Here is a 111,287-nt window from a genome sequence, read left to right as displayed (position 1 = left end):
CGGGCAGAGCGTCACCAACGCCTGGAACGCCACGGTGAGCCAGAGCGGGTCCGCGGTGACGGCCCGGAACGTGAGCCACAACGGGTCCATCGCACCCGGGGGCACTGCCAGCTTCGGCTACCAGGGGACGTTGAACGGGTCGTACTCGTCGCCGAGCAGCTTCTCGCTCAACGGGGCGACCTGCTCCCGCAACTGACCTGTCGGTGGGGGCGTGACGATCCGGTCGCGCCCCCACCGCAAAACGGAAGCGGTGCACCGGGAGGAGTCAGGGCGTGCGCGCAGGCTTGACCTTTTCGAGGTCGCTGGCGTCCAGTACGCCTTCGGCGCATGCCTCGTCGGTGCCCAGAGCTCAGCTCCCACCCTGCGGAGATCCACTCGGCTTCCGTGAAGTCGGGGCATCCTCGCACGTGGGATGCCCCGACTTCTGAAAGACGAGTGGATCAAGCCCGGCGGGGCCGCGTCGGAGGTCAGACGCGGGTGAGGCGTACGGCGTCGGCGATGACCAGGCCGCTGGAGCTGCTCCACCGGCTCACACCGACCCGGTTGGCGTCGCCCGCCGGCAGGGCGAACGTGCCGAGGACGCGCCACTGCCCGCCGGTGGCCCGTTGGTCGACCCGGACGGTCTGGTTGCCGCTGCTGGTGGCGACGATGTACGGGGCGGCGCTGTTGTAGCCCGAGTTCGCCGGCCACCAGGCCTCGATCCGGTAGTTGGCGGCCGCCGGGACGTTGAACCGGTACCAGGCGACATCGCTGGCGGCGACCGGTTCGGCGTAGCGGTAGTCGGCCCCGTAGCGCTGACTGGAGTACGACGACACGCCCCAGTTGGCACTGGCGGTGAACCGACCGCTGGTGGTGTTGTCCACCGTGGAGGACCACGCGGCGCCGCCGGCCATCTTCGCCGCCACGTCGGCGCGCATGACGTTCAGGTCGATGAAGGACGGGTCGATCTTGCCGGTGGTGCTGGTCTCCCGGTGGCCCCGGGCGTAGCTACTGTCCCGGCCGAGGCGGGTGAGCACGGCGGCGGTGGCGGCGACCGACGCGTTGTACTGCGCGGCCGTCATCTCCTGGTTGACGCCGTTGTAGTCGATCTCCCACCCGATCATCAGGGTGTTGCCGTCCCCGGACGGGATCGGTCCGCTGCCGCCGCTGACCCCGGCGTGGTTGCAGCGGCCGGCGGAGATGACGTGGAAGACGCCGTTGTAGTCGACGAGCGCCTGGCACAGCGGCCCCGGCAGGTCGGACCGGCCGTTGATGCAGATGCCGAGGGCCGGGTGCGGGTTGCTGGCGCTCGAGGTCGAGGCGGTGTGGTGCCAGAGCACCCCGATCGGGTCGAAGGAGCCGGGGCGCATCCGGTTGAGCCAGTCACCCTCGACGACGACCTGGACCCCGGCGCCGCGCAGCACGTCCACCAGCCAGGGGATCGTCGCCATCAGGCGTCCGCGAGCAGGTCGGCGAGGCACTCGGCCTTCGGCGCGGCGCTGGCCGGGGCGGGCCGGGCGACGACGGTCAGCGCGGCGACCAGCAGGGCGGGGATGCCCAGCACCCCACGGCGGCGCAGACGGACGGATGGTGATCGGGTCATGGCGATCCTCCAGCGACGGCGGGCACGAACGGATCGACGATCGTGATGACGGGCACGCTATACCGTCATGTACGTCGATGTCGATACCCTTCATCGGCGGGTCATCCGCTGAAGGAATCCGCCGATCAGGCCTCGCCGAGCGCGTCGATGTCGCGCATCTCCTCCGCCGTCAGCGAGAAGTGGAAGACGTCGAAGTTGGCGGTGATCCGCTCCGGGGTCACCGACTTCGGAATCGCCACGATCTCGTGGTCGATGTGCCACCGCAGCACCACCTGCGCGGGCGAGACGCCGTGCGCGGCGGCGATCCTGACCAGCACCGGGTCACTGAGGTCACTGGTTTTGAACGGGCTGTACCCCTCCAGCACCACACCCCGGTCCCGGTGCTCGGCGTGCCGCTGCCGGTCGTACAGCGCGGGGCTCCACTCGATCTGGTTGACCGCCGGGTTCTCCTCGGTGGACTGGATCAGCTCGTCGATCTGCGCGGTGCTGTAGTTGCTGACGCCGATGGCCCGGGTGAGATTCTCGTCCCGGGCGGCGATCAGCTCCCGCCAGAGCGGGATGCTGTCGGCCGGCGACCTCGGCGGCCAGTGGATCAGCCAGAGGTCCAGGTGGTCGACGCCGAGCGCCTCCAGGCTGGCCTCCAGCGTCTGCCGCTCCCGGCCCACCTGGTTGGGCGGCAGCTTGGTGGTGATGAAGACGTCCTCCCGGCGCAGCCCGCTCTCGCGCACCGCACGGCCGACCTCCCGCTCGTTGCCGTAGACGGTGGCGGTGTCGAGGTGCCGGTAGCCGGTGTCGAGCGCCGCCAGCACGGCGTCGTACCCGGCCTGGCCGGTGGCCTGCCAGGTGCCGAAGCCGAGCAGGGGCATCCGCACGTCACCGGGGAGCAGGGCGGTGGGCTGGTCGGTGAGGTCCATGAGGTCCGTTCTACCCCGCCGCGCCCCCGACCGCCGAGTGAACCGGACACTGGGGCGTCCAGCGCACCGGTCGGTTTTGTCGGAGAATGCGGGTGTGACCGACCGGCTGCGGGAGTACCGGCGACGGCGGGACGCGGCCCGCACACCCGAGCCGGTGCCGCCGGGCCCGCCGTCGGCCGGCCCCGACGCCGCCCGCTTCGTCATCCAGCAGCACCACGCCCGCAGCCTGCACTGGGACCTGCGCCTGGAGCACGAAGGGGTGCTCGCGTCCTGGGCGGTGCCCCGCGGGCTGCCGCGCGATCCGGGTCGCAACCACCTCGCCGTACACACCGAGGACCACCCGATGGAGTACCTCGACTTCGCCGGCGAGATTCCCGCCGGTGAGTACGGCGGGGGCCGGATGTTGATCCACGACCGGGGCACCTACCACTGCGAGAAGTGGCGCGACGACGAGGTGATCGTGACCCTCGCCGGTGACCGGACCGCCGGGCGCTACGTGCTGTTCGCCACCGGCGGGCGGGACTGGATGGTCCGTCGCACCGACCCCGCGCCACCGGGCTGGACGGCGATGCCGGACCTGGTCCGGCCGATGCACGCCACGCCCGCCGCCGGGCTCCCCCGCGACAGCGCCGCCTGGGGGTACGAGCTGCGCTGGGACGGCGTCCGGGCGATGGCGTACGTCTCCGGCGGCCGGCTGCGGCTGCTCTCCGAGACCGACGAGGACATCACCGGCGGATATCCGTGGTTGCGCGCGATGGCCGAGGCGCTCGCCCCCACCGAGGCGGTGCTCGACGGTGTGCTGGTGCGCATCGACGGTGCCGGCCGGGTGCGTCCGATCCGCCCGAGCACCGGCGGCCGGGTGCCCGCCGACGCCCAGTACCTGCTCGTCGACCTGCTCTGGCTGGAGGGCGTGAGCAGCGTCGACGTGCCGTACGCGCAACGCCGGGAGCTGCTCGATGGGCTGGCCTTGGCCGGTGCGCACTGGCAGACTCCGCCGTGGTTCCCGGGCGCGGGCGACGAGGCCCTGCGCGCCGGGCAGGAACAGGGCCTGCCGGGCGTGGTCGCCAAACGGCTGGACTCGGTCTACGAGCCGGGGCGGCGCAGCCGACGCTGGCTGGGCATCGACACGGTCTGACGCGAGGAGCGACGTGTACCTGACCCACCTGGACTGCCCGCGGTGCGGCAAGGAGCACGCCGCCGACCGGCTACAGAACCTCTGCGACTGCGGATCGCCGCTGCTCGCCCGCTACGACCTGCCGGCCGTGGCGAAGGCGGTCACCCCGGAACGCTTTCCGCTGCGCCCGGCCGATCTGTGGCGCTACCGGGAGCTGCTGCCGGTCGCCGACCCCCGGCACGTCACCACGCTGGGCGAGGGCTGGACGCCCCTGCTGCGCACCCCGGCGTACGGCACCGAGATCGGCATCGCGGACCTGATGGTCAAGGACGAAGGGCTGATCCCGACCGGCTCGTTCAAGGCCCGGGGCGCCGCGGTCGGCGTGAGCCGGGCCCGTGAGCTGGGCGTCGAGCGGGTCGCGATGCCCACCAACGGCAACGCCGGGTCGGCCTGGGCCACCTACGCCGCGCGGGCCGGGATGGGCGCGACGATCGTCATGCCGTTGAGCGCGCCGAGCATCTGCCGGCGCGAGTGCGTCGCCGCCGGGGCCGACCTGCGCCTGATCGACGGGCTGATCGGCGACGCCGGCAGGCGGGTGGCCGAGCTGATCGCGGAGTCGAACGGGGCGATCTTCGACGCCGGCACGCTGCGCGAGCCCTACCGGCTGGAGGGCAAGAAGACGATGGGGTACGAGATCGTCGAGCAGCTCGGCTGGCAGGTGCCGGACGTGATCATCTATCCGACGGGTGGGGGTGTCGGCCTGATCGGCATCCACAAGGCGCTGCACGAGCTGCGCGAGCTGGGCTGGATCGGTGACAAGCTGCCCCGGCTGGTGGCCGTGCAGTCCGCCGGCTGCGCGCCGATCGTGCGGGCGTTCGCGGCTGGCGAGGATCGGGCGCAGCCGTGGGCGGACGCGCACACCGTGGCGTTCGGCATCACGGTGCCGGCCCCGCTGGGCGACGAGCTGATCCTGGCGGCGCTGCGGGAGTCGTCCGGCACTGCCGTCGCCGTCGACGACGCGGACATCCTGGCCGACCTGCGGGAGTTCGCCGGTCGGGAGGGGCTGCTGCTCTGCCCGGAGGGTGCGGCCTGCCTGACGGCGGCGCGGCAGCTGCGCGCCGGCGGGTGGATCCGGGCCGGCGAACGGGTGGTGGTGCTCAACACCGGCGCCGGGCTGAAGTATCCGGACACCGTCGACGTGTCCGGCGTACCCGTGCTGGCCTGAGAGCCGGCACCCCGCGGACCGCGGGGTGCCGACGCACGGTGCCTACTGGTAGGTGATGTCCGATGGTGAGTAGAGGCAGTTGACCCCGTCAGCGCCCTCGCCGATCTCGGTCGGCTCGCTGCCCTTCGGCACGCCCTTGTACTTCACGCAGATCGAGGTTTCCCGGTCCGGGTCACCGACGATGGTGATCCGGGTGAACCGGGCGGTGTCGCCCCAGTTGGTGTTGATGCCGGCGATCGCGTCGGTGTTCCGGACGATCACGTTGTCGATCACCACGTGCCGCTGGTACGACGTGGAGCAGTTGCCGCAGGCCCGGTAGAGCTTCCCGGCGTTCTCCACCCGGAAGTTCTTGATGTAGACGGTGCCCGACCCGTTGTGCTGGAAGACCTTGTCGCTGGCGGAGCGGGCCCCACCGCCGTCGACGGTGTACGTGGTGCCGCCGCGGAAGGTCGCCGCGTCCTCGCCGACGTCCTCCCACCAGACGTTGATCAGGGTGCAGTTGCCCTCGCAGTGCACACCGTCACCGGCCGGCGCGCCGATGATCACGTTGCGCAGGGTGGCCCCGGCGGCCAACTCGAACATCGGGTCCTGGCTCTCGCTCTGCCCGCCGTCACCGATGCCGTAGTAACGCTTGAGGCCGCCGTCGAAGGTGCCGGACACCGGGATGGTCGCGTCCACCTTCTGGCTGGCGGTGGGCGTCGGCCAGCCAGCCGGCGGCGGGGTGGTGGGGGGCGGGGTGGTGGTCGGCGGTGGCGTGGTCGGGGTGCCACCGCCGGACGAGTCGACCAGCACGTCGTCGAAGCCACCGCTGGCGTACGCGGTGACCAGGCCGATCCGGCCCGCGCCGACCAGGCTGTTGCTGCCGGAGGCGATCTGGGTGCCGTTGACGAAGCCGCGGATGGTGCTGCCGCTGGTCTCGATGCGCAGGGTGTACCAGGTGCCGGTGCCGACGCCGAGCGAGGCGGAGCCGATCGCCGTGACGGAGCTGCCGTTGACCGCCTGGAGTTCGGCGCGGCCGGAGCCGAGCAGGGCCAGCCGGTACATCTTGGTGCTGCTGGAGGAGCGGGCGGCGAGCCCGACCAGGGCGCTGGACGAGCCGAAGCTCGTCGGCCTGACCCGGGCCTGCACGGAGTAGTTGGTCCAGCTGGTCTGGCCGGCGAACTGGCGCGCCAGCTCGCTGCCGGCGTTGGACTGGTTGAGCACCCCCGAGCCGTCCACCGTCCAGGTGCCACCGGACTTGGACCAGCCGGAGGTGTCGCCGTCGGTGAAGTCGTCGCTGAAGATGGTGGCGGCGAAGGCCGAGGTCATGCCGGCGGCGAGGGCCGCCACGGTCACCCCGGCACCCACCGCCAGCAGTAGTGGTCGGCGGCCGGAGAGTCGTCTTTGCTGCACAGGTGTCCTCCTTGACGCATGTGGTGGTGATCCCTGTGCTCCCGCCGCGCCCGAGACGCGTCGGCGCGGCGTGCGGCACTGAACGGGATCGGTGTGGCCCCGTCGGACGCCCGGATCCGAAGCGGGGTGAAGCGGGATCAAAGCCGTGGGAAAGGGCTTTCCCGCACCTTCGAGGCTAGGACTGTCCAACCATCAGCGTCAATGCCTGGCGCTTGCAGGTCTGTTGCAGGATTCGACGGATCAGTAGCTCTCCGGCTGGGTGATCCGCCAGGCCGCGTTGATCAGCCCGATGTGCGAGAGCGCCTGCGGCATGTTGCCCAGCTGCATCCCGGTGGCCAGGTCGATCTGCTCGCTGAACAGCCCCACGTCGTTGGCGTACCCGCAGACCCGCTCGAAGAGCGCCTCGGCGCGCTGCTGCTCACCCGTCATCACCAGGCACTCCACCAGCCAGAACGAACACAGCAGGAAGCCGGCCGGGTCGGCCGTCCAGCGTCGCAGCAGACCGTCCTCGGTGCCCAGCTCGCGCTCGACCATCGCGATCGTCGAGCGCATCCGGGGGTCGGTGGCCGGCAGGAAGTGCGTGACCGGCAGGGCGAGCACCGAGGCGTCCAGCTCCGCCGACCCGAACGCGCCGGTGAACGCCCCGATCCGGTCGTTCCACCCCTCGCGCAGCACGGTCTCGCGGATCTCGTCACGCACCGTGGCCCAGCGACGGGGGTCGGCCTGATCACCAAGCCGGTCGGCGAGCCCCACCGCCCGGTCCATGGTCAGCCAGCAGGACACCTTGGACGAGAGGTAGTGGCGCTCGTCGTCGCGGGTCTCCCAGATGCCCCGGTCCGGCAGCTGCCACGTCGCGGCCACCTGCTCGGTCAACCCGAGCACCATCTCCCGCAACTCGACCTCGAAGTTCGCACCGAGATAGTCGCGCAGCCGCCACACCGCCGACATCACCTCACCCGGCACGTCGAGCTGGCGCTGCCGCCAGGCGTCGTTGCCGATCCGCACCGGCCGGCTTCCCCGGTAACCGCGCAGGTGGTCGCAGTGGTGCTCGGAAAGGTCCCGCTCGCCCTCCAGCCCGAAGAGCACCGGCACGGGCTCATCGCCGAACCGGCCGATCGAGCGGGTCGCCCAGGCGAACAGCCGGGACGTCTCCTCGGGGCAGGCCGCCACCCAGAGCGCCCGCATCGTCAACGAGAAGTCCCGCAACCACGAGTAGCGGTAGTCGTAGTTCCGATCGCCACCGATCTGCTCCGGCAGCGAGGAGGTCAGCGCGGCGGCGACCGCGCCACTGCGGGCGTACGTGAGGCCGGTCAGCACCGTCGCGCTGTGTTTGACGAGTTCGGGGTAGCGGCCGGAGTACCCGTGCGTCTCCCGGAACGCCTGCCACGCCTGCGTCGTCTCCGCGAGGGCGGCCAGCGGGTCCAGTCGGGCCGGCGGTTCGCCGTACGCCTCACCGAACGCGAGGTCCATCCCGATCACCTGACCGGCGGAGACCTCGAACTCGTGGGTCACCCGGTCGGTGCCCGCCCGCAGGTGCAGACCCTCGGCGCGCAACACCAGCACCACCGGGCCGGCGCTGGCCAGCACGCCGCCGTCCGGCTGGTCGTGCAGGTACGGCGTGAGCAGGCCGTTCTCCGGGCGGGGTGCGAAGTCGAGCCCCATCCGCACCCGCCCGGACAGCCCCTTGACGACCCGGATCAACACGGCTGGTGAGTTCTTGCCCAACTCGTGGGCGCGGGCGCCCATGTCGGCGGCGAGGGCGTCGACGACCGCCACGCTGCCGTGCGGCGTGTGGTGCACCGTCCGCAGCACCAGCGAGTCCGGCAGGTACGCGCGCTCCACCCGGTGGCCCGGTCCGCCGACGCCTACCGGCGCCAGCCGGAAGTGGCCGGCGTCCGGGTCGAGCAGCCGCGCGAACACGGCCGACCCGTCGAACCGGTGCGGGCACCACCAGTCGATCGAGCCGTCCTTGCCGACCAGGGCACCCGAACGGGAGTCCGAGAGGAACCCGTAGTCGGAGATCGGCGGCTGCTGCTCCACCCGCCGGGGGTACCCGCATCAGGCCGGATCAGACCGGGCGCCTCACTCGGTCGGCGGCTCGTCCTTGCCCGCCGCCTCGGCCGCGTCGGCCTCCTCCTTGGTCTTGTGCACCGCCTGGTCGGCGTGCTCCGGCGGCCCGTAGACCGTGTACAGCACCAGCGGGTTGGGGCCGGTGTTGACGAAGTTGTGCTTGGTGCCCGCCGGAACCACGACCAGGTCACCCGCGGCGACCTTCCGCTTCGCCCCGGCGACCCGGGCCTCGCCGACGCCGCTGACGAAGGTCAGGATCTGGTCGATGCCCTCGTGCACCTCCTCGCCGATCTCCCCGTCCGGCGGAATGGTCATGATGACCAGCTGGGTGTGCTCACCGGTCCACAGCACCCGCCGGAAATCCGGGCTCTTCTCGGCGACGGTCGCGATAGTGAAATGCTCCATGCCCACGCCCATACCCCGTCCGGCGGCCCGCCACGCCGGGAGTCGCAGATGGTGGAATTCCCCACGGTCAGAGGGTTTGGATGCGCGCGGACCGGGGATCGACAGCGCGGACCGGCACGAAGGGCCGGTCGAGCCAGGTCCCCGCCGGCGTACCGCCGAACGGCTGCGGTGGTGGGAGACGGCCAGAGCGCGGCGACGTTCCGACCACGGTCGAGCGGCGCCGTGCGCTCTTTCGCGCACCGGTGCGCTCAGACGACTCAGCGGTGCAGCCAGGTGAGCAGATCGGGCGGGGCCAGCGCGGCGACCCGTTGCTGATAGCGGGATCGCGCGGGCTCGTCCAGCAGGTCGCGTCCCTGACCGGAGCCTCCTCGGCGAAAGAAAGCCAGGCGGTCGCGCAGCACGCCGAGGGTGTCCGGTGCCAGTTGGTCGGCGCGCTCGCGCATGCGACCGAAGGTGGCCGCCTCGATGAGCGCGGGCCAGCGCGCGTCGGGGACCGTGATGCCCCACCGGTCGGCGAGCCGGCGCATCTCACCGCCCAGGTCGGCCAGCAGGTCGTCGTAGTGCACCAATTCGATGTTCGGCTCGTGCCGGCGGGACCACCCGTCAGTCAGGTGCATCAGCACCCCGGGGAGCGAATCCAGCTCGGAGTGGGGTTCCACCTCCCGGTCGACCCAGCTCGTCAACCACTCCCGCACCGGGGGCCGCTCACCCGGTGGCCCGGCCGGGGCGGGTTGGCCGGTCAGCTCGGCCAGCCGCGCCCGGTCCAGGTTGGCGGCCTGGTGATAGAGGGAGACCGCCATGTCCAGTGGGTGCCGGGCCACCACCACGTAGTGCACCCGGGGGTCGAGCGGCACCCCGTCCAGCGGGGTGTGCGTCTTGATGAACCGCCGGTGCTGCTGGGCGGCCAGCCGGTCGTACACCGTGGCGCGCGGCTCGCCCAACCAGTCCAGCCACGGCGACAACTCGGGCAGCGGCGCCGGCAGATCCGGGGTGCCCAGCACCAGGAGCGCACAGATCATCTGCATCCAGGTGGTGCCGCTCTTGGACCGGGTGCTGATCACGATGTCGCCGTCGCGGAACGGGAAACCGGTCCACCGCGCGCTGTCCTCGTCGTCGGATCGGTACCGGTGAATTGGCGTGAGCACCGGTGGATGGTAGTCGCCGAACCGACAGTCGAGCAGCCGAATTCCGACTTACACCCCTGTGAGACATGCGCATGCCTGGCTAAATTGAAGTATGGTGCCCGCCCACGGGGGCCGGGCGGAGGCAACGCTCTACCGCCCCATCCTCGCCAACCGACGAGGCGAGCTTGAGGCCCTGAGCCACCTCGATCCCGCGTACGCCGAGCTGGTCGCCCCGGTCCTGGAGATCGGCACGATCGACAGGTCCACGATGGACACCATGCGCCGACTGCCGTCCGGGCTGCTGCCCGCCATCGACGTCAGCGCGCTGCCCGACATTCCCGAGGCGGAGCTGACCCGCTGGGGCGTACCGATGGTGCCGGTCATCGGGCTCTCCGAGAGCGACCACCGGCTGGTCGCGCACGGCGCGGCGGCGCGGGCGTACGGCCGCCGGGCGCTCATCCGGCTGCGGGCCGGCCAGGACCGGGCCGGGCCGGACGCGAGCACCACCGCTGTGGAACGGATCTGGCGGTTCACCGACCTCGCCCCGGAGGAGTGCGACCTGCTGGTGGACGCGGGGGACGTGTGCTGCCCGGCGGACGTGCGGGCCGCCGAGCCCCGGATCCGCCGCCTGCTGGACTGGGCGCGCCGACACGCCTGGCGGTCGGTGACGGTGGCGGCGGGCGGCATGCCGCCGACGCTGTCCCGCCTGCCCACCGACGAACCGGTCCAGCTGGACCGTTGGGACTGGCAGCTGTGGCGACGTCTGGCCGACGCCGGGGTCGACTACGGCGACTACGGCGTCCACCCGGCGGTGCCGGGCACCGGTGATCCCGGCGACCGGTTGCCGACGGTGCGGTACACCGACGACGGCAGTTGGTGGATCTACCGCTGGGCGCGACGCGGCGGCCGGGGCGACGACCGGTTCGCCGACCTGTGTCGCACGCTGGTGTCGGCGCCACACTGGCCGATCACCGGGGCGGCCTTCTCCTGGGGTGACCATGAGCTGTTGCGCCGCGCCCGCAGGGGCGCCGGCGCCGGCTCGACCGCCAACTGGGCGGCGTGGAGCACCTCGCACCACCTGGCCCACGTGCTGAACACGCTGTTGCACCCGGCCGGCGACGGTGCGCCGAGATGGCACCCCGGGCAGGGTCCACCGCAGCGGGGACGCCCGTTGCGGTGAGCTTCTGGTGCTACTGCCTCTCGGTGAAGCCGAACTGGATGACGCCCTCGTCGTCGACGGTGGCGTCCACCGACGCGTCACCGAGCAGCTCGGCGGCGTCCTCGTCCAGGAAGATCCGAGCGCCCTGGTTGTCGACCACCCGATCGCCCTGCACCGGCTCGGGCACCAGCTCGACGGTGAGCGAGCCGGCCTCGGCGTCGGCGGCGATTCGCACCCCACCGTCCTGGGCGACGTCCTGCTGATTGGCGAGGTCACGAATGACGAGCACGGCGTTATCGGTCATGGTGAGCATGAGTGGAACTCCTCGTGGATTCTCGGCTCGCGGTCGGATACGGCACGGACCGGACAGTCGGGCCCGCGTACGAGCACGCGTGGGAGGCGACAGAGGGGCGAACGGTCATCGCCGTCGCATCAGATCGGGGCAGCTGACGGCCCCGTCACTCCCACCGTGCCCGCTGGCGGACCATCCGTCAAATAGAGCCGGATCAGTGGAGAGCGGCGGCCGGGGCCAGCCACGCGCGAATCTCGTTGACCGCCGCGCGGCCGGCCCGGTTGGCGCCGATCGTGCTGGCCGAGGGGCCGTAACCGACCAGGTGAACCCGCGGGTCGGCGACGACCCGGGTGCCGTCCATCGTGATACCGCCGCCCGGCGCGCGTAGGCCCAGCGGGGCGAGATGGTCGATGGCCGCGCGGAAGCCGGTGCACCAGAGGATCACGTCCGCCGACACGTTCCGCCCGTCCGCCCAGGCCACCCCGTCGGGTGTGATCCGGTCGAACACGGGTAGCCGGTCGAGGACACCGCGCTCGCGCAGTCGGCGTACCTCGGGGGTGACCGGCAGCCCGGTCACGCCCACCACGCTTCCCGGTGGGCGGCCTTCCCGTACCGCCTCGTCCACCCGGGCCACCGCGGCGCGGCCCAACTCCGGGCCGAACTCCTCGTCGCGGAACTCCGGCGGTCGACGGGTCACCCAGGTGGTGGCCGCCGCGACGGTGGAGACCTCACCGAGCAGTTGCACGGCCGAGGTGCCGCCGCCGACGACCACCACGCGAAGGCCGGTGAACTCGGCCGGCCCCCGATAGTCGGCGGTGTGCAGCTGCCGTCCCCGGAACGTCGACCGGCCCGGGTAGTGCGGCCAGAACGGCCGCGTCCAGGTGCCGGTGGCGTTGATGAGAGCCCGAGCGATCCACCGGTCCTGGTCGGTGTGCACGTCCAGCCGCCCGTCCGGGCGGGAACGCACCGCCCGGACCCGCACCGGCCGCCGCACCGGCAGGTCGAAGGCCCTCTCGTACGCGGCGAAGTAGGCGCTGACCTGCTCAGCTGCCGGGCGGTGCGGATCGGCGGGCGGGAGCGGCAGGCCGGGCAGGTCGTGGAAGCCGTGCACCCTGTCGAAGACCAGCGTCGGCCAGCGGTGCTGCCACGCGCCGCCGGGCCCGTTGTCGGCGTCGAGGATGACGAAGCCACTGCCGGGGGCGAAACCGGTCCGGTGCAGGTGGTAGCCGGCACTCAGGCCGGCCTGACCGGCGCCGATCACCACGACGTCCGCTGAGTGGGTGTCCACCTGGTGTGCAACACCGTGGTCGGCGCCGGTGTGCCCGCGTTCGGCCGTCGCGCCGATCACAGACTTTCGGCAATGACCGCCTGACCTGCACCTACGCTGAGTGAATGAGCGACTTCCGTCGGTACGCGGCCGAACTCCTCGGCACACTGTTGCTGGTGTTCTTCGGCGTGGGCAGTGCGGTCGCCGCCCGGGTCCAGGGCGGCGTGGTGGTGGTGGCGCTGGCCTTCGGGTTCGTGATGGTGGCCCTGGTCTACACGATCGGCCCACTCTCCGGCAGCCACGTCAACCCGGCGGTGACGCTCGGTGTGCTGCTCTCCGGAAAGATCTCGTTACTCGGGGCGGTGGCGTACTGGATCGCGCAGTTCGTCGGCGCGACCATCGCGGCCTTCGTGTTGTGGGCGCTCACCCGATGGGGTGACGTCGCGGACCAGACCGGGGCCCTGGGCGCGAACGGCTACGGCGCGCACATCAACCGGGGCGGCGCTGCCGTGCTGGAGGTCGTCCTGACCTTCCTCTTCGTGCTGGTCGTGCTGGTGGTGACGAGTCGGAGCGAGAATCCGGGCACCGCCGGACTGGCCATCGGGTTGGCGCTGGCCACCACCCAACTGGTGGGCGTGACGCTCACCGGTGCGGCGGTCAACCCGGCCCGCGCGTTCGGCCCGGCGGTCTTCGAGGGCGGCGTGGCGCTGCGGCAGCTCTGGGTGTTCATCGTCTTCCCGCTGCTCGGCGGGGCGCTCGCCGCGTTGGTCGCACCACTGCTGATGGGGGCGCAGCGGCACTACTGGGGTGGTCACGAGAAATCGGTCGGCGGGCCGAAATAGTCAGCTACGGCAATATCTTTCGCCCGGGGATCTTTTCCGGCGAATATCTCCGTGGCAGCATCAGCACATGCATCGTCGTCACTTTCCCCGGGCCCTCGCGCTGCTGGCGCTGGTCGCCATCGCGGCCACCGCCGCCGCGCCCGGCGCCACGGCCGAGTCGCCCACCCCGGCGACGACCCAGCTGCGCGCCACCATCGACACGATCCTCGCCGACAGCCGGCTGAGCGGCGCGCAGGCCTCGGTGGTCGTGGTCGACACCGGCACGGGGCAGACGCTCTACGACCGCAACGGCGACCGCCGGCTGATCCCGGCGTCCAACACCAAGCTGCTGACCTCGACCGCGGCCCTTGAGCTGCTCGGTCCCGGTCACCGCTTCACCACCGACGTCCGCGCCAGCGGCAAGCGTCGCGCGGGCCTGCTCTCCGGCAACCTCTACCTGCACGGCGGAGGCGACCCGACAATGCTCGCCGCCGACTACGACGCGCTCGCCGCGCAGGTCGCCGCCGACGGCGTACGGGTGGTCACCGGCAACCTGGTCGCCGACGACACCCGCTACGACCGCACCCGGCTCGGCCCCGACTGGACCTGGGACGACGAGCCCTACTACTACGCCGCCCCGGTCTCCGCGCTGACCGTCGCCCCGGACACCGACTACGACGCGGGCACGGTGATCGTGCACGCCGCGCCGGCCGACCGGGCCGGCGCCCCGCCGGTGGTGACCACCACCCCCGCCACCGGATACGTCCGGATCGACAACCGCGCCGAGACGGTCAGCAGCGGCGAGACCTCCATCTCGATCGAGCGCGAACACGGCGGCAACACCGTCGTGGTGACCGGTCAGATCGCCGTCGGCGACGAGCCGGCCAGCGACTGGGTCACCGTCTGGGAACCCACCGGCTACGCGGCCGACGTGTTCCGGGCGGCGCTGCACCGACACGGCGTCCGGGTGCTCGGCCGGACCGTGCTCGGCCAGCCCACCCCGGAGGCGGCCGATCAGGTGGCGCGACACGACTCGATGAGCCTGGGCGAGCTGATGACACCGTTCCTCAAGCTCTCCAACAACGGGCACGCCGAGGTGTTGACCAAGGAGATCGGTCGGGTGCTCTCCGGGTCGGGAACGTGGACGGCCGGCCTCACCGCGATCAGCGAGTACGTGGCCGACACCGGGATGGACACCGGGAAGCTGCGCCAGCGGGACGGCTCGGGGTTGTCCCGGCGCAACCTCGTCCCGGCGACGGAGTTCGTCGACCTACTCAGCGCCGTCCGCGCCGAACCATGGTTCGCCACCTGGTACGCGGCGCTGCCGATCGCCGGCCAGCCCGAGCGGTTCGTCGGCGGCACCCTGCGCAGCCGGATGGCCGGCACCCCGGCGGCGGGCAACGTGCACGCCAAGACCGGCAGCCTCACCGGTGTCTCCGGGCTCTCCGGGTACGTCACCAGCGCCGACGGTCGGCTGCTGGCGTTCTCCATCCTGCTGAACAACTACCTGACGGCGTCGGTGAAGTCGCTGGAGGACCAGATCGCCGTGACGCTGGCCGGTTTCCGCGAGGGACAGACGTCGGCGGCCCGGGTGGCAGCGCCGGCGGTGCCGGAGACGCCGCGCACCCCGGAGGGCGTCGAGTGTGCCTGGGTGAAGCCGATCACCTGCTGAGCGACGGCCGGGAGGCGCGTCCGCGCCTCCCGGCCCGGCGAGCGCTCAGGCCGGACGGTCCGGTGGGGGGACCACCGCCGTCGGGTCGCCCCGCTCGATGAGCGCGGCGATCTCAGCGGCCCGCAGCCCGCGCAGCGCCAGCACCCGGGTGCCCCAGCGGTGCAGGCGGCACGGGTGCGGGCTGGCATCGTTGCGGCAGACCACACCCCCGGACCACCGCCGGGGGGCGTGCACCACCACCGCCCGCACGGCGAACTGGGTGTCCTCGCCCGTCACGTACGGCGGCAGGGGAATGTCGCGAAGAACCTCCCCGGACGCTTCACCGGTGCCGGACGAAGCGACACGACGGACGCGGTGGGCGGTGCTGCTGCTCATTTCCGCTGCCTCCACACTGGATGGTCGGATGGGGACAGCAGAAAGTTACGTCGCATTCGACGGTCCGCGACGGACAAACTGTCCCGCCGCCGCCCGCGCGACGATGGATCGGTCAGTCAGCGCACCGCCACGGCCTGCAGGCCGACGTTTCCGCAGTGCTGCGTGAAGACCTTCTCTACGGTCCACTTCAGCAACAGGCGAGCACCCTTCGGCAGCGTGAAGCGGATGGTGAACTGGGCGCTCTGACTGGTGTAGGGATCTTCCAGTCGCGCGGTGCTGGCGGGCCCGCCGGTGGACAGCCGCGCTTCCAGCCGCCCGCGTGCCATCCAGATGCCGCCGTAGAGATGGACCGTGCGCGGCCCGCCGCTGCCGGCGACGGCGAGACTGAACCCGTTGCCGGCACCGCAGGTGTAGACACCGTTGGAGGTGCCGTTCGTCGACCGGTTCGGTGTGCCGTCGGACCAGCGCACGTACTCCTGGTTGCCGTCCCAGCCGACCCGCCTGCCGGCGCCTCCCCCGTCGACGATCTCGCCGGAGCCGGAGCGCTTGCGGATCGTCGACCCGCCGCCGTCCTCCCCCCAGTGCACCCAGTCCCGGGCGCCCACGGCGGTGAGGTCGACGGAGGCGGGCATCTCCTCCCGGCTCACCGACAGCGCCGGCGCACCGGGCTTGGCCGGTGGCGGCGGCGGGGCGGGCGGGCTGGTCGACGGTGTCGGGTCCGGTGAGGGCGGGCGCTGGCGCGGGCGCAGACCGGGGGTGGCCGGCCCCGCCTCACCGGTGCGCCCGTCCGCGGCCGGGAGAACGGGGGAACGGCCGGTCCCGGCGGAGCCGCCGCCCGGACCCACCTGGTCGTCCGGCTCGGGCCCGGACCAGAAGCTGAGGTACGAGATCAGCAGCACCAGGCCGACGAGTACGGCGGTTCCCTCCACCACCCAGCGCCGCCGCTGCCGGGCGCGGCGCAGCACGCTGCGGGTGAATCCGGCGGTCGTGGCACGCGGACGGTGCCTCGGCGGCGCGTCGCCAGCCCTCGAACCAGCCCGCGTGCGGTCTTCGTCCGCCACCGACCCCTCCAACTCCACCGCCCGGCCGTCCTGGACCGCGGCGGACCACACCGTCCACTGTGGGCCGATTCACGTTTACACGGGCGTGGACGACACGCTAGATCCGGACGGCCGGACGTGTCCAGCCCACAACGGGACGCTGTCGGACAACATGGCCCGCCCGGACTGACACTTCGGCAGCCCACGACCGCCTTACGCGTCAGCCGATCCGGAAACCGAGCAGCTGCGCGATGGTCACGGCCTGCTCGACGTCGATGACGGCACCGGCCCGCTCGACGACCGTCGGGTCGAGCGCGGTGAGATCGCTGCCCCGCAGGTCGGCGCCGCCGAGCCGGACGTTGGTCAGCTGGGCGCCGGAGAGATCGACACCAGTGACGGTGGCACCGGTCAGATTGGCCCTGGTGAGGTCCACCTCGCGCATGCGCACCCCGGTCAGCCGAACGCCGCGCAGGTCGGCGCCGGGCAGCGCGGCGAAGGACCAGTCGCCGCCGTCCACCGTCAACGGACGCAGATCACACTCGCTGAAGGTGCTGCCGACCAGCTTGCAGCCGGTGAACTCGGCCTCGAAGAAGTTGCACCGCCGAAAGACGCACCGGGTGAAGGCGGAGTCGACATGCCGGGAGGCGTTGAACGCCACGTTGCCGAACGTGCACCCGGTGAAGACCGCGCCTCTGCTCACCGCCTCGGTCAGGTCCACCCCGAAGAACTCGCAACCCACGAAGTGCCGGTCGGTCAGCTCCTCGCCGTACCAGTCGTCGTTGCGGAAGGTCACGTCCTCGGTCAACTCCGGCATCCGGCCAGGCTAGTGGGCACCGCCGACGCCCGACGGACGGCGGGCCGGTGCCGGCCCCCTTCCGACGCCGCTGTACCGGCGAGTAGGTTCGGCGACGTGAGTGTGGCTCGGAGCATGGACCCGGATCAGATCGGTTTCGACCCGGCGCGGCTGGCGCGGATCGACGAGCACTTCGGCCGGTACGTCGACGACGGCCGGCTGTCCGGCTGGCAGGTGGTGGTCACCCGCCGCGGCGAGGTGGCGCACTCCTCGACGTACGGGCTGCGCGACCGGGAGTCGGGCGCGCCGGTCGAGGCCGACACCCTCTGGCGGATCTACTCGATGACCAAGCCGGTCACCTCGGTCGCGGCGATGATGCTGTGGGAGGAGGGCCGGTTCGAGCTGACCGACGAGATCAGCCGCTGGCTGCCCGAGTTCGCCGACCTGCGGGTCTACTCCAAGGGGTCGACGCTCAAGCCGTACACCGTTCCGGCGGTGGAGCCGATCCGGGTCTGGCACCTGCTCACCCACACGGCCGGCCTGACGTACGGCTTCCTGCAGACCTCGGTGGTCGACGGTCTCTACCGGGCCGCCGGCTATGACCTGTACCCGCCGGCGGACGTGGACCTGGCCAGCGCCAGCGCGACCTTCGGCAAGCTGCCGCTGCTGTTCCAGCCCGGCACGGCGTGGGGCTACTCCGTCGCCACCGACGTGCTCGGCCGACTCGTCGAGGTGATCTCCGGGCAGAGCCTGGACGCGTTCTTCGCGGACCGGATCTTCAGCCCGCTGGGCATGACCGACACCCGCTGGTGGGTGGAGGGCGACGAGGCCGAGCGGCTGGCCGCGCTCTACGTACCGGATCCGCGCAGCGGCCGGGCCGTCCGCTACGACAGCCTCGGGTCGCTGGCGTTCCGCAAGCCGGCGTTGCTCTCCGGCGGCGGTGGCCTGATCTCCAGCGCGGCCGACTACCACCGCTTCACCTCGCTGCTGCTGCGCGGCGGGGAGCTGGACGGCGTCCGGCTGCTCGGGCCGCGCACGGTGCGGCTCATGACCCGCAACCACCTACCCGGTGGTCAGGACCTGGGCACCCTGTCCACCGGCGGCTTCGCCGAGACCACCCTGGACGGGATCGGGTTCGGCCTCGGCTTCGCGGTGGTCGACGACCCGATCCCCAGCCGGTTGCCGAGCAGCGTCGGCGAGTACTACTGGGGCGGAGTAGCCAGCACCGCGTTCTGGGTCGACCCGGCGGAGGAGATCACTGCCCTGCTGTTCACCCAGCTGATGCCGTCGAGCACCTACCCGTTGCGCTCCCAGCTGCGCCAGCTCGTCTACGCCGCCCTGGTCGACTGACGGTTCGCCGTTCCACCGACACCGGGTCGGCCCACTGCCTAACCTGACCCGGTGAGCACCATCGTCGTGTTTGGCGCGGGCGGCACCGCCGGTTCGCGGGTCGTCGCCGAGGCGGCCGACCGGGGGCATCGGGTGATCGCCGCCGTCCGCCGCCCGGAGGCCACCTCGTACCTGCCGGCCGGGGTGCGGACGGTCACCGGCGACGCGACCAGCCAACGGAGTGTGCGGGAGCTGGCCCCGGACGCCGACGCGCTGGTCGTGGCGATCGGCGGCGGCGAACGCGAGCTGTGGCGCGACGCGGCGGAGAACCTGGTGACCGCGCTGCGCGGGATGGCGGCCGCACCGCGGATCATCCACCTGGGCGGCGGGTCCACCCTGCTCACCCCGGGCGGCACCCGCATCCTCGACGAACCGGACTTCCCGGCCGAGTACCGGGACGCGGCGCTGGGCCAGGCGGAGGCGCTGGACTACTACCGCACCGCCGCCGACGGGGTGAGCTGGACGTATGTCTCGCCGCCCCCGCTGGAGTTCCACCCCGGCGCCCGCACCGGGCACTACCGCACCGGCACCGACCAGCCGGTCACCGACAGTCAGGGCCGTTCGGTGCTCACCTACGAGGACCTGGCGGTGGCGATCGTCGACGAGATCGAACAGCCACGACACCAGAACGCCCGCTTCACCGTCGCGTACTGACGGGGTGCCGGCCGGCATTGGTCAGTCGGCGAGGCGGGCCGGGAAGCCACCGGTGGCGATCGGACCCCAGGCGTCGATGGTGACCCGGATCAGCGACTTGCCCTGGCGCGCCATCGCCGCCCGGTAGTCGTCCCAGTCCGGGTGTTCGCCGGAGATGCTGCGGAAGTAATCCACCAGCGGCTCCAGCGCCTCGGGCAGGTCCAGCACCTCGGTGGTGCCGTCGATCTGCACCCACGGGCCGTTCCAGTCGTCGCTGAGCACACAGGCCGAGACCCGGGGGTCGCGGCGGATGTTGGTCACCTTGGCCCGCTCGGGGTAGGTGGACACGACCAGCCGCCCCTGCCCGTCGACCCCGGCGGAGACCGGGGAGGACTGCGGGCGCCCGTCGGCCCGGGTGGTCATCAGCAGGACGCGGTGCCGCGGCCGGAGGAAGTCGAGCAGGCCGTCCCGGTCGATCCGGGTGTTCGTTGCGATGCTGCGTGCCATTCCCCGTTCCTACCAGGGGGCGGGCGCGGCGACGGCGGCGGGTCAGCGGGGTCGGGCCGGGGCGCGGTGCACCGCCTGGGTGGGCACCCGGGGACGACCGGACGGACGCCAGGCCCGACCGTTGGCGTAGATCACCCGGAAACCGAGGTACGACGCGAGCGGCGCCCAGTGGGCGGAGCCCATCCGCAGCTCGGCGGCGTTGTGGCGCTGGCCGTTGGCGAGCACGTCGAGCAGAACCGTTTCGAAGGCCGCCGATTCGACCCAGTCGACTTCCCGGGTAAAACCGCAGATCAGCGCGGCTCCGGTGACCTCCAGGAACTCGCGCAGCACCGCGTCCGAGGCGCGCAGCACCGAGCAGCTGCCGAAATAGAGTCGCCGGCCCTCGGCGCGGCCGGCCATCAGCTCGGCCACCTCGTTCAACTCGACCGACTGCCAGTCGGTGAGGCAGAGCCGGCTCGGCTCGCCGTGCATGGCGAAGAAGCCGACGCGGTGGTCGGCGTACTGCTTGAGCAGCCAACGGTCCAGGAAGTAGAACAGCTCGTCGCGGGTGGCCGCGTCCTTGTGGATGAAGCGGATCTTGCCCAGCCGCTCCAGCAGCTCCAGGGTGGGCAGCACCGAGCCCCGCTCGTTGAGATCCCGGTGCCACTGACCCTCGACACAGAAGACGCCACCGCGTGCCACGCGCACCTCCGCCAGTCCGCCGCCCGGGCTGACGTTACCGGCCGCCGCCACCCTGGGAACATCACCCTCGGTGTGGCGGAACGCGACGTTCGGTGTGCTTGACCGTAGAAAGGCCGATCGGCAGGAAATGGCTGTTTCGCAAATCAGCTGAATTCCCAGGCAATACCCAGGGACAGCGGATTGTGAGCACGATTCTCGTTAATCGCCGCCAACGGCACGGATCAGTGCGAGGGTGGAAATCACGGGACTTCTCGGTCGATGTCCCGGAGCCACCCCATTCGCTCTCCTATCGGGAGGACTTCTGTGCGCGTAAACACCTTGAAGCGTGCCGCCGTCGCATTCGCCCTGGCACTGCCCGGGGCCGCAATCGCCACGGTGGTCGCCGCACCGGCGGCACACGCGGACGGCTGTTACACCTGGAACCGCACCCTGACCCAGGGGCGTTCCGGCGACGACGTCCGGCAGTTGCAGATCCGGGTCGCCGGATGGGCCGGAAACCGGGACATCGTGGAGAACGACGGCCGTTATGGGCCCAAGACCGCCGCCGCGGTCAAGCGGTTCCAGCAGGCGTACGGGCTGCGCGCCGACGGCATCGCCGGCCCGCAGACCTTCGCCAAGCTCTACCAACTCCAGGACAACGACTGCACGCCCGCGCACTTCAGCTACAGCGAGATGGACAACGGGTGCGGCGGGAGCGGGTGGAGCGGCGGCCCGCTGTCGGCGAGCCAGACCAAGCAGAACGCGCTGCGCACCATGTGGAAGCTGGAGGCGCTACGCAAGGGCCTCGGTGACAAGCCGCTCTACGTGTCCAGCGGCTTCCGCAGTCGCGCCTGCAACAACCAGGTCGGCGGCGCGTCCGACAGTCAACACCTGTACGGCAACGCGGCCGACGTGACCTCACGGACGTCCTCGCTGTGCCAGATCGCCCGCAACGCCCGCAACAACGGCTTCAGTGGGATCTACGGGCCGGGCTACCCCGACCACGACGACCACGTGCACGTCGACTCGCGGCGGGAGAACAACAGCGACAACAGCTCGAACACGACCAGCTGGTCCGCACCGGACTGCGGCATCGGGGCCGGCAACGACTGAGCCGACCGGCCAGAGCGACGTCGGCCCGACGCGGAGGGGGAATCTCCGCGTCGGGCCGACGTCATGTCGCCCCGGGTCAGGTGGGCGGAGGGGTAACGCGCTCAGCTCGCCCGGGGCCAGCGCGGCGCGGTGACGGGGGGAGTCACCGGCCGGCCAGCAGCGGTGGGCCGTACGCCCTGGGGGACGACCCGCGCGGCCTGCTGCCGCGACGGCCCGGTCGCCGTGAACGGGAAGGGTACGTGCACGAACGGGTTGCCATGCCGGATCAACGCCTCGATCTGCCGCTCGTTGAGCCCGTGTGTCTCCAACACCCGCCGCCCCCAGCGATGCAGGCGGCACGGATAGGAGGCACCGTCGTTGCGGCACAGCGGCCCGGTCGGCCACTCCTCGGCGGTGTGCACGACCACCGCCCGGACCGCGAGCCGGACATCCTCGGGGGTCAGCGGTGTCGGCATCGGCACCTCACCCAGCACCTGATCGATGGGATCCGTCGACTGCTCACCAACTCGCACGGCAGGCCTCCCGCAGTTCGGCAGCGGTACGGCGGACCCACCGCACCGACATCCTCGGTCAGGAGTACGGCGGGCACTGGCCGAAAGTTCAATTCCGGTACCCGGTAAGCAGATCCTCCGCGGAACGGACCGTCAGACGAGGCCGGCGTCGTGCACGAGCAGCGCCACCTGGACCCGGTTGTTCAGCTCCAGTCGGGTCAGCAGCCGGGAGACGTACGCCTTCACCGTCGCCACGCTCATGAACAACTCCCCCGCGATCTCCGCGTTGGTGTGACCCCGCCCCAGCGCGACCGCCACCTGCCGCTCCCGCTCGCTGAGCGCGTTGATCAGCCGCAGCGCCCGTTCCCGGCGCGGGTCCGGGCCGACCGGGCCGGGAACGGCGGCGGTCACGTGGGCGATCAACGTGCGGGTCACCGTCGGGGAGAGGGTCGCCTCGCCCGCCGCGACCCGGCGCACGGCGTGCACGATCTCCGCCGGTGGAGTGTCCTTCAGCAGGAAACCGGCAGCGCCGGCGCGGAGCGCCCGCAGCACCTGCTCGTCGGCGTCGAAGGTGGTGAGCACCAGCACCTCCGGCGGGTGCGGCTGGGCACGCAGCACCTCGGTGGCGGTCAGCCCATCGACCCGGGGCATCCGGATGTCCATCAGCACCACGTCCGGGGCGTACGCGGCGACGGCCGCCGGCACCTCGCCACCGTCGGCCGCCTCGCCGACCACTGTCAGGTCCGGCAGACCGCCGAGGATCATCGAGAGCCCGGCCCGGACCAGTGCGTCGTCGTCCACGATCAACACGCGCACCGACGGCACGACCGACTCCGGCCCCGCCGCACCGGAAGAGCCGACCTCCTCGGAGGGCCCGGTCACCGCAGGCCGGCCGGGAAGGGCACGCCGGCTGGGGACGACAGGCCGGCTGGGGACGACAGGCCGGCCCGGAGGGACACGCCGGTCACGCCGGCCACGGCAACCACGCCGCCAGCCGGAAGTCGCCGCTGTCGTCCCGGCCGTAGGCGAGTCGGCCACCGGCCAGGGTGACCCGTTCGCTGATGCCGACCAGGCCGGTGCCCGCACCCGGCAGGGTGCCGCCCTCCGGTGTGCCGACCGGCCACCGGTTGCCGATCGCCACGCTCAGCCCGGTGCCCGGCCCGCCGGCCACGTCCACGGTCACCGCCGCGCCGGCCGCGTGCTTGCGGGCGTTGGTCAACCCCTCCTGCACGATCCGGTACGCGGCCCGGCCCAGCGCCGCCGGCACCTTCTCCGCCTCGGCGACGGTGTCGCTGACGTTGACCCGCACCCCGGCCGAGCGCGACTCGGCGATCAGGGCCGGCAGGTCGGCGAGGGTCGGCTGGGGCGGCTCCGGGGCGTCGTCGCCGCCGTCCTCGGCCCGGAGCACCCCGATGACCTCGCGCAGGTCCTGAAGGGCGGCGTGCGCGCTGCCCCGGATCACCCCGGCGGCGCGGGCCACCTCGTCGGCCGGCGCGTCCGGGCGGAACTCCAGCGCACCGGCGTGCAGGCTGAGCAGCGAGATCCGGTGGGCCAGCACGTCGTGCATCTCCCGGGCGATCCGGGTGCGTTCGAGGTGGCGGGCCTGGGCGACCCGGAGTTGCTGCTCCGCCTCGGCCCGTTCGGCCCGCTCGCGCAGCGACACGATCAACTGCCGGCGGGCCCGGACGAACATCCCCCAGGCCAGCACGGCCAGGGTGATCACCACGCCCCAGGTCACGGTGAGCCAGTACGACATCGCCGGGTCCGGACGGGTCCAACTGAAGACCAGGTTGGTGAGGAACCCGACACCGGTGACCGCGATCGCGACGGCGGTCCGCCGGTGCACCACGACGGTGAAATAGATGATCAACAGCGGGATGGCGGCGGCCATCGAGAACAGGTTCAGCGGCAGGGTGGCCACTGCCAGCCCGAGGGGCCACCGCCGACGCACCCAGAGCAGCCCGCAGCAGACCAGCCCGAGCACCGTGTCGACGCCGAGCATCCAGTCGTGCGGCAGCGGGATCGCTATCTCCGGGGTGGGCGACAAGGCGTCCCCGAAGGTCAACAGCACCCAGAGCAGCCCGAGCAGGAAGGCGAGGCTGTCCACCACCCAGTCGCGGGTGGTGCGGCGCGGCCGCGCCCGCACGCGCTCGGCCGGCACCACCAGCTCCCCCGGCAGCAGCCAGGGGTGCTCGGGAACGGCGATGCTGGTCACCCGCCCATGCTAGGCAGCCGGCGGGCAACACGACCAGCTACCAAAGTCGAGACCCGCCGGTCGACCAAGGTCGACGCGGCACCGACCGGTGGCCGCAGCGGATGGCCGGGCGGCTCCGGCACGCTCGGCGACATGATCGTCGTAGAGAACCTCACCAAGCGATACGGGCCACACCCGGCTGTGGACGACGTGTCGTTCCGGTGCGAACCGGGCACCGTCACCGGCTTCCTCGGCCCCAACGGCGCCGGCAAGTCGACCACCATGCGCATGATCTGCGGGCTCACCACACCGACGGCCGGCCGCGCCACCGTCTCCGGGCACCCGTACCGGGAGCTGCCCAACCCGGGGCGGGAGGTCGGCGTGCTGCTGGACGCCTCCGCCCAGCACGCCGGGCGCACCGGCCGCGAGGCGTTGACGCTGTCCGCGTACACCATGGGTCTGGACAAGCGCGAGGTCGCCGCGAAGCTCGACCTGGTCGGGTTGAACGCGGTGGCGGCGAAGCGGCGGGTACGCGCGTACTCGTTGGGCATGCGGCAGCGGCTCGGCCTGGCGCAGGCGATGCTCGGTGACCCCCGGGTGTTGATCCTCGACGAGCCGGCCAACGGCCTGGACCCGGAGGGCATCTTCTGGATGCGCGGGCTGCTGCGCGACTTCGCCGACCGGGGCGGCACCGTGCTGCTCTCCTCCCACCTGCTGCGCGAGGTGGAGGCGGTCGCGGACCGGCTGGTGGTGATCGGGGGTGGCCGGATCGTGGCCCAGGGCGACAAGAAGGAGCTGCTGGCCGGCGGCGGCACGGTGGTCCGGGCCCGCGACGGCGCGGCGCTGCTCCGGGCGCTGGAATCGGCGGGGCTGACCGCCGCCGACAGCACCGACGGCCTGCTGGTGCAGGCCGACGCCGAGGCGGTCGGCCAGGCGGCGGCCGATGCCGGCGTCGCGCTGGCCGAGCTGCGCCCCGCCAGCGGCGGCGGCCTCGAACAGCTCTTCCTCACCCTGACCGCCGGCGAATCGACCAAGGAGGCCGTCCGATGACCACCACCACCGCGCCCGCCAGTGGCCTCGTCGCACCCCGGCAGCTTCCTCCGGTACGCCGGCCGTCGCTGCTCCGGCTCACCGGTGTGGAGCTGCGCAAGCTCGCCGACACCCGTGCCGGGCGCTGGCTGCTGATCACCATCGGCCTCGTCGTCGTCGCGATCGTCACCCTCCTGCTGATCTACGCCGAGGACTCCGAGCAGACCTTCTTCACCTTCTTCGTCACGTCGCTGTTGCCCGTCAACGTGCTCCTGCCGGTGCTGGGCATCCTGTCGATCACCAGCGAGTGGTCCCAGCGCACCGCCCTCACCACGTACGCCCTGGTGCCCCGGCGGGAGCGGGTGGTGGCCGCGAAGCTGATCGCGGTGGTGCTGGCCGCGCTCGCCTCCGTGCTGGTCACCCTGGCAGTCGCCGGCGTCGGGACGCTCGTGGCGTCCGCCACGGGCGGCGCGGGCACCTGGCGGTTCGACGCGGCGCTGATCGTGAACGCGGCGATCGTCCAGGTCGCCGGTGTGCTGATGGGTGCCGCCTTCGGCCTGCTGCTGCTCAACCCGCCGTTGGCCATCGTGGGCTACCTGCTGCTGCCAACCCTCTGGTCGGTGCTGGGCGAACTGGTCCGGCCCCTGCGGGGTGCGGCCGGTTGGCTGGACACCAGCCGGACCATGGAGCCGTTGTTCACCAGCCACGTCACCGGCGAGCAGTGGGGACGACTGGTGGTGTCCCTGCTGGTCTGGATGGTTCTGCCGCTGGCCGCCGGCCTGTTCCGGACACTGCGCCGCGAGGTGTCCTGATCATGGACGCGGCCGACCACCGTCCGCGCACCGTGGTCAGCGGTGGCCCGCTGGAGCTGGCGGTCCTGTGGGGTGGCTTCCCGCTGCTCGGCGCGGGCGCCGGATGGCTCCTGGCGGCGACGACGGGCTGGCTCGCCCGACTGCCCTGGGTGCCGTTCGGCGGCCTGGTCCGGTGGCTGGACCGGCTGCCCGAGCCGCAGGCCACCGCCGGCACCATCGCGGTGGGCGTGCTGGCCGGCCTGGTCGTCGCCGGGATCGGCACGGCCGAACGGCTGATCGTCACCGTCGACGCGGCACAGGTCCGGCTGCGCCGCTCCGCCGAGAACCGGACCGTCGCACGGGTCGACACCCGGGTGGTCTTCCTCGCCGACAAGCACCTGGTGCTGCTCGACGCCGACGGCGCGGAACTGGTCCGGGAGCCGACGGACCTGTCCGCCGCCGCACTCGCTGCGGCGTTCCGCGAGCACGGTTGGGGTTGGGCGGACGACGACCCGCACCGGTCGGCGTACCGGCTGTGGGTGCCCGACCTGCCCGGGTTGCCGACCGGCGCGGACGCGCTGCTGCGGGCCCGGGAACGGGCGGTCCAGCGGGACCGCCGCGACGACGCCCGGGAGTTGCGCCGCGAACTGGGTCTGATCGGGGTGGTGCTGCGCGACGACGACAAACGGCAGTACTGGCGGTTGACCGACCGGGCCGTCGCCCCCGGGTCGGAGCAGCCGACTTCGGCCGAGCGGGACGCGCACGGGCGGTAGCGTCGGTTCCAGCAGACCCTGGGAGCCGCGCGATGACCGAACAGCAGCCGTACCGGGTGGTGTCCCGACACCCCGGGTTCGAGCTGCGTCGGTACCCGGCCCACCTGGTGGCCGAGATGCAGATCCAGGCGTCGTTCACCAGGGCGCCGATCGAGGCGTTCCGGCCGCTGGCCGCGTACATCGGCGGTGCCAATCGGGCCCGGGGTTTGCTCGGTCCGGAGGCGGCCGGCGGCTCGGAGAAGATCGCCATGACCGTGCCGGTGATCCAGGTCGAGGGCGAGTCGCCGGGGGCGTACCTGATCCAGTTCATCATGCCGGCCACCTTCACCACCGCCACCCTGCCCGAGCCGGTGGACGCCCGGGTGCGGATCCACCCGGTGGCGGCGCGGCTGGCGGCGGCGATGAGGTTCTCCGGACGGTGGACGGAGAAGGCGTTCAGTCAGCGGGCGACGATGCTCGGCCGGTCGGTGACCGCGGCCGGGCTGCAACCCACCGGTGCCATCCGGTACGCGCGTTTCGACCCGCCGTGGAAGCCGTGGTTCCTGCGCCGCAACGAGGTCGTGCTGCCGGTCGTGGAGTGAGCTACCGGAGCTGCCGGCGGTCGTCGATGCTCGGCCGGGCCAGCAGCACCGCCATTCCCAGCCCGGCGAGCAGCCCGGCCAGGGAGAGCAGCAGATCGGAGTCGGCGGCGTTGATCGGGCTGTTGCCGGCCAACGAGGTGAACGCCGCGCCGATCGGCAGCACGATCATCATGGGGACGGCAGTGGCCACCAGAAACACCACCGGGCCCACCAACGCGATGAGAGCCGCCACGCCGTGGTGCCACCAGACCGGCGGCCGCCCGGCCAGTCCCAGGCCAGCAGGGTGACCCCGGTGAGCAGCACCGCACCGAGCGCGGCCTCCGGCAGGAGTCGTTCACCGGGCGCGGCGGCACGAACCAGCCCGACCCCGAGCAGGGCGGCCACCGTGACTCCGGCCGCCAACACGACGCGGGCCCGGGTCCGCGCCGGAGCCGCCGCCAGCCCGGCGCCGACCGCCACGGCCACCAGCAGCGCCGCCGTGGCCAGGGCGCCCTGGTTCAGCTCCGGCTCCCGGTCGGTCGGTGACTCCATCGCGGCCGCCACCAGCGTCAGCACCCCGGCCACGCAGGCCGCGCCGGTCAGCACCCGCCGGTCGGTGGCCGCAGGCGCGCCGCGCTCCCGCTGTGGCCGGCCAGGCTCGCGCGCCGACGACAGGCGGCGCTCCCACCACAGCGGAACCGCCGCGACCACGCCGAGCACGGCGCAACCGCCGACGGCGAGCAGCACCGTCGCGTCGACGCCGATCGGGTCGACCCGGTCGATCGCCACGTCAGCGGCGACCCAGCAGCCACCCAGCAGCACCGCCGGGCCGCTCCACCGCAGCTGGCCGCGCCCGGCCAGCACCAACCCGAGCGACACCGCCATGATCGCCATGAACCGCAGGTCGCGCGCCCAGTAGGCGTTGTTGCCCGGCAGCCGCTCCGACCACGGGCCGATCGGCTCGGTCAGCGGTTGCCACCTGGTCATGCCGTACGCCCAGAGCAGCACGGCGACGGCGGAGAGGAACAGCCCGACCGGGCGCGCGGATCGCATCCATGGACGGTAACGGCCGGCCGGGCACCTCGGGGGGCGCGGTCATCCGCCGACCGGTGACCGGGCGGGGCGGTGACGCAGCAACCGCCACGTCGGCAGCACACTCGACAGCACCGCGAGCAGCAGGCACAACCCCACCACCCCGGCGACCACCGGCCACGGCACCACCAGGTCGACGGGGGCACCGACCTGCTCGGCGAGGCCGGCACGGACGCTGAGCAGGCCGACGAACGCGACAGCCCCACCCAGCAGGGCGCCGATCAGCACCACCAGTGCGGACTCGGCGGTGACCAGCCAGATGACCTGCCGTCGGGTCGCCCCGGCCATCCGGATCAGCCGCAGGTCGGCGGCGCGGCCGGCGGCGGCCAGCAGCAGCGTGTTGGCCACCGCGATGGCACCGTAACCGGCCGACACCCCGATCAGCAGCAGTGTGAAGAGCCAGACGAGACGGTCCTCGGCGGCGTCCGCCTCGGCCGCCCAACCCGGGACGTCGAGGATCCGCGCGCCGACGGGCGGATCGATCCGGTCCCGCACGTACACGGTGGAGGTCAGCGCCGACGGGTCGTGCGCCCGCACCACGGCCCGGGGTACGAGCAGGTCGCCGGGGATCGAGGTGTCGGTGACCACGGCGACGACGCGCAACGGCACCGACGTCCCGTCGGCGAAGACCACCGGGTACGGCTCGGACGGCAGCAGGTTCGCCGACGCGGTGACCACCACGGTGTCGTCGCCCGTCAGGTCGTCCAGCGAGCCGGCGACGACGGTGAGTACCCGGTTCGCGGCGGCGAAGCCCTCCGGCTCCACGCCCAGCGCCGTCAGCGGCCGGTCCTTCGGCGGTGTCGCGGGGTCGGTGCGGTAGACGGTGGTGGGCAGGAGCGCGGTGCCACCGGTCGCGGCGACGGTCCGGTCGGACAGGCCGGGCGCACGGTCCGGCACGACGATCCAGCCGGCGTTCACGTTGTCCGCCCGACCGGCCGCGTACGCGGCGCTGGTGGTGCGCACCATTCCGGACACCAGCACGGCGAACGCGACGGTGAGCAGCACCGGCGCGGCGATGGCGGCGGTCCGCCGGGTCGCTGTCAACGCCCCGCCCCGGACCAGCATCCCGATCGCGCCACCGGGCCGACGCACCGGGGAACGCAGCAGCCGCACCAGCGGCCCGACCACCACCGGGGCGAGCACTGTGGCACCGGCCACCAGGGCCATCACCGCGTAGAGCGCGTACTGCGCCGCCACCCGGGCCTCGTCGGCGGTCGCCGTGCCGACACTGAGCGCCGCCCCCGCCGCGAGGAGCACCGTCCCGGTGGCGGCGCGCGGCCGGCCGATCGGTCGCTGTTCCACAGCGGCCTCGCGGAGCGCCTCCAACGGGCGGGCCCGGGCCGCTCGGCGGGACGCCGACCAGACCGCCAGCACCGCGATCACCGGCCCGGCGGCGAGCGACACCGCCACCGGCCAGAGTTCGTAGCGGACCCGGAAGGTCGACGGTTCGTAGCCGACCTCCACGAGCAGCCGGCCCAGCACCGGGGCGAGCGCCGCGCCCAGCAGCAGGCCGACCAGCCCCGCCGAGGCGCCGACGACGATCGCCTCCGCGCCCACCATGCGGCGGACCTGGCGGCCGGTGGCGCCGACCGCGCGCAGCAGACCCAACTCCCGGCGGCGCTGCGCGACGGTGAACGCGAAAGTCGAGGAGACCACGAACACCGTGACGAAGCCGGCGAGAGCCGCCGTGGCGGTGAGCACCTGCATGCCGATCCACCGGGTACGGGCGTCGCCGGGCGGCTCCAGCACCCCCCGGGCGGCACCGGTGAGCACCCGCCCGTCGCCGCCGACGACCCCGCGCGCCGCCGTGGCGACCCGCTCGGGGTCGGCCCCCGGGGCGAGTACCAGCCCGATGGCCCGGACGCCGGGTGCGAGGGCGGCGGCGACCTCGTCGGCGACGTGGACGCCGGGCCCGTCGACCAGACCGGTGACGGTGTACGGCTCGGGGCCGACGGCGGTCAGCACGGTGACCGGTGCGCCGACGCCCAACCCGAGCGCGCGGTCGACGACCACCTCGCCGGCCCGGCGGGGTGGCTCGCCCGCCGTGAGGCGCAGCCCACCCAGTTGGGCGCTGGACCAGCCGTGCCCCTGGCGGGCGTCCTCCCGCCCGCTGTCGGCGGCCGAGGGTCGACCGTCCACGAGCGGCTGCGCGTAGAAGGTGCGGTCCGGCACCGCCGCCACGACGTCCGGCAGACCGGACAGCCGGCCGACCAGCCCGGCCGCGACGGTGGCGGACCAGGGCCGGGTCGGCACGAACTGGTCGGCCGACGCGCCCGCCTCGGGGCTGCGCACCACGACCGCCGCCCCCGCCAGCCGGTCCGGCACCTGCGGGCGGCCGGAGGCGAGCAGCAGGGTGGCCGCCGCGACCAGCGTGACCCCGATGGCGACGGCCACGAACGCACTGGCCGAGCGGCGGACGCTCAGCACGACGACTCCGCGACGATCTCCCGCTCGGCGATCCGGGCCGCGACGGCGGCGGCGGTGATCCCGCCGGTCAACTCGTCGACGACCCGGCCGTCGGCGAGCAGAAGCACCCGGTCGGCGTACGCGGCGGCGGCCGGATCGTGGGTCACCATCACCACCGTCTGCCCGTGGTCGTCGACGAGCGCGCGCAGCAGCCGAAGCACCTGCCGGGAGGACGCGCTGTCCAGCGCCCCGGTCGGTTCGTCGGCGAAGACCACCGCCGGGCGGGTGATCAACGCTCGGGCCACGGCGACGCGCTGCTGTTCACCGCCGGACAGCTCACTCGGCCGGTGCCCGGCCCGGTCGGCGAGTCCGACGGCGTCGAGGGCGGCGGTGACGTCCCCGGCCGGCGGGCGGCGACGGGCCAGGCGCGACGGCAACTCGACGTTCTGAGCGGCGGTCAGTGTGGACACGAGGTTGAACGCCTGGAAGACGAAGCCGATCCGGTCGCGCCGCAGCCGGGTCAGCTCGTCCTCGCCGAGGTCGTCGAGGCGGGTGCCGTCGATCGTGACACTCCCCTCGGTCGGGCGGTCCAACCCCGCCGCGCAGTGCAGCAGGGTGGACTTCCCCGAGCCCGAGGGGCCCATCACCGCCGTGAACGTGCCGCTCGTGAAGCTGGTGGTCACGCCGTCGAGCGCCGTCACCCGCCGGGTGCCGGTGCCGTACACCGCGCGCAACCCCGTCACTGTCACCGTGTCTGTGGTCATGACCGTTTACGGTGCCGAACGCCGGGGTGCGGCGCGTCGTGCCGGGGCCGGCACTTGCCAACCCTCCCCGGGGTGGAGCCGGCGGCCCGGCAGCGCCGGCACGTCGTCCCCGGGGATGACCACCCGCGGGTGGACGCGGCCGGCCCGGCCGGCCGTTACCGTTCGACGGGTGACCGCTCTGCTGTTGACCCGACGGATGCGGCCGGTGGACCTGTACACAGTGGATGTGTTGCTGGCGCTGGCCGTGGGCGGGGCACTCTGCCCGTACGCGGCGTTGGAGTCGCCGTTGCACGGTGGCGTACACGAGCCGCTCTGGGTGTCCGTGCTGGTCGGCATGGCCCTGGGGCTGCCGTTGGCGGTCCGCCGCCGTTGGCCGGTGACGGTGGCCGCGGCGATCAGCTCCGTCGCCACCGTCGCCCTGATCACTGGGGTGATACCCAACTTCGCGGCCGCCGCGCCGGCGTTCGCCATCGGCCTGGCCTTCTACACGGTGGCCGTGTCGACGCCCACCCGTCGGTCGATGCTGTGCGCCGCCGGTTGTCTCGCACTGGTGAGCGTCGCCCTGGTGCTGACCGCTGGCGATCTCTGGTCGCGTACCGGCGCTGTCGTCTACGCCACCGTCATGATCGCGCCGGCCTGGGTGATCGGCTGGCTGATCCGGGAGCGACGCGCCCTCGCCGCCCGGCAGAGCGACCAGTTGGTCCGTCAGGCCGCCACCGAGGAGCGGTTGCGGGTGGCGCGCGAGCTGCACGACGTGGTCGCGCACACGCTGAGCCTCATCGTGGTGAAGGCGGCCGTCGCCAACCACGTCGCCGAGGCCGACCCCCGGGAGGCGGGAGCCGCGCTGCGGGTCATCGAGGAGACCGGCCGCACCGCCCTGACCGACGTGCGTCGCGTGCTCGGCGTCCTGCGTGCGGACAGCCCGTACGCCCCGACGCCCGGGCTGGACGAGCTGCCCGCCCTCGCCCGGCAGGCGGCGATCGGCGGGGTCGACGTGCAGCTCGACGTACGACGGGAGGAGCCGGCCGGCGCGGTGCCGGAGTCGGTGGGCCTCGCGGTGTACCGGATCGTGCAGGAGGCGGTGACGAACGTGGTGAAACACGCGGCGCCGGCCGAGTGCCGGGCCACGGTGACCGTCCGGCCCGACGAGGTGCGGGTGGAGGTGACCGACGACGGGCGGCGGCCGGTCCTGCTCGGCGGGGAGGGGCACGGGTTGATCGGCATGCGGGAACGGGTGGCGTTGCACGGCGGGGAGTTCCGCGCCGGCCCACGCGCCGACGGTGGCTTCGCGGTGACAGCCAGCCTGCCCTACCGGGTGGCCGCGTGATCCGGGTGCTGATCGCCGACGACCAGGCGTTGCTGCGCGGCAGCTTCCGGCTGCTGGTCGATCTCAGCCCGGACTGCACCACAGTGGGCGAGGCGGGCACCGGCGCGCAGGCCGTGGCGTTGACCGGGCAGCACCGGCCGGATGTGGTGCTGATGGACGTCCGGATGCCGGAGATGGACGGCATCGAGGCGACCCGGCGGATCTGTGCCGACCCGGCGACGGCCGCCACCCGGGTCATCATCCTGACCACGTTCGACCTCGACGAGTACGTCTACGGGGCGCTGCGCGCCGGGGCCAGCGGGTTCCTGCTCAAGGACACCCCGCCGGCGGACCTGCTCACCGGGATCCGGGTGGTCGCCGCCGGGGAGGGGTTGCTCGCGCCGACGGTGACCCGCCGGCTGATCGACGAGTTCGCCCGGCGGCCGGAGCCGACCAGGCCGTTACCCCGGCGGCTCGACGGGGTTACCGACCGGGAACGGGAGGTGCTGGCGCTGATCGCCCGGGGCCTGTCCAACGCGGAGCTGGCCGCGCACCTGAACCTCAGCCAGGCCACCGTGAAGACGCACGTCGGGCGGCTGCTGACCAAGCTGGCGGTACGCGACCGGGCCCAACTGGTCATCGTCGCGTACGAGACGGGACTGGTCGGGCCGGGCGGCCTACGCTGAGCCGGTCGGCGCGCATCCGAGGAGGCACCATGACCCGTTACGTCGCCCTGCTGCGTGGGGTCAACGTCGGCGCCAACACCCGGCTGGCGATGGCCGACCTGCGCCGGATCGTCACCGACCTCGGTCACGAGGACGTCAGGACGTACCTGCAGAGCGGCAACGTGGCCTTCGGCAGCACGGTGCGCGACGCGGAGAAGTTGGCCGCCGGCATCGAGCGGGCGCTCACCGACGAGCTGGCGTTGACGGTGCCGGTGCTGGTGCGCAGCGGCCGGGAGCTGGCGGCGATCGCCGGCGGCAACCCGTACGCCGACCGGGAGGACGATCCGACCCGACTGCTGGTGGCCTTCCTCGCCACCGCGCCGGAGAAGTCCACGGTGGACGCGCTCGCCGTGCCCGGTGGCGAGAACGTGTCGTTCACGGTGACCGGCCGGGAGGTGTTCCTGCACTACGTCGACGGCGGTTACGGCCGGTCGAAGTTCACCAACGCGTACCTGGAGAAGAAGCTCGGCGTGGTGGCCACCACCCGTAACTGGAAGTCGGTGCGGGCCCTGGCGGAGATGACCGCCGGCTGAGCACGGTGGGGGTCGCGGCCCTGCGACCCCCACCCACGCTGCTCAGAAGTGGTACGCGGTCTCGTACTCGGGCACCAGGACCCGGCTGCGCGGCGAGATCCGGCGGATCGCCGCGATCATCTCGTTCAGCCGGGTGCGGTCGGTCGGGGCGACAGTCGGCGGGTTCCGCAGCTCTGTCTCGAAGTTGTCGTAGTGCACCGGCACCACGACCTTCGGGTAGTCGAGGCCGGCCAGCAGCCGGGGCAGGTAGTCGCCGGTGGTGGTGGCGTTCTGCATGGCCACCATCGCCACGTCGGGCGCGAGGCCGGTGAGATTCCGCTCGGCGACGTCGCTGGCCCCGGTGAAGTAGACCGACGGGCCTCCGTCGACCCGCAGCAGGTAGCCCAGCGTGTCACCCTCCGGCAGGTCAGCGATGGTGGCCGGCTGCGGCGGCGGGTTCACCAGCACCCCGGGAAAGGCCACCGAGTACGACGGGTTGCGGCTGTGCAGCGAGCCGACCACCTCGACGGTGTGGTCCCCGAAGTCCAGCACCTCGCCACCCTTGACGGCGCTGAGCTGCGTCGACGGCAACCCGTAGGCCAACCCCAGGTGGTACGCGGTCAGCGTGCCGAACACCCGCGCGCCGGTGCGCTTGGCGATGTACGGCACGTCCATGAAGTGGTCCCAGTGGGTGTGCGTGACGAGCACCGTCAGGGCCCTGTCGACGCGCGGGTCGATCACGTCGGTGCGCACTGTCAGCCGGGTCTGCGTGTTGAACGGGCCGGTGAACAGCCCGGTGTCGATGCGGCTGAGGAACGGGTCGACGAGGACGGTGCGGTCGCCGATGTCGACGCGCCAGCCGGCCGTACCCCACCAGCGGAAGCTGACCGCGCCCTTGCGGCGCGCGGTCGGCGCGGGGGCGGCGGTCGGGGGCGCGGCCTGGGCCGGGGTGGCGACGCCGGCGGCGAGGCCACCGGCGGAGACCAGGGCGGTGGTGGCGGCGGTGTCGCGCAGGAAGCGGCGACGGTCGAGGTTGGGCATGCGGATCTGCTCCCCGTGCTCGGGTGATCGGTCGACACGAGCCAACCAGCGCCACCCGGCCCCGGTCCAAGATCAAAGGCCGTCGGCTCCGATACGACGCCGCATATCGGACCTGCTCAGCGGCGGTGCGCCGACGCACCGACGGGCGGTAAATCAGTTACCCCGCAGCGCCTCGACGGCCGTCCGGGCGGCCTCCCCCATCGCCAGGTCCACGTCGATGCGGCGCGGGGCCAACTGTTCGGCACGGGCGAAGACGGCGATCGCGTACCGGCCGCCGTCGGGATACTCGGCGACGCCGGCCTCCAGGTGCAGCCCGGGCAGGGTGCCGGTCTTTCCGGACACCCGGACGCCGGGCGGGAAACCGGCGGCCAGCCGGGTCCAGAAGAGCTGCCGGGCCATCCAGGTGCGGACCATCGCGCACGCTGCGGGCGGCCCGGCCTCGTCCCGCCAGATCAGCGTGAGCAGCCGGGTGATCTCCCGGGCCGTGCTGGACGTGGTGCGCGCGGGGTCGAAGACCCGCATGGCCCGTACCCGCTCCGGCGGCAGGGTGGGAAAGATCCTGGCGAACTCCGCGTCGGTGCGCGCGCCCACGTCGGCGAGCATCACCTCGACCAGGTCCCGGGGGCCGCCGAGGACGCGGGTACGGGTCAGCCCCAGCTCGACCGCGAGGATCGGCAGCAGGTCCGGGCCGACCCGGCGCAGCAGCAGGTCGGCGGCGGTGTTGTCGCTGACCGACATGGCGAAGTAGGCGAGGTCGCGCAGCGACACCTCGGCGTCGTCGACGCAGCCCGCCAGACCCCACCCGCCGAGCCGGTCGGCGGCCGTGACCAGGACCCGCTCGGTCGGGTCCAGCTGACCGGCCTCGACCTGCCGGGCGAACTCCAGCACCAGCAGGATCTTGAAGATCGAGGCGATCACCACCTGTTCGTCGGCCCGCACCCCGACCTCGCTGCCGCCGGCCGGGCCGCCGTCGGGCTGCCCGCTCAGGTCGACGGCGTCCAGGTCCACGACGTGCAGGCTGGCCCTCACCGCGACGGCGGCGAAGATGCTCTCGATGCGTTCCTCCACGTCCACGCCAGCACGGTATCCAGCGACGCCGTGGCGGCGCTGGCGTAGGGTCCCGGCCGTGGACCTGCTCCGGCACCTGCGGCACTTCGTGGTGGTCGCACACGAACTGCACTTCGGGCGGGCCGCGGAGCTGCTCGGGATGGCCCAGCCGCCGCTGAGCCAGTCGATCCAGCGGCTGGAACGGGAGCTGACGGTCGAGCTGTTCGACCGCTCCCGCCGCCAGGTACGCCTGACCACCGCCGGTGAGCTGCTGCTCGGCGAGGCGGAGGAACTGCTCGCCGGCGAGGGGCGGCTCCGCAGCCTGATGGCCCAGATCCGCGCCGGTGAGCTGGGCGTACTGCGGGCCGGGGTGCCACCGGAGACGCCCGCTGTGACGCTGCGCTCGCTGTGGGACGGGCTCACCGCCCGGGCACCCGGGCTGGACGTGGAGCTGCACGAGCTGACCACCGCCGAGCAGGTGCGGATGCTCGCCGAGCGGACCCTGGACGTGGGGCTCGTGCATCACCCGGTGGCGGCGGACGGGTTACGTTTCGGCACTCCGGTCGACGTACCCCTGGGGGTGTTACTGCCGCGCACCTCGCCGCTGGCCCGCGGCCGTGGTGTGACGCTGGCGTCGCTCGCCGGTCTGGATCTGGTGGCCGCGCCCCGCGCCACCGCCCCCGGCTGGCACGATCACCTGCTGGCGGTGTGCCGGCAGCACGGTTGGCGCCCGACCCGGGTGCGCCCGGCCCGCAACCCGGAGTTCCTCTTCGGGTTGGTGCTGGCGGGCGGGGCGGTGGCAGTGGAACCGGCGGCGGTGGCCCGCCGGGAACCCCGAATGGCCTGGCGGCCGATCGTCGACGCGCCGCTGGCGAAACGCACCTCGGCGGCCTGGCCGGACCGGTCCGCGCACCCGGCGGCGGCGATGTTCGGCCAACTCGCCGCGGACGTGCTGGCCGAGCCCACCGCGCCCGAGCCGCCGTCGACGTCGACACCGGCGGCGCGGCCGTGGCCGGTGCTGTTCGACACGACCGGGTGAACCGATCCGCCGTTGCGTTCGTCACGCCGGGTTGAGCGGTGATCCGTCCACCTGCCCGGGTATGGATGACAGGTAGACGAAGACGCGAAGGAGCCGCAGTGGCAATCACGATTCCCGACATCAGCCTGAACGACGGCACCACCATTCCTCAGCTCGGCTTCGGGGTGTTCCAGATCGAGCCGAAGGACACCGTCGCGGCGGTGAGCACCGCGTTGGAGATCGGCTACCGGCACATCGACACCGCCGAGATGTACGGCAACGAGGCCGAGGTCGGCGAGGCGGTACGGATGTCCGGCCTGGACCGGGGCGCGGTCTACGTGACCAGCAAGCTGAACAACGGCTTCCACCGCCCCGACGACGCCCGCAGGGCGTTCGACTCGACGCTGGCGGCGCTGAAGATGGATTACATCGACCTGTTCCTGATCCACTGGCCGCTGCCGACCCTGTACGACGGTGACTACGTGTCGACCTGGAAGGTGCTGGAGGAGGTCCAGCGCGACGGTCGGGCCCGCTCGATCGGCGTGTCCAACTTCCAGGTGCCGCACCTGCAGCGGCTGGCCGACGAGGCGAGCGTCGTGCCGGCGGTCAACCAGATCGAGGCGCACCCGTACTTCACCAACGACGAGGTCCGCGCCTACGGCCGGGAGCACAACATCCTCACCGAGGCGTGGTCGCCCATCGCGCAGGGCAAGGTGCTCGGCGACCCGACGGTTGTCGACATCGCCGAGCAGCTCGGCCGGACCCCGGCGCAGGTGGTGCTCCGCTGGCACGTGCAGCGCGGCGACATCATCTTCCCGAAGTCGACCACCCCGAAGCGGATCGAGGAGAACACCCGGATCTTCGACTTCGAGCTGGACGACGTGGCGATGGAGCGGATCACCGAGCTGAACAAGGGCGAGGCCGGCCGGCAGGGCCCGAACCCGGACACCTTCGCCTACCTGCCCAACTGAGCCGAACCGCCGGTTCTCCGGCGGTGATGCTCCCGCGAGCGCCGTACCGCACAGTCATCGTGATGACTGTGCGGTACGGCGCTCTTCGGTGAGGTCAGGAGCCGACACGTTCGGCGATCCGGCGGAACGCCGCCTGGGTCGCCGAGCCGGGCTCGGGGACATAGACGATCATCCGCTGGTCGGTCTCCGGCACCAGCAGCACACGGCACTCGAACTCCAACGGCCCCAGCTCCGGGTGTGGCACCCGCTTCACTGTGGGACGGCGTTCCTTGACGTCGTGCTCGGCCCAGAGCTGAACGAACCGGGGCGAGGTGCCCAGCAGCTCGGTCACCAGCTCACGGATCGCCGGGTCGGCCGGGTAACGGCCGTAGGCGGCCCGCAGGTCCGCCACAGTGCCGCGGACGAACCGGAGTGTCTCGGCGTTGCTCCAGTGACTGCTGGTCGCCGGCTGCCGGAACGTCCAGCGGATCATGTTGCGGTCCGCGTCCGGCACGGCCGCGAGATCCCCCACGAAGTACGTGGCCAGCCGGTTCCAGGCCAGCACCTGGTACGCGGCGTCGACGAGGTATGCCGGGGTCTCGGTCATCGCGTCGATCAGGTGCCGCAGCCCCGGTGGCACCACCCGGCTCGGCCCGCCGGCCGGCGGCGCGGTCTCGCCGGCAACCCGGAACAGGTACTCCCGCTCGTCCCGGCTCAACAGCAGCGCCCGGGCCAGCGACGCGAGCACCTGCCGGGACGGGTGCGGCCCACGGCCCTGCTCAAGCCGGATGTAGTAGTCGATCGACATGCCGGCGAGCTGGGCGACCTCCTGCCGGCGCAGCCCGGGGGTGCGTCGGCGTTCGCCCTCGGGAAGCCCGACCTGTGCCGGGCGCAGCCGGGCGCGGCGGGTACGCAGGAACGCCGCCAGTTCGTCACGCCGCAGGCCGCTGCTCGTCATGTCCCCAGCATGCCCCCGCTACGGGCCGCCAGGGTGGTACCACCGGTCCCAGCCTCGGGCCGTCTCTCCCCGCAGACCGCCGACGCGGCCACGCTCGACGGCATGACGAACAAGATCGCCCTGATCACCGGGGCCAACAAGGGGATCGGCTTCGCCACCGCCCGGCAGCTCGGCGCCCTCGGCATGACCGTGCTGGTGGGCGCACGGGACGCCGAACGGGGTCGGGCAGCCGAACGGGAGCTGCGCGACGGCGGCGCGGACGCGGTGCTGGTGCCGCTCGACGTCACCGACGCCGAGTCGGTGACGGCCGCCGCGAAGCGGGTCGAGGCGGAGTACGGCCGGCTGGACGTGCTGATCAACAACGCCGGCATCGTCCTCGCCGACGGCGCGCGAGGGCTGCCCAGCGAGACGACGGTGGCGACGATGCGCCGGCTCTACGAGACGAACGTCTTCGGGGTGGTGACGGTGACCAACGCGCTGCTGCCGCTGCTGCGCCGGGCACCGGCCGCCAGAATCGTCAACGTGTCGAGCGAGGTCGGCTCGATCGCGGTGATGACCGACCCCGACGGCGCGCTGTTCGAGTTGACCTCCGTGCCGTACCCGTCGTCGAAGGCGGCGCTGAACATGCTCACCGCGATGTACGCCAAGGAGTTGCGGGACACCCCGATCACAGTGAACGCGGCGAACCCGGGCTACTGCGCCACCGACTTCAACGGCAACAGCGGCTTCCGTACCGCGGAGCAGGGCGCCGAGGTGAGCGTGCACCTGGCGACGCTGCCGGCCGACGGGCCGAGCGGGCTGCTCTGGGGCTACCAGATGGACGCCGGCGGCGGGTACGGCGTGCTGCCCTGGTGAGCCTGCCAGCCGGCCGTCCCGCCGATCTCAGCTCGCTGTCGGCGGGGCGGTCAGGTCGAGTTGCCAGTCGTTGGCGCGCATCATCCGCCCCGGCGGATATTCGAAACCGGTCTCACCGAGCAGTGTGAAACCCGCCTTGCGGCACACCGCGTTCGACGCGGGATTGTCCACCGAGGGGTAGGCGTGCGCGTAGCGCCGGTCCCGTCGGGCGCGAGCCACGTCCACCACCGCACGCACCGCCGTCGTGGCCAGCCCCATCCCCCGGTAGGCGGGCAGCACCGCCCAACCCAGCTCGTACACCGGTTGGTCGCGCCACTCCCGACCCCAGTAGCCGACGCTGCCCGCCCGCGCCCCGTCCGGCAGCACCAGCGTGAACATGCAGCCCTGCCCGGTGTCGGCGAAGTGCACGTACCGGTCGTGGCGGGCGAGCACCTGCTCGTCGGTCTCCGGGCCGCCGGTGTGCTTGCGGGTGTCCGGTGAGTTGAGCTGCCGCAGCAGGTCGAGGTCGTCCTCGTGCCACGGTTCGATGCGTACCTGGGCCATCCCGTTCCCCCGTCCGTCGACCCCAGTCAAGCCGATCCCACCGACATTCCGCCCCGAAACCGCGCCCGCTAGATCAGATCTAGCGGGCGCCTGCTGTCACCTCGCGCCTTCAGAATGGAAGGGGGGTGGCCATGACGCCGCTACGGATCGCCGTGATCGTCGGCAGCACGCGGGAGGGGCGGGTCGGCGACCGCCTCGCCACCTGGTTCGTCGAGCAGACCGGGCGGCACGACGACCTGGCGGTGACCGTCGTTGACCTGACCGGGTACGACTTCCCGGCCACCTACCCCGCCGAGCCGACCGCGCCGATCCGGGCGTTCGTTCGCGAGGTGGGCCGGGCGGACGCGTTCGTCGTGGTCACCCCCGAGTACAACCACAGCTTCCCGGCACCCTTGAAACAAGCCATCGACTACGCGTACGACGAGTGGCAGGCCAAACCCGTCGGCTTCGTGTCGTACGGCTGTCGGTCCACCGGCGGGCACGCCGTCGACCAGCTCCGCACCGTCTTCACCGCACTGCACGCGATGACGGTGCGCGACGTCGTCGGGATCGACCTGCTCGCCGGCGAGCCGACCGCCCGGTGCACCGACGAACTGCGCCGCGACGTCGACGCCCTGCTCGACCAGTTGCGCTGGTGGGGCCTGGCGCTGCGCGACGGCCGGGCGGCTCGACCCTACGTCTCCTGAACACGTCCACCACGAGAGGTAAGAATCATGAGTAGACGCACCACCGGCCTGGCCATCGAGGCCGAAGGGCTCACCCGCTCGTTCGGCGACACCCGGGCGCTGGCCGGCATCGACCTGCAGGTACCCGCCGGCACCGTCTACGGCCTGCTCGGCCCGAACGGCGCGGGCAAGACCACAGCCGTCCGGGTGCTCGCCACGTTGCTGCGACCCGACGGCGGTTCGGCCCGGGTCTTCGGGCACGACGTGGTCACCGAGGCCGACAAGGTCCGTTCCCGGGTCAGCCTCACCGGCCAGTACGCCTCCGTCGACGAGGACCTGACCGGTACGGAGAACCTGGTGCTCCTGGCCCGCCTGCTCGGCCTGCGCAAGCCGGCCGCCCGGGAGCGCGCGGCAGCGCTGCTCGCCGCGTTCGGGCTGACCGAGGCGAGTGACCGTCAGGTGAAGAAGTACTCGGGTGGGATGCGGCGACGCATCGACATCGCCGCGAGCATCCTGAACACCCCGGATCTGCTCTTCCTCGACGAGCCGACCACCGGCCTCGACCCGCGAAGCCGCAACCAGGTGTGGGAGATCGTCCGGGCGGTGGTGTCGCACGGCACGACGGTGCTGCTGACCACCCAGTACCTCGACGAGGCCGACCAGCTCGCCGGCCGGATCGCGGTCGTCGACCACGGCCGGGTGATCGCGGAGGGCACCCCGGGTGAGTTGAAGTCGTCGATCGGCTCGGGCACCGTCCACCTGCGACTGCGCGACCCGGGGCAGCGCCCCGACGCGGAACGGGTGCTCCGCGAGGCGCTCGGTGTGCCGGTGCAGCTCGCCGCCGATCCGGTGGCGTTGACCGCCCGCGTCGGCGAGGCCGGCACCGACCTCGACGCCAGCGCCCAGGCCGCCCGCGTGCTCAGCGACCTGGCCCGCGCCGGCATCGTGGTCGACAACTTCTCCCTCGGTCAGCCGAGCCTGGACGAGGTCTTCCTGGCCCTGACCGACCACCCCGCCGTGCCGACCGACGAGCGCGACGACGAGCTGGAGGCAGCCCGATGAGCGACACCACGACCACCACCACCGAACGGGCGCCGGCCGTCTACGTTCCGTCCGCCGAGGCACTGGCGACCGTCCTCGCGCCCGGAGCCCGACCTCCCCGGCCGAGCGCGCTGGGCGCGTCGATCACCTTCGGCTGGCGGGCCATGCTGAAGATCAAGCACGTGCCGGAGCAGCTCTTCGACGTGACCGCGTTCCCGATCATCATGGTGCTGATGTTCACGTACCTGTTCGGTGGCGCCCTCGCCGGCAGCCCGCGTGACTACCTGCAGTTCTTCCTGCCCGGCATCATGGTGACCAGCGTCGTCATGATCACCATGTACACCGGTGTCGGCCTCAACACCGACATCGAGAAGGGCATTTTCGACAGGTTCCGTACGCTGCCCGTCTGGCGCCCGGCCGCCCTGGTCGGCATGATCTTCGGCGACGTGCTGCGCTACATCCTCGCCGCACTGGTGATCCTGGGCCTCGGGCTGGTGCTCGGCTTCCGACCCGAGGGCGGGGCGCTCGGTGCCGCCGCCGGCATCGGGCTGCTGGTGATCTTCTCGTTCGCGTTCTCCTGGGTGTGGACGTTCTTCGGGCTGATCCTGCGCAGCGAGAAGTCGGTGATGGGGGTCAGCATGATGGTGCTGTTCCCGCTGACGTTCCTGAGCAACGTCTTCGTCGAGCCGAGCACCATGCCCGGCTGGCTCCAGGCGTTCGTGAAGGTCAACCCGGTGACGCAGCTGGTGGCCGCGATCCGGGGCGCGATGAGCGGCGAGTCGGACCCGTCGGCAACGATGTGGCTGCTTCTGTGGAGCGCCGGCTTCGTCCTCATCTTCGGCACCCTGACCATGTACAAGTACAACCGCCGCTGACAGTGCGACGGACGCCGCCACAGCCGTGGCGGCGTCCGTCCGTCGTTGGCGCGTCGGTATGCGGTCAGACGACCGCCGGCACCTCGGTTCGGCTGGTGCCGCGCAGACGGGTGGCGTCCTGGCTGGGCGGCGCGCCGAACTGGCGACGGTATTCGCGGCTGAACTGCGACGGGCTCTCGTAGCCGACCCGGATGCCGACCCCGGTGATGTCGTTGGGGTGGGTGGCGAGCAGGAGCCGGGCCTCCTGCAACCGGATCTGCTTCTGGAACTGGATCGGGCTCATCGCGGTCACCGCCTGAAAGTTGCGATAGAACGCCGAAACGCTCATCCCGGACAGCCTGGCCAGATCCTCCACCCGGAACGCCTGCGCGTAGTGGTCGCGGATCCACCGCACCGCCCGGGCGATGTGACTGAGGCTGCTGTCGGCCAGGCCCAGCTGCCGCACTGCGGCACCCTGCTCCCCACTGAGCAACAACCAGAGAATCTCCCGTTTGATCAGGGGTGCGAGCACCGTGACGTCGCGGGGCCGGTCCAGCAGTCGAAGCAGTCGGACCACCGCGTCGCCGAGCTCGTCGGGAGCGTCGCTGACCACCATCCCGGAGGGCGTTCCGCCGGACAGGGGTGGGAGGTCGCCCGGTGCCGCCTGCAGCAGCAACTCGGCGACCGTGGCCGGATGCAGCACCAGCCCGAACCCCAGTGCTGGCGAGTCGGCACTGGCCTGGGTGAACCGGCCGGTGACCGGCAGATCCACCGACGCGACAAGGTACTGGCCGGCCCGGTACTCGTACACGCGGTCACCCAGCGCCATGTGTTTGGCGCCTTGAGCGATGAGCGCCAGCACGGTGCCCGACATCGACGTGGTTGGCCCGGTCTGCTGGTCGACCTTCGAGATCAGCACCCCGTCGATGGGGGTGCGCATGTCCGGGTGGGCGTGGCGGGCCAGCAACGTCCGCAGCTCGTCGAGGTACACGGCCCGATTGAAGCACATGACCGATGCTCGTCACAACGAGAGAATCAGGCAAGGGCCAGAGAGCATCTGTCTAACGTTTCCGCTGGTGACGATGCTTTTATTGAAGTGTCAGTTTTCCGAGATCGCAGCAAGAGCTAGACGATTAGGAGTCACTTCGATGACTGTCCACCACGGGTTCCAGGCCACCATGACCTCTCAGCCGGGAAAGGCGGACGAGCTGATCGAACTGTTGCTCGACGCGCCGTCCCTGCCCCACCCCGACTGCCTCGTCTTCCTCGTGGCCCGCTCGGCCACCGACCGTGACGTCGTCCACGTGATCGAGGGCTGGACCAACGCCGAGGCGCACAGCGCGTTCTTCGCCGGGGAACAGGCGCAGGCCCTGGTCGCGAAGCTTCAGCCACTGCTGGCCGGCGACTCGACGTACACCGACGCCGTGCCGGTCGGGGGCAAGGCGACCTTCTGAGCCGGAGACAACACCCCGTCACCCCGACCCGCACCAGCGAAAGGATCCACGATGAACCTCCCCCGCCCCGGCATCGACCCCGAGTTGCTCGTACCCCTGACTGAGCTGCCGCCCATGCCGCCCCTCGGCCCCGAGGTGATCGAACAGCTTCGCCACGTCCCCCAACCGTCGATCGATATCCACCTGGAAGGCCGCGCGGTCTCCCGGCGCGAGGTCACAGTTTCCGCCGGTGACGGAACGCCGATCCCGCTGTCCATCCTCAGCCCCACCGATCGTGCCGCTGGCGCGCCCTGCGTCTACTGGATCCACGGCGGCGGGATGATGTGGGGCGACCGCTTCTCGAACATCGACATTCCGCTGGAATGGCTCGACCGGCTCGGTGCCGTCGTGGTCTCGGTGGATTACCGGCTCGCCCCGGAAGCAACCGGCACGACCCTGGTCGACGACTGCTACCGCGGTCTGCTCTGGGTGGCCGAGAACGCCGCGGATCTCGGCATCGACCCGGCCCGCATCGTCGTGGCCGGCGCCAGCGCCGGAGGTGGCCTAGCCGCAGGGGTCACACTGATGGCTCGCGACCGCAACACCCCGACCATTGCCGCCCAACTGCTGTCGTGCCCCATGCTCGACCACCGCAACGACACGACCTCCAGTCACCAGTACAGCGGGCTGGACGGCGTGTGGACCCGGGAGATGAACGAGTTCGGGTGGCGCAGCGTCCTCGGCGAGCACCCCGACCAGAACGTCTCCGCGTACGTCTCACCCGCACTGGCGGACGACCTGTCCGGTCTGCCGACCACGTACATCGACGCCGGGACCGCCGAGGTGTTCCGCGACGAGGACGTCGCCTACGCCACCCGGATCTGGGCCGCCGGCGGCCAGGCCGAACTGCACCTGTGGGCTGGCGGCTTCCACGGATTCTCGGCGCTGTTCCCACATGTTCGCGTCTCCGACGCGGCACGGCGCACCCAGGCCGACTGGCTTGCCCGGGTCCTGGAACCCGGCCCCGATCTCAAGGACTGAGCGCAGCCCACGGCCCCTCGCCGGCCGTCGGTTCAGAGCCGCCAGGGCAGCGGCTCGACGGGCCGGTAGCGGCAGGTGGTGCCGGTGGAGACGGCGTCGCGGAGGTGGCTCGCCAGTGCCGGGTGCCGGTCGTCGAGCTTGCGTAGCGTGTCGCGGATCCGCGCGGTCACCGTCTTGCGGGCCCGTTCGGCCTCGTCGCCCAGGCGGCGGCTCCGGCCGGCGAGGCCCGCTGCGGCACGCAGCTCGTCGAGCAGTGCACCCCGCTCGGCGTCCAGTTTGGACACCTTGAGGTCGTCATCGCGGGCGGCGGCCCGGTCGATCTCCTCGTCGAGGCGGGCCAGGTGCCGCCGGTAGCGGGCCTTCGCCTCGTCGTCGAGGACCGGGTCGGCTCCCAGCCGGCGGGCGGCCACCAGCTCCGGCCCGGCCGCCGGGTCGAGCAGCTCGACCGCCGGCACGTCGCTGCCCGGGTGGCTCAGCAGCAGGTGCAGGTCGTGCAATCCCTTGGCGTCGGGCAGGTGCACGACCACACCGGCGTACGCGAGTTGCCAGACCGGCCCGTCGCGCCGAAACTCGTACCCCGCGATGGCCGGCGCGACCGGCACGGCCTGGACAGGCGCGGCAGCCTGGCCCGGCGCGGCAGCCTGGCCCGGCGCGGCGGCCTCGCCCGGCGCGGCAGCCTGGTCCGGGCGGTCGGTGTCGGGGGTCGTCGGGGCGGCGAGACGATGGAGCACCTGCGTCATGCCGAGAGCGGTCGCCTCCTGGATGGTGGCGGCCCGCAGCGCGGTCACCGTCGCGGTGTCGTCCGGGTGGCCTCGGCCGGTGAGGGCGTGCACGAGGCCGGTGCGGGCGAGCAGCGACCAGGGCCGGGAGCCCAACCGGTCGGCGGAGTGGTGGGCGGCGGTGAAGCCGGCGACGGCGTCGTCCCAGCGGCCCTGGGCGGCGTCGACAAGCGCCAGCCAGTAGTCGACCGGGCCGCTGATGTCGCAGCCGAACAGCCCCACCATCCACTCTCCACGATGCGGGGCGAGTGCGGCCCGCGCGACGTCGCAGCGCTGCGGGTCGGCGGACGCGGCGGCGGCCTGCGCGCGCAGCCGGAGCCAGAGCGGCGACACCGGACGCGGGTACCGGACGGCGGCGGCCTCGATGCCGGCGGTCAGCCGCACCGCCGTCTCGTCGTCGCCCCGCTCCGCCGCGGTGATCGCTTGCAGCAGCTCCCGATAGGGGTAGTCGGCCGGGGCCAGCCCGTCCAGCAGAGTGTCGGCCTCGGCGAACCGACCCTCAAGCAGCAGCCGGGACCAGCGCAGGTGATGGCCCATGAAGCCGAACTCGGCATGGCTCGGGTCCGCGATGTCGGTGATGTCGGCGAACCGCTCGTCGGCCTCGGTGAAGTCACCCCGGAAAGCCGCGATGATGGCGCTGTCGACGGAGGCCGCTATCCGGTACCGGGTGGGGTCGCCGTGCCGGTCCGCGTTGACGAAGGTGGTGAACTCCCCGATGAAGCCGGGATCACCCAGCTCCAGCAGCGCCACCCAACGCAGCGCGGTGGCCCACAGCTCGGTCTCCCGGTCTGGCGTCCGGCGGGCCACGTCCCGGATCTCGGCGGTGAGCGCGGCGCGGGCCGCCGCGGTGCCCAACCCCCAGGTGGTGTCGTGGCGGGCCCAGAGACTGAAGGTGAGCGCCTCGTCGTCCTGCCCTCGACGGGCGATCGTCTCGGTCGCGGTGATCAGGTCGGCGACCAGCGTGCCGACCGACGCGTCGGCGGCCGGTTCGCCGATCAGCCGCCGGTACGCCTCGCGCACCAGCTCCGCCGCCTCGGCGGAGAAGGCGACCTCGACCTGGCGGGCGCGGTTCACGATGAGGGCGACGCGGGCCAGCAGCACCGGGTCGTCGAGGGTACGAGCCAGCACCCCGGCCTCGGTGAGCAGCGCGATGGCCTCTTCCCGACCGGCGTGGTGGTATTGCGTCTCACCGAACTCGACCAGGATGCGCACTCGTTGTTCCCGGTCGTCGACGACCTCCAGCGCTCGACGGAAGTGCACGGCCGCCTCGTCGCCGGCCAGCCGGACGAACGCGTCCCGCCCGGCGGCGACCAGCAGGGTGGCCACCCGGGCGGGGTCGAGCGCGGGGCCGGCGAGGTAGGCGTGGCGGGCGAGGTCGGCCGGGATCAGCCGTTCGGTGAGCTCCGGCAGGTCGTCGACCGCCCGGACGAGCGCGGCGTGTCGGGCCCGCCGGTCGTCGTCGGTCAGCCCGTCGTAGAGGGTTTCGCGGACCAGGTCGTGGGCGAACGCGAAGCGGCCACCGCCCCGGGAGACCACCAGTCGGGCGGTCACCGCCCGGTCGAGCAGCCGGTCGACCTGCGCGGCGGGGGAGGCCACGCAGGCCGCGAGGACCTGGCGGTGGAACTCACGACCCAGCACAGCGGCGACGGTCAGCGCTTCCACCACGGCGGCGGGCAGCTGGGCCAGGCGGCGGCGCACCGCCTCCCGTACGCCGGGTGCGATCGCGCCGACCGCGTCGTCGGCGTGCCACAGCCGCGCGGTCTGCTCGACGAAGAACGGGTTGCCGCCGGTACGCCGGTGCACCTCGTCGACCAGGCCGGCCTCGGGCTCGCGGCCGGCGGTCCGGGTCATCAGCGCGGCCACCTCGTCGCGGGTGAAACCGGTGAGGGTGATCGTGGTGGCCTTCGCGACGAGCGGCATCAGCAGCGGGCGCAGCGGATGCTCACCCGACTCGACCTCGGCGTCGCGGTAGGTGCCGATCAGCAGGAGCCGCTCGAACCAGGTGTGCTGGGCGGCGAAGCTCAGCAACCGCAGTGAGGCCGGGTCGGCCCAGTGCAGGTCGTCGAGGACGACGACCACCGGCCGGTGCTGGGAGACGGCGACCAGGGCGGCGGTCACCGCGTCGTACAGCGCGAACGCCTCCTGGTCGACGCTGTCGGTGTCGACGCCGGCCCAGCTGGCGAGCCGCTCGGCCTGCTGCTTGCTGGCGTCGGTCTCACCGAGCAGTGCCGCGAGGGCCGGCTCGGCGTCCGGTCGCGCCACCGCCCAGTCGTCGGCGGATCGACGCAGGCCGCGCAGCACCTGCACCCACGGCCAGTAGCCGGGGGCGCTGTCGGAATCCCAGCACGCGGCGCCGAGCACCAGCGCGCCGCGGTGCCGGGCCTCCCGGGCTGCCGACGTGACGAGGGTCGTCTTGCCGATGCCCGGCTCGCCGGTCACCAGGACGAGACCGCCGTGACTGGTGGTGGCGCGGTCCAACTCGGCGCGCAACAGGCCCGCAGGATGATCCCGCCCGATGATGGCGTCGCCGCGCCGCGCGTCCATGGTTTCCAGACGGTACGGCAACCGTCCGACACCGCGAGCGAGTTAGCCGGCCGATCCCCTCTCCTGGTACGGGGAAGCGCACGCGTCGGCCGGGCGCTGTCGAGCTGATGTCGCTAATGAATCGACCCCACCTGTCGCTAAACTTCCCTATCAACATAGGATAGGGAACGATGACGGAAGAAATGTACTCAGTTGAGCAGGTTGCCGACCGGCTGGGGCTGCACGTGCGGACGGTGCGCAGCTATATCCGTTCGGGCCGGCTGCGCGCGGTGCGGATCGGCAAGCAGTACCGGATCGCCGCCAGTGATCTCGACGCGCTCACCGGTCGGGCCCCGGCGGCGTCCCACCTCGCCAGGCAGGCGGAGGTGTCGAGCATCGTGCAGATCGACGGTGCCGACAGAGCCGCCGCCGACCGGCTCGGCACGCTCGTGCTCACCAGCGCCAACACCGCCCACGACCAGGCCAATCCGCTGCGGGTGCAGACCGTCTACGACGCGCAACGCCACCGCATGAAGATCATCATCCTGGGTGACCCGGCCGCCACCGCCGAGTTGCTGCACCTGCTCGACGCTGTACTCAACGCCGACAACGGCCTGCTCGACCGGGAGGTCCACGATGCCTGACGAGATCCAGGAACGCGCCGGAGTGCCGGTGCTGGTCTGCGACCCCGATGGCCCACCACTGGCCACCGAGCAGGACGCGCTGGACCTGATCGGGGCGGCGTTCCTCGGCGCCCAGGTGGTCGCCGTGCCGGCCAACCGACTCGACGATCGCTTCTTCTCGCTGGGCACCCGCTTCGCCGGCGACGTGATGCAGAAGTTCGTCAACTATCGGCTGCGGCTGGCAGTCGTCGGCGACATCTCGGCGCAGCTCGCGGAGAGTTCCGCGTTGCGCGCGCTGGTGCACGAGTCGAACCAGGGTGGGCAGATTTGGTTCGTCCCCGACCTCGACGCGTTGGACACCCGCCTACGCGCCGGCAGATAGCCACGTCACCTGTCGATCGCGAGCACCATCTCCACCGTGTCCGGCTCCACTCCCCGGACCCGAGCCTGCTCGGTCGCCCAGCGCAGATAGGCCAGCCACTCCTCGGACGACCAACCGTTACGACGGCCGACGCCCGCCTCGGCCGGGAGCTGGCCGGCCACGACACGGTCGAGGATCAGGGGCTGCACCCCGCCCACCCCGCGGCGGTAGCCGACGAAGTAGAGCACCTTCGTGAACAGGCCCGGCCCCAACCAGGGCAGACGAGCGTGGTCGGGGTCACTGAAGCGGCGGTACGCCGTACACAACGCGTCCTCGTCGGGCGCTGGTGTGGACACCTCCTCCAGCGCGTACGCCAGGCGTTTGCCGCCCGGATCGGCGTCGAGCGACCTGGCGGCGCGCCACGGGCCGCACCCGATGGGTCCGTAAGCCCAGACCAGCACGGCGGTCAGTAGTTGCCGTGGGCTCGCGGACCCCGCCCGGTACGCGTCGGCCACCAGGAAGACGTCGCGCCGCCAGAGCTCCCCACTAGCTGGGAGGGTGTCGGGCCACACCGCCGGGGGCAGCCCCGCCCGCCATCTGTCCATGTTGACCCGGACCGGAGCCCGCTCCCCCGGTAACACCACACCACCGGTCGCCTGCATGGTCGCCTCCCCCAGATCGCGCGCTCGCGGAACTCCGTGGTTCGGACGCTATGGTCGGGCGCTCCCACACACCGCCCGCCGACGGCAAATCGCGGTATCGACTGCATGGACGCCTGCCTTTTGGGCAGCCAGCATCTGACGGGATCGAGAACGTCGCATGGTTTGGCCTAAGGACTAGCCGCACAGTGACCGGGTACGCGCGATCCATGGGTAGCCACAAGCAGAACAAACACGACAGCGGCGGCGAGTCGGCACGAGGCCGGCGGCATTCGGGCAGCGGCGCTCCGGGCCGTCAGGGCTCGCCCGTGGAGCACTCGCCCGACCAACGGCACCGCCGTACCGCGACCGGCCCGGCCGGCACCGAACGCGACCTGGGCCGGGCCAAGGTCTCGGGCGACGGGCGGATCCAGCGCCAAGGCGGCTCCTGAGCCGAGCATTCAGCCGGTGCAGCGGCTCGCACGTTCGCGGAGCTGCGGCACCGGCTGAGCGGTCTCTACAGAGTGGCGCGTGCATCATCTCCAAGCCGACCCCGTCGCGTAATGGACTGGGCCCGTCGTCGGCGTGCGCTGAACTGATGGACGATGGATAGCCATCGATGTCCATGCATACCATTCGGTTATGTCTGCTCGCCGCGTCACCGCCACCATCGCCCTAGCCACGCTGGCGAGCCTGCTCGCCGTCAACGCCGCCCGGGCCGACGGCCCGGCGATCAGCACCCCCGGCGCACCCACGGTGGTGGCCAACGAACCACATGAGCTCACGCTCAGCTGGGCGTCCTCCGCCTGGGTCGAGCCGGGCAACGAGCAGCCGATCAACTACGAGGTGCAGGTGCCGTTGGGGCCGAACACGTACCGCTTCCTCGGCTCCACCACCGACACCACGATCACGCTGACCGACCTCGCGCCCGGCACGACGTACCGGATCGGAATTGCCGCCCGCGCACTCGGCGGCTACTCCGACACCTCGCCCACCACCACCGTGCGCACCGCGGCGGGCCGCGCGACGGTCAGCTACCTCAATCTGGACTGGTCCCCGACGAACAACCAGATCCAGCACCTGCTGAAGGTGACCAACACCGGCACCGGGCCACTCGACCTGAGCACCGTGCAGGTGCGCTACCACCTGCGCTTCGAGGGCGGCAACACCTCGCTGGTGCCGAACTGCGACTGGGCCGCGCTGGGCTGCGACCGCATCCGGCAGACCGTGCAGTTCTTCATCCCGCCAGGCGGGCCGCCCGGAGGGCCGCCCGGCGCGATGACGACGCCAGCGCCGCCGTACCCGGCCCCGGGAACGCCGGTCCCCGGCTGGGTGGAGCTGACCTTCACCGACGGCACGCTCGCGCCGGGCCAGTCGACCGGGCCGATCCAGCTACGGCACCACCGGCACAGCTGGAGCGACATCGACGAACGCGACGACCCGAGCTGGCTCGCCGCCACCGGCCAGTGGACCTCGAACGACCGGATCACGCTCGATGTGGACGGGGTACGCGAGTTCGGCGACACCTACTCCTGACCGCGCGCCTGGTGGTCGCGCCGCGTGCGAGCGTCCGGCCCGACTTGTCCTAACGGGCGTGATGCCTGTGAGTCATATTGATGCCTCACAGGCATCACGCTCTACCGCGAACTACCCCCGACCATCCCGCAGCCTGGCTCTGGCTCCTGGCGTTCTCCGACGTCAAAGAATGCATGCCACGTCGCGTCGGTGCCGAAGCAGCGCTTCCGGGTCTGGCAGGTCTTCGATCCTCCTCGGTAGGCGGATCCGCTGGCCGTGGTAGCCGGAGTAGTGCTCGGTGCCTCCCACGACGTGCAAGACGTACGACTCGTCAATCCAGATCAACCCTCGATCCAGCAGGTTGTGCAGGTCAGCGCGGAGCAGGAGGCCGTTGTTGACCTGGTTGGTCGCCGGCCCGTCGTACGGGTCGATGTGTGCAGCCTGGAGCGCGGCCTCGGTATCACAGCCGGTGATCGCGCAGCGGTTGCCGTACGCCTCCATGAGCCGGCGGCGAAAGTCCGCCTGCCCCTGCCGCGCGGTGACCTCGACCAGCCTCCTACGCCGCCCCTCGGCCGCGGCCTCCGGCTCAATCGACCTCCTGCCGTCCGGGGAGTTCACCAGGTCGTCAACGTTCAACACCTGCGCGGAGACCTCTGGCAACCTCGCTTCCTTTGGCACATGCCTGTTGAATCGAGGCCCAAGGGTCGCGACCAGCGCCTCCTTCACGCCCCGCGCATCGTCGGTCCGCAGCCAGCGGAGGTCGCAGTGAGCCAACCAATTGGCGATGTCAGCAGCCGCAGCCGGAGCACCGCGCTGGTCGAGCAGCCGGCCGACCTGGTCATGCAGGACCGATGAGCCCCGATTGCCGGTCAGGTGCTGGCGGAGACGTCGACGTAGATCCCCGGTCGAACCGACGTAAACGACCTCGCCGTTCTCGATAACCACGTGCACACCGGGCGTTTGGGGAGCGTCACCGGCGGCGTCTCGCGTGTAGGGCCGCGCGGGGCTGAAGCCGGACAGCGGATCGCTGAGGGTGTCGGGCACGCCCAGACGCTACTGACCTGAAACCTTTTTCGCGGTCCCGCGAAGCCGTCACCGTGCTCGTGCGACTGGCAGGTCCTCGACGTGGCCCCATTTGAGTTCGGTGCCACCGAGCAGAGCCGCCTCGCCCCACGAGACCCGGAGCAAACCTTCGTCGGAGTTGCAGGCGAACCCGACGAGCAGCACCCTCGGCTCGTCGGTCATCTGCTCTACTGCCTCCCGAAGAGCCGAGCGGTCGCGGGCCTCCTCCGGCGTGAGCGGCATCAGCGGCAGTGTGACCTCCTCATGGCTCGGCTCAGGCCCAAAGAGGATCAACAGGTCTCGGATCAGCCGGTTGAGGTCCCGCCCGGGGCGGGCGTCGCGCATGTCCAGGTCGCTCCGCGTCGCGTACCGCCAGGGCAGCAGAAGATGCCCCCGACAGATGGTGACCCGCACCTGGGCGCCAGGCGGGTGGACGCCCACCACATCGGGGAGGTCGTGCAGATACTCGTGCAGCACCTCGTACTGCTGCTTCCACCGGACCGGGCCGAACGCATGATCGGTGTCCAACTCCGACGCATCACGGGCGTCCTGGGCAAGCTCGACCGCGCGGCGCAGCGCCGCAGGGATCGCAGTGCGCAGAGCGCTTGCCAGAGGTAGCCCAAACTTCTCGACCGACCACCGAGACGGACCGTCAGCATCCTCCACGCCGCTTACCCCCCGCACTGAGGCGAACACGCTCAGGCGTTCAAGCCTCTCATGGTGATCGATCAATGAGAAGGCGAAGCCGTAGTTGGGGGAACCCTTTGGGCAGGTGGATGCGGGAGGCAGGGACGCCGAGGGCCGGCAGCCGTGGCCGCGCACTGGCCACCATCGCGGGTGGGCCGCAGAGGTAGATGTCCTGATCCGGCTGGTGGTGTTCGAGGGCGATGGTCAAGGCGTCGCCCCGCTCAGCCGGCTCCGCGCAGGGGTCCTCGGAGAGGGCCGGCACGATGGTCAGCCAGTCGTGGGCGCATTGCAGTTTGTCGAGGGCGATCGAGTCGTACAGATCGGTGAAGGTGCGCGCGCCGACGATCAGCGTCACCCGCCGGCCGTCCGGTGCGGCGGCGACCTGCTCGACCAGGGCGCGTAGCGGCGCCAGGCCGGTGCCGCCGGCGACGAGGAGCAGATCGTTGCTGCTGGTGGGGTCGAGGCTCAGGCCGGTGTCGAGGGGTGGGCCGAGCCAGAGCAGTTCGCCGGGGCGTACCTGATGGACCAGGCGGTGGGAGACGGTGCCGGCGGGTACGGCGCGGACGTGCAGCTCGACGGTGCCGTCCGCGCGTGGGGCGTTGGCCGGGGAAAGCCAGCGCCAGTGGCCGGGTAGGCGCGGCGTGCAGACCGGCACTGCCTGACCTGGCTGGAAGGGCAGTCGCCGCCAGGGACGTACCGTCAGGATGGCGATGTCGGGCGACGGCCGGTCGCGGTCGATCACCTGGACGTGCCACCAGGCCGGGCCGCCGCCGGCCTGCGTGGCGGCGCGGCGGATGGCGCGCGTGGCGCTGCTCAGGGCGCGCTCGGCGGTGACGGCGAGCTGCGGCGTCCACAGTGGGCGCGCGTGGCGGGCGACGGTGGCGAGCAGCGCGTCGCCGATGGTGGTGGCGTGTGGGAGCAGGTCGAAATGGCGGTACGCGCGGCCGAGCACCCGTAGCAGCGCCGCTCGGTTCGGCGGTTCGCCGCCACCGACCAGGAGGCGGCCCAGCGCGGTGAAGAACAGCGGCGCGTCGCGGTGTGGGAGCAGCCCGGGGCGCCGGTCTTCGAGGGTGCACCAGAAGTCGCCGGCAGCTAGCGCGTCGACCGACTCCCAGGCGGCGGCCAAGCCAACCTGAGCCGGGTGGTCGTCGTTCACGGTGGGCATGCCGGCTCCAAGTCGTTGACTCGTGGGCTGGCACCGGGGCGGGCGGGAGGAGCTGTGCCGTTGAGGGCCGGCGCAGTTCCGGGACCGGGCACCCGCCCCGGGCCATGCGTCGACTGTCGCGGCTGACCAGGCACAACGGCATGCCACAGTGATCATCGACGGCATGCGCGATCCGCATGCGGTCGACGTCGCGACTGTCGAATCGGGCAGACTGCGGGCATGACGGAACGCCCGGTGCTGTATCTGGTCGTCTGCGCCGCAGGTCCGGCCGAACACATCGACGAGCTGGTCGACCTTCTGATCGTCGACGGGTGGCAGGTGTGCATGATCGTTAGCCCCACCGCCGCGCCGTGGCTCGACCGTCAGGCCTTGGAGGATAAAACCGGCTATCTGGTACGCGTGGAGTGGCGGATGCCCGGCGACCCGGAGCCGCACCCGCCGGCCGATGTGGTGCTGGCCGCGCCCGTCACGTTCAACACGGTGACGAAATGGGCGCTGGGCATCAACGACACGCTGGCGCTCGGCGTCCTCAACGAATCGCTGGGCGCGGGGTTGCCGATCATCGCCTTTCCGCACACCAAGGCGGAACTGGCGGCCCATCCGGCGTACGCGGGTCACCTGGCGGTGCTGCGCGCTGCCGGCGTGGTCGTCGCTGACGGAAAGCCGTTGAACCCGGTGAACGGCCCGGAACGGTGGGGCGTTGTCATCGAGGCGTTGCGGGAGGCGCGCCCGTCCTAAATGCCTGCGGTCCGTCCGCCTCCCCCGCGGTCCTTTGACGATATGCGTCGTGCGTATACCAGCGCACCACGCAGCGTGTTCAATGGATAGGCTCGATGAGGCGAGACGGACGGAGCCGCCGGTGACCCACGCGAACTGCCCTCGGTGCGGCGGACGGCTGGCCCGGGACAACGACAGCGGACGGTGTACGCCGTGCCAGGCCGCCGAGCGGGATCGGTTGAGCGCACCGCCGGTGGTGCCGGCGAGCTTCTGGGAGCACGAGCCGGTGCGACATGCCCTCGCCGAGCGGCATCTCGGGCGGGTGATCCGCGCATACCGCTGCCATCCGTACCACGGTCGGGCCGCGTTGCCGCAGACCGTGGTGGCCGAGTGGTTGGGGATCACGCAGGCACAGTTGAGCCGGGTGGAGAACGGACCGCCGCTCGTGCACCTGGACCGACTGGCGCACTGGGCGCGGCTTCTCGGGATACCCGCTCCCTGCCTCTGGTTCGCACTTCCAGGACAGTCACAGCGATCGGCCGAGAGAGCCGAGATTGCCCGCGCCGCAACCGATCCACAGGCCGCTGGGCCCGACGAGGGTCGACGCGCCCTGCTAGCCGGAATCGCCGCTGTCGCTGCGGGTGCGGGTCTCCTGGGCGGCAGCGAACGGGCCCAGTCTCGGCGAATCGGCACGGCGGATATCGCTCGGCTGAACGCCGTCTTGGAGCTGTACCGGTCAGTGGACCGGGAATCCGGTGGTGGTCTGCTGTATCGGGAGGTAGCCCGGTTCGCGGAATCGGTATACCGGATGCTGGATTGGTCGCACCCCGCCGGGCTCACACCGCCCCTCATCACGGCGGTGGCGACAGCTCGACAGCTGGCCGGCTGGACTGCGCTCGACGCGGGAAGGCACGACGACGCGCAACGACACTTCGTCGCCGGGGAACGTGCCGCGTTGACTGCCGACAGCGGACCACTCGTCGCGATGATTCGGTACGCGCAGGTCAAGCAGCTTCAACACCTTCGGCACAACCGGGATGCCCTCGCGACGTTACAACTCACGCATGCGCAGCTCGGGTCGCAGGCAACGCCAGCGGTAAGAGCCCTGCTCTGGGGCGCCGAGGCGGCCTCGATCGCGGCACTCGGTGACCACGAGACTGCCGTGAGAACCCTCGGAAAGGCGAGCGACCAGTTCGAGCGCATCAACAAGGAGCGTGAGCCGGCCTGGATGGGCTTCTACGACCGCGGCGAGTTGTTCGCCCAGTATGGGCGCGTGTACCGGGACATGGCACGGCGAGACCGTAGGCACGCGTCCGAAGCGGTGCGCTGGGGCAGGGATTCCATCGCTGCTTTTGGTGCGGGGAACGTTCGCAGCACCGTGCTCAACGAGGCCGGGCTGTGCAGCGCGCTTTTCTTGGCCGATGAGCCCGAGCAGGCGCTCGTCATTGGGGCCCGTGTGCTGAAGCAGGCGCAGACGATGAGCTCTAGGCGGGTGATCGATCGGATTGTCAATCTGCGGCGTGATCTCGCTCGGCATCGAGGGCTTCCCGAGGTAGCCGAATTCGACCGGGTCATCGCCGCTCGGCCTGCGGGCGCCGCGTGAGCGGGCGGTTCTCCGAGGAGACGATGACGGCGGCCATGCGGGACATCGCCGCCACCCTCAACGTCTCGTTCCACGATGCCCGGTTGCTGCGGTTGACCAACAACGCCGTCTTCGCCCTGCCCGACGCCGGGCTCGTCATCCGAATCGCGCGAACCTACCAGCTGCGGGACAGGGTGGCGAAGGTGGTGCAGCTCGCGCGCTGGTTCGCTGAGCGCGACGCGCCGACGATTCGCCTGGCGCGCGATGTCGAGCAGCCGATCGAACGCGGGGGCCTAGTCGCCTCGGTGTGGCAATTCGTCCCACCGCATCCACATCCTCCAACCGGGGAAGACCTCGGCGCGGCGTTGCGGACATTTCATGCTCTCGGTGTGCCCTCCATCCCGCTGCCACTTTGGGATCCCATCGGCGACGCACGGCGGCGGCTGGCCGACGCGGACCAACTCAGCAAGCCCGACCGGGACTTCCTAGCCGACTGGTGTGACCGCCTTGAACCAGAAGTCGCGAACCTCGTCGATAGCGGAACGCGGACCCTGATCCACGGAGATGCCCACGCCGGTAACCTCCTCCGGGAGCCGGCGGGCCGCACGGTCCTATGCGACTTCGACGCCACCTGCGTCGGCCCGTGGCAGGTCGACCTAGCAGCGGTCGCGGTAGGTGAGGCGAGGTTCGGAGGAACAGGAAGCCACGGTTCCTTGGCCACCGCTTATGGCTTCGACGTCACCACCGACCCGTCCTGGCCATTACTGCGAGATGCGCGGGAGTTGAAGATGATCGCAGCTGCCGTACCGCTTCTCACTACCGGGCCGAGCGTCGCAGGCGAGTTCGCAAACCGGCTCCGTTCGGTACGACTGAGCGATCCGACAGCCCGCTGGACGCCCTTCGCCGATCTTGCTCTGCCAACCAGCCGCCGTTGACCCAATCGACCACGTCCTTATGGGCATGACCGCTGGCATGGGGTCCGAGGCCTTTGGACTTCTGTCGGTGACCCGACACGGGGATCTCGATGCGCAGTCACGGCAGCGTCGCAGCGCGCCTGCCGGCTACCTTGCCTGGATGACGGATCTTGAGCGGGGTGTGTACGAGCACCTCATCACCCGCGAGCTGGCCAACCAACTCCAGCACGTCGACCCCGCCCTGATCCAGCACCACAAACTCGACCCGGCCGACGCCCACAACGCCCTCGCCCGCCACATCGCCACCTTGGCTGCCCGCGCCCTCCAGGCCGTTTCGAGCGGCGACGACAAACTCCACCACCAGGTCGAGATGGCGAACCAGATCGCCGACGCCATCGCCGCCCTGAGCCCGAAGGCAGCGACGGACCAGGACCAGGTCACCGACGCCAAGCACCTGCTGCATGCCATCGCCGCCCCGCCGACCCCACCGGCTCTGCCAGCCTTCCCGCAGCGCCCCACGACCCCTCTCTCCACCGGCGCGCTGCTGGTCAACGGCCGTCACCAGCCCCGCATCGGCCACGAGGTCAACCACGAGATGGCGTCGGCCGAGAGCGTCGACCTGCTGTGCGCGTTCATCAAGTGGTACGGACTGCGCATCGTTGAGAAGCCCATCCGCGAGCTGATCGCCCGAGGCGGCACGGTCCGGGTCATCACCACGACCTACCTGGGTGCGACCGATCAGCGAGCGCTCGACCGGCTCAAAGAGCTCGGCGCCGAGGTCAAGGTGTCCTACGAGACGCGGACCACCCGGCTGCACGCCAAGGCGTGGCTGTTCCGCCGCAGCAACGGCACCACCACCGCGTACGTGGGCTCGTCGAACCTGTCGAAGACCGCGCTGGTGGACGGCGTGGAGTGGAACGTCCGCATCTCGAACATCGAACAGCCGCACGTCATCGACACGTTCACGGCGACCTTCGAGGACTACTGGAACGATCCGGCGTTCGAGGCGTATGACGCGGTTAGGGACGCCGAACGCCTGCGACAGGCACTCACCGGAGAACGCCGCGACGAAGCACCGACCGAGATCTCGAACCTGGACGTGCGCCCGTACCCGTACCAGGCGGAAATCCTTGCCGACCTGGACGCGGAGCGGCTGGTGCACGGGCGGTGGCGCAACCTGGTGGTGATGGCGACCGGCACGGGCAAGACAGTGGTCGCCGCCCTCGACTACCGCCGGCTGCACCGCAGCAATAAAGCGGACTCGCTGCTCTTCGTCGCTCATCAGGAGCAGATCCTGCGGCAGAGCCTGTCCACGTTCCGGCAGGTCATGGGCGACGGCAGTTTCGGCGAGACGCTGGTCGCTGGCGAGAAGCCGAACGGCTGGAAGCACGTCTTCGCCTCCATCCAGTCGCTGCACCGCCGGGAGGTCGACCCCGAGGCGTACGACATGGTGATCGTCGACGAGTTCCACCACGCTGAAGCCCCGACGTACGCCCGGCTGTTGGAACGGCTGCGTCCCCGCGTACTCCTGGGCCTCACCGCGACCCCCGACCGGACCGACGGCGGCGACGTGCGCCGGTGGTTCGACGGCCGCGCGGCTGTTGAGCTGCACCTGTGGGACGCGTTGGAGCGGCAGTTGTTGGCGCCGTTCCAGTATTTCGGGCTACACGACGACGTGGACCTGTCGCAGGTCACCTGGAAACGTGGCCAGGGCTACGACCTGGCAGAACTCAACGGCCTCTACACCGGCAACCACGCGCGGGCGCGGTCGGTGCTGCGCGCGGTCAGCGACAAGGTGGACGTCGGTCGGATGCGGGCGCTCGGGTTCTGCGTCAGCATCGGGCACGCCGAGTTCATGGCCGACTGGTTCAGGCAACACGGCGTCGAGGCGGCGGCGGTGACCTCGAAAGTAGACCGCTCGACGCAGAAGGGAATGCTGCGGGACTTCAAGGCCGGCAAGTTGCGGGTGCTCTTCACGGTGGACCTGTTCAACGAGGGCGTCGACCTACCGATGGTCGACACGATCCTGATGCTGCGGCCCACCGAGAGCGCCACGATCTTCCTGCAACAGCTCGGTCGTGGCCTGCGCCTCGACGACGACAAGCCCTGCCTCACGGTGCTCGACTTCATCGGCGGGCAGCACGCCAACTTCCGCTTCGACCTACGGTGGCGTGCCCTGACCGGGGTGAGTCGACGAGCGATCACCGAGGCGGTCCGCGACGACTTCCCGAGCCTGCCCAGCGGCTGCCACGTCGAACTGGACCGGGTGGCCAAGGAAGTCGTGCTGGCCAACCTGAAGAGCGCGCTGCCCACCTCGAAGACCGGCCTGGTGACCGAGCTGCGACAGCTCGGCGACGTCAGCCTGGCGACGTTCCTGCGCGAGACCGGCCTGGAGGTCGAGGACGTGTACCGGTCGGCCAGCATCGGCGGCTGGACCGGGTTGCGGCGGCTCGCCGGCATCGAGACGTCCGCCGCCGGCCCCGACGACCGGGACCTGGGCCGGGCCATCGGTCGGATGCTGCACACCGACGACATCGACCGGCTGGAGCTGCTGACCCGGGTCGCGGCCGGACCGCCCGCGCCAGGTCAGCAGGTGTACGCGGGCAACAGCCGACTGTTGGACATGCTGCACTTCAGCCTCTGGGGGCCGAACGCCCCGCTGTCGACGCGCAATGAGCGGCTGGCACGACTGTGGAAGGAACCGGCACGCTGCGCCGAGTTGCGGCAGCTCGCCGAGGTGCTGCGGGACCGCATCCACCGAGTGACGCCGACCGCCGCCCCGGGTGCGGTGCCGTTGCGGGTGCACGCCCGGTACAGCCGCAACGAGGCATGCGCCGCCTTCGGGATGCCCAACCCGGGGTCGTTGCGCGAGGGGGTGAAGTGGCTGCCCGACGCCCAGGCCGACCTGTTCTTCGTCACCCTGGTCAAGTCGGAGGCGCACTACTCACCCACCACCATGTACGCCGACCGGGCCATCACCGACACGTTGTTCCAGTGGGAGTCGCAGAGCACCACGTCGGCGGCGTCGGCGACCGGGCAGCGCTACACATCGGGCGGCTCGACGGTGCACCTCTTCGTCCGGGAAACCCGGATCCCCGACCGCGACCTGGGCGCACCGGCGTACCTCTACGCCGGGCCGATGACGTACCAGGAGCACACCGGCGACCGACCCATGCGCATCCTCTGGAAGCTGCACCACGCGCTGCCCGCCGACACGTACGCCGCAGCTCGGGCCATCGCCGCCTGATATCGGCCGTCCGTCCGCTCGCCCGGCTACCCCTTCGCCACGGCCTCCGGCTCCGGCGGGACGTGCGGCCCGCCGGCCGGTCGCTCGTCGCCGTGGCCCGGCCACCACGCCTTGTGCCCGATCAGCGCGGTCAGCGCTGGCACGAAGAACATCGACATGACGAACGCCGACAGCACGATGCCGATCGCCACCGCGAAGCCCATCTGCTGCAGGAACGAGATCGGAGCAAGCAGCAGCACCGCGAACGTCCCGGCAAGGATCAAGCCTGCTGCCGCGACCGTCGGGCCGGCGTGTTCGACCCCGATGGCGGCGGCCTGGTGCGGCTCGTTGCCCTCCCGCGCCTCCTCGCGTAGTCGGGCGATCATCAGGATGTTGTAGTCAGTCCCGATCGCCACCACGAAAAGGTAGAGGATGATCGGCAGCTGGAAGGTGACACCGGGCTCGCCCTGCAGCCCTTGGAAGAGGTAGACAGTGGCGCCCAGGGTGGCGGCGAAGTTGAGCAGCACCGCTATCACGAGGTAGATCGGCGCGACCAAACTGCGCAGCAGCAGCCCGAGGATAAGCGCGATCAGGCCGGCCGCGACCGGCAGGATCACCGACAGGTCGCGGTTGTTGGCCGAGTTGATGTCCGCGAAGATCGCGGTGGTCCCGCCGACCAGCGCCCGGGTGCCCGGCGGGGCCGCCGCATGCACTGCACCGCGCAGGTCGTCGCGGACGAGGGTGATCGCCTCGTTGGAGACCGGGTTCTCGTTGAGCAGCAGGTTGACCCGGGCCACACTCGGGTCGGTGCTGCGCTCCGGCGGCTGCGCCTGGCCCACACCCGGGGCTTTCGCCACGGCCGCCGCGAAGTCGTTGACCTGCTGCTCGTTCAGCGGCGACCCGTTGCTGGTGGTCAGGTAGACCTCGGTCGGGGCGAGCGCACCGGCGGCGAACCCGCGCTGTAGGTCCTGTGCGGCCTTCGCCGACTCGGTGTCCTGCGGGAAGCCGGCGCTGAAGTCGTAGTCAGCCTTGTAGCCAAGCACGCCTGCAGCGAGCGCGACCAGGAGAACGCCGGAGGCCGCCGCGACAAGCGCCGGCCGGCGCCCGACGGTGTTGCCGAGCCGGTGCCAGATGGTGGCCTTGGGCGCACGCTGCCACGCCTTCGAGGGCCAGAAGACGTACCGGCCGAGCAGGGAGACGACCGCCGGGATGAGGGTGAGCGAGGTGACCAGCATGACGCCGACCGCGATCGCGAGCGCCGGACCGAGGGAGCCGAAAAAGCCCAGCGAGGCAAGAAGCAGCACGAGGAACGCGACGATGACCGCTCCGGCGGCCGAGGTGATGACCTCGCCGACCCGCTGGACGGTGACGATCATCGCGGTGCGCTTGTCGTCGCCTGCGCGCAACCGCTCCCGGTAGCGGAAGAGCAGGAACAGGATGTAGTCGGTGCCGATGCCGAACAGCACGATCAGCAGGATCGTCTGCAGATCCTGGCTGACACTGAGGTCGAATGCCTTGCCCGCGGCGGCGACGAGACCCGTCGTGATGCTCAGGACGACGCCCACGACCACCACGGGCAGCAGCGCCGCGATGGGGCTGCGGAAGATGACGAGGATCAGTCCGATGATCAGGATGATCGTCGCGACGCCGACCACGGCGAAGGCGTTGTTGAAGGTGTCCTCGTTGTCGACGAAGCTCGCCACGTCACCGGCCACGCCTGCGGTCAGCCCACTGTTCGCCAGCTCCGGGCCGATGTCCGCGCGCAGGTCGCGCACGGCGTCGAGCAGTGCCGGGTCGTCGGGGGTGGGGGCGTCGAGCCCGACGTTGATGATCTGCACCGACTTGTCCGGTGCGACCGCGGGCGGACCGGTCAGGTAGCCGGACGTGCGCGGGATGTTCTTGGCCTTGAGCGACTGGGCGAGCTGGCCCACCTTCGCCTCGTCCGCCGACGTGAGTTTCTGCCCGTCGGCGCGCTTGACCACGATGGTCGCCGTCGCGGTGGCCTGCTGCGGGAACGCCTTCTGCCCCAGCTCGGTGGCCTGCACCGACTCGTACGAGCGAGGCAGGAAGCTCTCCTGGTCGGCGGAGGTGATGTCGCTCAGGGACGGTGTGGTGAGGATGATGGCGGCTGCCGCGACCACCCACCCGGCGATCACCCACCACGCTCTGCCCACGACGAATCTGCCCAGCCGCTCGAACATGGTTCCCCCCGTGTGTCCGGTACAACCGACGTCTGGTGGCCGATGCGGCCACGGATACCCCGATGACCACCCTGCGCTACCTATGCGCAGCGTACCGTCACGCCCTCAGCCTTTCTGGAATGCTAGATCAACGACCGTTTCGTATGCGGTCAGTCAGGCGGCGTCCGCGTTGGAACTGAACCTGACGTCCAGCCTTCGGTCCAAGGCACGGGCCAGGCGCTCCAGCACCGGCAGGGTCGGCACTGTGCCGCCAGCCTCAAAACGAGCCACCGCTGATTGAGTCATGCCGGCCGCTTGGGCCAGCTGGCTCTGACTCCAGCCATGCCCTTCGCGCAGGTGGCGCACCTCCTGCCCGAGTTCGAAGGCGATCCGGGTGGCCTCGTAGGTCTCGGCCGCTCCCGGCTCAGCCATCCGGCGCTCACGCAAGTCGTTCCAGTCCAGGCGATCAGTCATCGCTCTGCCCCCTCGTTCACGATGTGCCGCTCCAACACGCACCGCTCGAACGCGCGGCGAGCCCGCTCGACTTCCCGGTCCTCCCGCATTCGCGTCTTACGGAACACCGTGAGCAGGATGATTCTCCGGTCGGACCTCTGGTTCCAGCTCCACGCTACCCCAACCCATAGCATCGATGCTATGGGTTGGGTGGTTCCCAGCGAACTTCATCCGACGCGTGTTGCACATGACGCCGGCCCTGTCCATGCCGCGACCCGTCCGGCAACCACGTCGAGGCCGCCTGCCAACCCACCGGCATGATCGCGCGTAGGTTGAGGACCATGGAGCAGCGGATCAGCCTCGTCACCCTGGGAGTTGCGGACGTAGCCCGCGCGAAGGCGTTCTACAAGCAGCTCGGCTGGCGGGGCCAGGAGGTCGAGGAGACGGTCTTCATCCAGGCCGGCGGTCTGGCGGTCGTCCTGTGGAGCCGCGACAAGCTCGCCGACGACGCCGGCATCGCCGATCCGGGAACGGACGGCTTCGGCGGGATGACCCTCGCCCAGAACGTCCGGTCCCGAGAGGAGGTGGACGAGGTGATCGCCACGGCGACCAAGGCGGGTGCCACGGTGACCAAGCCGGCCCGGGAGACCTTCTACGGCGGCTACGCGGGCTACTTCGCAGACCTGGACGGGCACGTCTGGGAGATCGCGTGGAATCCCGGCTTCGCCCTCGCGGACGACGGCACTCTCACCGTCCCCGACTTCAGCGCCCTGGGCTGAGCCGCACAAGCAACGGACACGGGTCAGGGCGTCGGAGGCGGGCAGAGCAGCGGGTCCAGCAACGGCAGTTGCAGAGGATCCAGGCAGACCGCCAGCAACGAATTCGGCGAAGGCGTCGCGGTGGGCGTCGGAGTCGGGGAGGCCGACGCGACGGGCGGCGTCGGGACGGCTGGGGTGGCCGGTGCCGTGGTGGGGACCGGCCCAGGGGTCGGCACCGAGGTGGGCGACGGAGCAGGGACGGCCGACGGGGTGACTGCCGGCGCTACAGCCACCGCATCGGCAGGTGGCACCACTCTGGAGACGGCTGCCGCAGTCGACGGCCGGACAGCCGGGGCGTGCGGCGGGCTCCAGACGGCACTGTCGGCCGAACCGACCCGCGACCGGGGGGCCACCGGCCCGACGGCACCGATCGGCACGAAGATCGCCCCAGCCCTCGGCACGTCCAGGGCGATGGCCTCCGCCAGCGGCACAGGCTCGGATCCCGAGAGGCGCGAGTTCGGGCCGAGAGCGCCGGGGCCGACCGTCGCGAACACCACAGCGGCGATGGCGGCAGCACCCAGCGCCCGCCGGTCGGGCCGCACCGCGGTCAGTGGCGCGTCGTCGGGTTCCGCCGGCACGAAGGGCGCGGGCCGGGCCGCCCGGTGCGCGGCCAGCTGCGCGTCGACCTGCGCCAGGACGGCAGCGCGATCCGTAGCGACAGCGAGCGTGAGGTAGAAGCGGAAGTTCACCACGGCGTTGGCGGGGACGAGCAGCCCGGAGAGTCGACTGTGGTCGGGCAGCAGGGTAAACGGCGTGTCGGGGTGGTGGGCGGGGCCGGCCAGGTCCGCGTACCGCCACTCACGCCGGTGCTCACGCCCACCGAAGGCGACCCGGTGACTGGTCACGACGGCCATACCGGTGTCGACGGCCCGCAGGCCCGTCGGCAGCGCCTCGGAGGAGGCCTCGGCGAAGGAACAAGAGCCGCCCGGTGTGGGTAGGCCCGGGACGTGCCGCGCCTCGGCCTCGACCAGCGTGGCGACGGGGAGGACTCGGAAGACGAGTTCGTCGTCGTCGAGGTCCACCGGTAGGCCGGTGCGGGGCTGCGTACACCCGAGGAAGCTGGCGGCTTCGATGCGGAGCCGGGCCAGGTGGTCGTCGCGGCGACGCCAGGCGTCGGTGGCGTCGCGGCACACGCGCTGCCGCCGCTCGGTCTCTCGCTCGGCCCAGGCGATCCGCCAGGGGGCACACGCCACAGAGGTAACGGTCACACGCGGTACAACCGCTCACGTACGTGACAGTAACGCGACCACGGTCGATGTGTCCCGCTGTGCCCGGAAGGCGAGAGTTGCAGGTGATCAGCCGGCGCGGCGGCGGTACGGCTGCGGGCCGTGGGTCGGAAACCGCGACCGGGTCCGCGGCGGGTACGCCTCGCAGTGCTCGGCCCAGTGTTCGGCGGCGGTGGCCAGTGCGTCGGCGGAGACGGTGAGGCTCAGCGGGTAGATCGCGCTGGACGGTCGGCGCATCCACGGTGGCAGCGACTCGGCGGAGAACTCCACGATCAACTCCAGCCGGCGGCGGCGCAGCACCCGGCTGCGCAGGGCCAGGTTGGGTTCGGTGAACCGGACCATGGCCGGTGGCGCGCTCAACGCGAGGGCGGCGGTGGCCTGCCCGTGCAGCCAGCCGCCGAGCGCGCGGGCCTCCTCGACCATCAGGCTGGGGTAGTGGTGTGACCAGGTCTGACCGTCGGCGGTGCGGGCGTCCACCTCAATGAGCAGCCAGTCGTGCCAGCCGGGCGTGACCCCGTCGGGGTCGTCGGGCGGGTCGACGCCGGGCTGGTAGCCGACGGGGCGTATCCGCACCCGTGCGCCATCGTCGGACCGGATCTCCACTCGATCATTCTGGCCGAGAAAAACGGACTTGAGGCCCCGAATCGGTCACTTCGTGATGGTCCGCCGCACGCCCCTGTGCTCGGCGCAGGCGTGGGATCGGCCTCCGGCCAGGCTGACCGAGCCGTCGCGGCACTGCACGAGGTAGCCGCGACCCGCCCAGAACTGCGGTACGCAGTCGAACCAGTCGCACACTTCGGCGGCCGGTTTGCGGATCCGCGTGCCGCCGCAGAAGCCGTACCCCAGGGGGTTTTCCGGTGCCCCGCAGCGCGCGTCGGTGGTCGCGCTGGGCGAGGGGCGTGGTGACTTCTTCTGCTTCGGTGGCGGGGTCTTCAGCGCGAGCGCCGGGTCGGCCGGGCGGATCAGCGCCGGTGCCACGCTGTGGGCGGGTGCCGGGGTGGCGGCGACGGCGACCTCCGCGCCACCGGTCGGGTCGGACGGGTCCGACTCGATCAGCGCCGCCGGCACCAGCAGCGCGATGGCCGCCGCCACCGCGATGGTCCTGCGACCACCGGGTACGAACGACGACAGTCGGGCCTGCCCGGGGGTGGCCGCCGCCGGCCGGAACGGCTTGAGCTGGGCGTGCTCGGCGATCAGCTCGTCGAGCTGGGCGAGCACCGCGGACCGCTGTTCGATCGCGTCGGCGAAGGCCAGGGTGAGCTTGAACCGGAAGTCCGGCGCGGCGTCGGTGGGCAGCAGCAACCCGGAGGTACGCCGCCGGTCCAGCACCTGGATCAGGGTGACCGGCGCGGTCGGGTCATGGGCCAGGCCCGTCATCCGGCCGTACGCCCAGTCGCGTCGGCCTCGTCCGCCGAGCAGCACGAGGCGACGGCTGGTGATCACGGCCATGCCGGCGTCGGTGACGCGGACGCCGTCGGGGCGGCGTGGACGCAGCGGCCCGGTTCGTGGGTCGACGTGCAGGTCCGGCGCGGGCAGCACGGTGGTGTGTCGCACCTCGACCAGTTGCGCGGCGGGCAGTGCCCAGAGCACCACCTCGTCGGCGGCCAACTCCAACGGCAGGCCGGCGCCGGCGGCCGCCGAGCCCTGGAAGTCGGCGGCCAGGGCGCGCAGCCGTCGTAACTCGTCGTCGCGTCGCCGCCACGCCGTCTCAGCGCCGCGGAACGTGGTGACCCGCCGCACGTTCTGCCGGTGCGCCCACCGGTACCGCCATGTGGAACCCGTCGAATCAGTCTTTGCCACGCCGACTCCTTCGCCGCGCAGGCCACCAATCTGGGGTGTCGTCGGGTTCAACAGGTGCGGCGCGGTACCCGGACACGCCGAAACGGGCGAAGTATCCGATCGGCGGAGCAATCAGCACGATAGGGGGATACTAGTGCGGTCGTTCATGTTCTCCGAGGGGGTGACGGTCGTGCCGGCAGTCACGCTGCCCGGGGTCGTGATCGGGGTCGACATCGGCACCACCAGCACCAAGGCCGTCGCGTACGACACCGACGGGCGGCAACTCGGCAGCCACCTGGCCGGCTACCCGATGGACAACCCGCAACCGGGCTACGCCGAGCAGGACCCGCAACAGATCCTCGATGCGGTGCTCAGGTCCATCAGCATCGTCGTGGCCGAGCTGGTACAGCCGGTGGTCGGGTTGTCGTTCAGCTCCGCGATGCACAGCCTGATCGGGTTGGACCCGGACGGCAACCCCCTCACCCCGTCGCTGACCTGGGCCGACTCGCGCTCCACCCGGCAGGCCGAGCGGCTGCGGGCGGCACCGTCGGGGCTGGCCCTGCACCGGCGTACCGGCACGCCGATGCATCCGATGTCGCCGCTGCCCAAGCTGCTCTGGTTCGCCGAGCAGGAGCCGAAAGTGTTCCAGCGGGTTTCGCACTGGGTGGGCATCAAGGACTGGGTGTTGCTGCGGCTCTGCGGCACGCTGGTCACCGACCACTCGGTCGCCTCGGCCACCGGCCTGCTCGACATCCACACGCTGGAGTGGGACGACGAGGCGCTGCGCATCGCCGGCATCACAGGGGAACAGCTTCCGCAGCTCGTCGCCACCACCGCCGTGCTGCCCAACCTCACCGCGCAGAGCGCGGCCCAGACCGGCCTGCCGGAGCGCACCCCGGTGGTGGTCGGCGCGGGCGACGGGCCGCTGGCGAACCTGGGCCTGGGCGCTGTGCATCCCGGCATGGTGGCCTGCTCGATCGGCACCAGCGGCGCGATGCGGGTGATGGTCGAGCGGCCCGGCGTGGACCCGCTCGGCGGGGTGTTCTGCTACGCGTTGACCGAGCAGCGTTGGGCGGTCGGCGGCGCGATCAACAACGGCGGCATCGTGCTCAAGTGGGCCGGCGCGGCGCTCGCCCCGGACCTGGGCGAGCACGCCGAGGAGGAGCTGGTCGCCCTCGCCGCCCGCGCGCCGGTCGGCTCCGGCGGGCTCATCATGCTGCCGTACCTGCACAGCGAACGGGCACCACACTGGAGCGCCCTGCCGCGTGGCGCGTACGTGGGGTTGACCCACGCACACCGCCGTGAGCATCTGGTGCGGGCCGCGCTGGAGGGTGTCTGTCAGCAACTCGCGCTGGTGCTCAGCTCGGTGCGCGCGGCCGGTAACGAGGTTCGCGAGGTCCGGGCCGGTGGCGGCTTCGCCCGCAGCGGCCTGTGGCGGCAGATGCTCGCCGACGTGCTCGGCCTGCCGGTGAGCTTCCCGGCCGCGCACGATGGGTCGAGCTTCGGCGCGGCGCTGCTCGGCATGGAGGCGCTCGGGCTGATCCCCAGCATCGACGTCGCCGCCGACCTGGTGCGGATCGAGGAGACGGTCCGCCCCGACCCGGCCGCCGCCGCCACCTACGCGGCGCTGCTGCCGCTGTTCGCCGAGCTGTACGACGCCCTCACGCCCACCTTCGCGTCGATCCGTCGGATGGCACCCGGCCTGCCCACCGGTCTCGAATCACCGGCGTGACCGGGGTCGACCCGCCGGTCAGGGCGCCTCGACGCCGGAGATCAGGTAACGCCGCACGTCGGCGTCGAGGATGGCCACTTCCGGCCCGTCGTCCGGCCCCGAGCCACGGAACGCCGTCAGCTGCTCCGCGGACTCCCAGCGCTCGTAGACGTGGATCCGGCCGGGCTCCAACGGGTCGGCCGCCAGCAGGAAGTCGAGGCAGCCGGCGGTGGCGCGGGCCTGCGCGATGACCTGCGCGCAGCCGGACAGGTAGGCCTCGCGTGCGGCCGGTTCGACCTCAAGGCTGCCGGCGATGATCAGCATGGGGTCCTCCGGGATGAGTGGCTGACCTTTGCTCTGCACCCCCCGGCGCACCACGCACGGTCCGTAACCGGCGCGTCGGCGGGTGCAGAGCAAAGCGCGTGCGTCGTATTTATACCCGTGGGGCGTAACGCGCGCCGGGACATCGCCGCCCGGACGGGTGACGCCGGTCCCGTCGGTCTCGCCAGCCTCTGCGGCTTCATATCGTGCAAACGTGAGAAAAAGCGACAAGTGGCGCTCATCTTCCCTGCTGGGGACCTCTGCCCGCGTACCCCTGAAATGGCTGTCGGCGGCGGTCGCGCTCGCGGTGCTCGCGACGACCGGGCCGGCCACCGCGGATGGTCCCGGCCGCGAGCCCGGCGCGGACCCGGCGCGGACGACCGAGCCGGGGTACGCGGCTGAGCCCGGCGACGGGCAGAGCCACGAGCCCGGCGTGGATCCGGCACCGGAGCGGGCCCCGACCAGCGAGGTGTCCTGGTTGTCGTTTCCCGGCGGGGTGTTCGCGGTGGACTCGCTCGGTCACACGGTGCGCTACCGCGCCTGCGACGGGGACACCGGTCGGGTCGCCGACCCGACCATGCTGGTTGCCGCCGGCGTGGCCAGCGGCGCTGTCGTCGTCGGCGGCACCGCCTACCGCTACCGGGTGCCGCTGATCGGGCGCAGCGACGGCACGCTGGAGGTGATCCCCCAGCACCGCCCACCGACGACGCTGACCGGCGTGGTGGTCACCAGCCCGCAGCCGCCCACCGACCCGGTCGCCGGGGCCCGGCTGTTCCCGCTCAGCGGGCAGCTCGCCCGGGTGGTCGCCGACGCGAGCCTGAACCCGGCCGGGGCCACCGTCCGTGACCTGTCCGGCCGCTACGGCGACCAGCAGATCGCCGTCAACGGGTCGCTGCGCCCCAAGGCGGCCAGCGTGATCAAACTCTGGATCCTGGTCGAGCTGCTGCGCCGGGTCGACTGTGGACAGGTATTCCTCGACGACGGGGTGCTGGTCACCCCCGAGGATGTGGTCGGCGGCACCGGTCAACTCCAGTTCGAGACGTTCCCGCAGGTGGTGACGCTGCACCGGCTCGCCCAGTACCTGATCAAGTACAGCGACAACGTGGCCGCGAACGTGCTGATCACCTACCTGGGTGGGTTCGCCCCGGTCAACGCGCTGATCGACTCGATGAACCAGCGGTCCACCATCCTGGCCCGCCGGATGCTCGACAGCGCCGCCGCGCAACGCGGCGAGGAGAACTACACCAGCCCGGACGACGTGGTGTCGCTGCTCGGCGCGGTCTGGGACGGCGAGATCCTCACCCCGGCCTCCCGTGACCTGATGATCGGGTTCATGCGGGAGCAGACCCTGAACACGAAGATCCCGGCGGCGTTGCCGCCCGGCGTGCCGGTGGCGCACAAGACCGGTGACCTGCCGGACGCCTCACACGACGTCGGCTACTACCTGATCCCCGGCACCGAGACCGCCGTCGCCTTCCTCACCGCCGGGCCGATGGCCACCGGCGACGAAACGGTCCGGCGGATGGCCCGCACCGTCTACGACTTCCTGGTCGACCCGGCCGACGGGGCGGTCGAGGAGTGAGCCGACCTCAGGCGCCCGGAATGTTCGCCGGCGGGTCCTCGCCGACCAGGTCGGCCGCCGGCGGCTCCGCCGACACCGACAGCCCGAAATCCGAGTACGTCAGGTCGAGCTGGGCGACCTCCGACTGCTCGCTCGCCAGCTCGATGCGGTAACGGACCAGCCGCCCCTGCTCGTCGACGGCAGCGGTGAACGGGACCGCCCCGGCCCGGTCACCGAGCACGCCTCCGACCCCCTCGCCCAGCACCGCGCTGCTCTGGCGCAGGTCCAGCGTGCCCGCGTACTCCCGGGTGGCGGTCTGCCGGACGGCGGTCGCCGTGCCGAGCGTGTCAGCCAGCCGGGTGTTGTCCAGGCCCTGCTTGGCGGGGGGTGAACCCGGAGCGCCGACATGCCACCAGGTCTTGCCGTCCCAGACCGGAACGCGCCGGTCCGGGGCGCTGACCCGCACGTAGACGTCCGGCCCGGTGGTGAGCCGTTCGATCTTCACCTCACCGGTGGGCACCTTCAGGGAGGTGGTCTCCAGACCCCGCTTTGCCTTCGGGTCCCAGAGCACCACGGTGCCGTCCCCGCCCGTCGTCCCGCCGCTGCTCAACGTCAGCTTGTAGGTCTGCTGGTCGACCTTCCCGGCGGCGGCCCTGAGCACACCGACCCCGTCGGTCGGGCCCGCCGACGCCGCCGGACGACCCGCGTCGGGCTCATCCCCGGTGGCCACCAGTGTCCACACCCCCGCGGCGACCGCCACGACGAGGATGACACCAGCGGCGATCAGCTTCGGTTTCTGCACTGTCATCTCCCCCGGGGTGGTGCGGTCCGGCCAGAGTAGCCGGACCGCACCGACCCTGCTCCCGGTCGGCCTGCCGGCCCGATCAGGCCCGGCTGATCGCGTTCGCGTGGATCGCCTCGTGCAGATACGCCGCCAACCCCGGGGCGATCTTCTCGTAGTACGCGGTGAACCGCTCGTCGGCCATGTACATGTCGGCCAACCCGGTCTGCACCTCGTACGAGCACTCGTAGAACCAGCGACTGATGATCTGCCGGTGCTCCTCGGCCAGGTCCATCGCCTCCGGGCCGTCGGCCGGCGCGCCCGAGGCCATCAGCGCGACGATCCGTCGACCCCAGTCCTCGTTCTCCGCCTTGATCCGCAGCCAGTCCTCCTTGCCGTAACGGGAGGCCCGGCGGTTCGACTCCCGGTACGCGTCGGTGCCTCCCCACCGCTGCTCCGCCTCGGCCTCGTACTGCTCCGGCTTGAAGTCACCGAAGACCTCGAACCGCTCCTCCGGGGTGAGTTGGATGTTCAACTTGCTCGCCTCCATCGCGAACTCGATCGCCGTGACCATCTCCTGCAACCGTTTGAGCCGTACCGTCAGCAGCTCGTGCTGTCGGCGCAGGTGCGCGGCCGGATCGGCCGCCGGGTCGTCGATGATCGCGGTGATCTCCTCAAGCGGGAAACCCAGCTCCCGGTAGTACAGGACGAGTTGCAGCCGTTGCAGGTCCGCGTCGTCGTAGCGGCGGTAACCGGCCGAGGTCCGCCCGCTGGGCGAGAGCAACCCGATCTCGTCGTAGTGGTGCAGCGTCCGCACCGTCACGCCGGCGACCTTCGCCACCTGACCCACCGTGTACGCCATGGTCCCCCTCCCTTCCGGGAACCAGGCTCCTGCCTGCCGTTACGTGAGAGTCAACTCCGATTCTGGCCCACCATGGCGGGGCCGTCCGGCCGCCCGTACAGATAGCCCTGACCGCGCGGGCAGCCGATCGCGGCGACCGCCTCATGCTGGCGCTCGGTCTCCACCCCCTCGGCGACCACCGCCAGGTCGAACGCGCCGGCCAGCCGGGTGACCATCTCCACCGTGGCGTACGCCCGGTCGTCGGTGCCCAGCCGCGCCACGAACGACCTGTCGATCTTCAGCTCGGTGGCCGGGATGCGGTGCAGGTAGCTCAGCGACGAGTAGCCGGTGCCGAAGTCGTCGATGGCGATCCTGATGCCCAGCTCCCGCAACTGGTGCAGCCGCTCCAGCACCGCCTCGGTGCCCTCGATCAGCGCCGACTCGGTCAGCTCCAGGGTCAACGCCCGGGGTGCCAGCCCGGCGGCGCTGGTGGCCGCGGTGACAGTGGCGATCAAATCCGGCCGGCGCAGGTGCGCGGCGGCGATGTTCACCGCGACGGTCGCCTCCGGCACCCGATCCCGCCAGGTGGCGGCGGCCCGGCACGCCTCGTGGATCACCCAGCGGTCGATCGGCAGGATCAGCCCGGTCTCCTCGGCCAGCGGCAGGAACTTCGCCGGCGCCAACATCCCCAGCCGGGGGTGCCGCCAGCGCACCAGCGCCTCGGCGCTGCGTACCGCACCGGTGCTCAGGTCGACGATGGGTTGGAACTCCAGGCGCAGCTGGTCCTCGTCGACCGCCCGGCGCAGGTCGGCGATCAGCTCGGCGCGGGACACGGCCGACTCGCGCAGCGCCGGTGTGCACGTCCGGTACGCGGACTTCCCGGCCGCCTTGGCCGCGTACATGGCGATGTCGGCGTCGCGCAGCAGGTCGGTGTGGGAGGCGTGCTGTGGGCCGAACTCGGCGATACCGATGCTCGCCGACGGGTGCACCCCGACGTCCTCCTCGTCGTCGGACGGCCGCAACGCGTCGAGCAGCCGCTCGGCGAGCCGTTCGGGTGACGCCGGCCGGTCGCCGTCGACAAGCACGGCGAACTCGTCACCGCCGAGCCGGGCGATGGTGCCGTCGCCGTTGACGGCAGTGCGCATCCGGGCCGCGAGCCCGGTCAGCAGGGTGTCACCGGTGGCATGCCCGAACCGGTCGTTGACCTGCTTGAACCCGTCCAGGTCGAGCAGCAGCACGGCCACCGGCCGCCCGTCGCGCAGCGCCAGACGCAGCCGCCGGTTGAACAACAGCCGGTTGGGCAGCCCGGTGAGCTGGTCGCCGTACGCGAGCCGGCGCAGCCGCGCCACCAGCCGGAGGTTCTCGTTGGCGGCCAGCCCCTGCCGGACGGCGAGGGCCGCCAGCAGCACCATCATCGTCACGAACACCAGGTGCGGGGTCTGCCCGGTGGGCCGACGCGCCAGCACCACCGCGACGATCGCCCCACCCACCGGCAGGTACGGCAGCGCCACCCGCCACCAGGGCGGCAGTGGCGACTCGGCGGTGTCGTCGGTGCCGTCGCAGTCCGGTGGTGGCGGGTTCCGGGTGGCCAGGCCGATCAGCAGGTAGCTCAACGGCCAGCAGATGTCGATCGGGTGGCCGGCGGTGTAGTCGGCGCGGGCGACCAGCGACACGTAGACGACGTCGGCGACGACCCGCAGGGTGAGGCTCGCCGCGAGGATGCTCATCGGCCGCCACATCGGCCGGGCCGGCCCGGAGACCGCGACCAGGATGGTGAGCTGCATCAGGTCGAACATCGGGAAGAGCAGCCCGAGGGTACGCGCCGGGTCGGCCAGTTCGGCCGCGGCGACCCCACGGAAGACCAGCACCCACCCGACCGGCACCAGGGCCAGGGCGACGATCACCCCGTCCAGCAGCGTACGGGCCCGACCGACAGCGGTCCGTGGTGCGGACGGCGAGCTGAGCAGCGCGGCCGTGCCGGTGAGGATGCCGGCGGTGAAGACCACCCCGACCACCGGCGTGTGCGGCAGGTCCCCGCCGACGAGCCGCTGCACGGTCCAGATCGCCCGGCCGATCGCGGCGAGCGCCATGGTGACCGCGAGCAGGGTCCAGAAGCGACGCAGCGGCGTCGGATGCCGACGGGCCACCCCGACGCACGCGAGTGTCGCCCAGCCGGCGACCAGCATCGCGCCGACATCACTGACCAGCGCGCCACCGGGCAACGCGGCGACCAGCCAGCCCGCCTCCAGCAGGATGACCGCAGCCGCGACGAACGCGCCGGCGGGCTTGAGCGCCCCCGCAGCCTGCGTTCCGTCCTGTCGGGACACGGTCGCTCCGGCCCTTTCGTCGTGCGTGCACCCTCGGCAGGACCGGTCCACGGCAAACCCCGAAAGCCTAACCAGCGCTCAGAAACGCCGCCAGAGCCGAACGTGCACGCCGTCGCGGACGCCCGGACCTGCGGTCAGCGGCCGCCGGAGCGGTTCCAGGGTGAGCGGGGCAGCGTGGTGCCGGCCAGAGGGCGGCGTACCCGACGGCGTTTGCGCCGACCGGGGGTGCAGGACGGACGGGCCGCGGTGTGCACCGCCACGTCGACCGGGTGCGTCGGTCGACCGATCAGCCAGCAGAGGAAGCGTTCCATCGACGGATCAGCCGACCGGGAGGCGCTGGGCATCGGCCTTGGCGATCTCGTACTCCGCCCCGCAGAACGTGCACTGCTGCGCGTACCGGGTGCGGATCGGAATGAGGGGGATGAAGAACATCGCCCGCCAGTACCCACTCGACAGCGAAAAGTCACCACATCCCGGCGGGTGGAAGTCACAAGATCTGCTCAACTACAGGGAAACTGCTGCCTCCGCGCGGCTGGAGGCAGCAGTTTCCCCGATGTTGCTCGGATCTTGGCCCACGGGTGAGGTGAGCGGGGGCGGACGATCCGCGTCAGTTGGTCGGGGCGGGCTCCAGGCCGGGGATCTCCTCGGAGATCCAGATCGGCTGCCAGTTCGGCACCTCGTGGAAGCGGCGCAGCTCGTACAGCCCGGCAACCGAACCGCTCCAGGCCCCGTACGGCGGGTTGGCCTCGTCGAAGCCGCTCTGCACGAAGGTCAGCGTGGTCTTGCCACCGGATTCGGCCAGCTCCCAGTTCGTCACGCCGGTCGGTCCCCAGTCGACGGACATCCGCCGGCCGGGCTCCAGGTCGACGACCTTGGCCGCGTAACCGGTCTCGAAGCCGCCCATGGCGTACCGGCCGCCGACCCAGGGCTCGATGCCGATCGGGTAGCCGAACCAGGCGCTGGCCTGCTCGGAGTCGGTCAGCGACTCCCACACCTTGTCGGCGGGGGCGGCGATGACCAGCTCACCCCGCAGGTCGGCGGAGGTGAAGTCGGTGCGGGGCAGCAGTGGCTGGCCCTCCACGTGGGCGGCCAGGTTGGCGATGGCAAGCGCCCAGAACGTCTGGAGCACGCCCCGGATGCTGGAGCCGCTCATCGCCTCGGCGAAGTCGAAGTGGCTCTGGGTCAGCGTCAGCACGGTGCTGTCGGCGCCCTCGGCGGCCAGCTGGAACTCGGTGGTGGTCTCCACCCCGTCGAGCAGCCAACTGAAGCGCAACGTGTCGTCGTCCACGTGCAGCAACCGCTGGTGCGGGGCGTCGCCCTCGGGCGTGAAGCGGCCCCAGAACTCGTACCGCTGGGGCAGCTCGACCTCGGCGTGCTCGGCCAGCCAGAGACGCAGCTCGGCCGGGTCGGTGAGGGCCTGGCGGACCCGCCCGACGGGCGCGGAGAGACGGGCCTGAACCTTCATCGGTTCACTCATTGTCATTTCCTTTCGGGTAGCAGGCGACGGCCAGCTTGAAGGCGTCGCCTTCGCTGCCGCCGTAGCGGGTGAACAGGTCCTGAAGTGCGGTTTGCAGGTCGTGCATGAACTGCTGGCGCTGCTCGGGGGGCACCCGGATCTCGCCGGAGACCCCGATCGAGGGCAGCTCGGGCGCCGCCCGGTCCAGGCCGGCGATGTCGGCCTGGACCTCCTCCATCAGGTCGAGCAGGTAGCCGAGGCTCAGCTCGTCGCGGGCCCGGCGCAGGCCGATCCGGCCGACGAGCCGTGGGGAGAGCCAGTAGGACCGGGCGGCGGCCTGGTAGATGCCTTCGGTGATGCCGCGGACCTTGCGTTCGTTGACCAGCTCGACGAGGCCGGCCGCGACGAGCTGCTTGACGTGGTAGTAGACGCGCTGTGGCGTCTGGTCGAGTCGGGCCGCGACCTCCGTGCAGGTGCGCGGCTCGGCCAGTTGCCGCAGCACCTCGACGCGATGCGGCTTGAGCAGGACTTCGGCCTGCTCGATCTGCTCCAGGTACAGGACGTCTCTCATGGCAAAATCAGTTTGTACGTACAAAACTTCTTTGTCAATCGCTTCGCGAGAAGCCGCGCCGACTTTTTCCGGCGCGGCTTCAGGCGACGCTCAGCGGATGGTCAGGGCAACCAGTCCGGTCGCAGCGGATAGCCACTCACGCCGTTCGGGCCGTTGTGGGTGGCCAGCACCTGGTGCAGCTGGATGCCGTTACGCTCGAACGCCATCCGCGACCCGGCCATGTACAACCCCCACACCCGGGCGGTGCCCGCGCCCACCTCCGAGACGCAGAAGTCCCAGTGCTCGACCAGGTTGCGGCACCAGGCGGCCAGCGTCAGCGCGTAGTGCTGGCGCAGGTTCTCCTCGTGGTGCACCTCGAACCCGGCGTCGTGCACCTCGCTGATCAACCGGCCCGGACCGGCCAGCTCACCGTCCGGGAAGACGTACCGGTCGATGAACGCGCCCGAGCGGTGCGGCGCCCGGTTGTCCGCGCGGGTGATGCAGTGGTTGAGCAGCCGCCCACCCTGCCGCAGCCGATTGCGCAGCGCCCCGAAGTAGGCCGGATAGTTGCGCACCCCGATGTGCTCGGTCAGCCCGATCGAGGAGATGGCGTCGAACTGCTCGGCCGGCGCGTCCCGGTAGTCCAGGTGCCGCACCTCCGCCAGCTCGGTCAACCCCTCCCGCTCGATCGCCGCCTGCGCCCACTGCGCCTGCGCCTTCGACAGGGTCACCCCGAGGGCCTTGACGCCGTACTCGCGCGCGGCGTGGCGCACCATGCCACCCCAGCCGCACCCGACATCCAGCAGCCGCATCCCCTTCTTCAGCGCCAGCTTGCCGGCGACCAGGTCGTACTTCGCCGCCTGGGCCTGCTCCAGCGTGTCGTCCGGAGAGCGGAAAACCGCGCAGGTGTACGTCATCGACGGACCGAGCACCTTCTCGTAGAAGGCGTTGGAGACGTCGTAGTGGTGCGAGATGGCGGTGCTGTCCCGCACCCGCGAGTGCCGCAGCCCGTTCACCACCCGCTTCCAGCGGGGCTGCGCCTCCTGCGGCGGCGCCGGTGGCGGCATCAGCCGCTCCCAGCCCAGCCCACGGACCAACGCCAGCCCTTCGGCCAGCGCCGGTGGGCGCAACCGCAGCTCGTCCTTGAGCACCCGCAACGCCTCGTACGGGTCACCCGGGTGCACCCCCTGCAAGGCCAGGTCACCACTGACGTACGCCCGGGCCATGCCCAGGTCGCCCGGCGCGGTGAGCAGGTACGACAGCCCACGCTCGGAACGGATCGACAGGGTGATGCCCGCGTCGGACGGGCCGACGGCGCTGCCGTCGTACCCGGTGATCCGCACCGGCAACGGCCCCGTGGTGACCGCGCGGACGACGTCCGCGACGGTCGGACCCGTGCGCCGGCCCCCCGCCGGTCCGGTGGCGGGGACGCTCGCCGCCCCCTGATCTCTGTCGGTCAGGCTCATGCTCGTGCTACCGCCTTTTCGTACAGTCCCGTCAGCCGGTGGTCCGGGTCGTAGCGGTCTTTCACCGCCCGCCACGTGTCGCCGCCGTACAGGCGATCGAAGGCGTCCCGGTCGTAGTACGCGTCGGAGTAGAGCGACTTGTGCCCGCCCGATTCCGACACCCTGCGTTCGATCGTGCGGTTGACGTCGCCGTCGGCGGCGCCCGGCGCGATCGGCACGCTCCCCCAGAACCCAATGTTGACGTAGTCCTGGCCCGGCTGGAGTGGATACAGCGGCCAGGACCGCGCCGAACCGGGACCCGCCGGCTCCCGCAGCCGCAACGGGCACAGCCACACCGGGTTCATCCCCACCGCGCCGGCGAACCAGCGCAGGAAGTCAGCAGTACGGTCCAGCGGGATCTCCACGTCCTGCACGACCCGCTCCCGGACGGGTTGCCCGCGCAGCCGGTCGATCCGGGCCGCCACCTGGTGACGGTGCTCCAACCGGACCAGTCGGTGGTAGAAGTCGCTGCGCCGGTAACGCGCCGGCCAGAGCCTGCGCACGACCGGGTGCTGCGCGCCGAACGCCGCCGAACACCAGAACCAGTCGGTGTCCCAGCGCCACAGATAGTCGTACGCGGTGAGCACGTCACGGGTGCGCTGGCGCAGCGACCGGTAGTAGATCGCCTGACCGGTGTAGTCGCTGGGCGGGTCGGCCGCGTCGGTGAACGTGGCGAACACCAGGTACGCCTCGCCGGGGCTGAACATCACCCCGTCCATCGCGTCGACCGGCTCACCGGCCCAGGTCCGGGTCGCGCTCACCTCGGCGATCGCGTCGGTGAGCGCCTCCAGTCGGGTGAACCGGACGTTGCGCAACGCCACGTACCGGCCGACCGGTTGCAGCTCGATGCGCAGCCGGGTGGCGTAACCGAGGCTGCCCAGCGAGTTGGGGAACGCGGTGAACAGGTCGGCGTGTTCGCCGTCGGGTCGGGCGGTGACGATCTCGCCGGAACCGGTGAGGACGTCCAGCTCCTGGACGGACTCGTGCGGCAGGCCGTTGCGGAACGAGGTCGACTCGATCCCGAGGCCGGTCACCGCGCCGCCGAGCGTGATGGTGCGCAACTGTGGCACCACCAACGGCATCAGCCCGTGCGGGAGGGTCGCGTCGACCAGGTCCTCGTAGGTGCACATGCCCTGCACGTCGGCGGTGCGGCCGGCCGGGTCGACCGACAGCACGCCGTTGAGGCCACTCACGTCGAGCCCCGGAGTCCGGGGAGCGGACCGGGGGCGGAACAGGTTGGAGGTGCGTTTGGCCAGCCGGACAGGCTCGCCCGTGGGCACCGCGGCGTACGACCGCCGCAGCGTGTCCACCGCTTGATCATGGTCAATGGGGTGATCCACACGCTCAGCGCGCATGTGATCACCTTACGCTCGCCGTTCGGAAACCGTGGGATGTCGGCGGGGGCAGTTTCCCGCCCGGTGGCAGGCGCGACGGCTACCGTGGCGGGCATGCCATCGCCAGCGATCGCCGCCCTGGACGCCGCCCAACTGCCGTATCGGCTGGTCAGCCATGGTGCGGTCGGCAGTCTCGCGGAGGCCGCCGCCGCCCGGGGCGTGGCCGTCCCGGACGTGGTCAAAACGATCGTGGTGCGTCGTGGTGAAGCCGATCACCTGTTCGTGCTCACCCCCGGCGACCGGGTCATCTCCTGGCCCAAGCTGCGCGCCCTGCTCGGGGTGCACCGGCTCTCCATGCCGGACGCGGCCGGCGCCCTCGCCGCCACCGGCTACGAACGCGGCACCATCACCCCGTTCGGCGCGAGCACGGCCTGGCCGGTGGTCGCCGACGAGCGACTGCGCGGCCGGGAGATCACCCTGGGTGCCGGCGAGCGCGGCCTGGCCATCGCGATCGCCGCCGACGCCGCGATCGCCGCCCTCGACGCCACGGTGGCAGACGTCACCGACCCCCAGCCCACCCGCTGAGCACAGCCCCGGTGGGCGGCGCGGAATAGTGTTGGGGCATGCCAAAAGCCCTGTGGAACGACCTGGTCGTCGCCGAGAGCGACGACACCGTGCTGGTGGAGGGCAACCACTACTTCCCTCGCTCCGCCCTGCGCGACGACCTGATCCGCGAGTCCTCGACGCACACCGTCTGCCCCTGGAAGGGCACCGCCTCCTACTACTCCCTTGAGCACGAGGGCAGCACCAGCAAGGACGCGGTCTGGTATTACCCGGAGCCCAAACCGGACGCCGAGATGGTGCGTGACCGGGTGGCGTTCTGGAAGGACGTCCGGGTCGTCGACTGACGGCACCGACTGGCCGTGACCGACGGCGGTGGGTGAGGATGGCCCGTATGCCCGCGCCCGAGGAACGCCCCGACCCCGCCGGCACCGTCTACGGCGGGCGCCGACGGGCCGCGCGTTCCGGACCGCTCACCGACCCGCTGCTGCGGGTGGCGCTCGGCGTCGGCCTGGTGGGCGTACTCCTCGGGGTCGTCTTCGCGACCGGGCTGCTCGGCGACGACGAGCCGGCGGTGCCGGCCACCGTGGGCGCGACATCCAGCGCGGCGGAGGCCACCACCAGTCCGGCGGCCGGGCCGAGTCCGACCCCGTCGGTCGAGCCGTCGCCGTCGCCCTCGACGGCACCGACCACCGGCCCCCGGGTGCTGCGGGTCGCCTCCGGGCTCTGCCTGGGGCTCGACGGCGACGACAAGGAGGCGGGGGCCGAGCTGGCCGTCTGCACCGGCGGTCCGGAGCAGAAGTGGGTCGTCAACCCGGCCGGCTCGGGCCTGGTGACGCTGACCAACGCCGCCCACGGGCAGTGCCTCGACGTCGAGGGCGGCAGCACCGACGACGGCGCGCGGTTGCTCCAGTTCCCCTGCCACGGTGGGGCCAACCAGCAGTGGCGGCTGTCCGCCACCGGAACCGGCCCGGTGCTGCTGGTGGCCGCGCACAGCGGCAGGTGCGCGCAGGCCGACGACGACGGCGACGAGCCCGACGACGAGATCCGCCAGCGCGCCTGCGACGGCCGGCCCGCCCAGCAGTGGACCCTCGGCTGACCGGCCAACCCGCTCAGCCCCGGTAGCTCCAGGCCCGGGGCGCGGTCGCGGCGAGCAGCACGGCCTCCGGCACCGCTCGGCCCGGTCGTCGACGCAGCAGCAACGACAGCCCGGCGGCGCCGATCGACAGCGCGCCCGCCACGTACCAGGCCATCGCGTAGTCGCCCAGCCGATCCCGGACCAGCCCCGCGCCGGTGGCGGCGACCGCCGCGCCGAGTTGGTGCGCGGCGAACACCCAGCCGAACACCACCGCCCCGGCCCCGCCGAAGTACTCCCGGCACAGCGCCACGGTCGGCGGCACGGTGGCCACCCAGTCCAGGCCGTAGAAGACGATGAACACCAGCATGCTCGGCTCGGCGGTGCCGGAGAACAGGCTCGGCAGCACCAGCAGCGACAACCCCCGCAGCGCGTAGTACATGCCGAGCAGCAGCCGGCTGTCCACCCGGTCGGTGAGCCAGCCGGAGGCGATAGTGCCGACGATGTCGAACAGCCCCACCAGGGCGAGCAACCCGGCCGCGGTGGTCTGGGCCATGCCGTGGTCGTGCGCGGCCGGCACGAAGTGCGTACCGACCAGGCCGTTGGTGGTCGCCCCGCAGATCGCGAACCCTCCGGCCAGCAGCCAGAACGGTCGGGTCCGGGCGGCCGTCGTCAGCGCGCCGAGCGCCCGGGTCGCCGCGCCACCGGTCGCCGGTGGCGCCGCGACGACCTCGGTCGCCCCGTAGGCGGGCAGGCCGAGATCCGCCGGGTGCTCGCGCAGCAGCCACACCACCAGGGGTACGACCGCCAGCGCCGCTGCGGCGACGACGAGCGCCGCCGTCCGCCAGCCGTGGTCGCGTACCAGGATGGCGATCAGTGGCAGGAACACCAGTTGCCCGGCCGCCCCGCCGGCGGTCAGCACGCCGGTCACCAGACCCCGCCGGCGGACGAACCAGCGGCCGGTGACGGTGGCCACGAACGCCAGCGCCATCGAGCCGGTGCCCAGCCCGACCAGCACACCCCAGCAGAGCAGGAGCTGCCAGCTGGCGGTCATGAAGACCGTCAACCCGCTGCCCGCGGCGACCAGCAGCAGCGCCACCGAGACCACCCGGCGGATGCCGAACCGGTCCATCAGGGCTGCCGCGAACGGCGCGGTGAGCCCGTAGAGCAGCAGGTTGACGGAGACGGCCGCGGAGATGGTGGCCAGCGGCCAGCCGAACTCCTCGTGCAGCGGGTGCAGCAGCACCGACGGGGTGGCACGGAAGCCCGCCGCGCCGACCAGCGCCACGAAGGCGACGGCGGCGACCAGCCAGGCGGGATGCAGACGACGGTTCTTGGTCACGGAGCAAGTCTGGGCCGGTACGGGCACCGCGACGAGTGGCCGGAAAGCCATCATGCGCAATAATCGGGCCATGACCGCTGGCCCGCACCGAATCGCCGTCCTCGCTCTGCACCAGGTGGTTGGCCTGGACCTCGGCACCCCGTCCCAGGTCTTCAGCACCGCCCGGGCCGCCGACGGGACACCCTTCTACGACGTGCGGCTGTGCACCGCGGGCGGGCAGCCGGTGCGCAGCACCGCCGGCTTCCAGGTGGTCCCCGACCACGGCCTGGAACTGCTCGACACCGCCGACACGGTGATCGTCCCCGGCATCCACGACGACACCGTGCTGACCTCGGGCACCATCGCGCCGGAGGTCACCGGGGCGCTGCGCGCGGCGTACGAGCGGGGGGCCCGGATCATGTCCATCTGCACCGGGGCGTTCGTGCTCGCCGCCGCCGGGCTCCTCGACGGGCGGCGGGCGACCACCCACTGGGCGTACGCCGAGCGCTTCCGCCACCTGCACGCCCGGGTCGACCTCGACCCGGGCGTGCTCTTCATCGCCGACGACCGGGTGCTCACCTCGGCCGGGGTCGCCGCCGGCATCGACCTCTGCCTGCACGTCATCCGCCTCGACCACGGCAGCGAGGTGGCCAACCGGGCGGCCCGCCGCTGCGTGATGCCACCGTGGCGCGACGGTGGCCAGGCGCAGTACATCGAGCAGCCGGTGCCGAAGGCGACCGATTCCAGCACGGCGGGCGCCCGGGAGTGGGCGCGGCAGCGGCTGCACGAGCCGATCGCGCTGCGCGACCTGGCCGAACAGGCCCGGATGAGCGTGCGCACCTTCACCCGGCGCTTCCGGTCGGAGACCGGGCTGAGCCCGGCCCAGTGGCTGCTGCAACAGCGCACCGACCACGCGCGGCTGCTGCTGGAGACGACCGACCTCAGCGTCGACCAGATCGCCCACCGCTCGGGTTTCGGCACCACCGCCGCCCTACGCCAGCAACTGCACCAGCGCATCGGGGTGGCCCCGTCCACCTACCGCCGCACCTTCCACCCCCGCCCCGAGTTGGTCGACACCTGAGTCCGTCGACACCTGAGTCGGTCGGCAGCACCTCCCGGCCCAGGGCGGAACCGATCGTCGCGCTCCCCCAACGCCAGCAGACACGTTCAGCCGGCCACGCCACCCGGCCCCAGCACGCTCGCCGGTGAAACGCGCCAACCTCAGGCGCGGAGGAGTCGGAGTTGAGCCTGGTGTTTGGGGAGGTGGACCCGGGTGTGCAGGTCCAGGGTGCGGGACCAGGGCAGCGGCTCGTCGATGGTGAGGTCGATGCCCTCCCGCAGCCGGGTCTCGACCGGAGTTTCCGCCTCCAGGCCGAGCTGATCCACCAGCGCGCAGAGCCGTTCACTGGTGCCGTGCAGCAGCGCGGTCAGGCCACGCAGACCGCCCTGCTCGGCCACCAGCGCGTCGAGCTGCGGACGGTGCATGTCATCCAGGTCGTAGTAGGCGAACGTCGACCCCGCCAACAACGCCTCGGTGGCCTGGATCATCAGCTCGTCGTTGGCGACCAGGTGCGCAACAATCTGCTCCGCACCAAGCGACCCTTCCGGAGCCGGACCAAACCCCCCAGCGTCGATCTCACCAAACACCCCGTCATACGCCCGCCGCAACCCACCACTCTCCACCACCACCCCACCCCACCCGCCCCACCGCGTCGATCATGGAGTTGTGGTGCCCGGTTCACCCGGACGAGCAGCATTTGTCACCCACCACAACTCCATGATCGACAAGACGGGCGGCTCGCGGCGGCTTGCGGCGGGACTGGCGGGACTTAGCGGCGGGACTGGCGGGAGCGAAGGTAGTCGCTGACCACGTACTCGCCCAGGTCGTCAGTGTCCGGGGTGAACATGCGCCCCCGGCTACGACGGGCCACCGCGTCGACGAAACGCCGCAGACCCGGGTCGTCGCCGAGCATGAACAGGTTGAGCGTGGCGCCGTAGCGGCTCAGCCGGTCCACCTCGCGGACCGTCGCCTCGATCGTCTCCGGCAGCGGCGGCCAGTGGAACAGCGCCTCCCCGTCGTCCGGGTCCAGGTGGGCGGTCGGCTCGCCGTCGGTCACCACCAGCACGACCGGCTCGGCGTCCGGGTGCCGGCGCAGGTGCCGGCCCGCCAACCGCAGCGCGTGCTGCAGGTTGGTGCCCTGTTCCATGTCCGGCTCCACGGCCGCCAACTCCTGCTGGGTGAGCGTCATCGCCTCCCGGCCGAAACCCACGATCTGCAGGGCGTCCTGCGGAAAGCGCGTCTCCATCAGGTGAGCCAGCGCCAACGCCGTCTGCTTCATCGGCCCCCAACGACCCTGCGAGATCATCGAGTACGACAGGTCGACGCAGAGCACCACCGCGGCAGAGGCCCGCTTCTCGGTCTCCACCACCTCGAAGTCGTCCACCGCGAGCTGCACCGGAACCGTCGGCCCGGCCCGACTGACCGCCCGGGTCAGTGTCCGGACCACGTCCAACGGCTGCTCATCGCCGTACTCCCAGGGCCTGGACGCGCCGCTGACCTCGCCCGCCGCACCAGCCGAGCGCAGGTCGTGCTGGCCGCGCGGCCCGGCGGTCAGCTCGGCGAACACCCGCCGCAGCGCGGTCCCACCGAGCCGGCGCAGCGCCTTCGGGCTCAGCGTGAGCCCCTCCGCGTCCCGGCTCACCCAACCCTGGCGGCGCAGCTCCCGTTCCAGGTCGCGCAGCCGGCGCACGTCGTCGGCCGCGTCCCGGCCCAGCGTGCGGGCCACCGCGTCGACGTCCACGTCATCGAGGGTCGCCCCCGGGTGTTCCTGGTCGAGTTGGTCCAGCAGGTCGTCCAGGTCGCCGATCTCACCCAACGCGCCGGCCGCGTCGGTGTAGTCCAGCGGCTGGTCGCCGCGCACCCGCTCACCCCGCCCCCAGCGCAGGTCGGGTCGCAGCGCCCGCAGGTTCGCGTCGAGCGCTGACATCTCCCCCGCGAGGCGGTCGCCCAGCGACTGCTGCATGAGGCCGGCCAGCTCGGCGCGCTGCCGCTCGGAGAGCGAGTTCATCAGCCGCTCACCGGCCGCCGCCCGACGGGCCAGCACGTCGATCAGCTCGTCGACGGTCGCCGGCTGCTCCGGGAAGAAGTCGCCGTGCCGGCGCATGAACTCGGCGAACGCGTCGGTGGTGTCCTCCGCCCGACCGTGCCGGGCGAGCAGGTCGTTCAGGTCGCCCATCATCTCGGCGAGCCGCTGCTGGGCGGCCGGGTCGGCGGAGGCGCGCACCGCGTCGCGCAGCCCGGCGAAGCGCTGACCGAGCACGTCGTCGCGGAGCTGGTCGAGGATCTGCTGGTACGAGCGGCGGGCGTCGTCGCTGGCCCACTGGTAGCCGGACAGCTCCTGCACGGCCCGCGCGGTCGAGCGGGGCAGATTGTCCAGCACCGCCTCGGCGAACCGCGCGGCGTCGTCGTCACGACCTCGCAGCTCGTCCCGTTCGGCGGCGAGGGCCTGGTCGAGCAGGGCCTGCGCCCTGGTCACCGCGCCGTCCAGGCCACCCCGGCGCATCGCCTCGCGGCGCAGTCGTCGCGCCCGGGCGGCCAGGTCGTCCAGGCCACCCCGGCCCTGCGGGCCACGGCGCAGCAGGTCGCGCAGCGCCTCCCGCAGGCTGCCGCCGGCCAGCACCTCCGCACCGACCGCGTCCACCGCCTCGCGCACGTCGTACGGGGGTGCGAGCGGGTCGGGCCCGCCGTTCCACTGCCCGTAACGGAACCGGTTACCGGCCACCGTCAGCCCCGACCGCCGTAGACGGTGCGCCCCGAGTCGGTGACGTCCTTGCCGAGCCGGCGGGTCAGGTGCAGCCCTTCCAGCACGAACTCGACCGCGGCGGCAGCCTCCTCCGAGGTGGGCGCGTCACCCAGGCCGAGCCGGTCCAGGACCTTCGCCAACCCGGGCACGGTGCCGACCTGGCGCAACAGCTCAGCGGCGCCGACCAGCTCGCCGGTCTCGATCGCGGCGCCGTCCTCGACCAGGGCGGTGAACCCGGACAGGTCCAACCCGGCGAGGTGGGCCCGGAACGTCTCGGCGGTCGCGGTACGCAGCAGGTGCGCGAGGACCTCGATCTCCCGGCCCTCCTCGCCGCTCTCGAACTCGACCTTGCCGCGCAGCGTGCTGGTCACCGACACCGCGTCACCGACGCGGGCGACGGCGACCTCGGGACGCCCGTCCGGGGTGCCGGAGGCGGCGAGCAGGCCGGCGCGCCGCAGCGCGGCACCGGCCACCGTCTCGGCGGCGGCGATGGCGAACCGGGCGGAGACACCGGAGCGCGGGTCCACCGACGGCGACTCCCGCACGGCGCGGGCGAAGCGGGCCAGCACCTCCAGCACGTGCTCCGGCACGTCGGCGACCAGGTCCGCCTCCTGACGGATCAGCGCCAGCTCCAACTCAAGGTCGACCGGGTAGTGGGTGCGGATCTCCGCGCCGAACCGGTCCTTGAGCGGGGTGATGATCCGGCCCCGGTTGGTGTAGTCCTCCGGGTTGGCGCTGGCCACCAGGAGCAGGTCCAGTGGCAGCCGCAGCTGGTAGCCGCGAACCTGGATGTCCCGCTCCTCCAGCACGTTGAGCAGCGCCACCTGGATGCGCTCGGCCAGGTCGGGCAGCTCGTTGACGGCGAAGATGCCCCGGTTGGTGCGCGGCACCAACCCGAAGTGGATGGTTTCCGGGTCGCCGAGGGTACGACCCTGGGCGATGCGGATCGGGTCGACGTCACCGATCAGGTCGCCGACGCTGGTGTCCGGGGTGGCCAGCTTCTCGCCGTACCGCATCGAACGGTGCAGCCAGCCGATCGGCAGCTCGTCGCCGGCCTCGGCGACCTGGGCGACCGACGCCGGGGTGAGCGGGTGCATCGGGTGCTCGTTGAGCACCGAGCCCGGCAGCACCGGGGTCCACTCGTCGAGCAACGCGCCCAGCGAGCGGATCAGCCGGGTCTTGCCCTGGCCGCGCTCGCCGAGCAGCACCATGTCGTGCCCGGCGAGCAACGCCCGCTCGACCTCGGGCAGCACGGTGTCGTCATAGCCGACGATGCCGGGGAAACGGGTCTCGCCGGAGCGCATCCGGGCGAGGAGGTTGTCACGGAGTTCCTGCTTGACGGTGCGGTACTGGTGACCGGCCGCCCGCAGCGCGCCGAGCGTGCCGGGCAGGTCGGCCGGTGGAACCGGGATTACCGGGGTAGGCGCAGTCACCCGACCCACGCTAGCTCACATTCGCGGGGGTGCCCCGGGCATCGGGAGGCACCCCCGCTCCCACCCTCAGCTCCGGTCGCAACGCCGGCAGGCCCCGCGGCGACGCAGGTGGTACGCGTAGGTGGCCGCGCCGAGCGCCACGCCCCACAGCGGCCAGAGCAGCATCGGCGCCCCGGTCATGCTGAACCCACCGGTCAGCCGCCAGAACTCGGGATTGCTGAGCAGCCCCAGTGAGGCCGCGGTCACGGCGATCGCGACCAGGCTGGCCGGCACCACGGCCAGCCTCACCGGCACCCGGCGGCCGGCGAGCCCGAGCATCCAGCCCGGGAACCGTTCGCCCCAGCGCTGCACCAGGCCGAGGGTGAGGATCGCGCCGACGGTGGCGAAGGCGCCCAGCCCGAACCCGGCCCAGACCAGCCCGGTCTCCTGCATCTCGGTCAGGAACTCGCGGGAGATGCCGAGCGGGATGCCGGCCGCCCAGGCGAACCGGGTCACCGCGTACGTCAATGGGATGGCCGCGGCGATGCCGGCGGCCCACCGGCCCCAGTGGGTGGCGGCGGCCGGGGTGGTCCACCTCTGGGCGGTGTCGGCGCGGCCGCAGCCGACGCAGGCCCCGGCGGTACGGCGCTGCCAGGCGAGCACCGCCCCGGCCAGCAGCAGTCCGCCGGCCAGCGCGGCGAACCGGGCGAACAAGGCCCAGGTGAACACCTCGGAGTAGTCCACCGGGGGCCAGCCGAACGGTGCCCCGAGGATCAGTATCGGCAGGTAGCCGAGGATGATCAGGACGCGGGAGTCGGGGACGACGACGGCGAGCACGAACGCCACCGCCCAGCCGTAGCCGATCAGCAGCGCCCGCAGCGGGCCCGGTGGGCGCGCCGCCGGGCGGCTCATGGCCAGGGCGGCCACCGCGGCGCTGAGCAGTACGCCGGCGAAGAGCGGGGTGGCCACCTCCACCGGCACCAGTCGCAGCAGGCTGACGTCGCCACCGTGCGGGTCGTTCGGGCCGAACGGGTAGCCGGCGCCGGTGAGCGTGCCGAGCAGGGCGAGTACGCCCCACAGGCCGAGCCAACCGGCGGCCAGTGGGGCGAGCCGGTCCCGCCAGCGGGAGTCGGCACGGGGTCGGGAGGCAGTGATCGTTGTCATGTTCTCAGCCTCGACGGATGACCGGCGGATTCCCTCCCGGCTGCCGGTGAACCCGCTCCCCCGGTGGAGGGACCGTTCAGCCGGACGGGGTGACGAAGCCGGACTCGTAGGCGGCGATGACCGCCTGGGTGCGGTCGCGGACGCCCAGCTTGGCCAGCACGTTGCCGACGTGCGTCTTGATCGTCTCCACCCCGACCACCAGGTGCGCGGCGATCTCCGGGTTGGATCGGCCGGTGGTCATCAACCGCAGCACCTCGGCCTCCCGTTCGGTGAGCCGGGCCCCGCACAACCGGTCGCCGCCGGCCGGCCTGTACGCCCCGACCAGCTGACGGATCGCGGCCGGGAAGAGCAGCGACTCGCCCGCCGCGACCACCCGGACCGCCTCCACCACCTCGGCGGGCCGGGCCCGTTTGAGCAGGAACCCCGAGGCCCCGGCGCGCAGCGCCTCGTAGACGTACTCGTCGTTGGCGAACGTGGTGACCACCAGCACCCGTGGCGGATCGGCGGAGGTGGCCAGCAGGTGCCGGGTGGCCTGGATGCCGTCGATGCCGGGCATCCGCACGTCCATCAGCACCACGTCGGGCCGGTGCCGGGCGACCAGCGGCGGCACCTCGGCCCCGTCGGCGGCTTCGGCGAGCACCCGCAGGTCCGGTTGGGCGTCGATGATGGCCCGCAGCCCGACCCGGATCAGCTCGTCGTCGTCGACGATGAGAACTCCCGTGGTCATCGCGTCTCCTCGTAGGGCAGGCGGGCCCGGATCAGCCACCGGTCACCGTCCGGGCCCACGGTGAGCCGGCCGCCGAGCAGCAGCACCCGCTCCCGGATGCCGTCCAGACCTCGACCGCCCCGCCCCGGCTGCGGCCGGACGGGGTGGCGCAGCGCGTTGACCAGCTCCAGCTCCAGCGCGTCCGGGTGCAGGTCCAGGCGGACAGTCACCGGGCCGTGGCCGTGCCGGGCGGCGTTCGTCAGTCCTTCCTGGACGATCCGGTAGCCCTCCCGGGAGACCACCGCGGGCACCCGGGTCGGGTCGCCGGCGCGATGCGCGTGCACGGCGAGGCCGGCGGCGCGGGCGTCGGTGACCAACCGGTCCAGGTCGGCGAGGGTACGCTGCGGCGCCACCACGGGCCGGTCCTGTCCGCCCTCCCGGAGCAGCCCGAGCACGTGGTCGAGGTCGTCCATCGCGGTCCGCCCGACGTCCTCGATGGCGGTGAGCGCCCGCCGGACGAACTCCGGGTCGGTGTCGAGGACCTCGCGGGCGGCCCCGGCCTGGAGGGTGGCCACCGTCAACGCGTGACCGACCGAGTCGTGCAGCTCCCGGGCCAGCCGGTTGCGTTCGGCGAGGCGGTTGGCCTGCGCTTCGAGGGCGGCGATCCGCTCCGCCTGGGCGGGGCCGAGCAGCACCGGTGCCATCGACCCGGCGAGCGCGCCGAGCCCGGCGACGGCGTAGCCGAGGCCGACCAGCAGGACCACCCCGGTCACCGTCAGCCATCCGTTGTCCTGCCCGTCCAGCGGCCCGTACCGTTGCCGGCTGGTCAGTTCGGCGCCGATGCCGAACTGTTGGGCGATGAACGCCAGCGCCATCGGCAGCGCACTGAACAGCGCGAGCATCACCAGCGCGCCGACGATGAGGTGGGTGGCGATCCAGAGCGCGCTGCGCAGCCGGGTCTCCCGGTCGCCGTGGTGCCCGGGCGCGGGTTCGGGCAGGTCGACACCGAGCAGCGCCCGGGCGGCGGCGATCTCCAGAGCCCGGCTGCCGTCCAGCAGCAACGGGACGACGGCGATCAGCACCGCGATGACCAGCAGGACGTAGACCAGCGGGCGGGGGATCGCCGAGTCGGCGAGCAGTTGGGCGAAGACCACCGCGAGCAGCCCGTACGGCAGCGCCAGCACGCCGCCGAGCAGCAGGAACACGCCGCGTCGCCAGGTGGTGCCGGCGACCAGCGGGGCCAGCGCCGCGCGGAGGGTCACCACGCCATTCTCCGGCCGGGACCGGTCCGGGCGACTCCCCCGTACCGGGGAGATGTCAGCGGTGGTCGGCGACGTACTGCTGCGGGTCCTTGTCGCGGAACGGGAGGTTGCGCCCGTTCTTGTGTTCGCCGTAGAAGGTCAGCCAGCGTTGGCCCAGCTCGGCGCGGAGTTCGGTGCTGGCGTGCCGGCGGAAGTCGGGCAGCGCCTCGTCCTCCTCCTCGGCCAGGTGCTCGCTGTTCTCCCGGCGGGCCGTGCCGACCGCCTCCCACCACTGATCCGAGCCGACCGGATGCAGTTTCGCCTCGGCGATGGCGTCGCGGATCTTGTTGTGGTCGCCGATCGCGTCGGCCGTCTCGTCCTCGCCGTCGTCGCCGTGCTTGACCAGGTGCGGGTAGAGGATCGCCTCCTCCGCTTCGGCGTGGATGTCCAGGTGCAGGGCGAGGGCGTCCCAGATGGCGAGCATCTCCTGCTCGTCGCGGGCGTCGTCGAGGCGGGCGAAGCCGCGCCGGAAGGCGGCGTGGTCGTCGAGGATCAGTGCGGTGATGTCGTCCACTGTGCTCACTTCTCGGTTGGTTTGGCGAACCGGGCACGCAGCATCGCCGGCATCGCGGCGAGGCCGGTGACCGGCCGGAAGCGTTTCGCCGCCTCGGCCAGCGCCGTGTACTCGTCGTCGGCGAGGTCGATGTCGGCCGCGGCGGCGTTGCGTTCCATCTGCTCGACGCCGGACGCGCCGGGGATGGCGAGCACGTTCGGGTGGCGCAGCAGGTAGGCCAGCGCGATCTGGCTGGGGGTGGCGTCGTGGGCGTCGGCGACCTGGCGCACCGTGTCGATCAGCGTCGCGCCGCGTTCCAGGTTCTCCGGGAGGAAGTACGGGTTGGCCCGCCGGACCGCCCCGGTCGGTGGGTTCTTCGCGTCGTACCGGCCGGAGAGGAAGCCCTGTGCCAGCGGGCTGTACGCGATGACCACCCGGCCGGCCTGCCGCGCGTACGGAAGCAGGTCCTGTTCGGGCGCGCGGTCCAGCATGCTGTAGCGGACCTGGTTGCTGAGCACCCGCCGGCCGAGCGCCGCTTCGGCGACCTGCCAGCGGCGCAGCCCGTAGTTGCTCACCCCGACCTCGCCGACCAGCCCGACGTCCTGCAGGACCCGCATGCCGCGCATGGTGGTGTGGTCGCCGACGACCGGGTTGGGCTGGTGCACCTGGTAGAGGTCGATGCTGGTGACGCCGAGCCGGGCCGCCGAGGCGACCGCCCGCTGCTGCACCACCGCGGCCACCGGCAGCACGGGCAGGATCTTGCTGGCCACCACCACCCTCGGCCGGTCGTCGCCGAGGGCCGCGCCGAGGATGCGTTCACTGCGCCCGAAGCCGTAGATCTCGGCGCTGTCGAAGACCGTCACACCCAGTTCGACGGCCCGCCGGACGATCTGCGCCGCCTGCCGCTCGAAGTCCGGGCCGTACCCCCACTCCCGGGAGCCGAACTGCCAGGTGCCCAACCCGATCTTGGACAGCGGTTTGGGGGTGTCGAGCGCAATGAAACGCATGGCGTCGAAACTACCCCGATGTCCCGGTTCGCACGCCCGATCCCCGGCACCGTGCTCCGGAGTTAGGCTCATGATCGTGACCTATCTCGCCGCGGAAGACCGCTACGACACCATGACCTACCGACGCAGCGGACGCAGTGGGCTGCGGCTGCCCGCCGTCTCGCTCGGCCTGTGGCACAACTTCGGCCCGGACCGCCCGTTCGAACGGCAGCGCGACATCGTGCGCCGCGCCTTCGACCTCGGCGTCACCCACTTCGACCTGGCCAACAACTACGGCCCGCCGCCCGGTTCGGCCGAGGAGAACTTCGGCCGGATGCTCGCCACGGATCTGAAGTCGTACCGGGACGAGCTGGTCATCTCCAGCAAGGCCGGCTACCTGATGTGGCCCGGCCCGTACGGCGAGTGGGGTTCGCGCAAGTATCTGATCTCGTCGCTGGACCAGTCGCTGGGCCGGATGGGGCTGGACTACGTCGACATCTTCTACTCGCACCGGTTCGACCCGGACACCCCGCTGGAGGAGACGATGGGGGCGCTCGACGCGATCGTCCGCTCCGGCAAGGCGCTCTACGTCGGCATCTCGAACTACAACTCGGAGCAGACCGCGCGGGCCGCCGCGATCCTGGGCGAACTGGGTACGCCGCTGCTGATCAACCAGCCGTCGTACTCGATGCTCAACCGCTGGACCGAGTCCGACGGCCTGCTCGACACGCTGGAGCGGGTCGGCGCTGGCTGCATCGCGTACAGCCCGTTGGCGCAGGGCCTGCTGACCGACCGTTACCTGGGTGGCATCCCGGCCGACTCGCGGGTGCGCACCAGCGTCTTCCTCAACGAGAGCGACCTCAGCGAGGAGAAGATGGCCACCATCCGTGCCCTCGGCGCGATCGCCGAGCGGCGCGGCCAGTCCCTCGCACAGCTCGCGCTGGCCTGGGCGCTGCGTGACCCGCGGATGACCAGCCTGATCATCGGGGCGAGCAGTGTCGAGCAGTTGGAGACCAACGTCGCCGCGCTGGACAACCTCGACTTCACCGCCGACGAGTTGGCCGAGATCGAACAGCACCTGGGCTGAGCACCGCCGGGCTCCGGGCGGGTCGGGTCACCAGATCCGACGCCGCCCGGCCCGGTGGTTGCGTACCTCGCACTGCCGTCCCACGGGTGCGGCGGCACCGCGACGCCGCCGGCTCGCGCCGATCAGCAGCAGCAGAACCAGCACGACGGCGGCACCGGCCAGCACCGGCCACCGGCCGCCGAGGTCGGTCACCGCCGCCACCGGCACGCCCGGGTCGGCCGCCGCCGCCACCGCCGACCCGGTGGCGGCTGGCGCACTCGCAGCGGTACGCGGCGCGCTCTTCGATGCGGCGGCCTTCGGCGGGGAGCCGGTGGACCTGGCACCCCGGAACACCACGTCCGAACAGGAGTAGTAGGTGTCCGGGGTGTTGGAGTTCTGCCAGATCGTGTAGATCAGGTGTCGGCCGCTGCGATCCGCCGGCAGCCGACCCGCCAACTGGTACGCCCCGGCCCGCACCGGCGGGTCGGTCCGCGTCAGAAACGGGCGCGACTCCAGGTCCGCCCAGGTCAGCTTCTTGCGGGGGTCGTAGTCGGGCTTGGTGACGTAGAGCCGGAAGGTGCCCCGGTGCTCGATGGTGGTCCGATACCGGAAGGTGAACTTCGCGCCGCTGGTCAACTCGGTGCTCGGCCAGTCGGTGCGGGGCAGGTCCAGTCCCCGGTACGCGGACAGCCCACCACTGCACAGCTCACCGTCCGGGATCCGTTCCCGGTCTCGCCCGTTGATCGCGGCTACGCGTACGTTGTCCCATTCGCGCACGGCCGCGCCGGCTTCGATCGCCGCCCGGCAGGCGCTGGTGGCCGCGTACCGGCCCTCGGGGCCACAGGCCGCCGCGCGACTGACCGGGTCGGTCGGGGCACCGTGGGCGGCGGCGGGCGTGGCGGCCAGCGGCACTGTCGCGGCAGCGACCAGCACAGTGGCGAGGAGCCGGCGTACGGGCATGAGGACGACCTCCGCCCACTGGTACGGCCGGCGGGCGGCAAAGGTTCGACGCTGCCCGGTCGGGAATCCGCAGGGTGGGTGTGGCGTTTCGATACTCGGAACCGCTTGCACCGAGGAGGCAGAGATGAAGGTACGTAGCTCGTTGCGTGCGCTCAAGCAGAAGCCGGGTTCGGTTGTGGTCCGCCGCCGTGGCCGCACGGTCGTGGTGAACCGCGCCAACCCGCAGTGGAAGAGCCGCCAGGGCTGACAGCGCCCCAGCCGGACATACAGTCGACAACCGCCCCTGACCGGATCATCCGGTGAGGGGCGGTCTGCGTGTCCGCACAGCCGGCCAGGGCGACCTCCACCGCCCTCGTTACGGGCGGCGATGGCACAGCACGTCGACTAGGGTCCTCCGGGAGGCCGCCCCCAGGAGGAGGAACCCGTGTTCATCTTGGAGCTGTCCTTCGGCGAAGAACCCGACCGGCTCGCCGCTCGGCCGGCGCACCGGGAGCGTCTCCAGGCCCTGCGCCGGGAGGGCAGGGTGGTGCTGGCCGGGCCGTTCCCCGACGACTCCGGAGCACTGCTGATCTTCGACGTCCCGGACGCCGCGGCGTTCGCCGCGATCGTCGCCGAGGACCCTTATTACCGCACTCCCGGCGTGACGATCACCAGCCAGCGGGAGTGGTCACCGATCATCCGCTAGGCGCGCGAGAGAGCAGACCGCGGAAAAAGATCAGCGGCCTAGCGGACGATCTCCGACTAAGCCGCTGACCTGCGGTCCAACAAGGTGGAGCCGAGGGGACTCGAACCCCTGACCCCCACACTGCCAGTGTGGTGCGCTACCAGCTGCGCCACGGCCCCTTGCTGTTGTCCCGGTCGCCCGGGCACTGGGAAACTATACACAGACCCGCTCGCATGGTCATCTCGCGGGGTCCCCCGCCGAGCCGGGTCAGTTGAGCGCCACGTCCGGCGGGAAGTGCGCGACGGCGGCCATCATCCCGCCCTGCCGGCGCAGCACCATCGGCCACAGGTCGTCGGGCCGGTCGACGAAGGCGTCCCCGGGCAGCCCGTCCAGCACGAACCAGGACCCGTCGGCGATCTCCTGCTCCAACTGGCCGCTGCCCCAGCCGGAGTAACCGGCGAAGACCCGGATGCCGCCGATGCTCTCCCGCAGCCGCTCCGGGTCGACCGAGAGGTCGATCGTGCCGACCGCCCCGGACACCTGGTGGAAGCCCTTCAACCGGCGCATCGGGTGGCGCATCCGGGCGAGGCAGATCGCCGAGTCGGGCTGCACCGGGCCACCCTCGAAGAGCACCGCCGGGTGGCGGGCCAGGTCGCTCCAGTCACCGAGCACGTCGGCCACCGGCACCTCGGTGGCCCGGTTCAGCACCACGCCGAGCGCGCCGCCCGGCTCGTGGGCGACGAGCAGCACCACCGTACGGTCGAAGTTGGGGTCCTTGAGCGCCGGAGTCGCGACCAGCAGCCGCCCGGTCATCGACTCCATCGCTCGTCCGCCGATCGCCTGGCCCTCTCCCTGCATGCCACACACCCGTCAACCGTGAGCCCGGCCCGGGGGCCGGTCCTCGACCGGATCCGCCCGGCGCATCGGGTTCCGCCGCGCTGTCAACGCCATGCCTGGCACCATAGCCTGCGTGCTGGGTGCTGGCTAAGGTCTGACCGGCGGGTGATCAGACAGTTGACACGAAGGGCCGATGCACCGGTTGGCAGACCTCCCGGTGATCGCCCGTTCCGGAGCACCGACCGCCGAGAAAAGCCCGAAAGGTCCGTCACATCCCGATAGATTCGGCTGATCGGGAGGGCGATCGCGGTTGTCCCTGCCCGCGACACGGAGGCGGGTGGCGATGGCAACTGTCCGGGACGCGACGTACGACGTGCTCCGCACCCTCGGCCTGACCACCGTCTTCGGCAACCCCGGTTCCACCGAGGAGCCGTTCCTCCAGGACTTCCCGGCCGACTTCCACTACGTCCACGCGCTGCATGAGGCGACGGCCGTGGCGATGGCCGACGGTTACGCGCAGGCCGCCGGAGTGCCCGCCCACGTCAACCTGCACACCGCCCCCGGCACCGGCAACGGCATGGGCAACCTGGTCACCGCCTGGCACAACAAGACCCCGCTGATCGTCACCGCCGGCCAACAGACCCGGGAGATGCTGCTCCTCGAACCCCGGCTGGCCAACCGCCGGCCCACCGAACTCCCGCAGCCGTACGTGAAGTGGGCCTACGAGCCGGCGCGGGCGCAGGACATCCCCGCGGCGATGCTGCGGGCGTACGCGACCGCGGTGCAGCCACCGGCCGGGCCGGTCTTCCTCTCCCTACCGATGGACGACTGGGCCCAGCCGGCCGACCCGCCGCCCGCGCCGCGAACGGTGGCCACCCGGTTCGCACCGGACCCGCAGCGGTTGGCGGAGTTCGTCACGGTGCTGGCCGGCAGCCGCAACCCGGCGCTCGTGTACGGGCCGGGGGTGGACCGCTCGGCGGGCTGGTCGGCCGCGGTGGCGCTGGCGGAGCGGCTCGCCGCGCCGGTCTGGTCGGCCCCCGCCACCGAGCGGGCCGTCTTCCCCGAGGACCACTCGCACTTCCGTGGCGTGCTGCCGTACGCGATCGGTCCCCTCGCCGAGGCGCTGCGCGGACACGACACGGTGCTGGTCGTCGGTGCCCCGGTCTTCCGCTACTACCCGTACGTGCCGGGCGGGCACCTGCCCGACGGCGCCCGCCTGCTGCACGTCACTGACGACCCGGACGAGGCCGCCCGAGCCCCGGTCGGTGACAGTCTGCTCAGTGACCCGGGGCTGGCCCTGGACGCGCTGGTCGAACGGGTGCCGCCGAGTGACCGGCCGGCGCCGGCACGACGGGACACACCACCACCGCCCGAGGTCGGCACACCACTGAGCGCCGACGCCCTGTTCGCCGCGCTGGCCGCGCACTGGCCGACCGACGCCGTGCTGGTACAGGAGTCACCCTCCAACCTGTCCGCGCTGCGCCGTCAGCTGCGGATCACCCGCCCGGCGTCGTACTTCACCATGGCCAGCGGCGGCCTCGGCTACGGGCTGCCGGCGGCGATCGGCGTCGCCCTGGCCGAGCGGGACACCGGGCGCGGTCGCCCGGTGGTGGCGGTGGTCGGCGACGGCTCGTTCCACTACTCGGTGCAGGCGCTGTGGACGGCCGCGCGCCTGGCACTGCCCGTGGTGGTCGTCGTCCCGGTCAACCAGCAGTACGCCATCCTGAAGGCGTTCGCCGAGCTGAAGCACACTCCCGGGGTGCCCGGCCTGGACCTGCCGGGTCTGGACATCGTCGCGATCGCGGCCGGCTACGGCTGCGCCACGGAGGTGGTGGAGACCCCCGATCAGCTCGGCGCGGCGCTCACCGCCGGGCTGGGCGCCGACCGTCCCACGGTTGTGCCGGTGCCGATCAGCACGGACGTGCCCAGCATCCTCTGAAACCGGGTCTCGTTCAGCGCGGTGCGATCGACAGTGGGGCGCCGGTGTGGACGTCCAGCACCGGCCGGGCACCCAGCGGTGTCGCGAGGGTGACGGTGACCGGCTCCAGTTTCAGCAGTGCGATGCATTCGCCGGTGGGCCGGGTGACGCGGCCACCGACCACCACGGCGTCCGGCCGTTCCCACACCAACGGGGTGATCCCGGTGTCGCACGCGCCGACGCCGAGCCGCACCGTCAGCCGGGTGTCGTCGACGGCCGCCAGGTCCTGGGCCGCCACCAACCCGTCGGGCAGGGGGCGGGCCGGCGCGGTGGGCTCGGGAACCTTGGTGACCCCGGTGGGCGCGACGGCGAGCCGGGCCACCCGGGCGGTCAGCTCCTCGATGGTGAACAGCCAGGCCGGAACCTGCGCCACACCGCGGCTCGTGCGGACCGGCACGGTGTCGAACGTGACAGCGGTGACGGTGAGCGGGAGACAGGCGGTCTGCGTGCTGCTCGTCACCCACCCGTCCGGCCCTGGTTCGACGGTGGGGCCGCCGGGGGTGGGCCGACCGGGCTGCTTCGGCCGTCCCGGGCAGGGCTGCGGGTCACCCGTGTCGAGCTGCCGGTACGCCTCGGCGGCGCTGACCAACGGCAGCGTCAACCGTCCGTCCGGGAACCGGATCTCGCCACCGACCCGGGTGGGCGGTATCGGCACCTGCGCGCGGTACCACCCGGCCCGGAAGGCCGCCTCGGTGTCGGGGGTGAAGCCCGGGTCGCCGGTGAGCAGTGTCGGCCCCTCCAACGGCACGTAGCCGGTGCGCCAGTCGGGGCCCGGCCGCCACGCCTCCGCGACCTCAGCGGCCCGCTGGTCGAACGCCTCGGCGTCGCGCGCCGGGCCGGGTGGGGCGTCGGCCGGACCGGCGTCGGTCGCGGCGCAGCCCGCCGTGAGCAGCAATGGGAGTACGAGCAGCACTGCGAGTCGACGCATGTGCGGTTCGACGCACCCGCCGACCGGCCGGTTCCCTCAGGTCTCGCCGCCCAGGTCCGTCTGGTACGCCTCCCAGAGCAGGTCGGCGCCGCGCCGCCGATGCCGGGCCAACTTCCGCAGCAGGTGCCCGACCCGGTGCCGCAGCTCGTCGGGGTGCGCCTCGGGCCGCTCGGCGATCTGCTGCGCCGCCAGGATCGCGGCGACGATCGCCGTGTGCTCCCGGGTCAGCAGCCGCACGCCGTGGTCCAGTCGCGGCGACTGGGTGAGCAACTCCCGGTAGAGGCCGCCGGGGCCCTCGGTGGCCCGGACGTGCTCGGCGAAACCCTGGCGCACCGGACGCAGCCGAAGAAGAACGGCTTCGCGCCAGCGCGGCTCGGTGCTGGCGACCGCGACGGCCCGGCCGAGGGCGTGCACGTCACCGGCGAGGCCGGCGGGGCGCGGCTCGCCGGGTAGACCGAGGGGAGGTGGATCGGCGGGGCGCCCCACCGGATGCGCGACGCGCGGTCGGGCGACGAGTGACGGCTGCTGGATCGGACCGGTGACCATGGCACCTCCCGCGCGGCGCTGCTACCCCATACCGCGATGGTGAGCCTGCCCGGCCCGCCCTGTCCAGGGCCCCGGATCGCCTCATCTGCCGCGTTGGACCCACTGACCCCACCAGCCGCACCGGTACCGCTTCCGCAGCCCTCACGAGCCGTCCGGACGAACCCGTCTCAGTCGGTCGAGCGGCGCTGCGCCAGGCGGCGCAGCTGGTCTGCCACCGCACGGGTGTCGTCGTCCCGCCCGTCGCCCCGTCGACCCGCCGTTATCGCCTCGGCCAGCGCCCGCAGCTCTGTCGGTGGCAGGCTGGGCAGCCCCATGCCGCGCAGTGGGATGGTGACCCCCCGCGTACCGGCCGGGCCGGTGGCGAGAATGGACCGCAGCTGCGGCCCACCGGCCGGGTCGATGTCGTCCGCGTCGCGGTACGACGTTCCGCCGGCCTCGATCCGGGCGGTGGCGAGGTCGACGGTGCGGGTACGCAGCGCCCCGCGTACCCGCGCCCGGCTGCCGTCCAGCCAGGCGGCCGTACGGAGCACCCGCAACGCGAGGTAGAGGCCGAGCAGCAGGAAGGGCAGACCACACAGGCCGATGAACGGGCTGGGACCGGACTGGTTCGGGTCAGCGGAGTCCCGTAGCCCCGGCGGCAGCAGCCCCGGCGGCAGGTCGCGAGCCTCCTCATAGGAGGCGAACGCGTCACCCGGTCCGGTCAGCCGGCGCAGCAGCCCGTCGGCGACGAGGGGCAGCACCACGAACGCCGCGCCGATGGCGGCGACGAGGACGCCGGCCACCACCGCCACGACCCGCTGGCCGGGTGACGCGCCGACCGACAGGCGCAGCTCTCGGTTGGTCACAGGTGGCAGCGTAAGACCCCGCCGACACAACGAAGCGCCCCGACCAGTGGCCGGGGCGCTTCGTTCGAGGTGGTGGAGGTGCCGGGAATCGAACCCGGGTCCTTCGCCGGTTTGTCAGGGCTTCTCCGAGCGCAGCTCGCTGTGCCTCTACTCGGCCCCACCGCTCACGCGAGCAAGTTGGTGTGACGGGCCCAGTCGCTGATTAATCTCGCCGCACGGACCCCGCGACCGGGTCCGATTGGCCAGCCTCCTAGCTGATGCCGGCTACTGGGACGAAGGCGTTCCCAGGCCGACAGACTTAGCTACTCGCCTCAGGCGGCGAGAGCGAAGTCAGCGCGATTTTGCTTGGCGCTTATAAGTTTCCGACGACCGATTCTCGAGACGACGTCGGCTTCCTCGGCTCGCTTCCCCTGTCGCTGCGTACGAAGTCGAAACCAGTCACCCCCTCGACAGGCCGCCGATGTGGCGGCACTGACAAGACTAACGCCTGGCGCAACAGCTTTCATCCCGAGCCCCGGGCCGACGCACCGACCCGGACAAACAGGATGAACTAGTCGTCCATTCCCTTGCCTCGTCGACCCGACACCCGGGCGATCTCCCGGTCCGCGTCGCGCTTGGCGAGGTCCTGACGCTTGTCGTACGACTTCTTACCCTTGGCCAGCGCGATCTCGACCTTGGCCCAGCCGTCCGAGAAGTAGACCTGCAACGGGACGATGGTGAAACCACCCTCGCGGGTCTTGCCGACGAGCTTGTCGATCTCGCCCCGGTTGAGCAGCAGTTTGCGGGTACGCCGGGGCTCATGGTTGGTCCAGGTGCCCTGGGTGTACTCCGGAATGTGCATCGCGTGCAGGTACAACTCGCCGTCACGTTCCTGCGCGAACGCGTCGACGAGCGACGCCCGCCCGGCCCGCAGCGACTTGACCTCGGTGCCGGTCAGCGCCATGCCCGCCTCGTACGTGTCGAGGATCGCGTAGTCGTGGCGCGCCTTCTTGTTGGAGGCGACCACCTTGCGCCCCTTTTCCCGTGGCATCGGTGCCACCCCCTCTCCCTCGTCCGCGGCCGGTTCACCCCGGCCGGACAACCGATCATGCTACCCGAGTGGAAGGACCCTCCCGCGCCGTTTATTTCCGGCTGCGGGAGGGTCCTCGGGAGACCACGGGACGACCCGTACGGCGCCTAGACCCGCAGGTAGAAGCGCAGGGTGATCCAGGCGGTGGCGGCGCTGACCAGACCACCGACGCCGGCCATCACCGGGAAGATGAACAGGATGTCACCCCAGGTGATCGGCGAGAGCAGGCCCTGCAACGCGCTCAACGACCCGTCGAAGAGCAGATACTTCGCCGCGACCAGGGCCACCAGACCAAGCAGTGAACCGATCAGGCCGGCCACCACGGCCTCCAGCACGAACGGCGCCTGGATGAACCAGTTGGACGCGCCGACCAGCTTCATGACCGCCACCTCGCGCCGCTTGCTGTACGCGGCCACCTGAATGGTGTTCGCGACGAGCAGCAGGGCGGCGATCGCCATCACGATGGCGGCGGCCAGGGCGATGTTCTGGATCGAGGTGAGGATGTTGAAGATCTTGTCGAGCAGTCGACTCTGGTCGATGATCTCCTCGACGCCCGCCGTGTCCTTGTACTGGTCGTAGACGTCCTTGTACTGCTCCGGGTTGTTCAGCTTGAGCCGGAACGCCTCGGGCAGCTGGTCGGGCTTGACCGCGTTCACCAGGTCCGGCGCGTCCTGGTACATCTCCTTGAAGCGCTTGTACGCCTCGTCCTTGTTGACGTAGAGGACATCCTTGACCAGGGGGTCGCTGTCGAGCTTGGTCTGCAGGTCAGTGCGTTCCTGCTCGGTCACCTCCTGGGTCAAGAAGATCGAGACTTCGATGTTCTTGTAGTAGAGGTCCTTCATGTCGTCGACCTGGCGGTACATCAGACCGCTGGCGCCGAGCATGGTCAGCGAGACCGCCATCGTGATGATCATCGCGATGGACATGGTCACGTTGCGCCACAGTCCGACCAGTACCTCGGACAGGACGTATTTCACGCGCATCGGGATTTCCTCCGGGTCTCCGGCATGAGGTGTTCGTCGTCAGGCTGCGCAGGGGTGGAGCGCCGGCTCACCCGTAGACGCCGCGGGCCTGGTCACGCACGATGCGACCGCTCTCAATCTCAACGACGCGGCGGCGCATCTGGTTCACGATGTTGGAGTCGTGGGTGACCATCACGACGGTCGTGCCGGTGCGATTGATCCGGTCCAGCAGACGCATGATCTCGATCGAGGTGTCCGGGTCCAGGTTTCCGGTGGGCTCGTCCGCGAGAAGGATCAGCGGACGGTTCACGAACGCCCGGGCGACGGCGACCCGCTGCTGCTCACCACCGGAGAGCTCGTGCGGGTAGCGGTGCTCCTTGCCACCGAGCCCGACCAGCTCCAGCACCTCCGGCACGACGCGACGGGCAACCGCCTTCGTCTTGCCGATCACCTCGAGAGCGAACGCCACGTTCTCGTAGGCGGTGCGGTTCGGCAGCAGCCGGAAGTCCTGGAAGACACAGCCGATCGAGCGCCGGAAGTGGGGTCGCTTCCAGGACCGCATCGACGTGACGTCCTTGCCGTTCACCACGACGCGCCCCTTGTTGGGGGCCACCTCGTGCAGCAGCATCTTGATGATCGTGGACTTGCCGGAGCCGGATGGACCGATGAAGAAGACGAACTCGCCCTTCTCGATCGAGACGGACACGTTGTCGAGCGAAGGCCGGGACGCCTTCGGGTACGTCTTCGTCACTTGCTCAAGCTGAATCACGGGTGGTGAGTCTACGCGGTGTAACAACTGAGCCAAGCCCCACGCCCCGCCGATCCGCCACGAGTCGTCGAATCAGGCTCCTACCTGGAGATCGACGACGCGCTCCGCCCGCGCACCGTCACGCACCGTCGCCGGCGAGCTGCCGCTGCTTACGCCAACGGATACCCGCCTCGATGAAACCGTCCAACTCGCCGTCAAAGACCGCGCTCGGATTGCCGGTCTCCTGCTCAGTTCGGAGATCCTTCACCATCTGATAGGGGTGCAGGACGTACGAGCGCATCTGGTCGCCCCACGAGCCCGCCGCGTTCTCCTTGAGCCCTTCGAGCTTGGCCTGCTCCTCCTGGCGCTTGCGCTCCAGCAGCCGAGCCTGGAGCACCCGCAGCGCGGAGGCCTTGTTCTGCAGCTGGGACTTCTCGTTCTGGCAGGTCACCACGATGCCGGTCGGGATGTGCGTCAGCCGCACCGCCGAGTCGGTGGTGTTGACGCTCTGCCCACCCGGGCCGGAGGAGCGGTAGACGTCGACGCGTACCTCGTTCTCCGGGATGTCGATGTGGTCGGTCTGCTCGGTGACCGGCAGGACCTCGACCCCCGCGAAGCTGGTCTGCCGACGCCCCTGGTTGTCGAACGGGCTGATCCGGACCAGCCGGTGCGTGCCCGACTCGACACTGAGCGTGCCGTACGCGTACGGCACCTTGACCGCGAAGGTAGCCGACTTCAGACCCGCCTCCTCGGCGTACGAGGTCTCGTAGACCTCGGTCGGGTAGCCGTGCCGCTCCGCCCAGCGCAGGTACATCCGCAGCAGCATCTCGGCGAAGTCCGCGGCGTCCACGCCACCGGCACCGGCCCGGATGGCGACGAGCGCCTCCCGGGAGTCGTACTCGCCGGAGAGCAGGGTGCGGACCTCCATCTCCTGGATGGCCTTGGTCAACCCGGTGATCTCCGACTCGACCTCGGTCAACACGCCCGGGTCGGACTCGGCCTCGGCCAGCTCCAGCAGCACCTGGGCGTCGTCGAGCTGGGAGCGCAGGCTGCCCAGCTTGCTGATCTCGCCGTTGACGTACGACAGCTGCGAGGTCACCTGCTGGGCCTTGGCCTGGTCGTCCCACAGGTCGGGGGCGGACGCCTCCTGCTCAAGGCGGGCCTTGTCCTCGTGGAGCCGGTCGAGGTTGAGGACGGCCTCGATGTTTCGCAGGGTCGCGTCGAGTTCCTTGAGCTGTTCGGCGTAATCGGCAGCGGTCACGACAGACAAGCGTACTGCGCGGGCGAGGGCTGAGCTTGCGAGCCCCGCGGAGCAGCGCCAAATCGGCGGTGCGCCCCCGGGCGCGCGGCAGCCCGTTGCCGGTGCGCGAACCAGCCGATCGTCACCCGACGGGGGCGGACTTCAGCCACGAGAGGGCAGCCCGGTGGTAGGCGACCGCGAACTCCAGCGCGCTGGCGTCGTACGTCTCGCCGTCCCGTTTGGCGTTCTTCACCTGCTCCCGCACCTGGGCGAGGGCCTCGGTGTGGTATTCGTTGGCCGAGGCGTACAGGCTCTTCAGCTGGCTGGCGGAGTGCAGGTTGCCGAAGGCCATCCGCAGCGCTATCGGGTTGCGGATGGTGTCCCGCCCCGGGTTCTCCGCGAGCCAGCGGGAAAACGTCCGTTTTCCGCTGGCGGTCAGCGCGTACGGCTGGCTCATCCGCGGCCCCGGCTTGCCGAGCCGCACAAAACCCCGCTCAGCCAGCACCGGCAACTCGCGGTACACCTGACTGCGGGTCATCGACCAGTACGGCGCCAGACGGCGCTCAGCGGCGGCCATCAACTGACCGCCTGTCATCGGGCCCTCGTGGAGGAGGCCGAGCAGGGCCGCCGCCGTAGGGTTGACTCCGGAATCCGCCATGCCCACTACGCTGCCACTTTGCGCACCCGGCGTCCAGGATTTGCCGGTTTGCCACCCAACAGGACTTCCTAAGTGCACTGTCGGCGGCAGACTGTCCGTTGAGGACTATCGATGGATTGGCCATTCCGGGCGTCCGCCGGCGGCGCTCACGCACGCCGCCGGCGGGTCGTCGCCGGTCAGCCCATGTGGGGGTACGTGTGGTCGGTCGGCGGCACGAAGGTCTCCTTGATCGTTCGCGGGGAGACCCAGCGGACCAGGTTCAGCCAGGAGCCGGCCTTGTCGTTGGTGCCGCTGGCGCGGGCGCCACCGAAGGGCTGCTGCCCGACCACCGCGCCGGTCGGCTTGTCGTTGATGTAGAAGTTGCCGGCCGCGTAGCGCATGCGCTCGCCGACCGACTCGACGACCCGACGGTCGGTGGCGAACACCGAGCCGGTCAGCGCGTACGGGGCGATCGACTCGGCCTGCGCCACCACCTCGTCGAAACGGGCGTCGTCGAACACGTGCACGCCCAGGATCGGCCCGAAGTACTCGGTGGTGAAGGTCTCGTGGGCGGCGTCGCCGCACTCGAAGAGCGTCGGGCGCACGAAGTAGCCGACCGAGTCGTCGGCGGTGCCACCGGCGAGCACCCGGCAGCTGTCGTCACCAGCGATCAGCTCCAGCGCGGCGGTGTGCCGGGCGAACGCCTTGTCGTCGATCACGGCGCCGCCGAAATTGCCGAAGTCGGCCACGTCACCGTAGGTCAGCGAGTCGGCGGTGGCGGCCAGCCGGTCCCGCAGCCCACCCTCCCAGATCGAGCGCGGCACGTACGCCCGCGACGCCGCCGAGCACTTCTGGCCCTGGTACTCGTACGCGCCACGGATCAGCGCGGTGTGCAGAGCGTCCACGTCGGCGCTGGTGTGCGCGACGACGAAGTCCTTACCGCCGGTCTCGCCGACCAGGCGCGGGTAGCCCCGGTAACGGGCGATGTTGTCGCCCACGGTCCGCCACAACTGCTGGAAGACCTTCGTCGAGCCGGTGAAGTGGATGCCGGCCAGGTCCGGGTCGGCGAGCACGACGTCGGAGACCTCCTCGCCCCGGCCGGTGACCATGTTGATCACACCGGGCGGCAGGCCGGCCGCCTCGAACAGCCGCATGGTGAAGTGCGCGGCGAACTGCTGGGTCGGGCCCGGCTTCCAGACCACCGTGTTGCCCAGCAGGGCCGGCGCCGACGGCAGGTTGCCGGCGATGGCGGTGAAGTTGAACGGGGTGACCGCGTAGACGAAGCCCTCCAGCGGGCGGTGGTCGAAGCGGTTCCATACACCGGGCGAGGACGCCGGCTGCTCCTCCATCAGGCGACGCGCGAAGTGCACGTTGAACCGCAGGAAGTCGATGAACTCGCAGGCCGCGTCGATCTCCGCCTGGATCGCGGTCTTCGACTGGCCGAGCATGGTGGCGGCGTTGAGGGTGTCGCGCCACGGACCGGCGAGCAGCTCGGCGGCGCGCAGGAAGATCGCGGCGCGCTCCTCGAAGGGCAGCGCCCGCCACATCGGCGCGGCATCCTTGGCCGCCCGCACGGCGGCGCGGGCGTCATCGTGGGTGGCGTGCGCTGTCACACCCAACACGTGGGCGTGCCTGTGCGGCTGCACCACGTTGATCGGGTCACCGGCGGCCATCCGCTGCTCGCCGCCGATGGTCATCGGCAGGTCGATGCGCTCGGCGGCGAGCTCGGTCAGCCGCCGCTGGAGCCGGTCCCGGTCGGGGCTGCCCGGCTCGTAGTTGCGAACCGGCTCGTTGCGCGGCTCGGGTACGGAGAACACGGCATCCATCAGGGCTCCTGGCGATCTCGACAGCAGTGGCGAAACCGGACCCGCGGGCGCCGACCGGACGGCCGGACACCGGACGCCACACGAGAGACCGAGCAGCGGCGGGACCTCCCGTGATTCTCCCACGACGGGCCACGCGACCCACCTCGGCCACCGCCCCGCGCCAAGGACCGCCCCACCCCTCCTCCCCTTACCGACCGGTCTCGATCCGTCCCGCTGTCCCGGGGCGACGGGCAGCCCAGCGGGCCCGCGTACCCTGAATGGTCGGTGACCTGCCGCCTCGAAGGGGAGACGATGACCAAGCAGCCCGGCCGCCCCTCGGCCGCCGAGTCGGACGAGCCGGCGGTCAACGCGGCCACTCGGCCGCTGCCCGCGCCCGGCGCCACAGTGCTCGCGCTGCTGGCACTCGGGTGGCTGGCCGCCATGCTCTGGTCCACCCGGGAGGCCATCACCTCGGCGGCGGCCGGGGTCACCGCGATCAGCCTGTCCGCGTTCGCCCTGCCCGGCGTGATCTCGGCCGCACTGGTGGCCGGGGCCGCCGTCGCGCTGGCCGGTGGCAACCTGCTGGCCCGCCGGTACGGCGACTGGGCCACCCTGCGCTTCGCCGGCGCGATCGGCGGCGGAATGCTGGTCGGGCTCGCCGCCGCGGTGGCCATCAACCTCACCTACTTCGACACGTCCACCACCAACGTGATCGCCGGCACCACCGCGGCGGCGGCGATCATCGGGGGCGCGCTGGCCGCCGCGCGGACCGCCCCGGCGATCGGTGCCGTGGTCACCGCCGCGCTGGGCACGCTGATCTTCGTGGTCGCGTTCAGCCGCGCCCGCGACCCGCTGTTCGACCTCTTCGGCGCCGGCGACAGCCAGGAGTCGTTGATCAGCGCGGCCAAGTGGGTGTCCCGCACCGAATCGCTGGTCGCCGGGCTCCTGGCCGGCCTCCTGGCCTTCGGCTACCTGACCTGGGCACGCCGTCGAGCCGTCCGCCGCGACCCCGACGCCCCGGCGCTGCGCTGGCCCGCGTACCTGCTCGCCGGCGCCGGACCGGGGCTCCTCCTGCTGCTCGCCGAGGTGATCATCCGGGTCGGCGGCCGGTCGCTGCTCGACCTCGCCAGCGCCCTCAGCGAGGCGGACGCGGTGGCGCAGACCTCACTCGGCACCTCCCGGGTGGACAACGGCATCTGGGTGCTGTTCGTGGGGGCGCTGACCGCGCTCATCGCGTTCGGCCGCACGCTCAGCCCCGCCCACACCGACGACGACGAACCCGTCGACAGCCCGGTCCCGGACCAGGCCGACCCCGAGGACGACAAGCCGGGCTACGCCAAGGCGTACGACGCGGACCCGACCGAGACCTCCGACGACGCTCAGGCGGTCGACGCGGACCCGGCGAAGGCGGACCCGGCTCGCTGACCCCGGCCCCCAGGCCGGTGTCCGGCGTCAGACGGTCCCGGCCGGTGTACTGCGGTCCCGGCCGGCGTCAGGCGGTCCCCGGCCGGTGGCCGCGTTTGACGTCAGACGGTCCCGGCCGGCGTCAGGCGGTCCCGGCCGGTGGCCGGCGTTTGACGTCAGACGGTCCCGGCCGGTGTTCGACGGTCCCGGCCGGTGTCCGGCTCAGGTGGCGGCGCGGAGCAGTTGGTCCAGCTCCGTCACGTCGTACCACTCCAGCTCGTGATCCTCGGCGCCGTCGACGGTGAACTGGGCGTCGGGGTCACCAGCCGCCGCCTCGGCCACCACGTCGGCCGCCGCGCCGATCTCCTCGACCGCGTCCGCGCCGTCCACATGGATGGCCGCCACCGCGCCCACCGGCACGGCACCGGTCAACGCCACAGTGCTGGAGCCCAACTCACCGTCGCCACGCCCGATCGCCCCCGACGGCAGGTCGACCGAGACGACGACGCGACGGCGGGGCGCGCTCGGGTCGGCCCGCAGCAGGTGCAGGGCGTCCTGGGCAGCCCGGGTGAACGCGACGTACTCCAACTCCTCCTCGTCGCCCTCCGCGTACCACTCGCGAAGCGCCGGGGTCACGGCGTGCGCCTGGTCGGTGGCGAGCCCCTCCTCGCGCAGCCGAGCCAGCATCGGTACGGTCGCCGGCACGTACACCCGGACAAGCTCGTCGGTCACCGGTCGTCTCCCCGCGTCGTCCTCCACCGGCGGCCGCCGGCACGGGCGCAGATCATGCCGCACGCCGTGACCGTCATACACCTCGCCTCCGACCGGAGGAAGCTCCCGCCCGGTGTGTCTCGCGCTGCCGGTCGGCCGCCGAACCGGCCCGGTGCTGGGCGGCCAGCGCTGTCGGTGGCAAACTGAGCCAAACGACATCAACACCGGGAGTTCCTGTGGAGCCGAGGTTCCTGCTGCTCTCCGACGTGGCTGCCGAGCTCAACGTGTCGGATTCGCAGGTCTACCACATGGTGCGCAGCGGCGAACTGCCGGCGATCAAGATCGGCGGGCGCGGCCAGTGGCGCGTCGAGCGCACCCGCCTCGAAGAGTACATAGCGCGCAAATACGACGAAACCGCAGACTGGGTGCAGAGCAACCCGCTGATCGACCGGGACCCCGAGTAGCGGCAGCCCAGCCCGATCCAGTCGGCCCGCCCCACCTGCCAGCCTCCCTGGCCGCCCGCCCACGTCACGACCAGCCTGCCTGCCGCTCGCGCCGCGCCGGCCGAGTCGCCTGCCCGCCTCACGTCACGACCAGCCCGGGCAGCCGCTCGCTCGCCTGCCTGCCACCCCTGTCACGACCAGCCCCTCAACCAGCCCTCCCGCCTGCCGGCCGTGGGCGATCGGGCGGCCGACCTGGCTTGATCCACTCGGGTTCACGGAAGTCGGGGCATCGAGGCCGCCGCGATACCGCGGTATCAAGAAACTCGAGTGGATCAAGGCCCTTTGTCGGGCGTGGGTACCGGGAAGCCATTGACCGAGGCAGTTGTCTCGCTCAGAATCAAGCTTGTCGGAGGCAAACGAAGGCAAACGCAAGATCAAAGGGGGCCATGATGAGCGGAGCACGACCCGGTCCTTCCCGACCACCCGTGCGACTGCGTCCCGTCCCGCCCTTCGACCCGCCGTACGTCGACGAGACCGACGGGGCGTACTGGCCGGCACCGACCGACGGTCAGCTCGCCCTCGACCTGTTCGCCTCCACCAGACCCCTCCCCGTCCGGCCGCCGGAACGCCGAACAGCGCTGCGCCCGGTGCCCAACCGACCCACCGCCCATCCCGCCGCGTCATTACCACCGACGGCCGCTCCGGAGACCACCCGGGCCGCGCACCGCTTCGTCGGCACCTGCGTGGAGGTGGTCAACGGCTACCGCTCGCCGAACCAGGTGCGGGCGCTGCTCGACCCGGCCCGAGCAGCCGACCTGCTGACCGAACTCGCCCGCGCGTCCGGCCGGGCCGGGACAGCCCGCCGTCGCACCGGCCGACCACTGGTTCGGCTGCTACGCCTGCGAGTCTGCGAGCCCCGGGAGACCGCGGTGGAGGCGGCAGCCGTCCTCACCGGCGCGGGCGGCCGAAGTTGGGCGATGGCAGTACGCCTGGAGCACCGTCGTGGCCGCTGGCTCTGCACCGCCCTACACGTGCTCTGACCACACTTCCGGCCCCGATCGGTCACCCTGTCATGCCCAGGCCGGCTCCAACCCGAGCCCGGCCGGGCAGTGCCGGACCGGACCAAGCCGAGCAGGTCCGAGCCGTGCCAGCCGGGCAGCCCGGACCGGGCCACACCGGGCAGCGCCGGGCCAAGCCGAGCAGGGCCAGGCCAAGCCAGGCAGGGCCAGGCAGGGCCAGGCAGGGCCAGGCAGGGCCAGGCAGGGCCAGGCAGGGCCAGGCAGGGCCAGGCAGGGCCAGGCAGGGCCAGGCAGGGCCAGGCAGGGCCAGGCAGGGCCAGGCAGGGCCAGGC

General features: G+C 71.7%; 112 protein-coding genes, 1 tRNA gene and 1 other RNA gene (1 of these 114 running past the window's edge). 46 read left to right on the top strand and 68 right to left on the bottom strand.

The window, feature by feature from the left end; translation table 11 throughout:
• Nucleotides 1–196, top strand: the 3' end of a protein-coding gene (locus tag QCZ28_RS14505) for a cellulose binding domain-containing protein (RefSeq protein ID WP_279517152.1). The gene continues 929 nt to the left of window position 1, outside the view; the window shows 196 of its 1,125 coding nt (coding positions 930–1,125); its start codon lies beyond the left edge, outside the window; its stop codon occupies nucleotides 194–196.
• A 271-nt stretch (nucleotides 197–467) separates the two neighbouring features.
• Here QCZ28_RS14505 and QCZ28_RS14500 read toward each other — a convergent pair whose 3' ends face one another.
• From QCZ28_RS14500 to QCZ28_RS14490, 3 genes are all read right to left on the bottom strand, one after another.
• The gene (locus tag QCZ28_RS14500; RefSeq protein ID WP_279517151.1) at nucleotides 468–1,430 is read right to left on the bottom strand and encodes an N-acetylmuramoyl-L-alanine amidase; all 963 of its coding nucleotides are present in this window, start codon (nucleotides 1,428–1,430) and stop codon (nucleotides 468–470) included.
• Nucleotides 1,430–1,582 carry a hypothetical protein gene (locus QCZ28_RS14495; protein ID WP_167337296.1) on the bottom strand — a complete coding sequence of 51 codons (153 nt, stop codon included), beginning with the start codon at nucleotides 1,580–1,582 and terminating at the stop codon, nucleotides 1,430–1,432. Before QCZ28_RS14495 ends, QCZ28_RS14500 begins: the two co-directional genes overlap by 1 nt.
• A gap of 125 nt (nucleotides 1,583–1,707) precedes the next feature.
• The gene (locus tag QCZ28_RS14490; RefSeq protein WP_279517150.1) at nucleotides 1,708–2,496 is read right to left on the bottom strand and encodes an aldo/keto reductase; all 789 of its coding nucleotides are present in this window, start codon (nucleotides 2,494–2,496) and stop codon (nucleotides 1,708–1,710) included.
• Nucleotides 2,497–2,590: 94 nt separating this feature from the next.
• Here QCZ28_RS14490 and QCZ28_RS14485 point away from each other — a divergent pair, with 94 nt between their 5' ends.
• Both QCZ28_RS14485 and QCZ28_RS14480 read left to right on the top strand, forming a co-directional pair.
• Nucleotides 2,591–3,631 carry a DNA polymerase ligase N-terminal domain-containing protein gene (locus QCZ28_RS14485; protein WP_279517149.1) on the top strand — a complete coding sequence of 347 codons (1,041 nt, stop codon included), beginning with the start codon at nucleotides 2,591–2,593 and terminating at the stop codon, nucleotides 3,629–3,631.
• 13 nt (nucleotides 3,632–3,644) lie between these two features.
• Nucleotides 3,645–4,835 (top strand): threonine synthase, encoded by a 1,191-nt coding sequence (locus QCZ28_RS14480; RefSeq protein WP_279517148.1) that lies wholly within the window; start codon nucleotides 3,645–3,647, stop codon nucleotides 4,833–4,835.
• A gap of 42 nt (nucleotides 4,836–4,877) precedes the next feature.
• Here QCZ28_RS14480 and QCZ28_RS14475 read toward each other — a convergent pair whose 3' ends face one another.
• The 4 genes from QCZ28_RS14475 to QCZ28_RS14460 form a co-directional block, all read right to left on the bottom strand.
• Entirely contained in the window at nucleotides 4,878–6,227 is a 1,350-nt protein-coding gene (locus QCZ28_RS14475; RefSeq protein WP_279517147.1) for a pectate lyase, read from the bottom strand.
• Nucleotides 6,228–6,467: 240 nt separating this feature from the next.
• Nucleotides 6,468–8,267 carry a glycoside hydrolase family 15 protein gene (locus QCZ28_RS14470; protein WP_279517146.1) on the bottom strand — a complete coding sequence of 600 codons (1,800 nt, stop codon included), beginning with the start codon at nucleotides 8,265–8,267 and terminating at the stop codon, nucleotides 6,468–6,470.
• A gap of 42 nt (nucleotides 8,268–8,309) precedes the next feature.
• Nucleotides 8,310–8,702, bottom strand: coding sequence for a cupin domain-containing protein (locus QCZ28_RS14465; protein ID WP_279517145.1), 393 nt, complete (start codon nucleotides 8,700–8,702; stop codon nucleotides 8,310–8,312).
• 257 nt (nucleotides 8,703–8,959) lie between these two features.
• Nucleotides 8,960–9,847 (bottom strand): sulfotransferase domain-containing protein, encoded by an 888-nt coding sequence (locus QCZ28_RS14460; RefSeq protein ID WP_279517144.1) that lies wholly within the window; start codon nucleotides 9,845–9,847, stop codon nucleotides 8,960–8,962.
• 91 nt (nucleotides 9,848–9,938) lie between these two features.
• Here QCZ28_RS14460 and QCZ28_RS14455 point away from each other — a divergent pair, with 91 nt between their 5' ends.
• Nucleotides 9,939–11,006, top strand: coding sequence for a beta family protein (locus QCZ28_RS14455; RefSeq protein ID WP_279517143.1), 1,068 nt, complete (start codon nucleotides 9,939–9,941; stop codon nucleotides 11,004–11,006).
• A 10-nt stretch (nucleotides 11,007–11,016) separates the two neighbouring features.
• Here the strand turns inward: QCZ28_RS14455 and QCZ28_RS14450 are convergent, their stop codons facing one another.
• Both QCZ28_RS14450 and QCZ28_RS14445 read right to left on the bottom strand, forming a co-directional pair.
• Entirely contained in the window at nucleotides 11,017–11,298 is a 282-nt protein-coding gene (locus tag QCZ28_RS14450; RefSeq protein ID WP_279517142.1) for an adhesin, read from the bottom strand.
• 193 nt (nucleotides 11,299–11,491) lie between these two features.
• Nucleotides 11,492–12,565 carry an NAD(P)-binding domain-containing protein gene (locus QCZ28_RS14445; protein WP_279517141.1) on the bottom strand — a complete coding sequence of 358 codons (1,074 nt, stop codon included), beginning with the start codon at nucleotides 12,563–12,565 and terminating at the stop codon, nucleotides 11,492–11,494.
• 104 nt (nucleotides 12,566–12,669) lie between these two features.
• Between QCZ28_RS14445 and QCZ28_RS14440 the strand changes: the two genes are divergently transcribed.
• Nucleotides 12,670–13,386 carry an aquaporin gene (locus QCZ28_RS14440; RefSeq protein WP_279517140.1) on the top strand — a complete coding sequence of 239 codons (717 nt, stop codon included), beginning with the start codon at nucleotides 12,670–12,672 and terminating at the stop codon, nucleotides 13,384–13,386.
• Between the two features lie 67 nt (nucleotides 13,387–13,453).
• The gene (gene dacB / locus QCZ28_RS14435; protein WP_279517139.1) at nucleotides 13,454–15,037 is read left to right on the top strand and encodes a D-alanyl-D-alanine carboxypeptidase/D-alanyl-D-alanine-endopeptidase; all 1,584 of its coding nucleotides are present in this window, start codon (nucleotides 13,454–13,456) and stop codon (nucleotides 15,035–15,037) included.
• A 45-nt stretch (nucleotides 15,038–15,082) separates the two neighbouring features.
• On the opposite strand, the gene QCZ28_RS14430 is transcribed toward dacB, so the two are convergent.
• The 3 genes from QCZ28_RS14430 to QCZ28_RS14420 form a co-directional block, all read right to left on the bottom strand.
• On the bottom strand, nucleotides 15,083–15,412 hold the full coding sequence (locus QCZ28_RS14430) for a hypothetical protein (protein WP_279517138.1): 330 nt from the start codon (nucleotides 15,410–15,412) through the stop codon (nucleotides 15,083–15,085).
• Between the two features lie 116 nt (nucleotides 15,413–15,528).
• Nucleotides 15,529–16,473 (bottom strand): hypothetical protein, encoded by a 945-nt coding sequence (locus QCZ28_RS14425; protein ID WP_279517137.1) that lies wholly within the window; start codon nucleotides 16,471–16,473, stop codon nucleotides 15,529–15,531.
• Between the two features lie 199 nt (nucleotides 16,474–16,672).
• Nucleotides 16,673–17,266, bottom strand: a complete 594-nt coding sequence (locus QCZ28_RS14420) for a pentapeptide repeat-containing protein (RefSeq protein ID WP_279517136.1) — start codon at nucleotides 17,264–17,266, stop codon at nucleotides 16,673–16,675.
• 96 nt (nucleotides 17,267–17,362) lie between these two features.
• On the opposite strand from QCZ28_RS14420, the gene QCZ28_RS14415 reads away from it, so the two are divergent.
• A complete protein-coding gene (locus tag QCZ28_RS14415; protein WP_279517135.1) occupies nucleotides 17,363–18,595 on the top strand; it encodes a serine hydrolase in 1,233 nt (410 codons plus the stop codon).
• Nucleotides 18,596–18,646: 51 nt separating this feature from the next.
• Nucleotides 18,647–19,288 carry an NAD(P)H-binding protein gene (locus QCZ28_RS14410; RefSeq protein ID WP_279517134.1) on the top strand — a complete coding sequence of 214 codons (642 nt, stop codon included), beginning with the start codon at nucleotides 18,647–18,649 and terminating at the stop codon, nucleotides 19,286–19,288.
• 21 nt (nucleotides 19,289–19,309) lie between these two features.
• Here QCZ28_RS14410 and QCZ28_RS14405 read toward each other — a convergent pair whose 3' ends face one another.
• Nucleotides 19,310–19,774: a PPOX class F420-dependent oxidoreductase gene (locus QCZ28_RS14405; protein ID WP_279517133.1), complete on the bottom strand. Its 465-nt coding sequence runs from the start codon at nucleotides 19,772–19,774 to the stop codon at nucleotides 19,310–19,312.
• 42 nt (nucleotides 19,775–19,816) lie between these two features.
• Nucleotides 19,817–20,455, bottom strand: a complete 639-nt coding sequence (locus tag QCZ28_RS14400) for a DUF6642 family protein (protein ID WP_279517132.1) — start codon at nucleotides 20,453–20,455, stop codon at nucleotides 19,817–19,819.
• Nucleotides 20,456–20,758: 303 nt separating this feature from the next.
• Between QCZ28_RS14400 and QCZ28_RS14395 the strand changes: the two genes are divergently transcribed.
• Entirely contained in the window at nucleotides 20,759–21,547 is a 789-nt protein-coding gene (locus QCZ28_RS14395) for a D-Ala-D-Ala carboxypeptidase family metallohydrolase (protein WP_279517131.1), read from the top strand.
• A gap of 101 nt (nucleotides 21,548–21,648) precedes the next feature.
• On the opposite strand, the gene QCZ28_RS14390 is transcribed toward QCZ28_RS14395, so the two are convergent.
• From QCZ28_RS14390 to QCZ28_RS14380, 3 genes are all read right to left on the bottom strand, one after another.
• Entirely contained in the window at nucleotides 21,649–22,059 is a 411-nt protein-coding gene (locus tag QCZ28_RS14390; RefSeq protein ID WP_279517130.1) for a hypothetical protein, read from the bottom strand.
• Nucleotides 22,060–22,191: 132 nt separating this feature from the next.
• On the bottom strand, nucleotides 22,192–22,863 hold the full coding sequence (locus QCZ28_RS14385) for a response regulator transcription factor (RefSeq protein WP_279517129.1): 672 nt from the start codon (nucleotides 22,861–22,863) through the stop codon (nucleotides 22,192–22,194).
• 139 nt (nucleotides 22,864–23,002) lie between these two features.
• Nucleotides 23,003–24,253: a histidine kinase gene (locus QCZ28_RS14380; RefSeq protein ID WP_279517128.1), complete on the bottom strand. Its 1,251-nt coding sequence runs from the start codon at nucleotides 24,251–24,253 to the stop codon at nucleotides 23,003–23,005.
• A 132-nt stretch (nucleotides 24,254–24,385) separates the two neighbouring features.
• Between QCZ28_RS14380 and QCZ28_RS14375 the strand changes: the two genes are divergently transcribed.
• From QCZ28_RS14375 to QCZ28_RS14360, 4 genes are read left to right on the top strand one after another with little or no spacing between them, the layout of a single operon-like run.
• On the top strand, nucleotides 24,386–25,282 hold the full coding sequence (locus tag QCZ28_RS14375; RefSeq protein ID WP_279517127.1) for an ATP-binding cassette domain-containing protein: 897 nt from the start codon (nucleotides 24,386–24,388) through the stop codon (nucleotides 25,280–25,282).
• Nucleotides 25,279–26,073 carry an ABC transporter permease gene (locus tag QCZ28_RS14370; RefSeq protein ID WP_279517126.1) on the top strand — a complete coding sequence of 265 codons (795 nt, stop codon included), beginning with the start codon at nucleotides 25,279–25,281 and terminating at the stop codon, nucleotides 26,071–26,073. The genes QCZ28_RS14375 and QCZ28_RS14370 overlap by 4 nt, the downstream gene beginning before the upstream one ends.
• A gap of 2 nt (nucleotides 26,074–26,075) precedes the next feature.
• Complete coding sequence (locus tag QCZ28_RS14365; protein ID WP_279517125.1) at nucleotides 26,076–26,825, top strand: hypothetical protein; 750 nt, start codon at nucleotides 26,076–26,078, stop codon at nucleotides 26,823–26,825.
• A 32-nt stretch (nucleotides 26,826–26,857) separates the two neighbouring features.
• Nucleotides 26,858–27,406, top strand: coding sequence for a heme-binding protein (locus tag QCZ28_RS14360; RefSeq protein ID WP_279517124.1), 549 nt, complete (start codon nucleotides 26,858–26,860; stop codon nucleotides 27,404–27,406).
• Nucleotide 27,407: 1 nt separating this feature from the next.
• On the opposite strand, the gene QCZ28_RS14355 is transcribed toward QCZ28_RS14360, so the two are convergent.
• Genes QCZ28_RS14355 through QCZ28_RS14340 form a run of 4 tightly spaced genes read right to left on the bottom strand, consistent with a single transcriptional unit; the run spans nucleotide 27,408 to nucleotide 31,647 of the window.
• Nucleotides 27,408–27,596, bottom strand: coding sequence for a hypothetical protein (locus tag QCZ28_RS14355; protein ID WP_279517123.1), 189 nt, complete (start codon nucleotides 27,594–27,596; stop codon nucleotides 27,408–27,410).
• Nucleotides 27,575–28,438: a hypothetical protein gene (locus QCZ28_RS14350; protein WP_279517122.1), complete on the bottom strand. Its 864-nt coding sequence runs from the start codon at nucleotides 28,436–28,438 to the stop codon at nucleotides 27,575–27,577. The genes QCZ28_RS14355 and QCZ28_RS14350 overlap by 22 nt, the downstream gene beginning before the upstream one ends.
• 42 nt (nucleotides 28,439–28,480) lie before the next feature.
• Entirely contained in the window at nucleotides 28,481–30,904 is a 2,424-nt protein-coding gene (locus QCZ28_RS14345) for an ABC transporter permease (protein WP_279517121.1), read from the bottom strand.
• Complete coding sequence (locus tag QCZ28_RS14340; protein ID WP_279517120.1) at nucleotides 30,898–31,647, bottom strand: ABC transporter ATP-binding protein; 750 nt, start codon at nucleotides 31,645–31,647, stop codon at nucleotides 30,898–30,900. The genes QCZ28_RS14345 and QCZ28_RS14340 overlap by 7 nt, the downstream gene beginning before the upstream one ends.
• Before the next feature lie 169 nt (nucleotides 31,648–31,816).
• On the opposite strand from QCZ28_RS14340, the gene QCZ28_RS14335 reads away from it, so the two are divergent.
• The 3 genes from QCZ28_RS14335 to QCZ28_RS14325 are packed head-to-tail and all read left to right on the top strand — an operon-like array spanning nucleotide 31,817 to nucleotide 34,211.
• The gene (locus QCZ28_RS14335; RefSeq protein ID WP_279517119.1) at nucleotides 31,817–32,974 is read left to right on the top strand and encodes a sensor histidine kinase; all 1,158 of its coding nucleotides are present in this window, start codon (nucleotides 31,817–31,819) and stop codon (nucleotides 32,972–32,974) included.
• A complete protein-coding gene (locus QCZ28_RS14330; protein WP_279517118.1) occupies nucleotides 32,971–33,639 on the top strand; it encodes a response regulator transcription factor in 669 nt (222 codons plus the stop codon). The genes QCZ28_RS14335 and QCZ28_RS14330 overlap by 4 nt, the downstream gene beginning before the upstream one ends.
• Before the next feature lie 29 nt (nucleotides 33,640–33,668).
• Complete coding sequence (locus QCZ28_RS14325) at nucleotides 33,669–34,211, top strand: DUF1697 domain-containing protein (RefSeq protein ID WP_279517117.1); 543 nt, start codon at nucleotides 33,669–33,671, stop codon at nucleotides 34,209–34,211.
• A gap of 42 nt (nucleotides 34,212–34,253) precedes the next feature.
• Here the strand turns inward: QCZ28_RS14325 and QCZ28_RS14320 are convergent, their stop codons facing one another.
• Nucleotides 34,254–35,231, bottom strand: a complete 978-nt coding sequence (locus QCZ28_RS14320) for an MBL fold metallo-hydrolase (RefSeq protein WP_279517116.1) — start codon at nucleotides 35,229–35,231, stop codon at nucleotides 34,254–34,256.
• Nucleotides 35,232–35,384: 153 nt separating this feature from the next.
• Nucleotides 35,385–36,305 (bottom strand): class A beta-lactamase-related serine hydrolase, encoded by a 921-nt coding sequence (locus tag QCZ28_RS14315; RefSeq protein ID WP_279517115.1) that lies wholly within the window; start codon nucleotides 36,303–36,305, stop codon nucleotides 35,385–35,387.
• Between the two features lie 52 nt (nucleotides 36,306–36,357).
• Between QCZ28_RS14315 and QCZ28_RS14310 the strand changes: the two genes are divergently transcribed.
• Nucleotides 36,358–37,317 (top strand): LysR substrate-binding domain-containing protein, encoded by a 960-nt coding sequence (locus QCZ28_RS14310; protein WP_279517114.1) that lies wholly within the window; start codon nucleotides 36,358–36,360, stop codon nucleotides 37,315–37,317.
• 98 nt (nucleotides 37,318–37,415) lie between these two features.
• Nucleotides 37,416–38,267 carry an aldo/keto reductase gene (locus tag QCZ28_RS14305; protein ID WP_279517113.1) on the top strand — a complete coding sequence of 284 codons (852 nt, stop codon included), beginning with the start codon at nucleotides 37,416–37,418 and terminating at the stop codon, nucleotides 38,265–38,267.
• Nucleotides 38,268–38,361: 94 nt separating this feature from the next.
• Here the strand turns inward: QCZ28_RS14305 and QCZ28_RS14300 are convergent, their stop codons facing one another.
• Entirely contained in the window at nucleotides 38,362–39,204 is an 843-nt protein-coding gene (locus QCZ28_RS14300; protein WP_279517112.1) for a helix-turn-helix transcriptional regulator, read from the bottom strand.
• Nucleotides 39,205–39,306: 102 nt separating this feature from the next.
• Between QCZ28_RS14300 and QCZ28_RS14295 the strand changes: the two genes are divergently transcribed.
• On the top strand, nucleotides 39,307–40,059 hold the full coding sequence (locus tag QCZ28_RS14295; RefSeq protein WP_279517111.1) for an SDR family oxidoreductase: 753 nt from the start codon (nucleotides 39,307–39,309) through the stop codon (nucleotides 40,057–40,059).
• Between the two features lie 27 nt (nucleotides 40,060–40,086).
• Here QCZ28_RS14295 and QCZ28_RS14290 read toward each other — a convergent pair whose 3' ends face one another.
• Nucleotides 40,087–40,602 carry a GNAT family N-acetyltransferase gene (locus QCZ28_RS14290; RefSeq protein ID WP_279517110.1) on the bottom strand — a complete coding sequence of 172 codons (516 nt, stop codon included), beginning with the start codon at nucleotides 40,600–40,602 and terminating at the stop codon, nucleotides 40,087–40,089.
• 131 nt (nucleotides 40,603–40,733) lie between these two features.
• Between QCZ28_RS14290 and QCZ28_RS14285 the strand changes: the two genes are divergently transcribed.
• Genes QCZ28_RS14285 through QCZ28_RS14275 form a run of 3 tightly spaced genes read left to right on the top strand, consistent with a single transcriptional unit; the run spans nucleotide 40,734 to nucleotide 43,183 of the window.
• Nucleotides 40,734–41,288 carry an NAD(P)H-dependent oxidoreductase gene (locus QCZ28_RS14285; RefSeq protein WP_279517109.1) on the top strand — a complete coding sequence of 185 codons (555 nt, stop codon included), beginning with the start codon at nucleotides 40,734–40,736 and terminating at the stop codon, nucleotides 41,286–41,288.
• 27 nt (nucleotides 41,289–41,315) lie between these two features.
• Nucleotides 41,316–42,329: an ATP-binding cassette domain-containing protein gene (locus QCZ28_RS14280; protein ID WP_279517108.1), complete on the top strand. Its 1,014-nt coding sequence runs from the start codon at nucleotides 41,316–41,318 to the stop codon at nucleotides 42,327–42,329.
• The gene (locus tag QCZ28_RS14275; protein ID WP_279517107.1) at nucleotides 42,326–43,183 is read left to right on the top strand and encodes an ABC transporter permease; all 858 of its coding nucleotides are present in this window, start codon (nucleotides 42,326–42,328) and stop codon (nucleotides 43,181–43,183) included. The genes QCZ28_RS14280 and QCZ28_RS14275 overlap by 4 nt, the downstream gene beginning before the upstream one ends.
• A 64-nt stretch (nucleotides 43,184–43,247) precedes the next feature.
• Here the strand turns inward: QCZ28_RS14275 and QCZ28_RS14270 are convergent, their stop codons facing one another.
• Nucleotides 43,248–44,153, bottom strand: coding sequence for an AraC family transcriptional regulator (locus tag QCZ28_RS14270; protein WP_279517106.1), 906 nt, complete (start codon nucleotides 44,151–44,153; stop codon nucleotides 43,248–43,250).
• Nucleotides 44,154–44,310: 157 nt separating this feature from the next.
• Between QCZ28_RS14270 and QCZ28_RS14265 the strand changes: the two genes are divergently transcribed.
• Nucleotides 44,311–44,616 carry an antibiotic biosynthesis monooxygenase gene (locus QCZ28_RS14265; protein WP_279517105.1) on the top strand — a complete coding sequence of 102 codons (306 nt, stop codon included), beginning with the start codon at nucleotides 44,311–44,313 and terminating at the stop codon, nucleotides 44,614–44,616.
• A gap of 51 nt (nucleotides 44,617–44,667) precedes the next feature.
• On the top strand, nucleotides 44,668–45,636 hold the full coding sequence (locus tag QCZ28_RS14260) for an alpha/beta hydrolase (RefSeq protein WP_279517104.1): 969 nt from the start codon (nucleotides 44,668–44,670) through the stop codon (nucleotides 45,634–45,636).
• A gap of 32 nt (nucleotides 45,637–45,668) precedes the next feature.
• Here QCZ28_RS14260 and QCZ28_RS14255 read toward each other — a convergent pair whose 3' ends face one another.
• On the bottom strand, nucleotides 45,669–48,959 hold the full coding sequence (locus QCZ28_RS14255; protein ID WP_279517103.1) for an AAA family ATPase: 3,291 nt from the start codon (nucleotides 48,957–48,959) through the stop codon (nucleotides 45,669–45,671).
• Nucleotides 48,960–49,129: 170 nt separating this feature from the next.
• Between QCZ28_RS14255 and QCZ28_RS14250 the strand changes: the two genes are divergently transcribed.
• Both QCZ28_RS14250 and QCZ28_RS14245 read left to right on the top strand, forming a co-directional pair.
• Nucleotides 49,130–49,582 (top strand): helix-turn-helix domain-containing protein, encoded by a 453-nt coding sequence (locus tag QCZ28_RS14250; protein WP_279517102.1) that lies wholly within the window; start codon nucleotides 49,130–49,132, stop codon nucleotides 49,580–49,582.
• Nucleotides 49,575–49,943: a DUF4180 domain-containing protein gene (locus QCZ28_RS14245; protein ID WP_279517101.1), complete on the top strand. Its 369-nt coding sequence runs from the start codon at nucleotides 49,575–49,577 to the stop codon at nucleotides 49,941–49,943. Before QCZ28_RS14250 ends, QCZ28_RS14245 begins: the two co-directional genes overlap by 8 nt.
• A 5-nt stretch (nucleotides 49,944–49,948) precedes the next feature.
• Here QCZ28_RS14245 and QCZ28_RS14240 read toward each other — a convergent pair whose 3' ends face one another.
• On the bottom strand, nucleotides 49,949–50,584 hold the full coding sequence (locus QCZ28_RS14240; RefSeq protein ID WP_279517100.1) for a hypothetical protein: 636 nt from the start codon (nucleotides 50,582–50,584) through the stop codon (nucleotides 49,949–49,951).
• A 206-nt stretch (nucleotides 50,585–50,790) separates the two neighbouring features.
• Between QCZ28_RS14240 and QCZ28_RS14235 the strand changes: the two genes are divergently transcribed.
• Together QCZ28_RS14235 and QCZ28_RS14230 are read left to right on the top strand one after the other, a co-directional pair.
• Nucleotides 50,791–51,012, top strand: coding sequence for a hypothetical protein (locus QCZ28_RS14235; protein WP_030331398.1), 222 nt, complete (start codon nucleotides 50,791–50,793; stop codon nucleotides 51,010–51,012).
• 190 nt (nucleotides 51,013–51,202) lie between these two features.
• A complete protein-coding gene (locus tag QCZ28_RS14230; RefSeq protein WP_279517099.1) occupies nucleotides 51,203–52,096 on the top strand; it encodes a cellulose binding domain-containing protein in 894 nt (297 codons plus the stop codon).
• Nucleotides 52,097–52,258: 162 nt separating this feature from the next.
• Here QCZ28_RS14230 and QCZ28_RS14225 read toward each other — a convergent pair whose 3' ends face one another.
• The 3 genes from QCZ28_RS14225 to QCZ28_RS14215 form a co-directional block, all read right to left on the bottom strand.
• A complete protein-coding gene (locus QCZ28_RS14225) occupies nucleotides 52,259–53,119 on the bottom strand; it encodes an HNH endonuclease (RefSeq protein ID WP_279517098.1) in 861 nt (286 codons plus the stop codon).
• 48 nt (nucleotides 53,120–53,167) lie between these two features.
• Nucleotides 53,168–53,665: a hypothetical protein gene (locus tag QCZ28_RS14220; RefSeq protein ID WP_279517097.1), complete on the bottom strand. Its 498-nt coding sequence runs from the start codon at nucleotides 53,663–53,665 to the stop codon at nucleotides 53,168–53,170.
• Nucleotides 53,666–53,852: 187 nt separating this feature from the next.
• Complete coding sequence (locus QCZ28_RS14215; protein WP_279517096.1) at nucleotides 53,853–54,989, bottom strand: FAD-binding oxidoreductase; 1,137 nt, start codon at nucleotides 54,987–54,989, stop codon at nucleotides 53,853–53,855.
• A gap of 219 nt (nucleotides 54,990–55,208) precedes the next feature.
• On the opposite strand from QCZ28_RS14215, the gene QCZ28_RS14210 reads away from it, so the two are divergent.
• From QCZ28_RS14210 to QCZ28_RS14195, 4 genes are all read left to right on the top strand, one after another.
• A complete protein-coding gene (locus QCZ28_RS14210; protein WP_279517095.1) occupies nucleotides 55,209–55,727 on the top strand; it encodes a flavoprotein in 519 nt (172 codons plus the stop codon).
• Nucleotides 55,728–55,848: 121 nt separating this feature from the next.
• A complete protein-coding gene (locus QCZ28_RS14205; RefSeq protein ID WP_279517094.1) occupies nucleotides 55,849–57,309 on the top strand; it encodes a helix-turn-helix transcriptional regulator in 1,461 nt (486 codons plus the stop codon).
• A 23-nt stretch (nucleotides 57,310–57,332) separates the two neighbouring features.
• Nucleotides 57,333–58,223: an aminoglycoside phosphotransferase family protein gene (locus QCZ28_RS14200; RefSeq protein ID WP_279517093.1), complete on the top strand. Its 891-nt coding sequence runs from the start codon at nucleotides 57,333–57,335 to the stop codon at nucleotides 58,221–58,223.
• Nucleotides 58,224–58,362: 139 nt separating this feature from the next.
• A complete protein-coding gene (locus QCZ28_RS14195; RefSeq protein ID WP_279517092.1) occupies nucleotides 58,363–61,449 on the top strand; it encodes a DUF3427 domain-containing protein in 3,087 nt (1,028 codons plus the stop codon).
• Between the two features lie 26 nt (nucleotides 61,450–61,475).
• On the opposite strand, the gene QCZ28_RS14190 is transcribed toward QCZ28_RS14195, so the two are convergent.
• Nucleotides 61,476–63,629, bottom strand: coding sequence for an MMPL family transporter (locus tag QCZ28_RS14190; RefSeq protein WP_279517091.1), 2,154 nt, complete (start codon nucleotides 63,627–63,629; stop codon nucleotides 61,476–61,478).
• Between the two features lie 153 nt (nucleotides 63,630–63,782).
• A complete protein-coding gene (locus QCZ28_RS14185; protein WP_279517090.1) occupies nucleotides 63,783–64,082 on the bottom strand; it encodes a helix-turn-helix transcriptional regulator in 300 nt (99 codons plus the stop codon).
• A 320-nt stretch (nucleotides 64,083–64,402) separates the two neighbouring features.
• Here QCZ28_RS14185 and QCZ28_RS14180 point away from each other — a divergent pair, with 320 nt between their 5' ends.
• On the top strand, nucleotides 64,403–64,840 hold the full coding sequence (locus QCZ28_RS14180; protein WP_279517089.1) for a VOC family protein: 438 nt from the start codon (nucleotides 64,403–64,405) through the stop codon (nucleotides 64,838–64,840).
• Between the two features lie 23 nt (nucleotides 64,841–64,863).
• On the opposite strand, the gene QCZ28_RS14175 is transcribed toward QCZ28_RS14180, so the two are convergent.
• The 3 genes from QCZ28_RS14175 to QCZ28_RS14165 all read right to left on the bottom strand — a co-directional run bounded on the left by QCZ28_RS14175 (nucleotide 64,864) and on the right by QCZ28_RS14165 (nucleotide 67,905).
• Entirely contained in the window at nucleotides 64,864–66,072 is a 1,209-nt protein-coding gene (locus QCZ28_RS14175) for a hypothetical protein (protein ID WP_279517088.1), read from the bottom strand.
• A 102-nt stretch (nucleotides 66,073–66,174) separates the two neighbouring features.
• Nucleotides 66,175–66,708, bottom strand: a complete 534-nt coding sequence (locus tag QCZ28_RS14170) for a hypothetical protein (RefSeq protein WP_279517087.1) — start codon at nucleotides 66,706–66,708, stop codon at nucleotides 66,175–66,177.
• 45 nt (nucleotides 66,709–66,753) lie between these two features.
• Nucleotides 66,754–67,905, bottom strand: a complete 1,152-nt coding sequence (locus QCZ28_RS14165; RefSeq protein WP_279517086.1) for a hypothetical protein — start codon at nucleotides 67,903–67,905, stop codon at nucleotides 66,754–66,756.
• A 133-nt stretch (nucleotides 67,906–68,038) separates the two neighbouring features.
• On the opposite strand from QCZ28_RS14165, the gene QCZ28_RS14160 reads away from it, so the two are divergent.
• The gene (locus QCZ28_RS14160; RefSeq protein WP_279517085.1) at nucleotides 68,039–69,616 is read left to right on the top strand and encodes a gluconokinase; all 1,578 of its coding nucleotides are present in this window, start codon (nucleotides 68,039–68,041) and stop codon (nucleotides 69,614–69,616) included.
• An 18-nt stretch (nucleotides 69,617–69,634) separates the two neighbouring features.
• On the opposite strand, the gene QCZ28_RS14155 is transcribed toward QCZ28_RS14160, so the two are convergent.
• A complete protein-coding gene (locus tag QCZ28_RS14155; RefSeq protein ID WP_279517084.1) occupies nucleotides 69,635–69,919 on the bottom strand; it encodes an antibiotic biosynthesis monooxygenase in 285 nt (94 codons plus the stop codon).
• A gap of 211 nt (nucleotides 69,920–70,130) precedes the next feature.
• Here QCZ28_RS14155 and QCZ28_RS14150 point away from each other — a divergent pair, with 211 nt between their 5' ends.
• Nucleotides 70,131–71,498 carry a class A beta-lactamase-related serine hydrolase gene (locus QCZ28_RS14150; RefSeq protein WP_279517083.1) on the top strand — a complete coding sequence of 456 codons (1,368 nt, stop codon included), beginning with the start codon at nucleotides 70,131–70,133 and terminating at the stop codon, nucleotides 71,496–71,498.
• Between the two features lie 7 nt (nucleotides 71,499–71,505).
• On the opposite strand, the gene QCZ28_RS14145 is transcribed toward QCZ28_RS14150, so the two are convergent.
• From QCZ28_RS14145 to QCZ28_RS14110, 8 genes are all read right to left on the bottom strand, one after another.
• On the bottom strand, nucleotides 71,506–72,285 hold the full coding sequence (locus QCZ28_RS14145) for a hypothetical protein (RefSeq protein WP_279517082.1): 780 nt from the start codon (nucleotides 72,283–72,285) through the stop codon (nucleotides 71,506–71,508).
• Nucleotides 72,286–72,361: 76 nt separating this feature from the next.
• A complete protein-coding gene (locus tag QCZ28_RS14140) occupies nucleotides 72,362–73,120 on the bottom strand; it encodes a MerR family transcriptional regulator (protein ID WP_279517081.1) in 759 nt (252 codons plus the stop codon).
• 50 nt (nucleotides 73,121–73,170) lie between these two features.
• On the bottom strand, nucleotides 73,171–75,426 hold the full coding sequence (locus QCZ28_RS14135; RefSeq protein WP_279517080.1) for an EAL domain-containing protein: 2,256 nt from the start codon (nucleotides 75,424–75,426) through the stop codon (nucleotides 73,171–73,173).
• A 134-nt stretch (nucleotides 75,427–75,560) separates the two neighbouring features.
• Complete coding sequence (locus QCZ28_RS14130; RefSeq protein WP_279517079.1) at nucleotides 75,561–75,737, bottom strand: hypothetical protein; 177 nt, start codon at nucleotides 75,735–75,737, stop codon at nucleotides 75,561–75,563.
• 296 nt (nucleotides 75,738–76,033) lie between these two features.
• Nucleotides 76,034–76,903 carry an SRPBCC family protein gene (locus QCZ28_RS14125; RefSeq protein WP_279517078.1) on the bottom strand — a complete coding sequence of 290 codons (870 nt, stop codon included), beginning with the start codon at nucleotides 76,901–76,903 and terminating at the stop codon, nucleotides 76,034–76,036.
• A complete protein-coding gene (locus QCZ28_RS14120; RefSeq protein ID WP_210861780.1) occupies nucleotides 76,896–77,453 on the bottom strand; it encodes a helix-turn-helix domain-containing protein in 558 nt (185 codons plus the stop codon). Before QCZ28_RS14120 ends, QCZ28_RS14125 begins: the two co-directional genes overlap by 8 nt.
• Nucleotides 77,454–77,554: 101 nt before the next feature.
• Nucleotides 77,555–78,898 carry a class I SAM-dependent methyltransferase gene (locus tag QCZ28_RS14115; protein ID WP_279517077.1) on the bottom strand — a complete coding sequence of 448 codons (1,344 nt, stop codon included), beginning with the start codon at nucleotides 78,896–78,898 and terminating at the stop codon, nucleotides 77,555–77,557.
• Nucleotides 78,895–80,292, bottom strand: coding sequence for an FAD-binding oxidoreductase (locus QCZ28_RS14110; protein ID WP_279517076.1), 1,398 nt, complete (start codon nucleotides 80,290–80,292; stop codon nucleotides 78,895–78,897). Before QCZ28_RS14110 ends, QCZ28_RS14115 begins: the two co-directional genes overlap by 4 nt.
• Before the next feature lie 93 nt (nucleotides 80,293–80,385).
• On the opposite strand from QCZ28_RS14110, the gene QCZ28_RS14105 reads away from it, so the two are divergent.
• Genes QCZ28_RS14105 through QCZ28_RS14095 form a run of 3 tightly spaced genes read left to right on the top strand, consistent with a single transcriptional unit; the run spans nucleotide 80,386 to nucleotide 81,931 of the window.
• Nucleotides 80,386–80,856 carry a YbaK/EbsC family protein gene (locus QCZ28_RS14105; RefSeq protein ID WP_279517075.1) on the top strand — a complete coding sequence of 157 codons (471 nt, stop codon included), beginning with the start codon at nucleotides 80,386–80,388 and terminating at the stop codon, nucleotides 80,854–80,856.
• A gap of 38 nt (nucleotides 80,857–80,894) precedes the next feature.
• Nucleotides 80,895–81,179, top strand: coding sequence for a DUF427 domain-containing protein (locus QCZ28_RS14100; RefSeq protein WP_279517074.1), 285 nt, complete (start codon nucleotides 80,895–80,897; stop codon nucleotides 81,177–81,179).
• 47 nt (nucleotides 81,180–81,226) lie between these two features.
• The gene (locus QCZ28_RS14095; protein ID WP_279517073.1) at nucleotides 81,227–81,931 is read left to right on the top strand and encodes an RICIN domain-containing protein; all 705 of its coding nucleotides are present in this window, start codon (nucleotides 81,227–81,229) and stop codon (nucleotides 81,929–81,931) included.
• Between the two features lie 13 nt (nucleotides 81,932–81,944).
• On the opposite strand, the gene QCZ28_RS14090 is transcribed toward QCZ28_RS14095, so the two are convergent.
• Nucleotides 81,945–83,249: an MFS transporter gene (locus tag QCZ28_RS14090; protein WP_279517072.1), complete on the bottom strand. Its 1,305-nt coding sequence runs from the start codon at nucleotides 83,247–83,249 to the stop codon at nucleotides 81,945–81,947.
• A 52-nt stretch (nucleotides 83,250–83,301) separates the two neighbouring features.
• On the opposite strand from QCZ28_RS14090, the gene QCZ28_RS14085 reads away from it, so the two are divergent.
• Nucleotides 83,302–84,309 carry a helix-turn-helix domain-containing protein gene (locus tag QCZ28_RS14085; RefSeq protein WP_279517071.1) on the top strand — a complete coding sequence of 336 codons (1,008 nt, stop codon included), beginning with the start codon at nucleotides 83,302–83,304 and terminating at the stop codon, nucleotides 84,307–84,309.
• Between the two features lie 140 nt (nucleotides 84,310–84,449).
• Here QCZ28_RS14085 and QCZ28_RS14080 read toward each other — a convergent pair whose 3' ends face one another.
• From QCZ28_RS14080 to QCZ28_RS14045, 8 genes are all read right to left on the bottom strand, one after another.
• A complete protein-coding gene (locus QCZ28_RS14080; protein ID WP_279517254.1) occupies nucleotides 84,450–84,911 on the bottom strand; it encodes a hypothetical protein in 462 nt (153 codons plus the stop codon).
• A 146-nt stretch (nucleotides 84,912–85,057) separates the two neighbouring features.
• The gene (locus QCZ28_RS14075; protein WP_279517070.1) at nucleotides 85,058–87,010 is read right to left on the bottom strand and encodes a VWA domain-containing protein; all 1,953 of its coding nucleotides are present in this window, start codon (nucleotides 87,008–87,010) and stop codon (nucleotides 85,058–85,060) included.
• Between the two features lie 2 nt (nucleotides 87,011–87,012).
• A complete protein-coding gene (locus tag QCZ28_RS14070) occupies nucleotides 87,013–88,473 on the bottom strand; it encodes a sigma 54-interacting transcriptional regulator (protein ID WP_279517069.1) in 1,461 nt (486 codons plus the stop codon).
• A gap of 57 nt (nucleotides 88,474–88,530) precedes the next feature.
• Entirely contained in the window at nucleotides 88,531–89,607 is a 1,077-nt protein-coding gene (locus tag QCZ28_RS14065) for a hypothetical protein (RefSeq protein WP_279517068.1), read from the bottom strand.
• 76 nt (nucleotides 89,608–89,683) lie between these two features.
• Nucleotides 89,684–90,334 (bottom strand): response regulator transcription factor, encoded by a 651-nt coding sequence (locus QCZ28_RS14060; RefSeq protein WP_279517067.1) that lies wholly within the window; start codon nucleotides 90,332–90,334, stop codon nucleotides 89,684–89,686.
• Nucleotides 90,331–91,575, bottom strand: a complete 1,245-nt coding sequence (locus QCZ28_RS14055; RefSeq protein ID WP_279517066.1) for a histidine kinase — start codon at nucleotides 91,573–91,575, stop codon at nucleotides 90,331–90,333. The genes QCZ28_RS14060 and QCZ28_RS14055 overlap by 4 nt, the downstream gene beginning before the upstream one ends.
• Nucleotides 91,576–91,630: 55 nt before the next feature.
• Complete coding sequence (locus tag QCZ28_RS14050) at nucleotides 91,631–92,137, bottom strand: hemerythrin domain-containing protein (RefSeq protein WP_112582361.1); 507 nt, start codon at nucleotides 92,135–92,137, stop codon at nucleotides 91,631–91,633.
• On the bottom strand, nucleotides 92,134–93,114 hold the full coding sequence (locus tag QCZ28_RS14045) for an aldo/keto reductase (RefSeq protein WP_279517065.1): 981 nt from the start codon (nucleotides 93,112–93,114) through the stop codon (nucleotides 92,134–92,136). The genes QCZ28_RS14050 and QCZ28_RS14045 overlap by 4 nt, the downstream gene beginning before the upstream one ends.
• Before the next feature lie 70 nt (nucleotides 93,115–93,184).
• Between QCZ28_RS14045 and mgrA the strand changes: the two genes are divergently transcribed.
• The gene (gene mgrA, locus QCZ28_RS14040; protein ID WP_279517064.1) at nucleotides 93,185–94,180 is read left to right on the top strand and encodes an L-glyceraldehyde 3-phosphate reductase; all 996 of its coding nucleotides are present in this window, start codon (nucleotides 93,185–93,187) and stop codon (nucleotides 94,178–94,180) included.
• Nucleotides 94,181–94,207: 27 nt separating this feature from the next.
• Here the strand turns inward: mgrA and QCZ28_RS14035 are convergent, their stop codons facing one another.
• Nucleotides 94,208–95,119 carry a lytic polysaccharide monooxygenase gene (locus QCZ28_RS14035; protein ID WP_279517063.1) on the bottom strand — a complete coding sequence of 304 codons (912 nt, stop codon included), beginning with the start codon at nucleotides 95,117–95,119 and terminating at the stop codon, nucleotides 94,208–94,210.
• A 124-nt stretch (nucleotides 95,120–95,243) separates the two neighbouring features.
• On the opposite strand from QCZ28_RS14035, the gene QCZ28_RS14030 reads away from it, so the two are divergent.
• Nucleotides 95,244–95,366, top strand: coding sequence for a 50S ribosomal protein L36 (locus QCZ28_RS14030; RefSeq protein WP_030331473.1), 123 nt, complete (start codon nucleotides 95,244–95,246; stop codon nucleotides 95,364–95,366).
• 177 nt (nucleotides 95,367–95,543) lie between these two features.
• Entirely contained in the window at nucleotides 95,544–95,804 is a 261-nt protein-coding gene (locus QCZ28_RS14025; protein ID WP_279517062.1) for a YciI family protein, read from the top strand.
• Between the two features lie 85 nt (nucleotides 95,805–95,889).
• Here QCZ28_RS14025 and QCZ28_RS14020 read toward each other — a convergent pair.
• Nucleotides 95,890–95,962 (bottom strand) — tRNA-Ala (locus tag QCZ28_RS14020).
• Nucleotides 95,963–96,050: 88 nt separating this feature from the next.
• On the bottom strand, nucleotides 96,051–96,641 hold the full coding sequence (locus tag QCZ28_RS14015) for a YqgE/AlgH family protein (RefSeq protein ID WP_030331478.1): 591 nt from the start codon (nucleotides 96,639–96,641) through the stop codon (nucleotides 96,051–96,053).
• Between the two features lie 322 nt (nucleotides 96,642–96,963).
• Here QCZ28_RS14015 and mdlC point away from each other — a divergent pair, with 322 nt between their 5' ends.
• Nucleotides 96,964–98,559: a benzoylformate decarboxylase gene (gene mdlC, locus QCZ28_RS14010; RefSeq protein WP_279517061.1), complete on the top strand. Its 1,596-nt coding sequence runs from the start codon at nucleotides 96,964–96,966 to the stop codon at nucleotides 98,557–98,559.
• A 13-nt stretch (nucleotides 98,560–98,572) separates the two neighbouring features.
• Here mdlC and QCZ28_RS14005 read toward each other — a convergent pair whose 3' ends face one another.
• The 10 genes from QCZ28_RS14005 to pruA all read right to left on the bottom strand — a co-directional run bounded on the left by QCZ28_RS14005 (nucleotide 98,573) and on the right by pruA (nucleotide 107,399).
• Entirely contained in the window at nucleotides 98,573–99,526 is a 954-nt protein-coding gene (locus tag QCZ28_RS14005) for a hypothetical protein (RefSeq protein ID WP_279517060.1), read from the bottom strand.
• Nucleotides 99,527–99,562: 36 nt separating this feature from the next.
• The gene (locus QCZ28_RS14000) at nucleotides 99,563–100,072 is read right to left on the bottom strand and encodes a hypothetical protein (protein WP_279517059.1); all 510 of its coding nucleotides are present in this window, start codon (nucleotides 100,070–100,072) and stop codon (nucleotides 99,563–99,565) included.
• Nucleotides 100,073–100,239: 167 nt separating this feature from the next.
• A complete protein-coding gene (locus QCZ28_RS13995) occupies nucleotides 100,240–100,917 on the bottom strand; it encodes a hypothetical protein (RefSeq protein WP_279517058.1) in 678 nt (225 codons plus the stop codon).
• Nucleotides 100,918–100,987: 70 nt separating this feature from the next.
• Nucleotides 100,988–101,363, bottom strand: a transfer-messenger RNA (tmRNA) gene (gene ssrA, locus QCZ28_RS13990).
• 104 nt (nucleotides 101,364–101,467) lie between these two features.
• Nucleotides 101,468–101,947: an SsrA-binding protein SmpB gene (gene smpB, locus QCZ28_RS13985; RefSeq protein WP_030331487.1), complete on the bottom strand. Its 480-nt coding sequence runs from the start codon at nucleotides 101,945–101,947 to the stop codon at nucleotides 101,468–101,470.
• Nucleotides 101,948–102,093: 146 nt separating this feature from the next.
• Nucleotides 102,094–102,969, bottom strand: coding sequence for a permease-like cell division protein FtsX (gene ftsX, locus QCZ28_RS13980; RefSeq protein ID WP_279517057.1), 876 nt, complete (start codon nucleotides 102,967–102,969; stop codon nucleotides 102,094–102,096).
• Between the two features lie 67 nt (nucleotides 102,970–103,036).
• On the bottom strand, nucleotides 103,037–103,717 hold the full coding sequence (gene ftsE, locus QCZ28_RS13975) for a cell division ATP-binding protein FtsE (protein ID WP_030331491.1): 681 nt from the start codon (nucleotides 103,715–103,717) through the stop codon (nucleotides 103,037–103,039).
• Between the two features lie 118 nt (nucleotides 103,718–103,835).
• A complete protein-coding gene (gene prfB, locus QCZ28_RS13970; protein WP_279517056.1) occupies nucleotides 103,836–104,957 on the bottom strand; it encodes a peptide chain release factor 2 in 1,122 nt (373 codons plus the stop codon).
• 121 nt (nucleotides 104,958–105,078) lie between these two features.
• Complete coding sequence (locus QCZ28_RS13965; protein ID WP_030331495.1) at nucleotides 105,079–105,594, bottom strand: PadR family transcriptional regulator; 516 nt, start codon at nucleotides 105,592–105,594, stop codon at nucleotides 105,079–105,081.
• Nucleotides 105,595–105,770: 176 nt separating this feature from the next.
• Nucleotides 105,771–107,399, bottom strand: a complete 1,629-nt coding sequence (gene pruA, locus QCZ28_RS13960; RefSeq protein ID WP_279517055.1) for an L-glutamate gamma-semialdehyde dehydrogenase — start codon at nucleotides 107,397–107,399, stop codon at nucleotides 105,771–105,773.
• Nucleotides 107,400–107,690: 291 nt separating this feature from the next.
• On the opposite strand from pruA, the gene QCZ28_RS13955 reads away from it, so the two are divergent.
• Nucleotides 107,691–108,803 (top strand): hypothetical protein, encoded by a 1,113-nt coding sequence (locus QCZ28_RS13955; RefSeq protein WP_279517054.1) that lies wholly within the window; start codon nucleotides 107,691–107,693, stop codon nucleotides 108,801–108,803.
• 201 nt (nucleotides 108,804–109,004) lie between these two features.
• On the opposite strand, the gene QCZ28_RS13950 is transcribed toward QCZ28_RS13955, so the two are convergent.
• Nucleotides 109,005–109,514, bottom strand: a complete 510-nt coding sequence (locus QCZ28_RS13950; protein WP_279517053.1) for a hypothetical protein — start codon at nucleotides 109,512–109,514, stop codon at nucleotides 109,005–109,007.
• Nucleotides 109,515–109,729: 215 nt separating this feature from the next.
• On the opposite strand from QCZ28_RS13950, the gene QCZ28_RS13945 reads away from it, so the two are divergent.
• Nucleotides 109,730–109,957, top strand: coding sequence for a helix-turn-helix domain-containing protein (locus QCZ28_RS13945; protein ID WP_124775311.1), 228 nt, complete (start codon nucleotides 109,730–109,732; stop codon nucleotides 109,955–109,957).
• A gap of 425 nt (nucleotides 109,958–110,382) precedes the next feature.
• Nucleotides 110,383–110,976: an Rv3235 family protein gene (locus QCZ28_RS13940; RefSeq protein ID WP_279517052.1), complete on the top strand. Its 594-nt coding sequence runs from the start codon at nucleotides 110,383–110,385 to the stop codon at nucleotides 110,974–110,976.
• The last annotated feature ends 311 nt before the right edge of the window (nucleotides 110,977–111,287 follow it).

This window comes from Micromonospora sp. DH14 (assembly GCF_029809455.1).
GTDB lineage: Bacteria > Actinomycetota > Actinomycetes > Mycobacteriales > Micromonosporaceae > Micromonospora > Micromonospora parva.
Note: the sequence above shows the minus strand (reverse complement) of the source record. Positions and strands in the feature narration are given on the sequence as shown.

Bases quoted from the DNA above. Each gene is read 5' to 3' on its own strand.
- QCZ28_RS14500 (WP_279517151.1), bottom strand. From the start codon at position 1,430: ATGGCGACGATCCCCTGGCTGGTGGACGTGCTGCGCGGCGCCGGGGTC.
- QCZ28_RS14495 (WP_167337296.1), bottom strand. From the start codon at position 1,582: ATGACCCGATCACCATCCGTCCGTCTGCGCCGCCGTGGGGTGCTGGGC.
- QCZ28_RS14490 (WP_279517150.1), bottom strand. From the start codon at position 2,496: ATGGACCTCACCGACCAGCCCACCGCCCTGCTCCCCGGTGACGTGCGG.
- QCZ28_RS14465 (WP_279517145.1), bottom strand. From the start codon at position 8,702: ATGGAGCATTTCACTATCGCGACCGTCGCCGAGAAGAGCCCGGATTTC.
- QCZ28_RS14455 (WP_279517143.1), top strand. From the start codon at position 9,939: ATGGTGCCCGCCCACGGGGGCCGGGCGGAGGCAACGCTCTACCGCCCC.
- QCZ28_RS14450 (WP_279517142.1), bottom strand. From the start codon at position 11,298: ATGCTCACCATGACCGATAACGCCGTGCTCGTCATTCGTGACCTCGCC.
- QCZ28_RS14440 (WP_279517140.1), top strand. From the start codon at position 12,670: ATGAGCGACTTCCGTCGGTACGCGGCCGAACTCCTCGGCACACTGTTG.
- dacB (WP_279517139.1), top strand. From the start codon at position 13,454: ATGCATCGTCGTCACTTTCCCCGGGCCCTCGCGCTGCTGGCGCTGGTC.
- QCZ28_RS14430 (WP_279517138.1), bottom strand. From the start codon at position 15,412: ATGAGCAGCAGCACCGCCCACCGCGTCCGTCGTGTCGCTTCGTCCGGC.
- QCZ28_RS14420 (WP_279517136.1), bottom strand. From the start codon at position 17,266: ATGCCGGAGTTGACCGAGGACGTGACCTTCCGCAACGACGACTGGTAC.
- QCZ28_RS14405 (WP_279517133.1), bottom strand. From the start codon at position 19,774: ATGGCACGCAGCATCGCAACGAACACCCGGATCGACCGGGACGGCCTG.
- QCZ28_RS14375 (WP_279517127.1), top strand. From the start codon at position 24,386: ATGATCGTCGTAGAGAACCTCACCAAGCGATACGGGCCACACCCGGCT.
- QCZ28_RS14370 (WP_279517126.1), top strand. From the start codon at position 25,279: ATGACCACCACCACCGCGCCCGCCAGTGGCCTCGTCGCACCCCGGCAG.
- QCZ28_RS14365 (WP_279517125.1), top strand. From the start codon at position 26,076: ATGGACGCGGCCGACCACCGTCCGCGCACCGTGGTCAGCGGTGGCCCG.
- QCZ28_RS14360 (WP_279517124.1), top strand. From the start codon at position 26,858: ATGACCGAACAGCAGCCGTACCGGGTGGTGTCCCGACACCCCGGGTTC.
- QCZ28_RS14350 (WP_279517122.1), bottom strand. From the start codon at position 28,438: ATGCGATCCGCGCGCCCGGTCGGGCTGTTCCTCTCCGCCGTCGCCGTG.
- QCZ28_RS14340 (WP_279517120.1), bottom strand. From the start codon at position 31,647: ATGACCACAGACACGGTGACAGTGACGGGGTTGCGCGCGGTGTACGGC.
- QCZ28_RS14325 (WP_279517117.1), top strand. From the start codon at position 33,669: ATGACCCGTTACGTCGCCCTGCTGCGTGGGGTCAACGTCGGCGCCAAC.
- QCZ28_RS14320 (WP_279517116.1), bottom strand. From the start codon at position 35,231: ATGCCCAACCTCGACCGTCGCCGCTTCCTGCGCGACACCGCCGCCACC.
- QCZ28_RS14300 (WP_279517112.1), bottom strand. From the start codon at position 39,204: ATGACGAGCAGCGGCCTGCGGCGTGACGAACTGGCGGCGTTCCTGCGT.
- QCZ28_RS14295 (WP_279517111.1), top strand. From the start codon at position 39,307: ATGACGAACAAGATCGCCCTGATCACCGGGGCCAACAAGGGGATCGGC.
- QCZ28_RS14290 (WP_279517110.1), bottom strand. From the start codon at position 40,602: ATGGCCCAGGTACGCATCGAACCGTGGCACGAGGACGACCTCGACCTG.
- QCZ28_RS14285 (WP_279517109.1), top strand. From the start codon at position 40,734: ATGACGCCGCTACGGATCGCCGTGATCGTCGGCAGCACGCGGGAGGGG.
- QCZ28_RS14280 (WP_279517108.1), top strand. From the start codon at position 41,316: ATGAGTAGACGCACCACCGGCCTGGCCATCGAGGCCGAAGGGCTCACC.
- QCZ28_RS14275 (WP_279517107.1), top strand. From the start codon at position 42,326: ATGAGCGACACCACGACCACCACCACCGAACGGGCGCCGGCCGTCTAC.
- QCZ28_RS14265 (WP_279517105.1), top strand. From the start codon at position 44,311: ATGACTGTCCACCACGGGTTCCAGGCCACCATGACCTCTCAGCCGGGA.
- QCZ28_RS14260 (WP_279517104.1), top strand. From the start codon at position 44,668: ATGAACCTCCCCCGCCCCGGCATCGACCCCGAGTTGCTCGTACCCCTG.
- QCZ28_RS14255 (WP_279517103.1), bottom strand. From the start codon at position 48,959: ATGGACGCGCGGCGCGGCGACGCCATCATCGGGCGGGATCATCCTGCG.
- QCZ28_RS14250 (WP_279517102.1), top strand. From the start codon at position 49,130: ATGACGGAAGAAATGTACTCAGTTGAGCAGGTTGCCGACCGGCTGGGG.
- QCZ28_RS14245 (WP_279517101.1), top strand. From the start codon at position 49,575: ATGCCTGACGAGATCCAGGAACGCGCCGGAGTGCCGGTGCTGGTCTGC.
- QCZ28_RS14240 (WP_279517100.1), bottom strand. From the start codon at position 50,584: ATGCAGGCGACCGGTGGTGTGGTGTTACCGGGGGAGCGGGCTCCGGTC.
- QCZ28_RS14235 (WP_030331398.1), top strand. From the start codon at position 50,791: ATGGGTAGCCACAAGCAGAACAAACACGACAGCGGCGGCGAGTCGGCA.
- QCZ28_RS14230 (WP_279517099.1), top strand. From the start codon at position 51,203: ATGTCTGCTCGCCGCGTCACCGCCACCATCGCCCTAGCCACGCTGGCG.
- QCZ28_RS14215 (WP_279517096.1), bottom strand. From the start codon at position 54,989: ATGCCCACCGTGAACGACGACCACCCGGCTCAGGTTGGCTTGGCCGCC.
- QCZ28_RS14210 (WP_279517095.1), top strand. From the start codon at position 55,209: ATGACGGAACGCCCGGTGCTGTATCTGGTCGTCTGCGCCGCAGGTCCG.
- QCZ28_RS14200 (WP_279517093.1), top strand. From the start codon at position 57,333: ATGACGGCGGCCATGCGGGACATCGCCGCCACCCTCAACGTCTCGTTC.
- QCZ28_RS14195 (WP_279517092.1), top strand. From the start codon at position 58,363: ATGACGGATCTTGAGCGGGGTGTGTACGAGCACCTCATCACCCGCGAG.
- QCZ28_RS14190 (WP_279517091.1), bottom strand. From the start codon at position 63,629: ATGTTCGAGCGGCTGGGCAGATTCGTCGTGGGCAGAGCGTGGTGGGTG.
- QCZ28_RS14185 (WP_279517090.1), bottom strand. From the start codon at position 64,082: ATGACTGATCGCCTGGACTGGAACGACTTGCGTGAGCGCCGGATGGCT.
- QCZ28_RS14180 (WP_279517089.1), top strand. From the start codon at position 64,403: ATGGAGCAGCGGATCAGCCTCGTCACCCTGGGAGTTGCGGACGTAGCC.
- QCZ28_RS14155 (WP_279517084.1), bottom strand. From the start codon at position 69,919: ATGCTGATCATCGCCGGCAGCCTTGAGGTCGAACCGGCCGCACGCGAG.
- QCZ28_RS14145 (WP_279517082.1), bottom strand. From the start codon at position 72,285: ATGACAGTGCAGAAACCGAAGCTGATCGCCGCTGGTGTCATCCTCGTC.
- QCZ28_RS14140 (WP_279517081.1), bottom strand. From the start codon at position 73,120: ATGGCGTACACGGTGGGTCAGGTGGCGAAGGTCGCCGGCGTGACGGTG.
- QCZ28_RS14130 (WP_279517079.1), bottom strand. From the start codon at position 75,737: ATGGAACGCTTCCTCTGCTGGCTGATCGGTCGACCGACGCACCCGGTC.
- QCZ28_RS14125 (WP_279517078.1), bottom strand. From the start codon at position 76,903: ATGAGTGAACCGATGAAGGTTCAGGCCCGTCTCTCCGCGCCCGTCGGG.
- QCZ28_RS14120 (WP_210861780.1), bottom strand. From the start codon at position 77,453: ATGAGAGACGTCCTGTACCTGGAGCAGATCGAGCAGGCCGAAGTCCTG.
- QCZ28_RS14115 (WP_279517077.1), bottom strand. From the start codon at position 78,898: ATGAGCCTGACCGACAGAGATCAGGGGGCGGCGAGCGTCCCCGCCACC.
- QCZ28_RS14110 (WP_279517076.1), bottom strand. From the start codon at position 80,292: ATGCGCGCTGAGCGTGTGGATCACCCCATTGACCATGATCAAGCGGTG.
- QCZ28_RS14105 (WP_279517075.1), top strand. From the start codon at position 80,386: ATGCCATCGCCAGCGATCGCCGCCCTGGACGCCGCCCAACTGCCGTAT.
- QCZ28_RS14100 (WP_279517074.1), top strand. From the start codon at position 80,895: ATGCCAAAAGCCCTGTGGAACGACCTGGTCGTCGCCGAGAGCGACGAC.
- QCZ28_RS14095 (WP_279517073.1), top strand. From the start codon at position 81,227: ATGCCCGCGCCCGAGGAACGCCCCGACCCCGCCGGCACCGTCTACGGC.
- QCZ28_RS14085 (WP_279517071.1), top strand. From the start codon at position 83,302: ATGCGCAATAATCGGGCCATGACCGCTGGCCCGCACCGAATCGCCGTC.
- QCZ28_RS14065 (WP_279517068.1), bottom strand. From the start codon at position 89,607: ATGACAACGATCACTGCCTCCCGACCCCGTGCCGACTCCCGCTGGCGG.
- QCZ28_RS14060 (WP_279517067.1), bottom strand. From the start codon at position 90,334: ATGACCACGGGAGTTCTCATCGTCGACGACGACGAGCTGATCCGGGTC.
- QCZ28_RS14045 (WP_279517065.1), bottom strand. From the start codon at position 93,114: ATGCGTTTCATTGCGCTCGACACCCCCAAACCGCTGTCCAAGATCGGG.
- mgrA (WP_279517064.1), top strand. From the start codon at position 93,185: ATGATCGTGACCTATCTCGCCGCGGAAGACCGCTACGACACCATGACC.
- QCZ28_RS14035 (WP_279517063.1), bottom strand. From the start codon at position 95,119: ATGCCCGTACGCCGGCTCCTCGCCACTGTGCTGGTCGCTGCCGCGACA.
- QCZ28_RS14030 (WP_030331473.1), top strand. From the start codon at position 95,244: ATGAAGGTACGTAGCTCGTTGCGTGCGCTCAAGCAGAAGCCGGGTTCG.
- QCZ28_RS14015 (WP_030331478.1), bottom strand. From the start codon at position 96,641: ATGCAGGGAGAGGGCCAGGCGATCGGCGGACGAGCGATGGAGTCGATG.
- mdlC (WP_279517061.1), top strand. From the start codon at position 96,964: ATGGCAACTGTCCGGGACGCGACGTACGACGTGCTCCGCACCCTCGGC.
- QCZ28_RS14005 (WP_279517060.1), bottom strand. From the start codon at position 99,526: ATGCGTCGACTCGCAGTGCTGCTCGTACTCCCATTGCTGCTCACGGCG.
- QCZ28_RS14000 (WP_279517059.1), bottom strand. From the start codon at position 100,072: ATGGTCACCGGTCCGATCCAGCAGCCGTCACTCGTCGCCCGACCGCGC.
- smpB (WP_030331487.1), bottom strand. From the start codon at position 101,947: ATGCCACGGGAAAAGGGGCGCAAGGTGGTCGCCTCCAACAAGAAGGCG.
- ftsX (WP_279517057.1), bottom strand. From the start codon at position 102,969: ATGCGCGTGAAATACGTCCTGTCCGAGGTACTGGTCGGACTGTGGCGC.
- QCZ28_RS13965 (WP_030331495.1), bottom strand. From the start codon at position 105,594: ATGGCGGATTCCGGAGTCAACCCTACGGCGGCGGCCCTGCTCGGCCTC.
- pruA (WP_279517055.1), bottom strand. From the start codon at position 107,399: ATGGATGCCGTGTTCTCCGTACCCGAGCCGCGCAACGAGCCGGTTCGC.
- QCZ28_RS13955 (WP_279517054.1), top strand. From the start codon at position 107,691: ATGACCAAGCAGCCCGGCCGCCCCTCGGCCGCCGAGTCGGACGAGCCG.
- QCZ28_RS13940 (WP_279517052.1), top strand. From the start codon at position 110,383: ATGATGAGCGGAGCACGACCCGGTCCTTCCCGACCACCCGTGCGACTG.